At 68.1% G+C, this 109,807-nt stretch carries 109 protein-coding genes and 1 tRNA gene (1 of these 110 cut by a window edge); 54 read left to right on the forward strand and 56 right to left on the reverse strand.

Annotated features, from left to right (window positions below; genetic code table 11):
- Positions 1 to 210: 210 nt before the first annotated feature.
- Positions 211 to 1,122, forward strand: coding sequence for an NAD(P)/FAD-dependent oxidoreductase (locus FZ938_RS05940; protein WP_149197712.1), 912 nt, complete (start codon positions 211 to 213; stop codon positions 1,120 to 1,122).
- 41 nt (positions 1,123 to 1,163) lie between these two features.
- Here FZ938_RS05940 and FZ938_RS05945 read toward each other — a convergent pair whose 3' ends face one another.
- The gene (locus FZ938_RS05945; RefSeq protein WP_149197713.1) at positions 1,164 to 1,652 is read right to left on the reverse strand and encodes a hypothetical protein; all 489 of its coding nucleotides are present in this window, start codon (positions 1,650 to 1,652) and stop codon (positions 1,164 to 1,166) included.
- A gap of 286 nt (positions 1,653 to 1,938) precedes the next feature.
- Here FZ938_RS05945 and FZ938_RS05950 point away from each other — a divergent pair, with 286 nt between their 5' ends.
- From FZ938_RS05950 to prfA, 4 genes are all read left to right on the forward strand, one after another.
- A complete protein-coding gene (locus tag FZ938_RS05950; RefSeq protein WP_149197714.1) occupies positions 1,939 to 3,129 on the forward strand; it encodes a helix-turn-helix domain-containing protein in 1,191 nt (396 codons plus the stop codon).
- A gap of 222 nt (positions 3,130 to 3,351) precedes the next feature.
- Positions 3,352 to 4,521 (forward strand): flavodoxin-dependent (E)-4-hydroxy-3-methylbut-2-enyl-diphosphate synthase, encoded by a 1,170-nt coding sequence (gene ispG / locus FZ938_RS05955; RefSeq protein ID WP_149197715.1) that lies wholly within the window; start codon positions 3,352 to 3,354, stop codon positions 4,519 to 4,521.
- Between the two features lie 37 nt (positions 4,522 to 4,558).
- Positions 4,559 to 5,890: a glutamyl-tRNA reductase gene (gene hemA, locus FZ938_RS05960; RefSeq protein ID WP_149197716.1), complete on the forward strand. Its 1,332-nt coding sequence runs from the start codon at positions 4,559 to 4,561 to the stop codon at positions 5,888 to 5,890.
- Positions 5,865 to 6,950, forward strand: a complete 1,086-nt coding sequence (gene prfA / locus FZ938_RS05965) for a peptide chain release factor 1 (protein WP_149197717.1) — start codon at positions 5,865 to 5,867, stop codon at positions 6,948 to 6,950. The genes hemA and prfA overlap by 26 nt, the downstream gene beginning before the upstream one ends.
- 4 nt (positions 6,951 to 6,954) lie before the next feature.
- Here prfA and FZ938_RS05970 read toward each other — a convergent pair whose 3' ends face one another.
- A complete protein-coding gene (locus tag FZ938_RS05970) occupies positions 6,955 to 7,353 on the reverse strand; it encodes an endonuclease domain-containing protein (protein WP_149197718.1) in 399 nt (132 codons plus the stop codon).
- Between the two features lie 113 nt (positions 7,354 to 7,466).
- Between FZ938_RS05970 and prmC the strand changes: the two genes are divergently transcribed.
- Positions 7,467 to 8,315, forward strand: a complete 849-nt coding sequence (gene prmC / locus FZ938_RS05975) for a peptide chain release factor N(5)-glutamine methyltransferase (protein WP_149197719.1) — start codon at positions 7,467 to 7,469, stop codon at positions 8,313 to 8,315.
- Positions 8,316 to 8,598: 283 nt separating this feature from the next.
- Positions 8,599 to 9,036 (forward strand): DUF4167 domain-containing protein, encoded by a 438-nt coding sequence (locus tag FZ938_RS05980; protein WP_149197720.1) that lies wholly within the window; start codon positions 8,599 to 8,601, stop codon positions 9,034 to 9,036.
- A gap of 10 nt (positions 9,037 to 9,046) precedes the next feature.
- On the opposite strand, the gene FZ938_RS05985 is transcribed toward FZ938_RS05980, so the two are convergent.
- Both FZ938_RS05985 and FZ938_RS05990 read right to left on the reverse strand, forming a co-directional pair.
- Positions 9,047 to 9,811: an MOSC domain-containing protein gene (locus tag FZ938_RS05985; protein ID WP_149197721.1), complete on the reverse strand. Its 765-nt coding sequence runs from the start codon at positions 9,809 to 9,811 to the stop codon at positions 9,047 to 9,049.
- Positions 9,812 to 9,938: 127 nt separating this feature from the next.
- Positions 9,939 to 10,415 carry an NUDIX domain-containing protein gene (locus tag FZ938_RS05990; protein WP_246798997.1) on the reverse strand — a complete coding sequence of 159 codons (477 nt, stop codon included), beginning with the start codon at positions 10,413 to 10,415 and terminating at the stop codon, positions 9,939 to 9,941.
- Between FZ938_RS05990 and FZ938_RS31320 the strand changes: the two genes are divergently transcribed.
- From FZ938_RS31320 to FZ938_RS06000, 3 genes are all read left to right on the forward strand, one after another.
- On the forward strand, positions 10,414 to 10,536 hold the full coding sequence (locus FZ938_RS31320) for a hypothetical protein (RefSeq protein ID WP_281497141.1): 123 nt from the start codon (positions 10,414 to 10,416) through the stop codon (positions 10,534 to 10,536). The two genes, FZ938_RS05990 and FZ938_RS31320, sit on opposite strands and share 2 nt — an antisense overlap.
- A 272-nt stretch (positions 10,537 to 10,808) precedes the next feature.
- Positions 10,809 to 13,412 (forward strand): ATP-dependent chaperone ClpB, encoded by a 2,604-nt coding sequence (gene clpB / locus FZ938_RS05995; protein ID WP_149197723.1) that lies wholly within the window; start codon positions 10,809 to 10,811, stop codon positions 13,410 to 13,412.
- Positions 13,413 to 13,576: 164 nt separating this feature from the next.
- Complete coding sequence (locus FZ938_RS06000; RefSeq protein ID WP_149197724.1) at positions 13,577 to 14,959, forward strand: aspartate aminotransferase family protein; 1,383 nt, start codon at positions 13,577 to 13,579, stop codon at positions 14,957 to 14,959.
- Positions 14,960 to 15,002: 43 nt separating this feature from the next.
- Here the strand turns inward: FZ938_RS06000 and FZ938_RS06005 are convergent, their stop codons facing one another.
- The 3 genes from FZ938_RS06005 to FZ938_RS06015 all read right to left on the reverse strand — a co-directional run bounded on the left by FZ938_RS06005 (position 15,003) and on the right by FZ938_RS06015 (position 18,458).
- Positions 15,003 to 16,241, reverse strand: a complete 1,239-nt coding sequence (locus tag FZ938_RS06005) for a class I SAM-dependent methyltransferase (RefSeq protein ID WP_149197725.1) — start codon at positions 16,239 to 16,241, stop codon at positions 15,003 to 15,005.
- An 89-nt stretch (positions 16,242 to 16,330) separates the two neighbouring features.
- Positions 16,331 to 17,263, reverse strand: coding sequence for an AraC family transcriptional regulator (locus FZ938_RS06010; protein ID WP_149197726.1), 933 nt, complete (start codon positions 17,261 to 17,263; stop codon positions 16,331 to 16,333).
- 61 nt (positions 17,264 to 17,324) lie between these two features.
- On the reverse strand, positions 17,325 to 18,458 hold the full coding sequence (locus tag FZ938_RS06015) for an asparaginase (protein ID WP_149197727.1): 1,134 nt from the start codon (positions 18,456 to 18,458) through the stop codon (positions 17,325 to 17,327).
- Positions 18,459 to 18,537: 79 nt separating this feature from the next.
- On the opposite strand from FZ938_RS06015, the gene FZ938_RS06020 reads away from it, so the two are divergent.
- On the forward strand, positions 18,538 to 19,122 hold the full coding sequence (locus FZ938_RS06020; RefSeq protein ID WP_149197728.1) for an RNA methyltransferase: 585 nt from the start codon (positions 18,538 to 18,540) through the stop codon (positions 19,120 to 19,122).
- 23 nt (positions 19,123 to 19,145) lie between these two features.
- Here the strand turns inward: FZ938_RS06020 and FZ938_RS06025 are convergent, their stop codons facing one another.
- The gene (locus FZ938_RS06025) at positions 19,146 to 19,706 is read right to left on the reverse strand and encodes a class I SAM-dependent methyltransferase (RefSeq protein ID WP_149197729.1); all 561 of its coding nucleotides are present in this window, start codon (positions 19,704 to 19,706) and stop codon (positions 19,146 to 19,148) included.
- 201 nt (positions 19,707 to 19,907) lie between these two features.
- Between FZ938_RS06025 and FZ938_RS06030 the strand changes: the two genes are divergently transcribed.
- The 5 genes from FZ938_RS06030 (at position 19,908) to FZ938_RS06050 (ending at position 25,509) form a co-directional block, all read left to right on the forward strand.
- Positions 19,908 to 20,495 carry a DUF1178 family protein gene (locus FZ938_RS06030; protein WP_149197730.1) on the forward strand — a complete coding sequence of 196 codons (588 nt, stop codon included), beginning with the start codon at positions 19,908 to 19,910 and terminating at the stop codon, positions 20,493 to 20,495.
- A gap of 355 nt (positions 20,496 to 20,850) precedes the next feature.
- On the forward strand, positions 20,851 to 21,153 hold the full coding sequence (locus tag FZ938_RS06035) for a DUF485 domain-containing protein (RefSeq protein ID WP_149197731.1): 303 nt from the start codon (positions 20,851 to 20,853) through the stop codon (positions 21,151 to 21,153).
- The gene (locus FZ938_RS06040) at positions 21,153 to 22,868 is read left to right on the forward strand and encodes a cation acetate symporter (protein WP_149197732.1); all 1,716 of its coding nucleotides are present in this window, start codon (positions 21,153 to 21,155) and stop codon (positions 22,866 to 22,868) included. The genes FZ938_RS06035 and FZ938_RS06040 overlap by 1 nt, the downstream gene beginning before the upstream one ends.
- Positions 22,869 to 23,135: 267 nt before the next feature.
- A complete protein-coding gene (locus FZ938_RS06045; RefSeq protein WP_149197733.1) occupies positions 23,136 to 25,019 on the forward strand; it encodes a DUF294 nucleotidyltransferase-like domain-containing protein in 1,884 nt (627 codons plus the stop codon).
- Between the two features lie 10 nt (positions 25,020 to 25,029).
- Positions 25,030 to 25,509 carry a 3'-5' exonuclease family protein gene (locus FZ938_RS06050; protein WP_149197734.1) on the forward strand — a complete coding sequence of 160 codons (480 nt, stop codon included), beginning with the start codon at positions 25,030 to 25,032 and terminating at the stop codon, positions 25,507 to 25,509.
- A gap of 19 nt (positions 25,510 to 25,528) precedes the next feature.
- Here FZ938_RS06050 and FZ938_RS06055 read toward each other — a convergent pair whose 3' ends face one another.
- The 4 genes from FZ938_RS06055 to FZ938_RS06070 form a co-directional block, all read right to left on the reverse strand.
- The gene (locus tag FZ938_RS06055) at positions 25,529 to 26,377 is read right to left on the reverse strand and encodes a carbon-nitrogen hydrolase family protein (RefSeq protein WP_149197735.1); all 849 of its coding nucleotides are present in this window, start codon (positions 26,375 to 26,377) and stop codon (positions 25,529 to 25,531) included.
- Positions 26,374 to 26,637, reverse strand: coding sequence for a glutaredoxin 3 (gene grxC, locus FZ938_RS06060; RefSeq protein ID WP_149197736.1), 264 nt, complete (start codon positions 26,635 to 26,637; stop codon positions 26,374 to 26,376). The genes FZ938_RS06055 and grxC overlap by 4 nt, the downstream gene beginning before the upstream one ends.
- A gap of 117 nt (positions 26,638 to 26,754) precedes the next feature.
- A complete protein-coding gene (locus FZ938_RS06065; protein WP_149197737.1) occupies positions 26,755 to 27,510 on the reverse strand; it encodes a ComF family protein in 756 nt (251 codons plus the stop codon).
- 14 nt (positions 27,511 to 27,524) lie between these two features.
- Positions 27,525 to 27,791 carry a flagellar biosynthetic protein FliQ gene (locus FZ938_RS06070; protein WP_149197738.1) on the reverse strand — a complete coding sequence of 89 codons (267 nt, stop codon included), beginning with the start codon at positions 27,789 to 27,791 and terminating at the stop codon, positions 27,525 to 27,527.
- Between the two features lie 107 nt (positions 27,792 to 27,898).
- Between FZ938_RS06070 and FZ938_RS06075 the strand changes: the two genes are divergently transcribed.
- Complete coding sequence (locus FZ938_RS06075; protein ID WP_149197739.1) at positions 27,899 to 28,798, forward strand: methyltransferase domain-containing protein; 900 nt, start codon at positions 27,899 to 27,901, stop codon at positions 28,796 to 28,798.
- Between the two features lie 22 nt (positions 28,799 to 28,820).
- On the opposite strand, the gene FZ938_RS06080 is transcribed toward FZ938_RS06075, so the two are convergent.
- The 3 genes from FZ938_RS06080 to FZ938_RS06090 form a co-directional block, all read right to left on the reverse strand.
- Positions 28,821 to 29,591, reverse strand: a complete 771-nt coding sequence (locus tag FZ938_RS06080; protein ID WP_149197740.1) for a sulfite exporter TauE/SafE family protein — start codon at positions 29,589 to 29,591, stop codon at positions 28,821 to 28,823.
- Positions 29,592 to 29,757: 166 nt separating this feature from the next.
- Entirely contained in the window at positions 29,758 to 30,678 is a 921-nt protein-coding gene (locus FZ938_RS06085; protein ID WP_085090460.1) for a replication protein RepA, read from the reverse strand.
- 520 nt (positions 30,679 to 31,198) lie between these two features.
- Entirely contained in the window at positions 31,199 to 32,038 is an 840-nt protein-coding gene (locus FZ938_RS06090) for a universal stress protein (protein ID WP_149197741.1), read from the reverse strand.
- A 508-nt stretch (positions 32,039 to 32,546) separates the two neighbouring features.
- On the opposite strand from FZ938_RS06090, the gene FZ938_RS06095 reads away from it, so the two are divergent.
- Positions 32,547 to 34,292 (forward strand): putative bifunctional diguanylate cyclase/phosphodiesterase, encoded by a 1,746-nt coding sequence (locus tag FZ938_RS06095; protein ID WP_149197742.1) that lies wholly within the window; start codon positions 32,547 to 32,549, stop codon positions 34,290 to 34,292.
- Between the two features lie 32 nt (positions 34,293 to 34,324).
- Here the strand turns inward: FZ938_RS06095 and FZ938_RS06100 are convergent, their stop codons facing one another.
- From FZ938_RS06100 to FZ938_RS06115, 4 genes are all read right to left on the reverse strand, one after another.
- Positions 34,325 to 34,792, reverse strand: coding sequence for a protease complex subunit PrcB family protein (locus FZ938_RS06100; protein ID WP_149197743.1), 468 nt, complete (start codon positions 34,790 to 34,792; stop codon positions 34,325 to 34,327).
- 7 nt (positions 34,793 to 34,799) lie between these two features.
- Positions 34,800 to 35,981 carry a M20 aminoacylase family protein gene (locus tag FZ938_RS06105; RefSeq protein WP_149197744.1) on the reverse strand — a complete coding sequence of 394 codons (1,182 nt, stop codon included), beginning with the start codon at positions 35,979 to 35,981 and terminating at the stop codon, positions 34,800 to 34,802.
- 186 nt (positions 35,982 to 36,167) lie between these two features.
- Positions 36,168 to 36,464, reverse strand: a complete 297-nt coding sequence (locus FZ938_RS06110) for a DUF1272 domain-containing protein (RefSeq protein WP_149197745.1) — start codon at positions 36,462 to 36,464, stop codon at positions 36,168 to 36,170.
- A 139-nt stretch (positions 36,465 to 36,603) separates the two neighbouring features.
- Entirely contained in the window at positions 36,604 to 36,978 is a 375-nt protein-coding gene (locus FZ938_RS06115) for a response regulator (RefSeq protein ID WP_085090454.1), read from the reverse strand.
- 262 nt (positions 36,979 to 37,240) lie between these two features.
- On the opposite strand from FZ938_RS06115, the gene FZ938_RS06120 reads away from it, so the two are divergent.
- The 8 genes from FZ938_RS06120 to FZ938_RS06155 all read left to right on the forward strand — a co-directional run bounded on the left by FZ938_RS06120 (position 37,241) and on the right by FZ938_RS06155 (position 43,998).
- Positions 37,241 to 37,807: an invasion associated locus B family protein gene (locus FZ938_RS06120; RefSeq protein ID WP_149197746.1), complete on the forward strand. Its 567-nt coding sequence runs from the start codon at positions 37,241 to 37,243 to the stop codon at positions 37,805 to 37,807.
- Between the two features lie 78 nt (positions 37,808 to 37,885).
- Complete coding sequence (rlmN, locus tag FZ938_RS06125) at positions 37,886 to 39,055, forward strand: dual-specificity RNA methyltransferase RlmN (protein WP_149197747.1); 1,170 nt, start codon at positions 37,886 to 37,888, stop codon at positions 39,053 to 39,055.
- A 37-nt stretch (positions 39,056 to 39,092) separates the two neighbouring features.
- A complete protein-coding gene (locus tag FZ938_RS06130) occupies positions 39,093 to 39,980 on the forward strand; it encodes a methyltransferase domain-containing protein (RefSeq protein WP_246457846.1) in 888 nt (295 codons plus the stop codon).
- An 87-nt stretch (positions 39,981 to 40,067) separates the two neighbouring features.
- On the forward strand, positions 40,068 to 40,331 hold the full coding sequence (locus FZ938_RS06135; protein WP_014248979.1) for a hypothetical protein: 264 nt from the start codon (positions 40,068 to 40,070) through the stop codon (positions 40,329 to 40,331).
- A gap of 277 nt (positions 40,332 to 40,608) precedes the next feature.
- Positions 40,609 to 40,998: a succinate dehydrogenase, cytochrome b556 subunit gene (gene sdhC / locus FZ938_RS06140; RefSeq protein ID WP_098738833.1), complete on the forward strand. Its 390-nt coding sequence runs from the start codon at positions 40,609 to 40,611 to the stop codon at positions 40,996 to 40,998.
- Positions 40,999 to 41,009: 11 nt separating this feature from the next.
- Positions 41,010 to 41,405: a succinate dehydrogenase, hydrophobic membrane anchor protein gene (gene sdhD, locus FZ938_RS06145; protein WP_149197749.1), complete on the forward strand. Its 396-nt coding sequence runs from the start codon at positions 41,010 to 41,012 to the stop codon at positions 41,403 to 41,405.
- 5 nt (positions 41,406 to 41,410) lie between these two features.
- Entirely contained in the window at positions 41,411 to 43,195 is a 1,785-nt protein-coding gene (gene sdhA / locus FZ938_RS06150) for a succinate dehydrogenase flavoprotein subunit (RefSeq protein WP_149197750.1), read from the forward strand.
- A gap of 26 nt (positions 43,196 to 43,221) precedes the next feature.
- Positions 43,222 to 43,998, forward strand: coding sequence for a succinate dehydrogenase iron-sulfur subunit (locus tag FZ938_RS06155; protein ID WP_085090448.1), 777 nt, complete (start codon positions 43,222 to 43,224; stop codon positions 43,996 to 43,998).
- A gap of 94 nt (positions 43,999 to 44,092) precedes the next feature.
- On the opposite strand, the gene FZ938_RS06160 is transcribed toward FZ938_RS06155, so the two are convergent.
- Positions 44,093 to 44,290 (reverse strand): hypothetical protein, encoded by a 198-nt coding sequence (locus FZ938_RS06160; protein WP_149197751.1) that lies wholly within the window; start codon positions 44,288 to 44,290, stop codon positions 44,093 to 44,095.
- A gap of 231 nt (positions 44,291 to 44,521) precedes the next feature.
- Here FZ938_RS06160 and FZ938_RS06165 point away from each other — a divergent pair, with 231 nt between their 5' ends.
- Complete coding sequence (locus FZ938_RS06165) at positions 44,522 to 45,370, forward strand: branched-chain amino acid aminotransferase (RefSeq protein WP_149197752.1); 849 nt, start codon at positions 44,522 to 44,524, stop codon at positions 45,368 to 45,370.
- Here FZ938_RS06165 and FZ938_RS06170 read toward each other — a convergent pair.
- Positions 45,346 to 45,651 (reverse strand): hypothetical protein, encoded by a 306-nt coding sequence (locus FZ938_RS06170; protein WP_149197753.1) that lies wholly within the window; start codon positions 45,649 to 45,651, stop codon positions 45,346 to 45,348. The two genes, FZ938_RS06165 and FZ938_RS06170, sit on opposite strands and share 25 nt — an antisense overlap.
- Before the next feature lie 88 nt (positions 45,652 to 45,739).
- Positions 45,740 to 46,372, reverse strand: coding sequence for a S24 family peptidase (locus FZ938_RS06175; protein ID WP_042701266.1), 633 nt, complete (start codon positions 46,370 to 46,372; stop codon positions 45,740 to 45,742).
- A 161-nt stretch (positions 46,373 to 46,533) separates the two neighbouring features.
- Between FZ938_RS06175 and FZ938_RS06180 the strand changes: the two genes are divergently transcribed.
- The 6 genes from FZ938_RS06180 (at position 46,534) to FZ938_RS06205 (ending at position 52,647) form a co-directional block, all read left to right on the forward strand.
- Entirely contained in the window at positions 46,534 to 46,950 is a 417-nt protein-coding gene (locus FZ938_RS06180; protein ID WP_149197754.1) for a hypothetical protein, read from the forward strand.
- On the forward strand, positions 46,947 to 47,345 hold the full coding sequence (locus tag FZ938_RS06185; RefSeq protein WP_149197755.1) for a hypothetical protein: 399 nt from the start codon (positions 46,947 to 46,949) through the stop codon (positions 47,343 to 47,345). The genes FZ938_RS06180 and FZ938_RS06185 overlap by 4 nt, the downstream gene beginning before the upstream one ends.
- On the forward strand, positions 47,324 to 48,889 hold the full coding sequence (locus FZ938_RS06190) for a portal protein (RefSeq protein WP_246457632.1): 1,566 nt from the start codon (positions 47,324 to 47,326) through the stop codon (positions 48,887 to 48,889). The genes FZ938_RS06185 and FZ938_RS06190 overlap by 22 nt, the downstream gene beginning before the upstream one ends.
- Entirely contained in the window at positions 48,882 to 49,166 is a 285-nt protein-coding gene (locus FZ938_RS06195; RefSeq protein WP_246457633.1) for a Bbp19 family protein, read from the forward strand. Before FZ938_RS06190 ends, FZ938_RS06195 begins: the two co-directional genes overlap by 8 nt.
- A 48-nt stretch (positions 49,167 to 49,214) precedes the next feature.
- On the forward strand, positions 49,215 to 50,018 hold the full coding sequence (locus tag FZ938_RS06200) for a capsid assembly protein (RefSeq protein ID WP_149198581.1): 804 nt from the start codon (positions 49,215 to 49,217) through the stop codon (positions 50,016 to 50,018).
- A 232-nt stretch (positions 50,019 to 50,250) separates the two neighbouring features.
- The gene (locus FZ938_RS06205; protein WP_149197757.1) at positions 50,251 to 52,647 is read left to right on the forward strand and encodes a putative bifunctional diguanylate cyclase/phosphodiesterase; all 2,397 of its coding nucleotides are present in this window, start codon (positions 50,251 to 50,253) and stop codon (positions 52,645 to 52,647) included.
- Here the strand turns inward: FZ938_RS06205 and FZ938_RS06210 are convergent.
- Together FZ938_RS06210 and FZ938_RS06215 are read right to left on the reverse strand one after the other, a co-directional pair.
- Entirely contained in the window at positions 52,633 to 53,187 is a 555-nt protein-coding gene (locus tag FZ938_RS06210; protein ID WP_149197758.1) for a metallophosphoesterase family protein, read from the reverse strand. The genes FZ938_RS06205 and FZ938_RS06210 overlap by 15 nt on opposite strands.
- 76 nt (positions 53,188 to 53,263) lie before the next feature.
- Positions 53,264 to 53,500 (reverse strand): DUF4170 domain-containing protein, encoded by a 237-nt coding sequence (locus FZ938_RS06215; RefSeq protein WP_014248961.1) that lies wholly within the window; start codon positions 53,498 to 53,500, stop codon positions 53,264 to 53,266.
- A gap of 240 nt (positions 53,501 to 53,740) precedes the next feature.
- Between FZ938_RS06215 and FZ938_RS06220 the strand changes: the two genes are divergently transcribed.
- Positions 53,741 to 54,439, forward strand: coding sequence for a cytochrome b/b6 domain-containing protein (locus FZ938_RS06220; protein WP_149197759.1), 699 nt, complete (start codon positions 53,741 to 53,743; stop codon positions 54,437 to 54,439).
- A gap of 59 nt (positions 54,440 to 54,498) precedes the next feature.
- On the opposite strand, the gene FZ938_RS06225 is transcribed toward FZ938_RS06220, so the two are convergent.
- Positions 54,499 to 54,936, reverse strand: a complete 438-nt coding sequence (locus FZ938_RS06225) for a c-type cytochrome (RefSeq protein WP_149197760.1) — start codon at positions 54,934 to 54,936, stop codon at positions 54,499 to 54,501.
- Positions 54,937 to 55,319: 383 nt separating this feature from the next.
- On the opposite strand from FZ938_RS06225, the gene FZ938_RS06230 reads away from it, so the two are divergent.
- Positions 55,320 to 56,522: an aspartate transaminase gene (locus FZ938_RS06230; protein ID WP_109155111.1), complete on the forward strand. Its 1,203-nt coding sequence runs from the start codon at positions 55,320 to 55,322 to the stop codon at positions 56,520 to 56,522.
- A 71-nt stretch (positions 56,523 to 56,593) separates the two neighbouring features.
- On the opposite strand, the gene FZ938_RS06235 is transcribed toward FZ938_RS06230, so the two are convergent.
- Entirely contained in the window at positions 56,594 to 57,142 is a 549-nt protein-coding gene (locus FZ938_RS06235; protein WP_149197761.1) for an NADPH-dependent FMN reductase, read from the reverse strand.
- Between the two features lie 351 nt (positions 57,143 to 57,493).
- Here FZ938_RS06235 and FZ938_RS06240 point away from each other — a divergent pair, with 351 nt between their 5' ends.
- Positions 57,494 to 57,691 carry a hypothetical protein gene (locus tag FZ938_RS06240; RefSeq protein WP_149197762.1) on the forward strand — a complete coding sequence of 66 codons (198 nt, stop codon included), beginning with the start codon at positions 57,494 to 57,496 and terminating at the stop codon, positions 57,689 to 57,691.
- A gap of 53 nt (positions 57,692 to 57,744) precedes the next feature.
- On the opposite strand, the gene FZ938_RS06245 is transcribed toward FZ938_RS06240, so the two are convergent.
- The gene (locus FZ938_RS06245) at positions 57,745 to 58,506 is read right to left on the reverse strand and encodes an SDR family NAD(P)-dependent oxidoreductase (protein WP_149197763.1); all 762 of its coding nucleotides are present in this window, start codon (positions 58,504 to 58,506) and stop codon (positions 57,745 to 57,747) included.
- Between the two features lie 194 nt (positions 58,507 to 58,700).
- On the opposite strand from FZ938_RS06245, the gene FZ938_RS06250 reads away from it, so the two are divergent.
- Positions 58,701 to 59,129, forward strand: a complete 429-nt coding sequence (locus FZ938_RS06250; RefSeq protein ID WP_149197764.1) for a YkvA family protein — start codon at positions 58,701 to 58,703, stop codon at positions 59,127 to 59,129.
- Here FZ938_RS06250 and FZ938_RS06255 read toward each other — a convergent pair.
- The 6 genes from FZ938_RS06255 to FZ938_RS06280 form a co-directional block, all read right to left on the reverse strand.
- Positions 59,126 to 60,070 (reverse strand): DMT family transporter, encoded by a 945-nt coding sequence (locus FZ938_RS06255; protein WP_246457640.1) that lies wholly within the window; start codon positions 60,068 to 60,070, stop codon positions 59,126 to 59,128. The genes FZ938_RS06250 and FZ938_RS06255 overlap by 4 nt on opposite strands.
- A gap of 239 nt (positions 60,071 to 60,309) precedes the next feature.
- Positions 60,310 to 61,269: a bifunctional Delta(1)-pyrroline-2-carboxylate/Delta(1)-piperideine-2-carboxylate reductase gene (gene lhpI, locus FZ938_RS06260; protein WP_149197765.1), complete on the reverse strand. Its 960-nt coding sequence runs from the start codon at positions 61,267 to 61,269 to the stop codon at positions 60,310 to 60,312.
- Positions 61,270 to 61,351: 82 nt separating this feature from the next.
- A complete protein-coding gene (locus FZ938_RS06265; protein WP_149197766.1) occupies positions 61,352 to 61,753 on the reverse strand; it encodes a lipopolysaccharide assembly protein LapA domain-containing protein in 402 nt (133 codons plus the stop codon).
- 61 nt (positions 61,754 to 61,814) lie between these two features.
- A complete protein-coding gene (ihfB, locus tag FZ938_RS06270) occupies positions 61,815 to 62,096 on the reverse strand; it encodes an integration host factor subunit beta (RefSeq protein ID WP_085090428.1) in 282 nt (93 codons plus the stop codon).
- Between the two features lie 267 nt (positions 62,097 to 62,363).
- Positions 62,364 to 63,638 carry a pentapeptide repeat-containing protein gene (locus FZ938_RS31325; protein ID WP_149197767.1) on the reverse strand — a complete coding sequence of 425 codons (1,275 nt, stop codon included), beginning with the start codon at positions 63,636 to 63,638 and terminating at the stop codon, positions 62,364 to 62,366.
- A gap of 6 nt (positions 63,639 to 63,644) precedes the next feature.
- The gene (locus FZ938_RS06280) at positions 63,645 to 64,598 is read right to left on the reverse strand and encodes a hypothetical protein (RefSeq protein ID WP_149197768.1); all 954 of its coding nucleotides are present in this window, start codon (positions 64,596 to 64,598) and stop codon (positions 63,645 to 63,647) included.
- A gap of 244 nt (positions 64,599 to 64,842) precedes the next feature.
- Between FZ938_RS06280 and FZ938_RS06285 the strand changes: the two genes are divergently transcribed.
- Together FZ938_RS06285 and FZ938_RS06290 are read left to right on the forward strand one after the other, a co-directional pair.
- Positions 64,843 to 65,985, forward strand: a complete 1,143-nt coding sequence (locus FZ938_RS06285) for a Do family serine endopeptidase (protein WP_149197769.1) — start codon at positions 64,843 to 64,845, stop codon at positions 65,983 to 65,985.
- A 39-nt stretch (positions 65,986 to 66,024) separates the two neighbouring features.
- A complete protein-coding gene (locus tag FZ938_RS06290) occupies positions 66,025 to 66,795 on the forward strand; it encodes a hypothetical protein (protein ID WP_149197770.1) in 771 nt (256 codons plus the stop codon).
- A 57-nt stretch (positions 66,796 to 66,852) separates the two neighbouring features.
- Here the strand turns inward: FZ938_RS06290 and FZ938_RS06295 are convergent, their stop codons facing one another.
- Entirely contained in the window at positions 66,853 to 67,104 is a 252-nt protein-coding gene (locus tag FZ938_RS06295) for a hypothetical protein (protein ID WP_149197771.1), read from the reverse strand.
- Positions 67,105 to 67,571: 467 nt separating this feature from the next.
- Here FZ938_RS06295 and FZ938_RS06300 point away from each other — a divergent pair, with 467 nt between their 5' ends.
- From FZ938_RS06300 to FZ938_RS06310, 3 genes are all read left to right on the forward strand, one after another.
- Positions 67,572 to 67,835: a hypothetical protein gene (locus FZ938_RS06300; RefSeq protein WP_149197772.1), complete on the forward strand. Its 264-nt coding sequence runs from the start codon at positions 67,572 to 67,574 to the stop codon at positions 67,833 to 67,835.
- A gap of 137 nt (positions 67,836 to 67,972) precedes the next feature.
- Positions 67,973 to 68,191: a hypothetical protein gene (locus FZ938_RS06305; RefSeq protein WP_149197773.1), complete on the forward strand. Its 219-nt coding sequence runs from the start codon at positions 67,973 to 67,975 to the stop codon at positions 68,189 to 68,191.
- Between the two features lie 340 nt (positions 68,192 to 68,531).
- Positions 68,532 to 70,184, forward strand: a complete 1,653-nt coding sequence (locus FZ938_RS06310; RefSeq protein ID WP_246457643.1) for a sensor histidine kinase — start codon at positions 68,532 to 68,534, stop codon at positions 70,182 to 70,184.
- 111 nt (positions 70,185 to 70,295) lie between these two features.
- Here FZ938_RS06310 and FZ938_RS06315 read toward each other — a convergent pair whose 3' ends face one another.
- The 3 genes from FZ938_RS06315 to FZ938_RS06325 form a co-directional block, all read right to left on the reverse strand.
- The gene (locus FZ938_RS06315) at positions 70,296 to 70,763 is read right to left on the reverse strand and encodes a Dps family protein (protein ID WP_109074614.1); all 468 of its coding nucleotides are present in this window, start codon (positions 70,761 to 70,763) and stop codon (positions 70,296 to 70,298) included.
- 194 nt (positions 70,764 to 70,957) lie between these two features.
- A complete protein-coding gene (locus FZ938_RS06320) occupies positions 70,958 to 72,670 on the reverse strand; it encodes a methyl-accepting chemotaxis protein (protein ID WP_149198583.1) in 1,713 nt (570 codons plus the stop codon).
- A gap of 65 nt (positions 72,671 to 72,735) precedes the next feature.
- Positions 72,736 to 73,218, reverse strand: coding sequence for a cache domain-containing protein (locus tag FZ938_RS06325; protein ID WP_149197775.1), 483 nt, complete (start codon positions 73,216 to 73,218; stop codon positions 72,736 to 72,738).
- A 619-nt stretch (positions 73,219 to 73,837) separates the two neighbouring features.
- On the opposite strand from FZ938_RS06325, the gene FZ938_RS06330 reads away from it, so the two are divergent.
- On the forward strand, positions 73,838 to 75,877 hold the full coding sequence (locus tag FZ938_RS06330) for an elongation factor G (RefSeq protein ID WP_149197776.1): 2,040 nt from the start codon (positions 73,838 to 73,840) through the stop codon (positions 75,875 to 75,877).
- Between the two features lie 52 nt (positions 75,878 to 75,929).
- Here FZ938_RS06330 and FZ938_RS06335 read toward each other — a convergent pair whose 3' ends face one another.
- The 4 genes from FZ938_RS06335 to FZ938_RS06350 all read right to left on the reverse strand — a co-directional run bounded on the left by FZ938_RS06335 (position 75,930) and on the right by FZ938_RS06350 (position 80,504).
- Positions 75,930 to 77,165: an argininosuccinate synthase gene (locus FZ938_RS06335; RefSeq protein ID WP_136704665.1), complete on the reverse strand. Its 1,236-nt coding sequence runs from the start codon at positions 77,163 to 77,165 to the stop codon at positions 75,930 to 75,932.
- 61 nt (positions 77,166 to 77,226) lie between these two features.
- Positions 77,227 to 78,411, reverse strand: a complete 1,185-nt coding sequence (locus tag FZ938_RS06340; RefSeq protein ID WP_149197777.1) for an MFS transporter — start codon at positions 78,409 to 78,411, stop codon at positions 77,227 to 77,229.
- 35 nt (positions 78,412 to 78,446) lie between these two features.
- Positions 78,447 to 79,823, reverse strand: coding sequence for a protease (locus tag FZ938_RS06345; RefSeq protein ID WP_149197778.1), 1,377 nt, complete (start codon positions 79,821 to 79,823; stop codon positions 78,447 to 78,449).
- A gap of 135 nt (positions 79,824 to 79,958) precedes the next feature.
- Positions 79,959 to 80,504 carry an SH3 domain-containing protein gene (locus tag FZ938_RS06350; protein ID WP_174757202.1) on the reverse strand — a complete coding sequence of 182 codons (546 nt, stop codon included), beginning with the start codon at positions 80,502 to 80,504 and terminating at the stop codon, positions 79,959 to 79,961.
- A gap of 247 nt (positions 80,505 to 80,751) precedes the next feature.
- Between FZ938_RS06350 and FZ938_RS06355 the strand changes: the two genes are divergently transcribed.
- Positions 80,752 to 81,741: a 2-hydroxyacid dehydrogenase gene (locus FZ938_RS06355; RefSeq protein ID WP_149197779.1), complete on the forward strand. Its 990-nt coding sequence runs from the start codon at positions 80,752 to 80,754 to the stop codon at positions 81,739 to 81,741.
- Between the two features lie 51 nt (positions 81,742 to 81,792).
- On the opposite strand, the gene FZ938_RS06360 is transcribed toward FZ938_RS06355, so the two are convergent.
- The 4 genes from FZ938_RS06360 to FZ938_RS06375 form a co-directional block, all read right to left on the reverse strand.
- Complete coding sequence (locus tag FZ938_RS06360; protein WP_109075192.1) at positions 81,793 to 82,251, reverse strand: MarR family transcriptional regulator; 459 nt, start codon at positions 82,249 to 82,251, stop codon at positions 81,793 to 81,795.
- A gap of 142 nt (positions 82,252 to 82,393) precedes the next feature.
- Positions 82,394 to 83,869: a lysozyme inhibitor LprI family protein gene (locus FZ938_RS06365; protein WP_246457661.1), complete on the reverse strand. Its 1,476-nt coding sequence runs from the start codon at positions 83,867 to 83,869 to the stop codon at positions 82,394 to 82,396.
- A gap of 181 nt (positions 83,870 to 84,050) precedes the next feature.
- The gene (trhA, locus tag FZ938_RS06370; RefSeq protein ID WP_246457664.1) at positions 84,051 to 84,695 is read right to left on the reverse strand and encodes a PAQR family membrane homeostasis protein TrhA; all 645 of its coding nucleotides are present in this window, start codon (positions 84,693 to 84,695) and stop codon (positions 84,051 to 84,053) included.
- 175 nt (positions 84,696 to 84,870) lie between these two features.
- Positions 84,871 to 85,140 (reverse strand): ribbon-helix-helix domain-containing protein, encoded by a 270-nt coding sequence (locus FZ938_RS06375; protein ID WP_149197782.1) that lies wholly within the window; start codon positions 85,138 to 85,140, stop codon positions 84,871 to 84,873.
- 140 nt (positions 85,141 to 85,280) lie between these two features.
- On the opposite strand from FZ938_RS06375, the gene FZ938_RS06380 reads away from it, so the two are divergent.
- The 3 genes from FZ938_RS06380 to FZ938_RS06390 all read left to right on the forward strand — a co-directional run bounded on the left by FZ938_RS06380 (position 85,281) and on the right by FZ938_RS06390 (position 88,023).
- Entirely contained in the window at positions 85,281 to 85,478 is a 198-nt protein-coding gene (locus tag FZ938_RS06380; protein ID WP_149197783.1) for a hypothetical protein, read from the forward strand.
- Between the two features lie 136 nt (positions 85,479 to 85,614).
- Complete coding sequence (locus tag FZ938_RS06385; protein ID WP_149197784.1) at positions 85,615 to 86,226, forward strand: Hint domain-containing protein; 612 nt, start codon at positions 85,615 to 85,617, stop codon at positions 86,224 to 86,226.
- Positions 86,227 to 86,511: 285 nt separating this feature from the next.
- On the forward strand, positions 86,512 to 88,023 hold the full coding sequence (locus FZ938_RS06390) for a GT-D fold domain-containing protein (protein ID WP_149197785.1): 1,512 nt from the start codon (positions 86,512 to 86,514) through the stop codon (positions 88,021 to 88,023).
- Positions 88,024 to 88,033: 10 nt separating this feature from the next.
- On the opposite strand, the gene FZ938_RS30455 is transcribed toward FZ938_RS06390, so the two are convergent.
- Positions 88,034 to 90,085 carry a sulfotransferase family protein gene (locus FZ938_RS30455; RefSeq protein WP_174757205.1) on the reverse strand — a complete coding sequence of 684 codons (2,052 nt, stop codon included), beginning with the start codon at positions 90,083 to 90,085 and terminating at the stop codon, positions 88,034 to 88,036.
- Positions 90,082 to 91,971 (reverse strand): glycosyltransferase family protein, encoded by a 1,890-nt coding sequence (locus FZ938_RS30460; RefSeq protein ID WP_174757207.1) that lies wholly within the window; start codon positions 91,969 to 91,971, stop codon positions 90,082 to 90,084. Before FZ938_RS30460 ends, FZ938_RS30455 begins: the two co-directional genes overlap by 4 nt.
- A 533-nt stretch (positions 91,972 to 92,504) precedes the next feature.
- Here FZ938_RS30460 and FZ938_RS06405 point away from each other — a divergent pair.
- Together FZ938_RS06405 and FZ938_RS06410 are read left to right on the forward strand one after the other, a co-directional pair.
- Complete coding sequence (locus FZ938_RS06405) at positions 92,505 to 93,272, forward strand: sulfotransferase family protein (protein WP_149197786.1); 768 nt, start codon at positions 92,505 to 92,507, stop codon at positions 93,270 to 93,272.
- A gap of 319 nt (positions 93,273 to 93,591) precedes the next feature.
- Complete coding sequence (locus FZ938_RS06410) at positions 93,592 to 93,771, forward strand: hypothetical protein (protein WP_149197787.1); 180 nt, start codon at positions 93,592 to 93,594, stop codon at positions 93,769 to 93,771.
- Between the two features lie 131 nt (positions 93,772 to 93,902).
- On the opposite strand, the gene FZ938_RS06415 is transcribed toward FZ938_RS06410, so the two are convergent.
- The 4 genes from FZ938_RS06415 to FZ938_RS06430 form a co-directional block, all read right to left on the reverse strand.
- Positions 93,903 to 94,115, reverse strand: a complete 213-nt coding sequence (locus FZ938_RS06415; protein ID WP_149197788.1) for a hypothetical protein — start codon at positions 94,113 to 94,115, stop codon at positions 93,903 to 93,905.
- Positions 94,116 to 94,807: 692 nt separating this feature from the next.
- Entirely contained in the window at positions 94,808 to 95,698 is an 891-nt protein-coding gene (locus tag FZ938_RS06420; RefSeq protein WP_149198585.1) for a LysR family transcriptional regulator, read from the reverse strand.
- 256 nt (positions 95,699 to 95,954) lie between these two features.
- Positions 95,955 to 97,421 carry a DHA2 family efflux MFS transporter permease subunit gene (locus tag FZ938_RS06425; protein ID WP_149197789.1) on the reverse strand — a complete coding sequence of 489 codons (1,467 nt, stop codon included), beginning with the start codon at positions 97,419 to 97,421 and terminating at the stop codon, positions 95,955 to 95,957.
- 121 nt (positions 97,422 to 97,542) lie between these two features.
- Positions 97,543 to 98,334 (reverse strand): enoyl-CoA hydratase/isomerase family protein, encoded by a 792-nt coding sequence (locus FZ938_RS06430; protein ID WP_149197790.1) that lies wholly within the window; start codon positions 98,332 to 98,334, stop codon positions 97,543 to 97,545.
- A gap of 188 nt (positions 98,335 to 98,522) precedes the next feature.
- Here FZ938_RS06430 and FZ938_RS06435 point away from each other — a divergent pair.
- From FZ938_RS06435 to purH, 4 genes are all read left to right on the forward strand, one after another.
- Positions 98,523 to 98,597, forward strand: a tRNA-Gly gene (locus FZ938_RS06435).
- A gap of 150 nt (positions 98,598 to 98,747) precedes the next feature.
- A complete protein-coding gene (locus FZ938_RS06440; RefSeq protein WP_149197791.1) occupies positions 98,748 to 100,043 on the forward strand; it encodes an RsmB/NOP family class I SAM-dependent RNA methyltransferase in 1,296 nt (431 codons plus the stop codon).
- Positions 100,044 to 100,208: 165 nt separating this feature from the next.
- Positions 100,209 to 101,861: a heparinase II/III family protein gene (locus tag FZ938_RS06445; protein ID WP_149197792.1), complete on the forward strand. Its 1,653-nt coding sequence runs from the start codon at positions 100,209 to 100,211 to the stop codon at positions 101,859 to 101,861.
- Positions 101,862 to 102,138: 277 nt separating this feature from the next.
- Entirely contained in the window at positions 102,139 to 103,743 is a 1,605-nt protein-coding gene (purH, locus tag FZ938_RS06450) for a bifunctional phosphoribosylaminoimidazolecarboxamide formyltransferase/IMP cyclohydrolase (RefSeq protein ID WP_085090402.1), read from the forward strand.
- A 169-nt stretch (positions 103,744 to 103,912) separates the two neighbouring features.
- On the opposite strand, the gene FZ938_RS06455 is transcribed toward purH, so the two are convergent.
- The 5 genes from FZ938_RS06455 to FZ938_RS06475 all read right to left on the reverse strand — a co-directional run bounded on the left by FZ938_RS06455 (position 103,913) and on the right by FZ938_RS06475 (position 108,482).
- The gene (locus FZ938_RS06455; protein ID WP_109152257.1) at positions 103,913 to 104,809 is read right to left on the reverse strand and encodes an RNA polymerase factor sigma-32; all 897 of its coding nucleotides are present in this window, start codon (positions 104,807 to 104,809) and stop codon (positions 103,913 to 103,915) included.
- Between the two features lie 283 nt (positions 104,810 to 105,092).
- On the reverse strand, positions 105,093 to 106,076 hold the full coding sequence (locus FZ938_RS06460) for a hypothetical protein (RefSeq protein ID WP_149197793.1): 984 nt from the start codon (positions 106,074 to 106,076) through the stop codon (positions 105,093 to 105,095).
- Between the two features lie 189 nt (positions 106,077 to 106,265).
- Positions 106,266 to 106,766, reverse strand: a complete 501-nt coding sequence (locus tag FZ938_RS06465) for a CarD family transcriptional regulator (protein WP_014248912.1) — start codon at positions 106,764 to 106,766, stop codon at positions 106,266 to 106,268.
- A 352-nt stretch (positions 106,767 to 107,118) separates the two neighbouring features.
- Positions 107,119 to 107,451 (reverse strand): ferredoxin FdxA, encoded by a 333-nt coding sequence (gene fdxA, locus FZ938_RS06470; protein ID WP_085090756.1) that lies wholly within the window; start codon positions 107,449 to 107,451, stop codon positions 107,119 to 107,121.
- Between the two features lie 86 nt (positions 107,452 to 107,537).
- On the reverse strand, positions 107,538 to 108,482 hold the full coding sequence (locus FZ938_RS06475) for a LysR family transcriptional regulator (RefSeq protein WP_149197794.1): 945 nt from the start codon (positions 108,480 to 108,482) through the stop codon (positions 107,538 to 107,540).
- Positions 108,483 to 108,675: 193 nt separating this feature from the next.
- Here FZ938_RS06475 and FZ938_RS06480 point away from each other — a divergent pair, with 193 nt between their 5' ends.
- Positions 108,676 to 109,807, forward strand: partial view of a YbfB/YjiJ family MFS transporter gene (locus FZ938_RS06480; RefSeq protein WP_149197795.1) — the 5' portion only. It continues 92 nt past the right edge of the window; the window shows 1,132 of its 1,224 coding nt (coding positions 1–1,132); it begins with the start codon at positions 108,676 to 108,678; its stop codon lies beyond the right edge, outside the window.

The following is a 109,807-nucleotide window of genomic DNA, read 5'->3' on the forward strand; positions in this document are numbered from 1 at the left end:
GCAGCCCGGTAGCTCGTCAGGCTCATAACCTGAAGGCCGCAGGTTCAAATCCTGCCCCCGCAACCAAATCAGAAAAAAAGCCCGCCTCCATCCGGAGCGCGGGCTTTTTGCTGTCCGCATTTTTCTGGCCGGGGGGCGTGATGTCCGGCTGCTCCGCTTGTCTAGGAACACGGGTGCCACTTGCCGGCCCTGTCCAGGACAAGGACCGTGATGCCGTCGATGCTCGATTGCCTGATCGTCGGCGGTGGTCCCGCCGGGCTGACCGCCGCCATCTATCTCGCGCGCTATCGCCGAAACGCCCTGGTCGTGGACGAGGCGAAAAGTCGCTGCGCCTGGATTCCGAACTCTCACAATCTCGCCGGGTTCACCGGTGGCATCCGCGGCACCGACCTGTTGGCCCGCATCCGCGCCCAGGCCGAAAACTACGGTGCCTGCATCGAGGCGGGGTCGGTTGCGACGCTGAAGCGGCTACCGGGCGGTCGCGGCTTTCGTGCTGGCTTGGGCGATGGCCGGGAGATCGATGCCGCTTCCGTGCTGCTCGCCACCGGCGTGATCGATGGCCAGCCGCGGATGTCCTATCTCTATGAGGCGATGCAGCGCGGCCTGATCCGCGTCTGTCCGATCTGCGATGGGTATGAAGTGATCGACCGGCGCATCGCCGTTCTGGGGCACGGCGCTCAAGCGGTCGGCGAAGCCCGTTTCATCCGCACCTACAGCCCCTATGTCACCCTGCTGACGCTGGGCGAGCCGATGGTCCTGCCGATGGAGGAACGGGGCGAACTAGATGCCGCCGGCATCGCGGTGATCGAAGAGCCGGTCACCGCCGTCGCCGCCGGGGAGGACATGAGCACCCGCCTGACCCTGGAGAACGGCCACATCCTCGACTTCGACACGCTCTATTCCGCCCTCGGCATCACCGCGCGCTCGGGCTTGGCGGAGAGGCTCGGTGCCGCCATGAATGAGGACGGCCGCCTCGTCGTCGACCGGCACCAGTGCAGTTCCATTCCTGGCTTTTATGCCGCCGGCGATGTCGTTTCAACGCTGAACCAGATCGCCGTAGCGATGGGGGAGGCCGCCATGGCCGCCACCGCCATCCACAACGTTCTGCGGAATCGGGACTGAATGGCCGGCCGGGTCGGGCGGACGCCGACCTGACTCGGCGGTCAATGAACCTCCCGTTCGACGCGGGTCAGCAGGTCGGTGAAGAAGGTCAGCTCCTCCGGCGTCAGACCCAGCTTGGCATGGCGGGGAAGGAACTGGGCAACCGGCCGGCCGCTTTCCCGCCCTTGCAGCACGCCGTCGCGGACCACCAGCGACTCCCGGACCAGATCGGCCGCGGACTCGTGGCAGCGCCCGCACCGCTCCTGAAAGCGCGGTGCCGTGCTGGCTTGGGCGAGCAGCATCTCGTACATCGGCTGAACGAGGTTTTCCGGCAGATGGTGGTTGCGCAGGAAGACCAGCAGATCGTCCTTGTGATGGACGCCCTGGAGCTTTCCATCGGTCACGGTCAGCGACCGTCGGGCGAAGGGGCCGGCATGGCGGTGGCAGTCCCCGCAGGTCTGCTCCCAGAACCGGTGAAGATCGGTCGCGTTGCCAGACGATGCCGGCAAAAGACCTGCGAGCAGGAATGCCGCCGCGATTGCTCGTTTCATCTTGCGCCTCCCGGTGGAGTTGCAGGCTTGAAGGCAGCGACGTCCGGGCGGGCGCACCCGATCCATCGCCGACATCAGCCAAGGCTGACATCATTCCGGCCGGGTGGCGACCTGCGCCGATGGGACTGCGCCGTTTGTCACGACCCGCACCCCAGGCCCTGCGGTCATTGCGGTTGCGCCATGGGGGCGGCATGTCGTACCCATTTCGCCAGTTGCATCCACACGGATGCCCCCGCTTTGCATGCTTTTTGGGTGTGCGGGCAAGTTGCGAGCAGATGGCGAGCCCATGGCCAAGCGCAAGGTTTTCGACGATTTCGATCCGGCTCCGTCCGGTCCCTCCGTCTCCGAGACTCTGCGCGCGACGCGCATGGCGCACGGTTACGACCTGCGCGACGTCGCGACGATGCTGCGCATCCGCTATCCTTACCTGCTGGCGATTGAGGAAGGTCGGTACCAGGAACTGCCGGGCAGCACCTATGCCATCGGCTTCCTGCGCTCCTACGCCGAATGCCTGGGGCTGGACCCGGACATGGTCGTCACCCGCTACAAGGAGGAGGCGGCCGGCACCGTCCGCCGGCAGGAACTGTATCTGCCGACACCGGCGGCCGAAGGGCGCGCCTCCGGCGGAACTCTGCTGCTCGGCACGCTGGTGCTGGCCGGCATCGTCTATGGCGGCTGGTACTATCTGTCGGCCACCGACCGGTCGGTGGCCGATCTCGTGCCGGTCTTGCCGGACCGCTTGGTCTCGCTGCTGGACGGCGTGCCGGCCAAGCCGGCGGAGCAGGCCCCGGACCAGTCCGCCACCGCGCCGGGTCAGCCGGCAGCCGATCCCGCGGCGCCTACGCCGGTCATCGCATCCGCTCCGTCTTCGTCGACACCGGTCCCTCCCGCTGCGGTTCCGCCGTCCGCCGGCACCGCTCCGGTCGCGCCGTCCTCCACCGCTTCCCCAACCGCCGGCAATCCGCAGGTCGTCGCGTCGGCGCCGCCCGCGGCACTGCCGCCGGGGCAGCCTGCCGCGAAATCTCCGGCCGCGTCCGCGCCCGCTGCGGCAGCCGCGGGGCAGGGCATCGTCAATGTGCCGGCCCCGCCGGCGGAGGACGACGACGAGGCCTCGCCGCAGGACCCGACGCCGCTGAACGCCGCGACGGCGCCTCCGGCCGCGCCCGCCGCCCCGACGGCGACGGTGCCGGCCAACGGCAAGGTCTACGGCACGCTGAACACCAATGCGAAGCTGATCCTGAAGGCGACGCAGGAGAGCTGGCTGCAGGTGCGAGACGGCGGCGATATCGTCTTCACCCGCGTTCTGAAGCCGGGCGACACCTTCCGCGTTCCCGACAAGCCCAACGTGAAGATCCGCACCGGCAACGCCGGCGGGCTGGTGGTGATGGCCGACGGCGGCGAAAGCCCGCCGCTGGGGTCCGTCGGGCAGGTTCTGCGCGACGTCACCATCGACGCCCACGGGGTGGTGCGGCGCTGACGTACCATTCGGGGCGACGGTTTGGGGGCACCAGCCATGCATCGGTGGCGCCCCACCACCGTCCTCCCTTAAATCCGGGGCCTTAAATCCGGGGCCTTAAATCCGGGGCCTTGAAGCCCGGCCCTTGAATCCCGGGCGCCGGAGCGCACTTCTGGCCTGACGCCGGCTGCGCTAGGATGCGGCATCCGGTATTGCATTTCGCTGTCCAGAGGCTGACCTGAGATGACCGTGCGCGCCTACCGCCAGATCCTTCGCCGCAAATCGCGCCAGATTCGCGTCGGCAACGTGTTGGTCGGCGGCGACGCGCCGATCTCGGTCCAGACCATGACCAACACGCCGACCACCGACGTGAAGGCGACGGTGGAGCAGATCCAGGCGGCCGAGCGGGTGGGGGCGGACATCGTCCGCGTCTCCTGCCCCGACCGCGAGTCGGCGCTGGCCCTGAAGGACATCGTGCGGCAGGTGAAGGTGCCGATCGTCGCCGACATCCATTTCCACTACAAGCGCGCCATCGAGGCGGCGGAGAGCGGCGCCGCCTGCCTGCGCATCAACCCCGGCAACATCGGCTCGGCCGAGCGGGTGCGCGAGGTGGTGAAGGCGGCCAAGGATCATGGCTGTTCGATGCGCATCGGGGTCAATGCCGGATCGCTGGAGCAGGACCTGCTGGAGAAATACGGCGAGCCCTGCCCGGAAGCGATGGTCGAGAGCGCGCTGAACCACGCGAAGATCCTGGAAGACAACGATTTCCGCGAGTTCAAGATCTCGGTGAAGGCGTCGGACGCCTTCCTCGCCGTCGCCGCCTATCAGGGGCTGGCGGATGCCTGCGACTACCCGCTGCACATCGGCATCACCGAGGCGGGCGGCCTGCGCGCCGGGACGGTGAAGTCGTCCATCGGGCTGGGCATGCTGCTGTGGTCGGGCATCGGCGATACGCTGCGCGTCTCGCTGTCGGCCGATCCGGCGGAAGAGGTTCTGGTCGGTTACGACATCCTCAAGTCGCTGGGCCTGCGCCGCCGCGGCGTCACCGTGATCTCCTGCCCCAGCTGCGCCCGGCAGAACTTCAACGTCATCAAGACGGTGGAGTTGCTGGAGCAGAAGCTGGCCCACATCACCACGCCGCTGACCCTGTCGGTAATCGGCTGCGTCGTGAACGGCCCGGGCGAGGCACGGGAGACCGACATCGGCCTGACCGGCGGCGGCAACAACACCCATCAGGTCTATCTGTCCGGCGTCACCGACCACCGGCTGAAGGATCAGGACATCGTCCAGCATCTGGTCGGGCTGGTCGAGAAGAAGGCGGCGGAGATCGAGGCGGCGAAGGCCGCGGCGGAAGCCGCCGAAGCCGAAACCGCCCGAGAAACCAAGCGAGACGTGGCCCCCGCCGCGGAGTAAGCTGCCCGGAATTCGGGCAGGGACAGCGACCCTAGGCGTGACCACCACCTCCTACCTCGTCATCGGCGCCAGCCACCGGACCTGTTCCGGCGTCGTCCGCGACCGCCTGTCCACCGACGAGGCGGAAGTGGCGGGCATGCTGGATCGGCTGCGCGCCGCGGGGGTGGGACAGGCGGTGTGGCTCAGCACCTGCGACCGGGTGGAGGTGCAGGCGGTCCACGAGCGCCCGAACGAGGCGGCGCTGGCGATTGCCGAGGCGATGGCCGACCGTGCCGGGCTGCCCACCGCCGACCTGGCGCCGCAGCTCTACACCCGCACCGGCATCGACGCGGTGCGCCACCTGTTCGCGGTGGCCTGCTCGCTCGACAGCCAGATCGTCGGAGAGCCGCATATCCTGGGCCAGTTGAAGGCCGCCCACCGCAGCGCCGCCGGCGCCGGCATGACCGGGCCGGAGTTGGAGGCGGTGCTGCAGGCCGCCTATGCCGCCGCCAAACGGGTGCGCAGCGAGACGCCGATCGCGGAGGGGGCCACCTCGCTGGCCGCCGCCGCCATCCAGGTGGCGCGCGACCTGCACGGCGACATCAGGCGTTGCGGTGCCCTGCTGGTCGGCTTGGGCGACATGGGCGCCCTGGTGTTGGAGGGGCTGCGCGAGGCCGGGATGCCGCGGCTGACCGTCGCAGCGCCGGTGGACCGGCGGGCGGAAGCGGCGGCGCGGCGGCTCGACGGGCACTTCGCCCCCTGGGCCGATCTGGAGGCGGCGATGACCGGCGCCGATATCCTGGTGACCGCGGCCGGTCTTGGGCGCTATATCCTGACCGCCCCGATGATGGAGGCGGTGTTGAAGCGCCGCCGCCGCCGGCCGGTCTTCGTGGTCGATGCCGCCATTCCGGCCGACGTCGATCCGGCTGTGGCGGGTATGGACGGCGCCTTCGTCTATGATCTGGCCGATCTGGAGCGGGTGGCGCTGCAGGGCCGGGTCGGGCGCGAGGCGGCGACCCAGGCGGCCTGGATGATCGTGGACGAGGCGGTGGCCGCTTTCGCCCGCGACCGTGCGGAACGTGCCGCGGTGCCTGCCGTGGCAGCGCTCCGCACGCATTTCGAGGCGGAGCGGCGGCGCCTGCTGGCCGGGCATGCCGATCTGGACGCGGCGTCGGCGACGCGGCTGCTGGTCAACCGGCTGCTGCACGCCCCGTCGGAGGCGCTGCGGGCTCTGGCCGCCGACGGCAGCGGCGAGGGGCTGGCCGAACGGGCCGCGGCCGAGCGGCTGATGTTCCGCCTGTTTGGGCTGGACAGGCTGACCGGGGCGGCACTGGAAGAGACTGAACGGGATAAGGACGAGCGACGTGAGCCTGGACGAGAAGTTCGATAAGGTGATGGCCCGGTACGACGAGCTGCGCGACACGCTTGCGGCCGGCCTGACCGAGTCCGGCGACTTCGCCCGGCTGTCCAAGGAATACGCCGACCTCACCCCGATCGCCGAGGCCATCGCGGAGCTGAAGAAGGGCCGTGCCGAGGCCGCCGATCTGGCGGAGATGATATCGGCGATGATGGGAGATGCCTCCGCGGACCCCGAGATGAAGGCGATGGCGGAGGAGGAATTCCACGTCCTGACCAAGCGCATCCCGGAACTGGAGCGCAAGGTGCAGATCTCGCTTCTGCCGAAGGACGAGGCGGACGAGAAGAACGCCATCCTGGAGGTGCGCGCCGGCACCGGCGGCGACGAGGCCGCCCTGTTCGCCGCCGAGCTGTTCGAGATGTACCGCCGCTATGCCGGCCTGCGTGGCTGGCGCTTCGAGGCGATGGACGTCAGCGAGACCGGCATCGGCGGCTACAAGGAGGCCACCGCCAACATCACCGGCCGCGGCGTGTTCGCCCGGTTGAAGTTCGAGTCCGGCGTCCACCGCGTCCAGCGCGTGCCGGCGACCGAGGCGCAGGGCCGCATCCACACCTCCGCCGCCACCGTCGCCGTGCTTCCCGAGGCGGAGGAGGTCGACATCCACATCGACGAGAAGGATCTGCGGATCGACGTCTTCCGCTCCTCCGGTCCCGGCGGCCAGTCGGTCAACACCACCGACAGCGCCGTGCGCATCACCCACCTGCCGACCGGGCTGGTGGTGAGCCAGCAGGACGAGAAGTCGCAGCACAAGAACAAGGCCAAGGCGCTGAAGGTGCTGCGCTCCCGGCTGTACGACATGGAACGCGCCGCCAAGGACGCCGTCCGCGCCGCCGACCGCAAGAACCAGGTCGGCAGCGGCGACCGCTCGGAACGCATCCGCACCTACAATTTCCCGCAAGGCCGGGTGACCGACCATCGCATCAACCTGACGCTCTACAAGATCGACAAGGTGATGGCCGGCGAAGCGCTGGACGAACTGGTCGACGCGCTGATCGCCGAGGACGAGGCGGCACGTCTGGCGGAGTTGGGGTGAGCCTTCACACGCCGACGCCCCAATCTCCCTCTCCCGCCGAAGGCGGGGGAGGGTCGGGGAGGGGGCCGAGCACCTCCCAGATCATGCGCGCCACTCCCTCGGGATTGCTGAGCACATCGGTGTTCCAGAAGCGCATCACCCGCCAGCCAGCATTCTTCATTCGCCGGTCGCGCGCGGCATCGTAGGACGACCCGTTATGCTGTCCGCCATCGACTTCGACCACGAGCTTCGCTTCAATGCAGGCGAAGTCGGCGATATAGGGCGGGATCGGGTGTTGGCGTCGGAAGTACCATCCGCGGATTTGGCGGCGGCGCAGCAGACTCCAAAGCTTGCGCTCGGCGTCGGTGGGAATGCGGCGCATGCCGCGTGCCTGGGTGAGCGCGGATTTCTTGGCGCGTGGCATGTGGTGTCGGCGTATGCCCCCTCCCTAACCCTCCCCCGCTTCGCGGGAGAGGAAACTTGGGGCGAGTTTGAGTACGTATGTGTGGTTGAGGAAGGTGTAGAAAGGTCGCATCCATGAACCTCAGCACCCTGCGCGCCCAGGCCGAGGCGCGGCTGCGCGAGGCCGGCGTCGATACGCCGGACCTCGACGCCCGCTACCTGCTCGAACATGCGCTGACGCTTATCCGCACCGACTTCGTTACGAAGGCGGAACAGACGATCCCCGACGCCGATGCCGCCCGCGCCCTGGCGCTGGTCGAGCGCCGCGCCGCGCGGGAGCCGGTGGGGCGCATCCTGGGGCACCGGGAGTTCTGGACCATTGACCTCGCCCTCAACCCCGACACGCTGGAACCCAGGCCGGACACCGAGACCGTGGTGGAGGCGGTGCTCGCCGCCATCCCCGACCGAAGGGCCAATCTAAAGCTCATCGATTTCGGAACCGGAACGGGTTGCATCCTGCTGGCGCTGCTGTCGGAACTGCCGAACGCCACCGGCCTCGGCGTCGATCTCAGCCCGCTGGCGGTGGAGGCGGCGGCCGGGAACGCCGAGCGCAACGGGCTGGCGGCGCGCGCCCGGTTCCAGACCGGCGATTGGGCCAAGGGGATCGAGGATCGTTTCGACATCGTGGTGTCCAACCCGCCCTACATCCCCAGCGCCGATATCGCCACGCTGGAGCCGGAGGTGCGGGAACACGATCCGCTCCGTGCGCTGGACGGCGGCCCAGACGGGTTGGAGCCCTACCGCATCCTCGCCGCCGAACTGCCGCGCCTGCTGGTGCCGGGAGGGCTGGCCGCCTTCGAGGTCGGGCAGGGCCAGGCGGAGGACGTGGCGGCGCTGGTCGAGGCGCAGGGGCTCGGGGAGACCGCGATCCTGTGTGACCTTGGTGGGGTAAAGCGTTGCGTCAGGGCACGAAAGGGGCCGTGAGTCGGCCGCTTATCCAAAAAAACGGTTGGATCGGCAGGCTTTGGCGGGTAGTGTGCGGTACACGACCGCGAACCTACGGCCTGCGGAGCAAGAATCTCGGATGGTTTTCTGCCGAGCGCTGACCGCCATGGCCTGCCGCACGCGATGCGGACGCGTCGTTTGAACCCCGTGAGCGACCCATGGAAATCGTCCATGGCGGGCTCGGTGGCCGGGCCGGAAGGCCGGATGGCCGCCGGAGCGTTCCGGGGACTGCACTTCTCTTGCATGGGGCCTTAAGAGCCGAATGAGACAGGGACCGAACTCCAGGCGTTCGCGTGGTCGTGGCAACAGCGGCGGCGGGGGCAGCGGCGGCGGTGGTGGCGGGGGCGGCGGTGCCGGCCGGCGCCAGAACGTTCCGCTGCGTCATCAGACCTTCGACAGCAACGGCCCCGACGTCCGCATCCGCGGCAATGCGTGGCAGGTGCAGGAAAAATATCAGGCGCTGGCCCGCGACGCGATGTCGTCCGGCGACCGCGTGCAGGCGGAAAACTACCTGCAGCATGCGGAGCACTATCTCCGCATCATCAATCAGATCCAGGAATCGGAAAACCGCCAGCGCGGCGGCCAGCCCGGCAACGGGCATGGTCATCAGTCGCAGAGCGCCTCGCATGCCGGCGATGACGACGACCAGGGCGGCGAGGACGAGACCGACGGCGAGGAACGGGCGGCCGTCAACGCCTGAGGCCTGTGGTTTATTCGAGCGGAGTGACCGGATCGCCCAGCGCGATCCGGCCGCCGCCGATCACCCGGGTGCGCAGCAGGATCTGGCTGTGGCCATAGCCGCGTTCCAGGATGTTCGGCAGGCTGAGGTCGGCGATGCCGCTGTCCGGGTTCACGTCGTTGCCGGGCGTGCAGTCCAGCGCCTCCACCACCTCCAGCGTCGCGGCACCCACGGTCAGAGTCCGGCCGATCCAGCCGCGTTCCGCCCAGGGATCGATGCCGTCCACCAGCAGGTTGGCCCGCATGCGCCGGGGATCGACCGGCTGCTTGGCGATCCGCTCTTCCAGATCGCGCAGGCTGGCGAGGTTCAGCAGCGTGACAGACGGTTCCTCGCTGTTGCCGAAGGCGCCGTGCTGCGCCTCGATCAGACGGGGCATGCCGGGGACGATGCCGGCCAGATAGGCGGCGAAGAACTGTTCCAGCAGCGTGCGGCCCATCGGCTGGTCCAGCCGGCCGCGCGAAACCTGCCGTCCGCCGCGGCGGATGATCAGCGCCCGCGTCGCCTCGTCGAACTCGGTCTGCAGCGCCGCCAGCTTTTCGGTGCGGTCCAGCGTGAAGAAGTCCGACGGCAGGCGCCAGCCCTCGGTCTCGGTATCCAGCGCCGCCGGGCCGTGCAGCAGGCCGTAACGGCGGTCGAGCGGGATCGCCTGGCCGGCGGTCAGGTCGGTGGCGGGAAGGTCCTGGCCGCTCATGCCCTTGACGGGATAGCGGCGGATGGCGGTCAGTGTGGCGTCCATTGCACTGCACAATGAAAGGGCTGGAGCGTCCCTGTCAACCGATGCGGTGCCTGTTTCTCACGCTGCGGCTGGGGTATGGCAGGCCGGATCGCCCAAACTGCCCGCTCCACCCCCTAATCTGGTGCCTTTACCAGCGTTCGGCGACCGGGCGACGCCCGAGAAATTCCTCCAGCCGCCGGCCGGTGGCCGGCGACAACCCAGCCGGCAGCCGGTCGAGCGGGAAGAACCGGGTCTCGACGATCTCGACCCCGTCCGCCTTGGGGCTGCCGCTCCAGCCGTGCACGACATAGACCGCCACATGGTCGCTCGCGCCGTTGCGGAAGCGGGCGTAGATTCCGAAAGGCTGAGCGGGGCGGTCGGCGATCAACCCGACCTCTTCCCGCACCTCGCGCCGCATGGCGTCGACCAGCGTCTCCCCGCGGCCGACGCCGCCGCCCGGCAGGTGCCAGCCATCGACGTAGCTGTGGCGGATCAGCAGAACACAGGGTGCGGCCGGGTCCGAGTCGTCGATGATGATCGCCCGCACCCCCATGGTCAGCGGCCGGGCGATCCGGTGCCAGACCCCGCGCAGCGTCCAGGCGAGGCGGAGCAGGCGGGCCGTCATGGTCCGTGGCATGGCGTGGTGGGCGGGAACCGGCGACGGTTTCGTGGTGGGGGCGGCGGTGCGCGTGCTGGTGCTGGAGGCGGCCAAGTCGGTCATGATGGAAATCCGGAAGGACCCGTGAACGGCGGGCGGGCGGAAGTCTAGCCGGGCCGGGCGCGTGCCGTGTAGGGGGGCAATCGGCGGGGCGGGAGCTACCCCTTTTCCCCGGTCCTAGGCGGTCCGGCGGAGAGGGCCGTGGCAGCGTTTCTCCAGCGATAACCTTTCTGTGCCGATGGTCTTGCATGGCCCTTTGCCCTGCCTACATCTTCGGCAGCATCCTTGCGGATCGCACAGTTGCGTGGATCGAGTCGACCGGGCTGCCTCGCGGACGGTCGACAGGAGAAGGGGATCATCATGGATTTCGAGCAATACACCGAGCGCAGCCGCGGGTTCATTCAGGCTGCGCAGACCCTGGCCGTGCGCCGCGGGCATCAGCGCCTGACCCCGGAACATCTGCTGAAGACCCTGCTGGACGACAAGGAAGGCCTTGCCGCCAACCTGATCCGTGCGGCGGGCGGCGACCCCAAGGCGGCCCTGTCGGCGGTCGACGCCGAACTGGACAAGCTGCCGAAGGTGGAGGGCAGCGGCGCCGGTCAGCTATATCTGACGCCCGAACTCTCCCGCGTCTTCGAACAGGCGGAGAAGGTCGCCGAGAAGGCCGGCGACAGCTTCGTCACCGCCGAACGCATCCTGCTGGCGCTGGCCATGGCCGACGGCACCCCGTCCGGCAAGGCGTTGAAGTCCGCCGGCGTGACGCCGCAGGCGCTGAACACCGCCATCAACGACATCCGCAAGGGCCGCACCGCCGACAGCGCCAGCGCCGAGCAGGGCTATGACGCGCTGAAGAAGTACGCCCGCGACCTGACCGCCGCGGCGCGCGACGGCAAGCTCGACCCCGTGATCGGCCGCGACGAGGAAATCCGCCGCACCATCCAGGTCCTGGCGCGCCGCACCAAGAACAACCCCGTGCTGATCGGCGAGCCCGGCGTCGGCAAGACCGCCATCGTCGAGGGGCTGGCCCAGCGCATCGTCAAGGGCGACGTGCCGGAAGGCCTGAAGAACAAGCAGCTGCTGTCGCTCGACCTCGGCGCTCTGGTGGCCGGCGCCAAGTACCGCGGCGAGTTCGAGGAGCGGCTGAAGGCCGTGCTGTCGGAAATCCAGGCGGCGGCCGGCGAGATCGTCGTCTTCATCGACGAACTGCACACGCTGGTCGGCGCCGGCAAGTCCGATGGCGCGATGGACGCCTCCAACATGCTGAAGCCGGCGCTGGCTAGAGGCGAGCTGCACTGCGTCGGCGCCACCACGCTGGACGAGTTCCGCAAATACATCGAGAAGGACGCGGCGCTGGCCCGGCGCTTCCAGCCGGTCTTCGTGTCGGAGCCGACGGTGGAGGACACCATCTCCATCCTGCGCGGCCTGAAGGAGCGCTATGAGGTCCACCATGGCGTGCGCATCACCGACAGCGCCATCGTCTCGGCGGCGACCCTGTCCAACCGATACATCACCGACCGCTTCCTGCCCGACAAGGCGATCGACCTGATCGACGAGGCGGCGAGCCGCCTGCGCATGGCGGTGGACAGCAAGCCTGAGGCCATCGACGAGCTGGACCGCCGCATCATCCAGCTGAAGATCGAGCGCGAAGCGCTGAAGCGCGAGCAGGATGCCGCGTCGCGCGACCGGCTGACCAACCTGGAGCGCGAGCTGTCCGACCTGGAGCAGGAATCGGCCGAGCTGACCGCCAAGTGGCAGGCCGAGAAGGACCAGCTCCAGGGCGCGCAGAAGATCAAGGAGGATCTGGAGAAGGCCCGCACCGAACTGGAGACTTCGCAGCGTGACGGCAACTGGGGCCGTGCGGGCGAACTGGCCTATGGCGTCATTCCGGGCCTGGAGAAGGCCTTGAAGGATGCCGAGGAGCATGCCAGCAGCCGCATGCTGAACGAGGAGGTCCGCGACAGCGACATCGCCGCGGTGGTCAGCCGCTGGACCGGCGTGCCGGTCGACAAGATGCTGGCCGGCGAGCGCGAGAAGCTGCTGGCGATGGAAGAGAAGCTGCGCGGCCGGGTCATCGGCCAGGACGAGGCCATCGTCGCCGTGTCCAACGCCGTGCGCCGGGCACGGGCCGGGTTGCAGGACCCGAACCGTCCGATCGGCTCCTTCCTGTTCCTCGGTCCGACCGGCGTCGGCAAGACCGAGCTGACCAAGGCGCTGGCCGAGTTCCTGTTCGACGACGAGACGGCGATGGTCCGGCTCGACATGTCGGAATACATGGAAAAGCACTCCGTCGCCCGCATGATCGGCGCGCCTCCGGGCTATGTCGGCTATGAGGAAGGAGGGGCGCTGACCGAGGCGGTGCGCCGCCGGCCCTATCAGGTCGTGCTGTTCGACGAGGTGGAGAAGGCCCACCCCGACGTCTTCAACGTGCTGCTGCAGGTGCTGGACGATGGCAGGCTGACCGACGGGCAGGGCCGCACGGTCGATTTCCGCAACGTCGTCATCATCATGACCTCCAACCTCGGCTCGCAGGCGCTGGCCGAGCAGCCGGAGGGCGAGGACAGCAGCGCGGTCCGTGATGAGGTGATGGAAGCCGTCCGCGCCCATTTCCGGCCGGAGTTCCTGAACCGCCTGGACGAGATCCTGCTGTTCCACCGGCTCGACCGCCGGCATATGGGCGGCATCGTCAAAATCCAGCTCGGCCGCCTGACCAAGATGCTCGCCGACCGCGAGATCACGCTGACGGTGGACGAGGCCGCGACCGAATGGCTGGCCGAGGCCGGCTACGATCCGGTGTACGGCGCCCGTCCGCTGAAGCGGGTCATCCAGCGCGAACTGCAGAACCCGATGGCGACCCTGATCCTGGAAGGCCGCATCAAGGACGGCCAGACGGTGGCGGTCGGGGCGGAAGGCGGCTCCCTGACCATCGACGGCCAGCCGGTGAGCGGGCTGGTCCGCAAGGGCTGACGTCTGTGCCGGCCGCATTGCACCGATGACTGCGATGCGGCTTTGTCGGGTGGCTGAACTGTGCGTATGATCGGCGGAACTGTTTAACATATCGAACAGTTTCCGCCGATCCTTCGCGGACGGCGGGCAGTGCCCCCGAACGCCCGAACAGGAAGCCCAGTTCCATGACCGCTCCCGTCAGCACCGCCGGCAATTCCGCCGCCAGCCGCGACAAGGCCTTCGTCCTCCATCCCTACACCAACCTGGATGTCCACGAGACGCAGGGGCCGATGATCATCGAGCGCGGCGAAGGCATCCGCGTCTTCGACGACGGCGGCCGGGATTACATCGAGGGAATGGCCAGCCTGTGGTGCGTCTCGCTCGGCTGGGGGGAGGAGCGGCTGGTCCAGGCGGCGACCAAGCAGATGCGGCAGCTGTCGACCTATCACATCTTCGGCCACAAGTCGCACGAACCGGGCATCGATCTGGCGGAAAAGCTGATCGGGCTGGCGCCGGTGCCGATGTCCAAGGTCTTCTTCGCCAATTCAGGCTCGGAAGCCAACGACACCGCGATCAAGCTGATCTGGTACTACAACAACGCGCTCGGCCGGCCGGAGAAGAAGAAGATCCTCTCGCGCCAGCGCGCCTATCACGGCGTGACGGTGGCGACCGCCAGCCTGACCGGGCTGCCCAACAACCACCGCGACTTCGACCTGCCGATCGCCCGCATCATCCATGGCGATTGCCCGCACCATTACCGCAACGCGCTTGAGGGCGAGAGCGAGGAGGCCTTCGCCACCCGCCTCGCCGAACAGCTGGAGGCGCTGATCCTGGCCGAGGGGCCGGACACCATCGCCGCCATGTTCGCCGAGCCGGTGATGGGCGCCGGCGGTGTCGTGGTGCCGCCCGCGACCTATTTCGCCAAGATCCAGCCGGTGTTGAAGAAATACGACATCCTGCTGGTCGCCGACGAGGTGATCTGCGGCTTCGGCCGCACCGGCAATTTCTGGGGCAGCCAGACCATGGGCATGCAGCCGGACATCCTGACCTGCGCCAAGCAGCTGTCGTCCGGCTATCTGCCGATCTCCGCCGTCATGGTCACGGACGCGATCTATCGCGCCTGCGTCGAGGAGAGCCGGAAGATCGGCACCTTCGGCCACGGCTACACCTACTCCGCCCATCCGGTGGCGGCGGCGGTGGCGCTGGAGACGCTGAACATCTACGAGGAACGCGACATCGTCGGCCATGTCCGCTCGGTCGCCCCGGCCTTCCAGTCGCGGCTGAAGGCGCTGGCCGGGCATCCGCTGGTCGGCGAGGCCCGCGGCATCGGCCTGATCGGCGCGCTGGAACTGGTGGCCGACAAGGCGACCAAGGCCCCGTTCGACCCGCCCGGCCGCGCCGGCGCGCTGGTCAATGGTCTGGCCCAGGACAACGGTCTGATCGTCCGCGCCATGGGCGATTCCATCGCGCTCTGCCCGCCGCTGGTGATCTCCGAGGCGGAGATCCACGAGACCTTCGACCGCCTGACCAAGGCGCTCGACGGCGCGGTGCCGGTTCTGCGGGGGTAAGGGCGGGGGTAAGCATCTGCGGAGGGGGTTGGGACGTCGCGCCCTATCCCCGCCGCAGATGCATCTTGCCCAGGCCGCCCAGCGCGTCGAACAGCTGGCGGAACTGGACCAGGAACTGGTCCCAGGTGACCTTCGTGGTCGGTTCGATGGCGGCGTGCAGGGCGCCCAGGCTGGTCTTGCCGTCGATCCGCGACAGGATCGGGCCGGCCAGCCGGGGCAGGGGCAGCGCCACCACGCTGCCCATCAGGTCGAACTCCAGGCTGCCGCCCGGCGGCACCGCCTTCGCAACGGTCTTGCCGTCGATGTCGCGCAGGACCGGCACCACGTCGGGCTCGTTCGGCTGGATGCGGGCGCCGTCGAGATCGGCGGGGCGCAGCAGATAGGCGATGTGCTTGGTGAAGGCGCCGGTGATGCGCTCGGTCCAGGCGGCGCGCTCCAGCATGTTCAACCCCGCCAGCCGCTTCAGGATGCGGGCGTCCTTGACCCACAGCGACGGCTCGTAGCGCAGCGGGTCGATCAGCGTCGCGATGGCGAGGCCGGCGCTGTCGGCCAGTTCCGCCAACTGCGGCACGCTGTAGGGGCGGTCGCAGCTGTGCAGCAGCAGGTCGTAGAGGTTGGCGTCGGCCAGCCGGTGGTCGCTGATGTGCGGATTGTTCAACAGCCAGTTGGTCGGCGGCAGCGCCTGGATCAGCCGGCGGGCCAGCGCCACTTTCTCGGCCGGCGGCAACCCGTCGGTCATGCCGCGCAGCGCCTCCTGCATCGGATAGACGCCGGTGCGGCCATAGGGGGCGTAGACCATGACGCCGATGCCGCCGCCGGGTGCCAGCGCGCCGGCCAGCGAGCGCAGGCCGGCCGACGGGTCGTCCAGATGGTGCAGCACGCCGCAGCAGTCGATGTAGTCGAATGGTCCGGCGTCCGACACGATCCCGTCGAGTTCAAGCAGGGAGCCACGGCGGAAGTCGATGTTGGTCAGGCCGCGCGCCTTGGCCCGCGCCTCGGCGACGGCGCGGCTGGCGTCGGACAGGTCGATGTAGGTGATACGGCCGGGATTGCCGGCGTCGGCCATCTGCTGCGCCAGCATGACGGTGCCGTCCCCCGTGCCGCCGCCGGCCACCAGCACGCGCAGCGGCTTGCCATGGTCGATCCGGCCGCCGAAGACATGCTGGACCAGTTCGTCCAGATGGCTGGGCGAGCCGGTGACCAGCCGTTCGGCCTCGTCGGCCGGGTTGCGCGCCGGGTAGGGGTAGGCTTCGTACTGGGCGCGCAGGTCGTCGATGCTCATGGGGGACTGCTCATAAGGGACGGGCGCGGCGACCATAGCACCGTGCCTGCCCAATCGCAGCCGTTCGGTGGCGGAGGACTCGGCCGATCTCAGTCCGCCAGCGGAACGCAGATCTCGGTCAGCCACTCGGCCGGCGGCAAGGCGCGGGGGTTGTTGAGATATTCCTCGTAGCAGGGGGTGTTGCCGGGTGTATGGCCGCTGTTGGGCAGCCACTCGCCGTAGAGCCAGCGATAGACCGCGCCCAGTTCGGCATAGGGGCCCCGATGCCGCACCACCGCATGACGCCCGCCGGGGATGTCCACCACGCGGATCGCCCCGTCCTCCACGACACCCAGGTTCAGCATCAGCCCGGCGAAGGAGCGCAGTTCCTCCGGCTTCACCGATTCGGGGTCGTCGTAATAGATGGCGAAGCTGCGGGTGCCCGGACCGGCCAGCCCCTGCTTGGATGCCCAGGCAAAGAGCCGGTCGAAGCTGACGCCTATGGTCATGTAGGGGCCGGTGTGCGGCAGCCCGACGATGCGATAGGCGGGAAGATCGCGGATTTCGACCTCGTGCATGCTGTCCTCCATTCGATGGGTGGCCAATCGATGGCCGGCTGGGACTGGAGGATTGATCCGACCGCGCTTGCGGTAGGCGGCCGGCGTCACGCCATAGCTTTGCCCGAAGGCGCGGGTGAAGGCCTCGACGCTGCCATAACCCGCCCGCCGGGCGATGGTCGGCATGGCGATGCTGTCGCGCACCAGATCTCCCGCCGCCCGGTGCAGGCGCAGCCGGCGCAGGGTTTCCGCCGCCGTCTCGCCGGTGATCGCCCGGTAGACGCGGTGGAAGTGATAGGGCGAGAAGCAGGCGACCTCCGCCAGCCGGTCGAGGTCGAGCGGTTCGTCCAGATGGATGGCGATAAAGGCCACCACCCGTTCGATCCGGTCGCCGTAATCGAGCCGCGTACCGGGCTTTGCCGCAACCGCGGAACACGGCACGGGCCAAGCTGCCATTGCGTCGGCGGAGATGCTGTCGTTGGTCATGGCGTGACGTCCTCCAGTCCCGCCGATGCTAGCCGGCAACCGCTTGATCGCGCTTGCGGAGTTAAGCCGCCGGCCAGCCCGTCGCCGCGCGCACTTCGCCCACCCGCGCGCCGGCGCGGTTCAGCAGCGGCGCGGTCAGCAGGTCCGGCACGCGCGCCCATTGGGCGTCGGTCAGCGCCCGGGTCGAGCGGACCAGGGCCGCCAGCGCCACCTCGCGGGCGCGGGCGGCGCCGTCCTCGATCTTCAGCGCGATGCCGATGCCTTGCTCCGGGATCACGGCACAGCCAACCCCCTCGGCCCCGCCCTTGATCAGAACGGCGCCGCCGGCCGCCTCCATCAGTGCGGTGTCGAAGCTGCCGGTACCGCCGATCAGGAAGGGGTGCTTGCCCCAGGCGGCGGCGATGCGGGTGACCGCCTCGGCCCGCGCGTCCGGCAGGTCGACCGGGTCCGCGATGCGGGCCATGGCATAGGCGATGGCGCCCAGCGGCATGCCGATGGTGGGGATGGAACAGCCATCGACGCCCCAGGGCGCGCCGAACAGGTCCTGGCCGGTCATCTGCTCCATCACGCCAAGGATGCGCTGCTGTACCGGGTGTTCATAGCGGACGTAGCCCTTCAGCCGCTCGCCCTTGTGCTTGGCGGTGGTCAGGAAACCGCTGTGCTTGCCGGAGCAGTTGTTGTGGAAGGCGGTCGGCGCCTCGCCGCGGCGGACCAGATCCTCGGCGGTGGCGGGATCGTAGGGGATCTGCGCGCCGCATTCGTAATCGTCCAGCGTCAGCCCGACCCGTTCGGCCCAGGAGCGCGCCAGTTCGGTATGCCGGGCCTCGCCATTGTGGGAGGAGCAGGCGAGCGCCAGTTCCTCGTCCCCCAGTCCGAAGGCGTCGAGCGCGCCGCTTTCCACCAGCGGGATCGCCTGAAGCGACTTGATGGCGGAGCGCGGGTAGACGGGGGCGTCGATGTCGCCCCAGCGCGCCAGCACATGGCCGCCGGCATCGACGATGCAGGCGCGGGCGCGGTGGACCGACTCCACCAGGCTGCCGCGCGTCACCTCGACGACGATCGGGCTTTCCGCCGGGCCGGAGAGGTCGGCGCGGCCTTCCGACGGCTGATGATGCGCATGGCCGTGGTTGTGATCGCCGCCGCAGCAGGAGGAGGAATGGCCGTGGGGGTGTTTGGGGGTATGGTCTTGGCTCATGCCGGCAAGCTTGCCTCGGGCGGGCAGCGGCGGCAAGCTCCCGCCCGGTCATATCCTTACCTGGAGCAGCGGGTTCTTCATGCGTGGCTATTTCGGAATTGGGGTGGAGCGGATCAGCAAGCCGGGCAATGTCGGCAACCTGATGCGCACCGCCCATGCCTTCGGCGCCTCCTTCTTCTTCGCCATCGATCCGGAACCGGATCTGCGGGAAACGAAGCTGGTCGACACCTCGGGCGCCACGCTGCACCTGCCGCTCTATATCCACGAGCGGGTCGCCGACTTCACCCTGCCCAGGGACTGCATGCTGGTCGGGGTGGAACTGACCGACGACGCGGTGGAACTGCCGAGCTTCCGCCACCCGTCGCGCGCCGCCTATGTGCTGGGGCCGGAGCGCGACAGCCTGTCTCCCGCCCTGCTGGCGCGCTGCGACCATGTGGTGAAGATCCCGATGTCCTTCTGCATCAATGTCGGCGTTGCCGGGGCGCTGGTGATGTATGACCGCATGATCTCGCTCGGCCGCTTCGCCGAGCGCCCGGTCCGCCCCGGTGGCCCGCTGGAGGCGCCGGCCCAGCACCGGCACGGCCGCCAGATCATGCGCAACGCCGACCGCCGCCGCCGCATCCGTGGAGAGCAAAAGCCGGTTGCGGACGACAGCGACGAGTAAGGGCGGCGACGAGTGAAGACGGCTCAGAGCGGCAGCGGATCGTCCCCGGCGACGGCGCAGATCCGCTGCACCACCGCGGGCTTGGGTGCCGACACCTCGCCCTGTTCGAAGGCCACCACCTGAAGCCTGCCGCGCACGGCCTCCAGCAACTCGCCCCGGCGCAGCAGGAAGTCTGGGGAGGAGGGGCGGCCGAAGCGGGCGTTTCCGTCGGCGAAGGTCTCGTAGATCAGAACGCCGCCCGGCTCCAGCGCCGCCAGTAGGGCGGGGAGGAGCGGGCGGTGCAGGTAGTTGGTGACGACGATCCCGGCGAAGCGGGCGTCGGCGGGCAGGGGGCCGATGCGGCCTGCCGGATCGCCGGTTTCCAAATCGGCCTGGATCAGGGTGACGCCGGCGGTGCCCTCCAGGTCGGCGACGCCGCCGAGGTCGCGGTCCAGCCCGACCACCGGATGGCCGTGCCGGTGGAACAGCCGCAGATGCCGCCCGCCGCCGCAGGCGAGGTCGAGCACCGGGCCGTCCGCGCGCACCAGCGGAGCGAATCGCTCCACCCAGGCGGAGGGCGGCGACTGCGGATGCGGTGTCGGCATGGAGGATTTTCCTTTTCCAGACTTCTTTTCGACGGCCGCGGGAACGATATCACAGGAGGTACGCGCGACCGGCCCGTCCGATGTTTGACGGCGCGGCCCGGCCGTGCTGAATTAGGGCGCTTCCCGAGTCGCGCCGCAACCCGGATCGGCGTGCCCGGGCCTGATTTTCCTGCTGCGGGTTAGTTTGGGGCTTGTGGGGATATGATCCTCTTCGCGTTGAGATGCTCGGCAGACCACCAGTTCGAGGCGTGGTTCCGCAACGGTGCCGCCTATGACGAACAGGCGGCGGCGCACCAGATCGCCTGCCCGATCTGCGGCGACACCGTCGTCGGCAAGGCGCCGATGGCTCCGCGCATCGCCAAGGGCGTCGCCAGGGCCGCCGACCGCGCCCGCGAACAGGCCGAAGCGGTGGCGGCGAATGCCCCGCCGTCCGCTGTCCCGGCTGCCCCGTCCAATGCCGCGCCCGCGGCCCTTCCCGCGCCGATCCCCGCACCCGTCCCTCTGCCGAACGCCGCCGACGTCGTCGCCGCCCTGCCGCCCAGCCTGAACGATGCCCAGCGCGAGGCGGTGGCGGAGGTGATGAGGCAGCTGACCGAGGTGCGGCGCAGCGTGGAAAAGAACTGCGACTATGTCGGCGACCGCTTCGCCGAGGAGGCGCGGCGCATCCATTACGGCGAGACCGACCCCCGCGGCATCTATGGCGAGGCGTCGGACGACGAGGTCGCCGAACTGCACGAGGAGGGTGTGACATTTCACCGCATTCCGTGGATCCCACGGAGCGACTCCTGAGGAGTCCGGGGCCGTGCAGGATGCGGCGACGCCACTGATTCCGAACGAAACCATTTGAAAAACTGACTGTTTGAAAGGCGCGCCCGGTAACGGGGGCGCCTTTCTCGTATGCAGCCGCTGCGCTGCCGGGGCCTGTGTTTCCCGGCGATCGTCCCTGACCGGCGCGCCGCCCCATCGACCAAGGTAGGGGGTGCGCCAAACAATGATCTGTATCAAACAATTGGGCAGGTCAAGGGCGTACGAATTACGGGAAGAAACCCGGACGCGACCGCCCGGACGGCAAATGCCGGAATGTTCCGCAGACGGTGTCTGAAGGACAGCCGGGCAATCGCCGGCACTCGATGAGGGGACGCACATGAATCAAAACGCACAACGGATTGTGAACAATCCGAAGTTCCAGGAGCTGGTGGCGAAACGGTCCGCCTTCGCCTGGACTTTGTCGATTGCCATGCTGGTCATTTATTTCGGTTTCATCCTGCTGGTGGCGTTCGGGAAGTCGTTCCTGGGCACGCCGATCGGCTCCGGCGTCACGACCTGGGGCATTCCCGTCGGTGTCTTCACCATCGTGTCCGCCTTCATCCTGACCGGCATCTACGTCTACCGGGCGAACGGCGAATTCGACGAGCTGAACCGCCAGATCCTGGAGGAATCGAAGTGATGCGCGCCGCCACCACCCGTCTTACCGCTGCCGCCGCCGCTGCGGCTGGTGTGCTGGTTCCCGCCTACGGCTATGCCGACGCCATCGGCGGCGCCGTGCAGAAGCAGGCGACGAACTGGTCCGCCATCGTCATGTTCCTGATTTTCGTGCTGCTCACGCTGGGCATCACCTTCTGGGCCGCCCGCCGTACCAAGTCGGCCAAGGACTTCTACGCCGCCGGCGGCGGCATCACCGGCTTCCAGAACGGCCTCGCCATCGCCGGCGACTACATGTCGGCCGCGTCCTTCCTCGGCATTGCCGGTCTGGTCTACGCGTCGGGCTTCGACGGGCTGATCTATTCGGTGGGTTGGCTGGTCGGCTGGCCGATCGTACTGTTCCTGATCGCTGAACGGCTGCGCAACCTCGGCAAATACACCTTCGCCGACGTCGCCTCCTACCGCTTCCAGCAGACGCCGATCCGCACCCTGTCGGCCTGCGGCTCGCTGGCGACCGTCACCTTCTACCTGATTGCCCAGATGGTGGGCGCCGGCAAGCTGATCCAGCTGCTGTTCGGCCTCGACTATCTGGTCGCCGTCATCATCGTCGGCGTGCTGATGATCGGCTACGTCACCTTCGGCGGCATGCTGGCGACCACCTGGGTGCAGATCATCAAGGCGGTGATGCTGCTGTCCGGCGCCTCCTTCATGGCCTTCATGATCCTGGCCAAGTTCGGCTTCAGCCCCGAGGCGATGTTCAAGGCCGCCGTCGAACTCCACCCGAAGGGTCTGGCGATCATGTCGCCGGGCGCGCTCGTCACCGATCCGGTCTCGGCGATCTCGCTGGGCATGGCGTTGATGTTCGGCACCGCCGGCCTGCCGCACATCCTGATGCGCTTCTTCACCGTCGCCGACGCCAAGGAAGCCCGCAAGTCGGTCTTCTACGCCACCGGCTTCATCGGCTACTTCTACATCCTGACCTTCATCATCGGCTTCGGCGCCATCCTGATGATCCTGGCCCCCGACGCCACCGGCGCCTATCCCTTCCTGACGGCGGCCCCGGCGGCCGGCGCCAAGGCGGTGATCGCCAACGTCATCGGCGGCACCAACATGGCGGCCATCCACACCGCCCATGCGGTCGGCGGCGACCTGTTCTACGGCTTCATCTCGGCGGTCGCCTTCGCCACCATCCTGGCGGTGGTCGCCGGTCTGACGCTGGCCGGCGCCTCGGCGGTCTCCCATGACCTCTACGCCTCGGTCTTCGCCAAGGGCCGCGCCAACGAGGCCGACGAAATCCGCGTGTCGAAGATCACCACCGTCGCCATCGGCATCCTGTCGATCGTGCTGGGCATCGCCTTCGAAAACCAGAACGTCGCCTTCATGGTCGGTCTGGCCTTCGTCATCGCCGCCTCGGCCAACTTCCCGATCCTGCTGATGTCGATGTTCTGGGGCAAGATGACCACCCGCGGTGCGGTTCTGGGCGGTGGCCTGGGCCTGATCTCGGCGATCGTCCTGCTGGTGCTGGGCCCGACCGTGTGGAAGGCCGTGCTGGGCAACCCGGCCGCCATCTTCCCGTACGACAACCCTGGCCTCTTCTCCATCACGCTGTCCTTCGTCGGTATCTGGTTCTTCTCGATCACCGACAACAGCGCGCAGGCCCAGAAGGAGCGCAAGGACTTCGAAGCCCAGTACATCCGGTCGCAGACCGGCCTGGGTGCCGAGGGTGCCTCCGCCCACTAACAAGACGGCCCACCAACAAGACCGCTCATCAAACAAGAGCGAAGGAAGGGATCGCGTCTCGCACCGCATCCCTTCCCCCCTCGGGCAAGCCTGAACCCGGGGGACCAAGACCGGGCGGTGACCGAACCACGCCGCCAAATGTCGCACCCGCTTCCGGCCTCGTGCCCGGCGGGTGTATCCTGAAAAGCGCCTCCGGACCCGATCCGGGGGCGCTTTTTTCATGATCAGCCATCTCCCGACCCTGCCATCTCCCGACGGAGTCCGCCCGTGCAGCATGCGATGCCGACCGCTTCTCCGGACTTCGATTTCGGGCGTCCGCCCTTCGACCTGCTGACGGAGGGGCAGCGCGCGGCGCTGGCCGGCGCGCTCGACATCGCGCTCTATCCGCGCGACACCGTCATTCTCAGCCGGGAGGAGCCGGCCGACGCGCTGTATGTCGTGTTGCGCGGCACCGTGCAGGAACGCCGCGGCGGCGAGGTGGCGGCGGTCCATGGTCCGGGCGACCGGTTCGGCCTGCAGGCGCTGTATGCCACCGCGGGCGGCGGAGCCGGCATCACCGGCGCCCGCCGCTTCGTCGCGGCGGAGGAGTGTGCCTGCCACCTGATCCCGCGCGCGGCGCTGGAGGCGCTGGCCGCCGAGAACCCGGCGTTCGGCGCCGCCATTCTCGGCGATTTCGCGCAGCGCATGCGCGATCTGGCCGCCTTGCGCTCCAACCGCGAGATGGCGGCGCTGACCATGGCGCGCATCCGGCAGGCCTATCTTCACCCGCCGCTGTTCGTCGACGCCGCCGCCAGCCTGCGCGACGCGGCCGAGGCGATGAGGCAGAACCGCGCCAGCAGCGTCCTGGTGCGCGGCGCGGATGGGGCCATGGGCGGCACCACCGGCATCCTGACCGGCACCGACCTGCGCGATCTGGTGGTGCTGGACGGCCGGCCGGTGACCGACCCGGTCGGGCCGCTCGCCCGCTACGGTCTGCTGACGCTGGACCGCGACGATCTGCTGTTCAACGCGCTGGTGCTGATGACCAAGCATGCGGTGCGCCGCATCGTGGTGACGGAGAATGGCGCCATCGTCGGGCTGTTGGGGCAAAGCGACCTGCTGGCGGTGCTGTCCAACCATTCCCAGGTCATCGGCTTGCAGGTGGAGCATGCCACCGATCCCGCCGACCTGCGCCGGGCCAGCCGCTCCATCGTCGAGCTGATCCGCACCCTGCACGCCACCGGCGTGAAGGTCGCCTTCATCGCCGATCTGGTGACCGAACTGAACCGCCGCATCTTCCGCAAGCTGTTCGAACTGCTGGCCCCGCCGGAGCTTCTGGCCAACAGCTGCCTGATCGTGATGGGCAGCGAGGGGCGCGGCGAACAGCTGCTGAAGACCGACCAGGACAACGGCCTGATCCTGCGCGACGGCTTCGACTGCCCCGATCTGCCGCGGATCGCCGCCGACTTCACCCGCCATCTGGTCGAGTTCGGCTATCCGCCCTGTCCCGGCAACATCATGGTCTCCAACCCGGAGTGGACCCGGCCGCTCGCCGGCTACAAGGACGCGCTGTTCAACTGGGTCCACCGCCCTGACGAGGCGGCGCAGATGAACCTCGCCATCTTCTACGACGCCGCTCCGGTGGCCGGCGACGCCACCCTGCTGGCCGAGGCGAAGGACTATCTGCTGAGCCGCCTGCAGGACAACCAGATGTTCTTCACCCAATTCGCCCGGCCGACCCTGTCCTTCGACACGCCGAGCGGCCTGTTCGCATCCTTGTTCGAACGGCGCCGGGCGGAGCCGGTCGACATCAAGAAGGCCGGCATCTTCCCCATCGTCCATGGCGTGCGCGCGCTGGCGCTGGAAAAGCACCGGGCGGAGACCAACACGGTGGAGCGCATCCAGGTGCTGGCCGAACTGGGGGCGCTGGACCGCAAGATGGCCGCCGATCTGGTGGAGGCCTTCACAATCCTGTCGACCATCCGCCTGAAGGCGCGCGTCGATCTGCCGGAAGAAAATGAAGGAGGGGAGGAGGGGGCGGAACTGGCGATCGACAACCTCGTCCACCCCGACCGGCTGGGCAAGTTGGACCGCGACCAGTTCAAGGACTGCCTGGCGCTGGTGAAAAGCTTCAAGGAGCTGATCGCCCACCATTTCCGCCTGAATCATTGAGGCGGCGACGATGGGATATCCCGATCACGGCGACACCGACCGCAGGGAACGCGTGGCGATCCATTGCGAGGCGACCAGCTTCGATCCGGAGGCCGCAACGCCTCTGGCCTTCGCCGCCATCCGCATCCGCGGCCCCCGCATCCTGACCGGAAGCGCGCTGCTGCTCCATCCCGGCAGCGACACCGGCCTTGCGGAGGCCGGCGACCTGCTGCACGCCTTCATCGGCGACCGTCCGCTGGTGGGTTATTATCTCGACTTCTCCGTCGCCATGGCGGAGCGCCTGACCGGGCGGCCGCTGTCGGACGAGCGGACGGAGGTGTCCAGCCTTTATTACGCCCGAAAGATCCGCAGCATGTCCAAACAGGCGGTCGATCTGCGGCTGGACAGCATGATCCGCGACCTCGACCTGCCGGTCCGGCCCGACGACGCCTTCGGCATCGCGCTGACCGCCGCCATGGCGTGGCTTCGGCTGACGCAGGACGGGCGCTGAGGGGCCGGAGACTGGGAAATCAGTACCCGATGCGCTCCACCGCAACGTCGCGATCGTGGGTCAGCGACGGGACCATGCCACGGGCCTCCGCCACGCGGTCGAGGTCGAGGTCGGCGGTGATGAAGCCGACATCGGTGCCGGCGTCGGCCAGCACCTCGCCCCAGGGGGCGATCAGCAGGGAATGGCCGTAGGTCTGGCGGCCCTGGTCGTGGCTGCCGGTCTGGGCCGGGGCGACGACGAAGCAGCCGGTCTCGATGGCGCGGGCGCGCAGCAGCGTGTGCCAGTGGGCGCGGCCGGTCGGCACGGTGAAGGCGGCCGGCACCGTCAGGATCGACGCCCCCGCCTGGGCCAGCGCCCGGTACAGATAGGCGAAGCGCACGTCGTAGCAGACGGTCATGCCGATGCCGCCCCACGGGCTGGCCGCCACCACCGCCCGCCCGCCCGGCTGGAAGGTGGCCGACTCGCGGTAGGATTCGCCGTCCTTCAGCGTGACGTCGAACATGTGGATCTTGTCGTAGGAGGCGACGACCCCGCCATTCGCGTCGAACAGATAGCTGCGGTTGGCGGCGCGCCCGTCGTCGAGCAGGACATGCAGGGTGCCGCCGAGAATCCAGGCTCCGGTCTCCCGCGCCAGATCGGCGAAGAAGGGGATGCCGGGATGCTCCGACTCGGTGCGGACGCGCTCCATGGTCTTGGCGCGGCCCTGGACGATCCAGCCGACATTCTCCGGCAGGGCGATGAAATCCGCCCCGGCGTCGCGAGCGCGGCGGACGAGGTCGCCCGCCGCCCGCAGGTTCGGCTCAAGCTCCGTGCCCGCATTCACCTGGACGCAGGCAGCCTTGAGAATGCCAGTCGCGCCGCCGCTCATGCGGCGATGCCGAGCAGGGGGTCGAGCTTGCCGGCGCGGTCCAGCGCGTGGATATCGTCGCTGCCGCCATACGGCTTCCCGTCGATGAAGATCTGCGGGACGGTGGTCCGGCCCTCCGACCGCTCGATCATCTCGCTGCGGCGGCCCGGATGGGCGTAGAGGTCGATTTCCTCGTATTTCACGCCCTTGCCGTCGAGCAGGCTCTTGGCCCGCATGCAGTAGGGACAGAAGGGCGTGGTGTAGATGACGACGTCGGCCATGCCACTGGGCTCCTGTTGCAGGTGTAGAAATTATAGGATCAACCTGCGGGAGGCGCCAGACGTTGCAACCCGCGCCGAACGCCGGTCAGCGTCGCCGGGCATGCCCCTTTTCAAGCGTCAGCGATGCACCACGCGCGCCAGCGTCAGCACGTCGACCCGGGCCGCCCCGGCGCGCAGCAGGACCCGCGCGCATTCCGCCAGCGTCGCCCCGGTGGTCATCACGTCGTCGACGATCACCAGCCGCTGACCAGTCACCGACTGTCCCGGCCGCAGGCGGAAGGCGCCCTTGACGTTGCGATGGCGCCCCTGGCGGTCCAGCCCGCCCTGGGTCGGAGTGGATCGGCGGCGTTGCAGCAGGTCGGGAGTGGCGGGAACGCCGCAGTGGCGCGACAGCGCCTGCGCCAGCAGCGCCGCCTGGTTGTAGCGGCGATGGAACAGGCGGGCGCGGTGCAGCGGCACCGGCAGCAGCCGGTCGGCATCCTCCAGCAACTCCCGACCGGCGCGGGCAAGCCAGACGCCGTAGGCCTTGGCGGCATGGATGCGGTCGCCATGCTTGAAGCCCAGCACCAGCGGGCGGCTGCCGTCGTCATAGGCCAGGACCGCTCGGGCGCGGGCGAAGGGGGGCGGGGAGGCCATGCAGGCGCCGCACAGCGTGCCCTCCTGCGCCTCGTATTCGAAGGGGAGTCCGCAGCAGGCGCACAGCGGCGGGGCGATGAAGCTCAGCTTGACCCAGCAGGCGGCGCACAGGCCGCCCTGACGGTCCACCGCCTCGCCGCAGCTGAGGCAGCGCGGCGGCAGCAGGGCGTCGAGCAGCAGGGTCGCCGCGCCGGCCGCTGTGCGGCCCAGTCCGGACAGGATCGCGGATGGCTGCATCGCTGTCGCCCCGGTCACTGCAGCATGGCGATGCGTTCGAATATCACGCCGGTGTAGTCGCGCAGCGCCAGATAGATCGCCGGGCCGGTGACGAACAGGATCACCAGCGTCGCGAAGAATTTCACATCCTGCTGCAGCGACGACTCGTTGATGTTGGTGGCACTCTGGAACAGCATCAGCCCGGCCGACAGCAGGGCGGTGATGCCCAGCGGCGGCAGCGAAATCTTCAGGATGACCATCAGCGCTTCGTGGCTGACGGCGATTGCTTCGTCGATGCCCATTCCAATGCCTGTGCGTGGGGTGGCGTGGCGAAGGTGAATTGAAGAAGGTATCTGGGCTGCGAGTGTAGCACGGTTGTCGTGCCGGCGGGCTGGGGTATAGTGCGGCCATGACAAGCCCCGACAGCATGACCGTCTTCGACCGCGCGCTGGTCCGCCGCCGCCGCGACCGCGCCGTCGCCGAATTCACCGATCACGCCTTCCTGTTCGAGGAGATCGCCGACCGCCTGGCCGACCGGCTGGAGGACGTGATCCGTCCCTTCCCGCTGGCGCTCGACGTCGGCTGCCACGACGGGGCGATGGGGCGCATCCTGAAAGGCCGCAAGGGGATCGAACGGCTGGTCGCCTGCGACCTGTCGCCGGACTTCGCGCGCGCCGCCGGCGGTCCGGGCAACCCCACCGTCGCGGCTGACGAGGAGTTCCTGCCCTTCGCCCCCGGCAGTTTCGATCTGGTGGTCAGCAATCTCAGCCTGCACTGGGTCAACGACCTGCCGGGTGCCCTGGTGCAGATCCGGCAGGCGCTGAAGCCGGATGGGTTCTTCTGCGCGTCGATGCTCGGCGGCCAGACGCTGGCCGAACTGCGCCGCTGCCTCTTCGAGGCGGAGATGGAGGTGTCGGGCGGCGTCTCCCCCCGCGTGTCGCCCTTCGCCGAGATCAAGGATGCCGGCGGGTTGCTGCAACGCGCCGGTTTCGCCCTGCCGGTGGTCGACAGCGACGTCATCACCGTCACCTATTCCGACGCCTTTGCCCTGATGCGCGAGCTGCGCGGCATGGGCGAGACCAACGCCGTGCTGGCGCGTCGCAAGGTTCCGGCAACCCGGTCCATGCTGTTCGACGCGGCCCAGCGCTATGCCCGGCTTTACGCCGAGCCGGACGGGCGGATTCCAGTGACCTTCGAGGTGCTCTATCTCGCCGGCTGGTCGCCGCATGAAAGCCAGCAGCAGCCGCTGAAGCCCGGCAGCGGACAGATCCCGCTGGGCGACGCGCTGAAGGGCAAGGGCCTGCATTGAGCCAGGAGGCTGGGGCCGGGGCTTACGCAACCAGCTTCCACGCCATCCAACCTAGAACCCCGGCGTTCACCAGCATGATCGCCGGGGCGACGCGGGCGACGGCGGTCCGCCAAGTGCGGCCGGCGATGTGGCCGGCCAGACCGACCGCCAGCAGGCTCGGCACCGTGCCGAGTGCGAAGGCGGCCATGCCGAGCGCGCCGGTCAGCGCGCTGCCGCTCGCCGCCGCCACCGCGATGGCGCCATAGAGCATCCCGCAGGGAATGAAGCCCAGCGCCACCCCCAGCCCATAGCCGCGCCAGCCGGTCGGGTTGCCGAACAGCGGCCGGGCAAGCCGGGACACCCGGTCGCCCCACCAGCGCTGCAGCCCGTTGCCGCCCAAGGACGGCATTCTGGGCAGCCAGGACAGGACGTTGCGCACGGCATAGCCGAGGAAGAACAGCGCCGCCAGCGCCAGCAGCGCCACCGACAGCCAGCGCAGGCCGGGCAGCGCCCCGACATGGCCGGCGACCGAGGCCGACAGCGCGCCGATCAGCGCATAGGTCGTCGCCCGGCCGGCATGGTAGGGCAGCACCGCCGCTCCGGTCAGGCGCCGGAACTCCGACATCGCCGACAGCGGCACCCGCTCCAGCCGGGCCGAGACCTGGGCCAGCACGAAGGGACCGCACATGCCGGTGCAATGGGTGGTGCCGCCGACCAGCCCGGCGGTCAGCAGGGCAAGCAACAGCCCGCCGTCGCGGTCGATGACCACGGCGCACTGGTTCAGTCCGGCGTCCAGCAGCGACAGCGCGTCCAAGGCAAGGCCTCTCCGGTTCGGGAACTTGGCGGCGATCATAGGGGGAGGGGGAGGGCGGCCCAATGACGTGCGTCAATGGTGGAGGCGCGCTTTCGGGGGTGTGGGGGAAAGCGACCGGGGATGGCTCCACCCCATTTTCCGTGTCGGTCGCTTAACCCCACACCCCTCACGCCAGCAGGCGGGCGATGGGCGGGCGGCTGGGGTGGAGGACGACGCCGTCGTCGGCCGGTTCGACCTTCGCATCCGGATAGGCGGCCAGCGCATATTGCAGGGCCTGGACGAAGCGCGGCTTGAAATGCTTCATCTGGTCGTAGCCGGCGCCGAACTGGGCATAGAGCGACGGCCAGGAGATCGGTTGCGGCCGGCTCAGCGAATGCAGACGGTAGGCCAGCCAGACATAGAGATCGAGGCTGAGCGAACGGTCCTTCAACTGCCGCACCGCCTCCTCCAGCAACGGCACCGGGTGGTCGCGCAGGGCCTGGAAGAAGGTCTCGTCCAACTGCACCACGTCGTTCCACAACGTGCCCTGGCGGTCGTCGCCGAGATCGTCGTGGAAGATCAGGCCGCGCTTGACGATGCCGCCCTTCTCGAACACGTCGGCGTCCTCGCCGTCCCAGAAGAACTTCAAGGTGCAGGCGGAAATGCGCAGCGACTGCTCGCGGAAGCCGCGGAAGGTCTCGCCGCCGACGCTGATCCCCATCCGGGTCAGCCAGTCGCGCATGGAGCGGCCCAGTTCAACCTCGCGGCGGCCGGTGCGCACCGCCTGGGTCTGCAGATAGATCAGGATCATGCGCGCCCGCGCGCCATAGGGCACGCCGAACAGCTTCATCTTGCCGTTCACCTTCAACCGGCCCGGTTCGACCAGCAGCGTCACCTGATGGCCGCGCTTTTCCCAGGGCACGTCGTCGGCCAGCTTCTTGTGCGGCAGGCTGGTCAGGCAGAAGCCGCTGTAGGTGATGCCGAGATGCTGGTTCTCGTCCGCCAGGATGTCGGCGGCGATGTCCACCAGCGTCCGCTCCTCCGGCCGGACCAGGGCGCGCGCCTTGTCCCGGCCATGTTCGATCACCAGCCTGTGTATGTCGCCCATGGCAGCCTCACCCGGATGTTGTGGCATCCTGGTGAGCGGCGGGCGGTGGAGTCAACGTGGGGTTAGGCGACCGTGCTAGTTGACGGTTAGTTGTTAGACTTATTAGTTGAGTCGCCGCTTATCCCCATGGGGAAAGCCCGAGTCGCGCCGCTTTTCCCCACTATTCCGACGCTTTTCCCCACGGGGGACGGGGTGGAAAAAGGGTGCCGGTCGCTTTTCCCCACGGCCCGCAAGCGGCGACTCGCGGTGGTTGCGGAGGGACTCGGGGGCAGCGGGGCGGTCGCTTAACCCCACGGGTGGGCGAATGGTTGGAGTGTTGGCTTCGAATGCCCCCACCCCAACCCTCCCCCGCTGGGCGGGGGAGGGGGACTGGAGCTTTGTTGACGTTCGGCGGCAGTCCCTCCCCCGCCCAGCTCTCGCACAAAGCTTTGCTTTGTGCTGACGCGGCAGGCGGACCGTAGGTCCGCTGAGAGCGGGGGAGGTTAGGTGGGGGCATCGAAGCTGACACTCCACCACCCGCTCAATGGCTCATCAGCACCGGAACGGTCATGTGCCGCAGCATGAAGCGGGTCATGCCGCCCAGCACCAGTTCACGGAAGCGGGAGCGGCCATAGGCGCCCATCACCAGCAGGTCGCAGCTTTCGTCGGCGGCCATGTTCAGCAGGGTGTCGCCGGGCTCCACCACGTCGGTGGCGACATGGGTGGCTTCCACGCGGCAGCCGTGGCGGGACAGGTGGCGGGCGATGTCGGCGCAAGGCTCGTCGCCCAGACCGTCCAGGCCGGGCTTCGGATTGGCGGCCATCACCACCACGCGCTTGGCGGTGGTCAGCAGGGGCAGGGCGTCGCCGACGGCGCGCGCCGCCTCGCGGCTGCCGTTCCAGCCGACCAGAACCCGCTCGCCGATGGTGGCGAAGCGGCCGGCATAGGGGACGACCAGAAGCGGCCGGCCGCATTCGAACAGAAGGTCGGCCGGCTGGGCGACGGGCTGGTCGCGGTCGCGCTCCGGATCGGGCTGGCCCACCACGATCAGGTCGGCATAACGGCCGCGCACCGCGGCGGTGATGGTCGGATCGCCTTCCTGCGCCAGCCATTCGGAGCGGTCGGTCAGGCCATGGAGGCGCATGGCGTCGTCGAAGACCGCCGCCATACGGTCCGTCTGGTCCTTGAGGCTCTGCCGGCGGCTTTCGCGCAGCTCCTGCGGGATTTCGGCTTCGATATAGCCGGGGAACACCATGTCGGTGAAGGCATAGAGCGCGGTCAGATGCGCATCGCACCGGGTCGCAAGCCGCGCCGCAAGGTCGAGACGTGCCGCGGACGCGGGCGTATCATCGACGACGACCAGGAAGTCCTTGAGAGCCATGGCGTAATTCCTGCCCAAATTGTGATCGTTGCCGTTATCGTCGGGGGGTGTACGACCATGCGGTGCCGATCGGGGCGACATCCCCAGCCGCGTTGGCCCCACTTGTATTGGCAGTATAAATCCGACCGGCCCAGCCGCCGCCTTTCCTTTCCAGGGCACAGCCATGTTCTCGCCGCGTTCCTGCACCGCACAAAAACGACCAGCGGTCGGACTTCCGGTCAAGGATGCAATCTCAGGCCGCAAGAGGTGTGACAAAGAACGGAGATAATTTCATCGTTCTTTCTCCACGGAACAGAAAACCCGGATTGTGTGCTGTGTTTCGCTGCAACCTCGGCTTGAATGAATACTATGATATGCCCATGATCATGCCCATGTGTCTCCGTTGCATCGCCTGTAGAAATGTCCAAGCTCTGTTGCACTATGGCAGCTTTGGTTTTGACGCGTGGGTGATACTTCGCGTAAGTGTTGGGTATCGATTTCCTGATGAGTACCCCGCTCTATCCTCGCCATGAGTCCAGATCCCCGAATCTCCGCGCTGGCCGACGCTTTATCGGGTGCCGCTTCCGGTGCGCCGGGGCTTGACGCCCTGCGTCAGATTCTCGACGCCATGACGGTGAAGGTCGCGTTGATGGACCCGCGGCGGCGGCACATCTACGCCAACCGCGCCTATCTGGAGATGATGGGGACGACGCTGGACAAGGCGGTCGGCGGCACCATCGGCGAACTTCTGGGGCAGGATCTCCTGCGCAACACGCAGGGTGCCGCCGAACGTGCGCTGGCGGGCGAGACGGTGCAGACCGAAGGCTGGATCACCCAGGCGGACGGCCAGCAGCGCTACGTGATGCGGCTGCACGCGCCGCACCGGGCCGAAGACGGCACCATCACCGGCTATTTCGTGATCCTGCAGGACATGACCGAGCGCCGGCAGGTGCAGGACGACCTGTTCCGCCTCGCCTACTACGACCCTGTGACCGGGCTCGCCAACCGCCTGATGCTGCTGAAGCACATGGCGGACTATCGCAATATGGGCGAGCCCTTCACGCTCGTCATCCTGGACATCGACCGCTTCGCCGAAATCCGCAGCAGCATGGGGCAGGGCTTCGCCAACGAGCTGCTGGACGGTCTGGCGCAGCGGATGGCGGCGCAGGCCGCCGCCTTCGACCTGATCGCGCGCGTCAGCGACCATGCCTTCGCCATGCTGGCGGGCGGCGTCTGCGACCGGCCGGCGCTGGAAAGCGCCGTCGAGGATCTGGCGGCGGTGGTGCGCTCCGCCCGCTCCAGCTCCGGCGGCACCGTGTTCCTGTCCGCCAGTATCGGCGTCGCCGTCTCGATGCCGACGCACGAGCGCCCCGACGACGTGCTGCGCGATGCCGAGATCGCCACCGCCCGCGCGCGCGAACAGGGTGGCGGCCGGCAGGCCTGGTTCGATCCGGCGATGCATTCCCATGTGGTCGAGCAGGTGCGCCTGGAACACGATCTGCGCGGTGCGCTGGACAGCGGCAGCGACCTGTGGGTCGCCTACCAGCCGATCGTGGAGATGGTGACCGGCGGTCTTGCGGGGTTCGAGGCGCTGATGCGCTGGACCCATCCCGAACGCGGCAACATTCCCCCCGGCATCTTCATCCCGATCGCCGAGAGCACCGGTCTGGTTGTATCGCTCGGCACCTGGGTCCTGCGGCAGGCCTGCCAGCAGATCGCGGACTGGCAGGACCGCCGCGAACCCGGTTCCGCCCCGCTGTTCATGAGCGTCAACCTGTCCAGCCACCAGCTGTCCGACCCCAACTTCGTCCAGGTCGTGCGCGAGGTTCTGCGCGAAACCGGGGTGGAGCCGTCCTGGATCAAGCTGGAGCTGACGGAAAGCGCCGTGATGGACAAGGCGGAACAGTCGATCCGCCTGCTGCGCGACCTGCGGGCGCTGGGCATCAAGCTGTCGATCGACGATTTCGGCACCGGCTATTCGTCGCTGTCCTACCTGCACAAGCTGCCGATCGACAGCCTGAAGGTCGACCGTTCCTTTGTCTCGGCCATGCACCAGTCGGAGGAAAACCGCGCCATCGTCCGCATCATCATGGACCTGGCGCGCCTGCTGGGGTTCGACGTGATCGCCGAGGGCATCGAGACCAGCGCCGACGCCAACCTGCTGCGCGCACTGGCCTGCGACTACGGCCAGGGCTACCACTTCGCCCGCCCGCTGCCGCCGGAAGAGGCGGGGAAGCTGGTCGGCGGGGAATTGCCGTGGCAGATGCCGCGGTGAAGGCGGCGGCCTGACGCCGCCGCCCCTCGGGCTCACTTCCCCCGGACGAACTTCGGCGTACCCGCCGCGCTGGGCAGCAGGCGGATGGCGTAGGGGCTGGTGCGCATCTGCGCCACCGCCTGGGCCGGGCCCGGCACGCTCTCGTGATAGCCGACGATCAGGTCGGCGCCCTTCTGCTGCACGCTGTCGATGGCGACGCCATAGCCGGCCGTATCGCGCGGCCCCAGGAAGACCGCCACCGCCATCCGGCCGCCGGGCAGAGAGGACGGGGCCGGCTCGCCGACCCGCGCCCACAGAGCCGACCATTCGCCGGCCTCGCGGGCGACGACATAGGCGCGTTCGGCGGCGCTGCTGTGGTCGCCTTGCCACCCTGTCCCGGCCTCCGCCTGGGTCGGCAGCAGATTGCCGTCGGCACGGTCGTTGCCGCCCTGGCAGGCAGCCAGAAGCAGCGCGGGCGTGAACAGCAGCGGGATCAGGCGGAGACGGAACGGCATCTTCATGGGACGGTCAGGCGCTCCGCGGCAGGATCGTCTCGACCAGCGACGCCCAATAGCTGGCGCCGGTGGTCAGGATCGCGTCGTTGAAGTCGTAATGCGGGTTGTGCAGGCGGCAGGACGGCCCGCGATGGCCGCCGTGGCCGAGCCAGATGTAGGCGCCCGGCCGCTCCTTCAGCATATAGCCGAAATCCTCCGCCGCCATGGTCGGGTCGGGGGCCCAGACCACATTCTCCTCGCCCACCACCTTGGCTGCTGCTGCGGCGGCGATGCGCGCCTCCGGCTCGCTGTTCACCGTGGCGGGATAGCCGGGACGGAAACGCAGTTCGGCCTTGGCGCCAAGCCCCTCGGCGATGCTGGAGACAAGACGGGCGAACTGCTCCTGGATGCGGCGGTGGTTCTCTTCCGTGAAGGTGCGCATGGTGCCGAGCATCCGCGCGCTGTCGGGGATGACGTTGGCCGCGGTCCCGGCCTCCACCACCGTGATCGACACCACGGCACTGTCGGCCGGGTTGGTGCCGCGGCTGACCAGGCTCTGCGCCGCGGTGATGATGTGCGCCGACACCAGCACCGGGTCGATGCCGCGGTGGGGCATGGCGGCATGGGCGCCATGGCCGGTCACATGGATTTCGAACTGGTTGGCAGCCGCCATCACCGGGCCGGGATGAACGGCGATCTGGCCGGCCGGCAGTTCCGGCCAATTGTGCAGGCCATAGACCTGCTCGCAGTCGAACTGCCGGAAAAGCCCGTCGTCGATCATCCGCTTCGCACCGCCCAGCCCTTCCTCGGCCGGCTGGAAGATGAAGTGGACGGTGCCGTCGAAGTTGCGCGTCTCCGCCAGATAACGGGCGGCGCCAAGCAGCATCGTCGTGTGGCCGTCATGGCCGCAGGCGTGCATCTTGCCGGCATGGCGCGAGGCATGGTCGAATTCGTTGGCTTCCGGCATCGGCAGCGCGTCCATGTCGGCGCGCAGGCCGATCGTCCGGCCGCTGCCGGTGCCGAGTCCCTCCAGGGTGCCGACCACCCCGGTCCCGCCCAGGCCGCGATGCACCGTGATGCCGAATTCCGCCAGCTTCGCGGCGACGATGTCGGAGGTGCGTTCCTCCTCGAACCCCAGTTCCGGGTGGGCATGGATATCGCGCCGCCACGCGGTCATGTCGTCCTGGAAGGCGGCGATGCGGTTGTTGATCGGCATGTCTCTAACGTCTGGTTGGAATGGCTGGATGGCGTTCGGGGGAACCGGCGGGAGAAGGTGGGCAGGCAAGGAAGATGGGCGTTCGGCCGGAACCGGCCAGATCGGCGCGGGTTCCCGGATCTGGCGGCGCCAGTCTGGCCGATTTGTGTGGCGAACGCCAGCGACAGCAAAGAGCAATTCCGGGACTTAAAATGGTGCGGCGCCGCCGTCGGGGAACGTCGTGGCTCCGCCGTCGCGGAACAGCCCGGCGCAGCCGTCGGGCTTTACGATCCGGATGGTCGACGGCGGGTTGGCCGCCAGCTTCGACGCCGGGCGGATCGGCCGCCGCACCAGCTCGCCCCCGCAGTTCGGGCAGCGTTCCCCCGGCAGCCGGGCGCGGCAGTCGGCGCAGAAGGTACATTCGAAGGAGCAGATATAGGCGTCCGGCGCCTCGGGCGGCAGGTCGCGGTCGCAGCATTCGCAGTTGGGGCGCAGGTCGAGCATGGCGTCGTCTCCGGTTCAGGGATGCGCCATGGAGGATAGCGGGACTTTCGGCGGCCGGTGAGTGGCGTGAATGCCGACAGGCGTGAAGATCTTGCCAAAGCGGTGCGCTCTCGTCGGCAGAGGCCGCCGCTACGGTGGTTCAGCCCGCGACGAGCGCCGCCAGGACTTCGGACGCCAGCAGGCTGGGGTTGACCGGCTTGGCGATGACGCGGGTCACGCCCAGCTTGGCGAAGGCGGCTGAGGTCAGCTGGGACGGCACCTTGTCGTCGATGGCCGACAGGATGACCACCGGCATCTCCGGACGCAGCGAGCGGGCGGCCTTGATCACCTCGAATCCATCATGATCCGGCATGATGATGTCGGTCAGGACAAGGTCGAATTTCTGAACATACAGGATGCCGATGGCCTCCGTGGCGCCGGCGCACAGGGTCAGCTCATGCCCTTCGCGCGTCAGGATCGCACGGATCAGGTTGCGCGTGACCGGATCGTCGTCAACCACAAGCAGCTTGGCCATACCAGTTCCCGTCGCCCAGTTCCAGTCATTTGGATGCCGCGCGCAGATATAGCCTGAACTTCGGCATAAGCCAGAGGTCCTAGTCAATAGTACGGGAGCCATTCCGCGTGTCAAAATGTCACGTGGCGCCCAGTTCCCGTCATCTGGATGCCGCGCTGTGAGAAACAGGCCGGTTCCGGTCCGCCGGCCTTGGAATGGGTTGTCCGTTTGGGGTAGTGTCCGCCCGCACCCCACGGACCAACAACGAGCAGACGCAAGACCGATGTTGCTTCCCAACGCCGTCCGCCGAATTGCCGGGGCCGCCTTTGCCGGTTCTGTCCTGTCCACCGTTTTCGCCGCCGGGCTTCTCTCGGCCGGCTTGACCGCCGCGCCGGCCGCCGCGGCCGACCCGCGCCATCTCGGCACCTTCAAGGACTGGAACGCTTTCGTGTTCGAGGAGAAGGGGCAGAAGGTCTGCTACATCTCCAGCCAGCCCAAGAAGACGGAACCGAAGGCGAAGCGCGGCGACATCTATACGCTGGTCACCCACCGCCCGGCTGAAAAGGCCCTGGACGTCGTCAGCGTCATCGTCGGCTATCCGTTCAAGAAGGGCAGCGAGGCCGAGGTCATCATCGACGGCAAGGACTTCAAGCTCTTCACCGACGGCGAAACCGGCTGGGCCCGCGATGCCGACGGCGACCGCGCCGTGACCACGGCGTTGCGCAACGGCAAGCAGATGGTGGTGAAGGGCGTGTCCGGCCGTGGCACCAAGACGACCGACACCTACAGCCTGGCCGGCGTCGGGCAGGCCTATGACGCCATCAACGAGGCCTGCGGCGTGAAGCGCTGATCGCCGCAGCGATCTACTCGGTCTTTTTCCCCTCGAGTCTTTTGACTCCGCGCGCTCATGGCCCTATGTAGTGGGGCCATGAGCGCCTCCAATCATGCCTCCGCCTTCGTTCCGCCGGCGACCGATGCCGACGGACGCAAGAACCTTGTCGGCCTGTCCCGCGAAGAGCTGGAAGCCGAGATGCTGGCCGTCGGCCTGGAAAAGTTCCGGGCGCGCCAGCTCTGGCACTGGATCTACCACCGCGGCTCCACCGATTTCGCCGAGATGACCACGCTGGCCAAGCCGGTGCGGGAAAAGCTGGCCGACCTCTACATCGTGGCGCGGCCGACGGTGGTGAAGGATCTGAAGTCGGCGGACGGCACCCGCAAGTGGCTGTTGCGCATGCCCGACGGGCAGGAGGTGGAGAGCGTCCACATCCCCGAGGAGGACCGCGGCACGCTCTGCGTCTCCTCGCAGGTTGGCTGCACGCTGACCTGCCGCTTCTGCCACACCGGCACCCAGCGTCTGGTGCGCAACCTGGATTCGGCGGAAATCGTGGCGCAGGTCATGCTGGCGCGCGACATGCTGGGCGAATGGCCGGCGCCGCCCGACGGGCGCATGCTGTCGAACATCGTCATGATGGGCATGGGCGAACCGCTGTTCAATTACGACAACGTCGCCAAGGCGCTGAAGATCGTGATGGACGGCGACGGCATCTCGATCTCCAAGCGGCGCATCACCCTGTCGACCTCCGGCGTCGTGCCGATGATGGAGCGCTGCGGCGAGGAGTTGAACGTCAACCTCGCGGTCAGCCTGCACGCGGTGACCGACGAGCTGCGCGACATCATCATGCCCATCAACCGCAAATATCCTCTGCGGGATCTGATGGAGGCCTGCCGCAATTACCCCGGCCTGTCCAACGCCCGGCGCATCACCTTCGAATATGTGATGCTGAAGGGGATCAACGACACGCCGGCCGATGCGCGGGCGCTGGTGAAGCTGCTGGAAGGCATCCCGGCCAAGATCAACCTGATCCCCTTCAACGAATGGCCGGGCGCTCCCTACGAGCGGTCGACCGCGCGGGCGATCCAGGTCTTCGGCGACATCGTCAACAACGCCGGCTACGCCAGCCCCGTCCGCACCCCGCGCGGCGAGGACATCATGGCCGCCTGCGGCCAGTTGAAGAGCGCCAGCCTGCGCCTGACCGCCGCCGAACGCGCCGCCATCGCCAACGTCATCGCGGAGAAGGACGCGGCGCTGGCGTCGTGAGGGCGGCTTGCGGGACGCCGGGAAAGGGCGCTTGACCATGGTCACGGACGGCGACGCAGGGGGGATCGGACAAGGCATCCGGGCACCGGTGCCTTGCCGGCTGTGCGGGGCCGACAGCACGCCGATGTTCGAATTGCGTCTGATGGGGCGTCATCAGGCCGGTTTCTTCCAATGCACCGGCTGCGGATCGATGCAGACGGAACAGCCCTATTGGCTGGCCGAGGCCTATGCCGACCCCCGTCCGCTGACCGATGTCGGCATCGTCGCCCGCAACATGGATCTGTCGATGCGGGTGGACCTGATCCTGTCGATGCTCGGTGTCGGCGCTGACGCCCTCTGCCTCGACTGGGCCGGCGGCAACGGGCTGTTCGCCAGGATGATGCGGGACCGCGGCTGGAACGTCTTCCTGCACGAGCCCTACACGCCCAATTTCTACGTACCGTTCCATTCCGCCGAATTGGCCGGGCTGGAGCGGGCGGACGTCGTCACCGCCTTCGAGGTGCTGGAGCATCTTCCCGAACCGGCGCGCGATACCGAGGCGTTGTTCGCCTTCGATCCGGACATCCTGATCGTGACGACCGAACTCTACGCCGGGCAGGACCGAAGCTGGTATTATTTCGGCGAGGACAACGGCCAGCACGTGTTCTTCTACACCCGCAAGGCGCTGGAACTGATCGCCCGCCGTCATGGACGCGGCCTGATAACCGCCGGATCGATGCATTTCCTGCTGCGCGCCAGGCCGCTGCGCTGTGCCTATGGCATGGCCGAGATCCGCGCGCTGGCCGACCTGCTCGGGGATCCGGATCGCTTTCATGCCAGAGCGATGGAGCGGATGTCGGACCATATGCGCCATCCCTTCCGCCACGCCCTGCACGATCATCAGGAGATCCTCGGCAGGCTTCAGGCGGGAGAGAAACCGGCCTGACCGGCGCCACGACCGGATTGCACCATGCCCGCCGCCTATGACAGGGTGTCGGCACTTTCGCCAAACAGACCCGGTTCCAGCATCGGCATGCCCGCCCCCATCGAGGACATCATCGCCAAGGCGATCAAGGACGCCGACAAGTCCTTCTTCAACGAGGATTACGCCAAGCAGGCGAAGGCCGTGACCGCCGCGCTGAAGAAGGCGGGGTACGAGGTGGCGCCGGTGAAGCCGCCGCCCGGTCTGGTCGAATGGGCCAAGGACAACATTCCGTTCGGCCGTCTTAGGCCCGCGGAACTGATTACGCAGATGTACTCGATGATGGTCGAGAACGTGCGCCGCTTCGACAAGTAGCGGGGAGCCAGGCGCGGCGGTCCCGGACTGGCCTCTTTCGCTGGTAATACCACGGAACCCGAAGGCCGTTTCTTTTCAGCCACTTCCCGCGCTGCGCCAAAATCGTCACACCAGCACTTTCGGCCACCCCCCGCCGTTGACTCGGCTGCTGCGGGAGCGTAATTCATTGCGCCAACCAATAGGACGGGACAGCCGTCTTAAAAAGGGCACGCACCACCCAGCCGCCGCGGCAATCGTCATGTTGCGCCGCGTCCGGCCGCGAACAGAGGACGACGCAATGGCAAACGGCAGCGGTCGGCCGCTCTCCCCGCACCTTCAAGTCTACAAACTCCCGTTGACCGCAGTCATGTCCATCACGCACCGCATCACGGGCGTCGGGCTGGCTGTCGGCACGCTCCTGCTGGTCTGGTGGCTGGTCGCCGCCGCCGCCGGTCCGGAGGCGTTCGCACGCGCGCAGGGCTTCATCGGGTCGTTCTTCGGCCTGCTGCTGATGTTCGGCTGGTCGGCGGCGCTGTACTACCACCTGTGCAACGGCATCCGCCATCTGGTCTGGGACGCCGGCAAGTCGTTCGAGCTGACCGATGCCGACCGCAACAACAAGGTGGTCCTCGGCGCGACGGCGGTGCTGACCGTGCTGACCTGGATCGTCGGCTTGGCCGTGTGGTGAGGAGATAAGACATGGCGTCCAATAGCAAGACCCTCCGTTCGCCGCTTCAGGTCGCGCGCGGTCTGGGTTCCGCCAAGCATGGCACCGAACATTGGTGGTCGCAGCGTCTGACCGCGATCGCCCTGGTCCCGCTGACCGTCTGGTTCGTCTTCGGCGTCATCGGACATCTCGGTGCCGATCACGCCGGGTTCATCGCCTGGATGAAGTCGCCCTTCTCGGCCGTCATGATGGTCCTCACCGCCGTGGTCGTCTTCCACCACGCCCAGTCCGGGCTGCAGGTGGTCATCGAGGACTACGTGCATGTGGAATGGCAGAAGATGGCGCTGATCATCGGCGTCAAGTTCCTGTCCTTCGCCCTGGCGGCGGCCTGCGTGCTGGCCGTCGTGAAGATCTTCATCGGAGCCTGACGACCATGGCGACCGCCTACAACATCATCGACCACAACTATGACGTCGTCGTCGTCGGCGCCGGCGGCGCCGGTCTGCGCGCCACCTTCGGCATGGCCGAAAAGGGCCTGAAGACCGCCTGCATCACCAAGGTGTTCCCGACCCGCTCCCACACCGTGGCGGCGCAGGGCGGCATCTCGGCCGCGCTCGGCAACATGGGCGAGGACGACTGGCGCTACCACATGTACGACACCGTCAAGGGGTCGGACTGGCTGGGCGACCAGGACGCCATCGAGTACATGTGCCGCGAGGCCATCCCGGCGATCATCGAGCTGGAGCACTACGGCGTGCCCTTCTCGCGCACGCCGGAAGGCAAGATCTACCAGCGCGCCTTCGGCGGCATGACCGCGCAGTACGGCAAGACCCAGGCCTACCGGACCTGCGCCGCCGCCGACCGCACCGGCCACGCCATCCTGCACACCCTCTACCAACAGTCGCTGAAGCATGAGGCGGAGTTCTTCGTCGAATACTTCGCGCTCGACCTCATCATGGAGGACGGCGTCTGCAAGGGCGTGCTGGCCTGGAACCTGGACGACGGCACGCTGCACCGCTTCCGCGGCCAGATGGTCGTACTGGCGACCGGCGGCTACGGCCGCGCCTACTTCTCGGCGACTTCGGCCCACACCTGCACCGGCGACGGTGGTGGCATGATCCTGCGCGCCGGCCTGCCCCTGCAGGACATGGAGTTCGTGCAGTTCCACCCGACCGGCATCTACGGCTCCGGCTGCCTCATCACCGAGGGCGTGCGCGGCGAGGGCGGATACCTGACCAACTCCAACGGCGAGCGCTTCATGGAGCGCTATGCCCCGTCGGCCAAGGATCTGGCGTCGCGCGACGTCGTGTCCCGTTCGATGACCATCGAGATCCGCGAAGGCCGCGGCGTGGGCGAGCACAAGGACCACATCCATCTGCACCTTGAGCACCTGCCGCCGGAGATCATCCACCAGCGCCTGCCCGGCATCGCCGAGACGGCCAAGATCTTCGCCGGCGTGGACGTGACCAAGGAGCCGATCCCGGTTCTGCCGACCGTCCACTACAACATGGGCGGCATCCCGACCAACGTTCACTGCGAGGTTCTGTCGCCGACGGCTTCGAACCCCGATCAGGTGGTGCCGGGCCTGATGGCGATCGGCGAGGCGGCCTGCGTGTCGGTCCACGGCGCCAACCGCCTGGGCTCCAACTCGCTGCTCGATCTGGTGGTGTTCGGCCGCGCGGCCGCCATCCGCGCCGCCGAGGTCGTCAAGCCGGGCAAGGCCACCTCGGTCAAGGCCGACAGCTGCGACAAGGCGCTGGAGCGGTTCGACCGCATCCGCAACGCCAAGGGCACGATCAAGTCGGCCGACCTGCGGCTGGAAATGCAGCGGACGATGCAGAACAACTGCGCCGTCTTCCGCACCGGCGAGGTCCTGGACGAGGGCGTGAAGAAGATCGACGCCGTCTATGCCAAGAAGGGCGAGATGGCGATCTCCGACCGTACGCTGGTCTGGAACTCCGATCTGGTCGAGGCGCTGGAACTGGACAATCTGCTGGGCCAGGCGGTCGCCACCCTGCATTCCGCCCAGAACCGTCCGGAAAGCCGCGGCGCGCATGCCCGCGAGGACTATCCGAACCGCGACGACGAAGGCTGGATGAAGCACACCGTCATCTGGGTCGCGGACAACGGCGAGACGAAGATCGATTACCGCCCGGTCCACATGTACACCCTGACCGACGAGGTCGAGGTCTTCCCGCCCAAGGCCCGCGTGTACTAAGGCCCGCCGGATAAAGGAAATCAGCCATGGTTGAATTCAACCTGCCAGCCAACTCCAAGGTCGGCGTCGGCAAGACCGTCAACGTCGCGAACGGCGCCAAGCGGGCCAAGACCTTCAAGATCTACCGCTGGAACCCGGAGGACGGCCAGAACCCGCGCGTCGACTCTTATGTGGTCGACCTCGACAAGTTCGGGCCGATGATCCTCGACGCGATCATCTACATCAAGAACCAGGTCGACAGCACCCTGACCTTCCGCCGGTCCTGCCGCGAGGGCATCTGCGGGTCGTGCGCGATGAACATCGACGGCACGAACACGCTGGCCTGCCTGAAGGCGATCGACGAGGTTCCGGGCGACGTCAAGATCTACCCGCTGCCGCACATGCCGGTGGTGAAGGATCTGGTCCCCGACCTGAAGCACATCTATGCCCAGCTCGCCTCGATCAAGCCGTGGCTGCAGACCCAGTCGCCGGCCCCGAGCCGCGAGCGCCTGCAGTCGCCGGAGGATCGCGCCAAGCTGGACGGCCTCTACGAGTGCATCCTGTGCTTCTGCTGCTCGACCTCCTGCCCCAGCTACTGGTGGAACGGCGACCGCTATCTCGGCCCGTCGATCCTGCTCCAGGCCTATCGCTGGATCGCCGACAGCCGCGACGAAATGACGGGCGAGCGCCTCGACAACCTCGAGGACCCGTTCCGTCTTTATCGCTGCCACACCATCATGAACTGCACCAAGGCGTGCCCGAAGGGTCTGAACCCCGCCAAGGCCATCGCCGAGATCAAGAAGCTGATGGTCGTGCGCCGCTGACCGCGAAGAGCGGTCGTATTCCGCTGACCGCGGAGAGCGTTTGCGACAAGGAAAAAGGCGCCCCTCCGGGGGCGCCTTTTTCGTTTGTGCGGGGTCAGACGAAGTCCGGGTCGGTGGGCCGCGACGGGGGCAGGTCATTGCCGGGTGCCGGGGCGTCGGTGGTGCCGGGGCCGCCGGGATCGGGCAGGTCGGGATTGTCGGTGCTCGGCAGGTCGACGATCGGGACATCCTCGTGCGGGCCGGGGAAAGGGTTGGGTGGGGCGGCGCTGAGGCCGGGGGCGGTGGTCGGCATGGAGTGCTTCCCCTCTGTTGATCGTTTGCGCTCGTGCGCTCCTCTGTATCAACGGCCGAGTCCGCAATCCGCTCCATCGCACGGGACGATTGCATGCGGACCGGTTGACCGGCGGCGGCGAGGGGGTATGCTCTTCGGGAGATCACCAACGACGACGAACCACGAATGGGCGATGCCGGCCGGCGGCGCCCAGCGAATGGACACATTTTCTTTTCTAGGGAAGGACCAATCATGGGCGGCATGGCAGGCCAGGCGTGGAGCTGGATCCAGGGCGAGTGGATGGAGGGCAATCCGCCCATCGTCGGACCGCTGTCCCACACGCTGTGGCTCTCTTCGACGGTCTTCGACGGCGCACGCGCCTTCCAGGGCGTGGCCCCCGACCTCGACCTGCATTGCGCCCGCGCCGTCCGCTCCGCCCAGGTGATGGGGCTAGAGCCGATGGTCACCGCCGGCGAGATCGAGGAGCTGTGCTGGGACGGCATCCGCCGCTTCCCGAAGGAGGCGGAACTGTACATCCGCCCGATGTTCTACGCCGATGACGGTTTCGTCGCCCCGGCGCCGGAGAGCACGCGCTTCGTCCTGTCGATCTACGAAGACCCGCTGCCGCAGCCGACGGGCTTCGCCGCCTGCATCTCCACCCGCCGCCGCCCGATCCCGACCATGGCCCCGACCGAGGCCAAGGCCGCCTGCCTCTATCCCAACGCCGGCATGGCGCTGACGGAGGCGCGCAAGCGCGGCTTTCAGAACGCCATCATGCTGGACGTCATCGGCAATGTGGCGGAGTTCGCCACCTCCAACATCTTCATCGCCAAGGACGGCGTGGTGCGCACCCCGGTGCCGAACGGCTGCTTTCTGAACGGCATCACCCGTCAGCGCGTCATCGCCCTGCTGCGCAACGACGGCGTGACGGTGGAGGAATGCACCCTGACCCCTCGGGATGTGCTGGAGGCCGACGAGGTCTTCTCGACCGGCAACCACGCCAAATGCGTGCCGGTAACCAGGGTGGAGGACCGCAGCTTCGCGGCCGGTCCGATCTTCCAGCGGGCGCGGGCGCTTTATTGGGAATACGCGTTCCGCTGATCGAGCAGCGCCACCGCCGCCCGGCGGTGATGGGCCAGCGTGGCGGTCAAGCGGACCAGCCACGCATCGGTCCGGCAGGCGGTCGCGGTCAGTGTGCCGCGACGCCGGGCGGCGGCAAGGCGCGCTTCAGCCGCGAGCGCGCTGTGCAGGCGGAGCGTTGCGGCGCGTTTGACGGCGTTGGCGCGGGCCGCGCCGCCGAGCAGGGCGGTGCGAAGCTCGGGCTTCGGTGTCGGGCCGTCATGGGTGCGGTGAAGGCTGTCCAGGCGGGTGGCTCGGTCCATGGAATGGACGGTAGCGCCTGCCTGGATGGCGGTAAAGGTAAATTTTCCTAGGATCGTGCGCCGGGCCGGAAGGTGTTTTCCCTCACCCTCACTGGCTCGCCCAGATGATCCGCGCCATCCAGGCGACGTCCGACAGTGGGATGCTGCGGTCGGGGTGGGCGCGGTTGATCGACAGCAGTTCTATCTTGGTCGCCGTCTCGCGGATCAGCTGCTTGGCCATGACCTCGCCGCCCTTGGTGCGGACGACGACGCGGTCGTTGCGGCGGATCTGCGCGGCGGGCGAGACGATGATGGTGTCGCCGTCGCGATAGACCGGCTCCATGCTGTCGCCGGAAATCTCCAGCGCGTAGGCGTGAGGGTCGCCCAGGCTGGGGAACAGCAGCTCGTCCCAGCCGCTGCCGGCAGGGAAGCCGGCGTCGTCGAAATAGCCGGCCGAGCCGGCTTGGGCATAGCCGATCACCGGAACCCGCTGCAGCGGGGTGGTGCCGGCGCCGTCACCGACCAGCGACACGAATTCCGACAGCGAGGCGCCGGTGGCGTCCAGCACCTTGGAGATGCTTTCCGTCGAGGGCCAGCGCAGCTTGCCGTCGTTGGTCGTGCGCTTGCTCTTGTTGAAGGTGGTCGGGTCCAGTCCGGCGCGCCGTGCCAGCCCGGAGGCGGAGAGCCCGTGCTGCGCCGCAAGACGGTCGATGGCCCGCCAGATGTCCGTGTGTTTCAGCATGGGACGATAATCTCATAAAGCCGCGACAGCGTCCCTAGGAACTTTTTCATAAACCTGTTGACCGCACGCGCTGGGCGGAACATAACGCAAACGGACGGCGCGGCCACAACCCAGGCCCGGCGCCCGCTCTTTCAAAAATCCGAAGCCGCAAGGAGACCAGCATGCTGAGTCCGGCCGCCCCCGCTTTGTCCGCCGCCCGCCTGTCCCAGGTCGTGCCCTTGAAGGCGGAGCCCTACAGTGTCGACGGCGAACCCTTTGCCGGCGCGGAAGAGGCGTGGTTCTGGGCGGTGCAGGCGCATGACGCCAAGGCGGCCGGGGCGCGGGTCGTCGCCGGCTGCGGGCAGGTGGCGCGGCCCTGCGAACCGCAGGACGTGCTGCGGGTGGTCGACCGGCTGTTCCGGATGCGCAAGCTGATGCGCGACCATCTGCATGTGCTGGTCCATTACGGCCGCCGCCAGAGCGCGCCGGAGCCGGAGCGCTTCCGTGAACAGCGCGCCCATTCCCTTTGGACCGAGGCCTTCGCCGCCATCGCCCCCGCCCTGCGCGACAAGGGCATCGTCCGGGGCATCGCCCGATGACCGCCACCCCCTGGACGGCGGCCTGGGTGGTCTATCGCGGGGAGGCGCCGCTGTGGTGGCTGCGCCTGCTGAAGCCGGGCTTCCGCCACTGTCTGGCGTTGTTGACCGACGGGCGGCGCTGGGTGGCGGTCGATCCGCTGGCCGGCTTCACCGACGTGGCCGTTCTGGAACTGCCGGCCGAGTTCGACCTGCCGGGCTGGTACCGCGCCCAGGGGCTGACGGTGGACGCCGCTCCGCTGCGCCGCCCGGCCGGCCCCGCCCCCTGGGGGCCCTTCACCTGCGTCGAGGCGGTCAAGCGCCTGATCGGCCTGCGCGACCGCCGGGTGCTGACCCCCTGGCAACTGCACCGCCACCTGACCGGAGGAAACCGCGAATGCCCGCATCCGCAGCCGTGAAGCCGCCCGCCCGCCGGAAGGGCGACCTATCGGAACCAGAAGCTCTGCTGGAGCGCTACCGTGCCGCCCGCGAACGGCGCAGCGTGTGGGAAAGCCACTGGCAGGACTGCTACGACCATGCGCTTCCCAACGGCCGGCCCTTCCGCGGCGGCGGCACGCCGGGCGAACGCCGGGTCGACCGGCTGTTCGACGGCACCGCGCCCGATGCGGTGGAGCAACTGGCGGCCAGCCTGCTGTCGGAACTGACGCCGCCCTGGTCGCGCTGGTTCGGTTTCCAGCCCGGCCCCACCCTGACCGGGGCGGAACGCGACCGTGTCGCCCCGCTGCTCGACCGCGCCGCCGGCATCGTCCAGGCCCATTTCGACCGCTCCAACTTCGCGGTGGAGATCCACCAGACCTTCCTCGACCTCGTCACCGTCGGCACCGCCAGCCTGCTGATGGAGGAGGCCGCCCCCGGCGCGCCGTCGAGCCTGCGCTTCACCGCCGTGCCGCTGGCCGAGGCCGTGCTGGAGGAGGGGCCGGACGGCCGGCTCGACGCCACCTTCCGCCGCAGCGAGGCGACGCTGGCGCAGATCCTCCAGCGCTTTCCCGGAGGCGACCTGCCCGACGAACTGCGCGGCCGAGCCGCCGAGGATCCCGACAGCCGCTTTCCCCTGGTCGAGGCGGTGCTGCCCGACGGTGCGGCCTATCGCTGGGGCGTGGTGCTGGACAGCGGGCTGGCCGAACCGTCCTGGCTGGCGCAGGGGCGCTTCGCCCAGTCTCCGTTCGTCAATTTCCGCTGGCTGAAGGCGCCGGGCGAGACCTATGGCCGCTCGCCGGTGATGAAGGCGCTGCCCGACATCAAGACCGCCAACAAGGTGGTGGAACTGGTGCTGAAGAACGCCTCCATCGCCGTCACCGGCATCTGGCAGGCGGACGATGACGGAGTGCTGAACCCCACCACCATCCGGCTGGTGCCCGGAACCATCATCCCCAAGGCGGTGGGATCGGCCGGGCTGACGCCGCTGGCCAACCCCGGCCGGTTCGACGTGTCGCAACTGGTTCTGGACGATCTGCGCGGGCGCATCCGCCACGCGTTGCTGGTCGACCGTCTGGGGCCGGTGGAGTCGGCGCGGATGACCGCGACCGAGGTGCTGGAGCGTTCGGTCGAGATGGCCCGGCTGCTGGGCGCCACCTATGGCCGTCTCCAGGCGGAGCTGATGACGCCGCTGGTGCTGCGGGCGGTATCGATCCTGCGCCGGCGCGGCGAGATCCCGGACATCACCGTGGACGGCCGGCTGGTGGAATTGCAGCACCGCTCCCCGCTCGCCCAGGCGCAGGCCCAGCGCGACGTGCAGGCGGCGCTGCGCTGGCTGGACAGCGTCAAGGCGCTGGGGCCGGAGGCGGAAGCGACGGTGGACGCGGCGGCGACCGCCCATTGGCTTGGCGAGGCCTTCGGCGTGCCGGCCAAGCTGATGCGGGCGGAGGTCGCCGCGCCTGCGGCCACGCCGCCTTCGCCGGAATTACCCGTGGCGACGGCCGATGTCGGAGTCTCCAATGGCTGAGCGAGCCACCGGCGAACAGGCCGGCTGGGACTGGCTGGAGGCGCCGGCCTCCGCCGGTCCGGACCCTGCCGTGGCATCCGAGGCCGATCCAGCGCCCAGCTTCGCCCGCTGCTTCGCCGGGGGTGACGGCCTGCGGGTTCTGGCGGTGCTGCGGGCGATGACGCTCGACCGCGCGCTTGGTCCCGACGCGCCGGAAACGGCGCTGCGCCACCTCGAAGGACAGCGCCAGCTGGTCGCCACCATCCTCGCGCTGGTCGCGCGTGGGCGGGCGGGCTGACCGGCGGGGCTGCCGCTCTCCTCTTTCCCTTCCCTGCAGGAGCTGATGATGGCCGACACTCTGCTGACCGAATCCGCAGCCGCAATCGATGGCGCTCCGCCGCTGCCGATTCCGGAGAAGTTCCGCGATCCCAAGACCGGCGCCTTGCGCGTCGAGGCTCTGCTGAAATCCTATCTGGAGCTGGAACGCCGCCTGTCGTCGCAGGGGCGGTCCGGACAGGCGCCGCCGGACGGCGCAACCGGGTCGGCTTCCGAAGCCGCTCCCACTCCCGTCGATCCGGCCCCCTTCGATCCGGCCAGCCTCGACCCGGCGCAGCTTCGCCGGCTGCTGGGTGCGCCGGAGACGCCGGACGGCTACAGCATCGCCTGCGACCATGGCCTGTTCCAGCCTGATCCGGACATCAACGGCCGCCTGCATGAGGCCGGCTATACCCCGAACCAGGCGCAGCTTCTCTACGATCTCGCCGCCGAGCGGATGATCCCGCTGATCCAGACCATGGCCGCCGAGTTCCAGGCCGAACGCGAGGTCGAGCGGCTGGTCGCCCGGTTCGGCGGAGAGGAGCGCTGGCGCGAGGTGTCGCGGCAACTGCTGGCCTGGGCCGGAAAGACCCTGCCGCCGGCCGCGGTGGAGGGGTTGGCGACCACCTACGAAGGTGTCATGGCGCTCTATGCGATGATGACCGGAAGCGAGCCCGCCGCCCTGTCGATGGCGGGCAACCGCCCGGCCGGCGACGAGGGCGAGGCCGAACTGCGAACCCTGATGCGCGACCCGCGCTATTGGCGGGACCGCGATCCGGCGGTGATCGCCCGCGTCACCGAAGGGTTCCAGCGCCTCTATCCCGGCCAGCGCTGAGTTGAACCGTCGTCGGCCGCCATCCCCGCCGACGCAAGGCGAGTGGCGGCCGACCCGAAGGACGGTGCAGGGACAAAGCGCCGCAGCATGCAACCTTCGTATGGGTTGGACAGGCATCTGTTGCGCGTGCGAAGAAAAATTGCATTGCACGGCTGAAACGAAGCCGTCACTTTTCCCTCTGCATGACCAACCGTCCGTTTACCGAACGGACAAGAGAGCGACGCCGGGCCCGATGACGCTGCGCCGCAAGATTCGTTGGCTGACCTGGATCGGCCTGATCGGCTGCCTGATGGCGGCGATTCCCGCGCTCTACCTGCTGCGGCAGGGCATGATCGCCGAGCGGGGGCAGGTCGCTGCCGCCCTGGTGGAATCGGCCGGCCTGCTGCTGCGCGATCTGGAACGGTCGGCGTCCTCCGGCGCGATCTCCGGCGACGAGGCGCGCGACCGCGCGAGGACGGCCTTGCAGGCGCTGTCCGCCAAGCCCTTTCATGTCAGGATTTTCACGGACGGCATCGTTCCGCCGGGCTGGCCGGCCATCGACCGCGCGGTGACGGCGCAGGGATGGTTCGAGCCCTGGGGCTGGGCCATCGCCACCGCCGGCGACATCGGCGACCTCGACCGCGATTTCCTTATCGAGGCGTCGGGATTCCTGCTGTTCCTTGCGGCCTTGCTGGTGCTGAGCTGGCCGGGGTCGCGCTTCCTGTCGCAGCATGTCGTCGGGCCGTTGGAAGCGCTGTCCGACCGCATGCGCCTGCTGACGGAAGGGCGGACCGACGTCGACATTCCCGGTTGCGACCGCCGCGACGAATTCGGCGCGATGGCCCGCGCCATGGAGTTCTTCCGCCGCGCCGCCATCGCCCTGATCGAACGGGACGAGCGGCTGGCCGGCATCATGAACAATGTCGGGGAGGCGATCCTGCTGGTCGACGACCGCGGCCGGATCGAGGAGTACAACCCCGCCGCGGTGGCGCTGTTCGGCGCGCCTGCCGGGGATCCTGCCGGGGGGGATCTGCGCGGCCGGCCGCTGTCCGCGCTGTTCGCCGCCGCCGACCGCGCGCGGATCGATGCGCTGCTGGCCGGCATGGCGGCGGAGGCGGATGTTCAGGGGCCGGTGCGGGAGGAGGCGCTGGGGATCGAACGCGCGGGAAGCGGTGAACTGATCGACGCCTCGCTCAGCGTGTCGCCGCTGGTGGTGCGGGGACGGCGCGGATTCGTCTGCGCGCTGGCCGATGTGACGGACCGGCTGCGCCATGAACGCGAGCTGATGCGTCTGGCCACCCGCGACCGGCTGACCGGCCTGCCCAACCGCGCGATGATCGAATCGCTGCTGGAGGCGGCGGTGGAGCGCAGCCGCCGTTACCGGCGCCCCTTCGCCGTGCTGTGCCTCGACCTGTCGCGCTTCAAGCTGATCACCGACACGCTGGGCCATCAGGCCGGCGACGCGCTGCTGCAGGAGGTGGCGCGGCGGATCGTAGCCTCGGTGCGCGCCGCCGATCTGGTCGGCCGCATCGGCACCGACGACTTCGCCGTCGTGCTGGAGGAGATCCGCGATGCCGACGAGGCGGCGGCGATCGCCGGTCGCATCCTGGATGCCTTCGACGCGCCGGTCACCCTGCCGGGCTGCGAGCATTACGTCCGTCCGGCGGTCGGCATCGCCGTCTATCCGACCGATCTCGCCGGGGAAGGGGCCGCCGAGGGACGTTGGGATGGCGGCGACCCGCAGGCGCTCCTGCGCTCGGCCGAGACGGCGCTCTATGCCGCCAAGCGGATGGGTGGGCGCCGCCACGCCTTCTTCCGCCCCGAACTGGCCGAACAGGCGCGGCGCCAGCTGGCGCTGGATGGCGATCTGCGGGCGGCGCTGGCGCTGAAGCAGTTCCGCCTGCATTACCAGCCCAAGGTATCGCTGATCGACTACTCGCTGGAAGGCTTCGAGGCTCTGCTGCGCTGGGAGAAGCCGGGGGAGGGGACGGAGCGGGGAACCATGATCCCGCCCGGCGAGTTCATCCCGGTGGCGGAGGAGACCGGCTTCATCGTGCCGCTGGGCGACTGGGTGCTGGACGAGGCCTGCCGCCAGATGCGCGAATGGCTGGATGCGGGAATGGAGCCGGTGCCGGTCGCCGTCAACATCTCGCCCAAGCATCTGCGCAACCGCAGCGCCGGGGATTTTCAGCGCATCATCGACCGCCACGGCCTGCCGCCCGGCCTGATCGAGCTGGAGATCACCGAGGGCGCGGTGATGCAGGACATCGACCATGCGCTGGGCGTTCTTGCGTCGCTGAAGGCGATGGGCATCCGGGTGGCGGTGGACGATTTCGGCACCGGGCATTCGTCCTTGAGCTATCTGAAGCGGCTGCCGATCACCACGCTGAAGATCGACCGCTCCTTCATCAACGGCGTGCCGAACGAGCGCGAGGACGCCGGCATCGTTTCCACCATCATCGCCATGGCCGACATGCTGGGCCTGCATGTGGTCGCCGAGGGGGTGGAGAAGACGGAGCAGGCCAATTTCCTGCGCCACCACAACTGCACCCAGGTCCAGGGCTGGCTGACCGGCCGACCGGTGCCGGCAGAGGCCGCCTGCCGCCTGTTGATGGAGCGGCTGCGGCAGGCGGCGTTAGGGGCTGCCTGACGCGCCGCCTGAAGCCGGGCCCGAAGCCGGGATCGTCTTCCGCCGTGGGCGTGGGACCGTCAGTTCGGCCAGCGTGACCGGGCGGAAATTCCAGACATCGACGCCGACGTCGATCTGCCGGGGCTGCGGCTTCAACTGGCCGTGGCTGTGGCCGTGCAGGTTCAGCGCCCGGCGGTGCATGCCGTTCCAGGTGCGGAAGGCGTAATGGCACATCACCAGATCGGTGCCGTCCAGCGTCAGTTCGGCGTAATGCCCGACGCTGGCCCAGCCGGACAGCGCCAGCGTCGCCGGGCCGTCGTTGTTGCCGGCGATCAGGTGCTTGGTGCCGTTCAGCCGGCCGAGCAGCGCGGCCATGGCGTCGGGCTTCATATGCAGGGCGAAGTCGCCGAGGTGCCAGACCTCGTCGCCGGGGCCGACGGTGGCGTTCCAGTTCGCCTCCATCGCCGCGTCCATCTCCGCGGTGGACTCGAAGGGGCGGCGGAAACGGCCGCGGGCGCCGCCATGGCCGAAATGGGTGTCGGAGGTGAAGTATACGGTCATCGACCGGTCAACGCCGGCGCGCCGTGGGCTGTTCCCTTACCGGGATCCCGCTTTGGGCGCGCCGGCCGCCCCATGCTCAGTGCTTGTGGTCGTCCGCCGCCGGGTCGAGGAAGCGGTGCAGATGGACGATGTAATAGCGGGTGTGGGCGTCGTCGATGGTCTGGCCGGTGGCGCCGCGCCATGCCTTGTAGGCGTCCTCATAGCTCGGGAAGATGCCGACGATGTGCAGCTTCGACGGATCGACGAACTGGTCCGAATCCGGACGCACGAGTTCGCCGCCGAACACGAGATGGAGGAGCTGTTTGTCGGGCATGACCTTTGTCCTTGTAGCCGGGAGTGATTGGGGAGTTATGGCTGTCTTTGCGCCGGCAGGCCGGCTGATGCGTCGCATTCTCATATCCGCCGTCCGGGCGGCGCTTCAAGCCTGTTGACAGGTTCACCGGCCTTTGCCACCACGGAACCGCGGCGTTTTCAGGATCAGCACAAAGAATCCGTCCATTTGCCGCAGATGACGGACGCCGAAGACACTGCCGAACACTGCGAGGATCGAGCGATGCCAAGTGGTCATACCGCGACTCGGGAGAAACATGGGCGCGAGCTGCGGGTCTGGGACCTGCCGACCCGCCTGTTTCATTGGGCGCTGGTCGCCACGGTGGCGGTCGCGATTCTGTCGGCTGAGCTTGGTGTGCTTGATGTTCATATGTTGGCGGGTGAAACAGTTCTGATTCTCGTGCTGTTCCGGCTGGTCTGGGGCGTGGTCGGCAGCCAGACCGCGCGCTTCGCCGATTTCGTGAAGGGACCGGGCGCCATCCGCGACTATCTGAGGCGGTCGCGGACGGGCGGGGAGGCTGCCCTTACCCTGGGCCACAACCCGCTGGGCGCGCTGATGGTGGTGGCTCTGCTGCTGGTCCTGCTGGTCCAGGCCGGCAGCGGGCTGTTCACCAGCGACGATATCCTGGTCGACGGGCCGCTGGTGCCGCTGGTCTCCGGCGCCACCGTGGCGCTGCTGAGTTCGCTGCACCGGCTGCTCGCCAACGGCATCTTCGTGCTGGTCGGACTGCATGTGGTCGCGGTGTTCTTCTATCTGCTGGTCAAGCGGGACAATCTGATCCGCCCGATGGTCACCGGCCGCAAGATCCTGCCGGCGCGATTGGCGGCGACGGAGCCGCGGCGCGCCCCGGCGGCGCTGGCCCTGGCGATTCTGGCTGCCACCGCCGGGCTGGTCTTCCTGGTGCTGCGCGCCGCCGGCTGAACAAGAAAAAGCCCTTCCCCACGCCGGTGGGGAAGGGCTTCCTTCGTCAGGCCAACCGCTTATTCGGAGCGGTAGCGCTGGTGGCAGGCCTTGCAGCTGTCGGCCATGGCGCCGAACGCCTTGCCCGTCGCGGCCTTGTCGCCGGAAGCGGCGGCGACCTTCAGCGCGTTGGCGGATGCCTGCAGGTCATGCGCCTTGGCGGTGAAATCCGGGAAGTTGGCCCAGATCACTTCCTTGGCCGCCGTCTTGCCCTTGTCGGAACCCGGCGGGAACAGGGTGGGGATCTTGGCGGCGAAGGCGTCGATGCGGTCGGTGACCGGGCCGATGGCGGCGAGGTCGCCCTTGCCCACCGCGTCCTTGATCTCGCCCATCGCCTTCTTATAGTCCTCGAACCCGGCCTTGCGGGTCTGGATCACGTCCTGGGCCAGAGCAGCGCCGCCGGTCAGCATCAGCGCGGCCGACGCCGCAAGCACGATACGGGAAAACACGGTTCTCATCCCTTCTTTGAATTTTATCCCCCACGCCAGACGTTACACACCGCCATGCTGAAGCTGTCAAGTGAAGTGGGGGTGACGATGCCGCACCGTCATGGCGTTCATTTGTGTTGTAAGAAATAATGCTGCGATGGGCTGGATTCGGGATTTGCCGGGGGCGACATCTCGACCCTCGAATGGTTGGGAACGCCGAAGACTGCGGCCCGGTACGGCGCCGCCACAGGGCGGAAAAACCGCCGATCCCCGCGGTTTTCACCGGCCGAGCGGCCTTGCAACCGGGGTGGAGCGGAAGTAAGGTCCCGCCTCGCGCCTTCCACCCGGAGGGGCAGGCGTCTCAACGACGTCTCCGCCACACCGTCTCCATAGCCCTGAGGGGGCCCATCGCCATGTCGATCATCGCGTCCCGCCTGTCCCGCATCAAGCCGTCGCCGACCATCGCCGTGACCAACAAAGCCCGCGAGCTGAAAGCGGCCGGTCGCGACGTCATCGGCCTGGGTGCCGGCGAGCCGGATTTCGATACCCCCGACAACATCAAGGCCGCCGCCATCAAGGCGATCGAGGCCGGTGACACCAAGTACACCGCGGTGGACGGCACCCCCGCCCTGAAGAAGGCGATCTGCGCCAAGTTCGAGCGCGAGAACGGCCTGAAGTACACGCCGGAGCAGATCACCGTCGGCGTCGGCGGCAAGCAGGTGCTGTACAACGCCCTGATGGCGACGCTGAACCAGGGCGACGAGGTCATCATCCCGGCCCCCTACTGGGTCAGCTATCCGGACATGGTGGAACTGGCGGAAGGCACGCCGGTCTTCGTCTCCTGCCCGGCCGAGCAGGGCTTCAAGCTGCAGCCCGCCGATCTGGAGAAGGCGATCACGCCGAAGACCAAGTGGCTGATCCTGAATTCGCCGTCGAACCCGTCGGGCGCCGCCTATACCCGCGCCGAGATGAAGGCGCTGACGGACGTGCTGGTCAAGCATCCGCATGTCTGGGTGATGACCGACGACATGTACGAACACCTGCTGTATGACGGCCTGGAGTTCGTCACCCCGGCCCAGGTCGAGCCGTCGCTGTACGACCGCACCCTGACCGTCAACGGCGTGTCGAAGTCCTATGCGATGACCGGCTGGCGCATCGGCTATGCCGGCGGCCCGAAGGAGTTGATCAAGGCCATCGGCGTCATCCAGAGTCAGTCGACCTCCAACCCGACCTCCATCGCCCAGGCCGCCGCCGTCGAGGCGCTGAACGGCCCGCAGGACTTCATCAAGGAGCGTGGCGAGGCCTTCCGCCAGCGCCGCGACCTGGTGGTGTCGATGCTGAACCAGGCCAACGGCATCAGCTGCCCGAAGCCGGAAGGCGCCTTCTACGTCTATCCGTCCTGCGCCGGCACCATCGGCAAGACCACCCCGGACGGCAAGGTGATCGAGACCGACGAGGATTTCGTCACCTACCTGCTGGAGTCGGAGGGCGTCGCCGTCGTCCAGGGTTCGGCCTTCGGCCTCGCCCCGCACTTCCGCATCTCCTACGCGACCTCGACGGAAGCGCTGGAAGAGGCGTGCAAGCGCATCCAGCGCGCCTGCGGCAACCTGCGCTGATCGCCGCGGCTACCGAGTAAGGAAAAGGGCCGGCATCCCATGGGGTGCCGGCCCTTTTCCTTTGTCGTGCGTTACTTCGTGGCGAGCATCCGGTCGATGGCGCCCAGCGAGAATTTCAGAACCGCTTCGTCGGCCAGCTTGCCGTCCTTGATCTTGTCGGCGACACCGCCGATGACGACCTGCGGGCCGGCCGTCAGCCTGGCGGGAAGCGCCAGCAGCGTGTCGTTCACCTGCTGATGCGCCCGCACGCCGCCGGTGAAGGCGGGGGAACTGGAAATGACCAGCACCGGCTTGCCGATCAGCGCCGACTTGCCATAGGGGCGCGAGGCCCAGTCGAGCGCGTTCTTCAGCACGCCCGGCATGCCGTAATTGTACTCCGGCGTTACAATGACGACGCCGTCGGCCTCCGCGATGGCCTGGCGCAGGGCATGGACCTCCGCCGGGGCGTCGGGATTGTCGATGTCCTGGTCGTAGAGCGGCAGGCGCAGGTCGCGGATGTCCATGCTGACACCGGCCGGCAGAGCATCCTGCAAGCCGCGCAGCACGGCCAGCGAGTTGGAGTTGCTGCGCAGGCTGCCGGGCAGGCCCAGCAGTTTGGCACGCACCGTTGCGTCGGTCATGAAGCGGTTGCCTTTCTTCCGTTTTCGCGGGGGGGGGGGGCGCGGGGGGCTTTCGACGGGTTTTTCCGCCGGTTATTCCTGCGGGGCCGCCGCCCACCCTTGTCCCGGCACTGGATCCGATGGTGCTGACATGGTCGGTCCAGGCCCGGCTTTCCAACCGGTCATGGCCGTATTGTCGATACGGCAGGCCCGACGTGAGCGTCCGGTCCGGCTGTGACCATCTTGGGATCCGACTGTTGACGGAGGGGACGGCTACCTAATTAGAGGGTACACAAAGGATGGTGCGCGCAACCGGGCATGTCCAACGATTTTGGCCTTATATGTGGGTGGATCGGAGATAGGGGAGGCAACATGGCGACGCGGCGACTGGACCGGGAAGACCACGTCCGTAAACATCTGGCGCTGATGCTGCAGGAATGGCAGGAGCAGACCGGCCGCGACATGGCGACGGCCACCGCGGACCAGCGGCTTCAGCACTGCACCACTCTGCTGATCGACCTGCTGGGCGAGGCGGAGCGGGCGGACGAAGCGGCCATGGCCGAAGCCTGAAAGCTGCGGGAGCGGCCCCGGCATTGGAGCCGCCCCTGGCAGAAATGACGTCCTTACTGCGGCGCCATACGGATGGCGCCGTCCAGGCGGATGACGTCGCCGTTCAGCATCTCGTTCTCCAGGATGTGCTGGACGAGGCGGGCGTATTCCTCCGGCTTGCCGAAACGCTTGGGGAAGGGAACCGTCGCGGCGAGGCTGTCCTGCACCTCCTGCGGCATGTTCAGAAGCATCGGCGTGCCGATCAGGCCGGGGGCCACCGTCATCACGCGGATGCCGTGGCGGGCGAGGTCGCGGGCGGCGCAGATGGTCAGGGCGACGATGCCGCCCTTCGATGCGGCATAGGCGGCCTGCCCGATCTGCCCCTCATAGGCGGCGACGGAGGCGGTGTTGACGATCACGCCGCGCTCGCCGCTGTCCAGCGGGTCCAGCTTCGCCATGTCGGCCGCGGCCAGCCGCAGGATGTTGAAGCTGCCGATCAGGTTGACCTCGATCACCGAGCGGAAATTCTCCAACGGCATCGGGCCGTCGCGGCCGACGATGCGCTGGGCCGGGGCGATGCCGGCGCAGTTGACCGCGATGCGGGCCGGGCCGTGGGCGGAACGCGCCTGATCGAGCGCCCGCTCGGCGGAGGCGCCGTCGGTGACGTCGCAGACCAGACCCAGCCCGCCGATCTCGTGCGCGGTCTTCAGAACCGCGTCCTCGTTGACGTCGAGCACGGTCACCTTGGCGCCGAGACCGGCCAAATGGCGCGCCGTCGCCGCCCCCATGCCCGAGGCGCCGCCGGTGACGATGGCGGACAGACCCTGGATGTTCATGGCATCTCCTCCTTAATTGCGACCGGTCCGCGCATGGCGCCGGCCTTGTGTCCAACAGGATGCGATCGCACTTGTTGTTTACCAGATGGCCGGCGCACCATACCACACCGTATGGTGGGGGCCATCATGCCGACGAAGATGCCGCCGGCCGATTTTTCCGAATGGGACCGTCTTCCGAAAGGGTTTCAGCGTCCATGACAGCACCGTCCGCCGTCTCCTCCCCCGGCCCCTCCCTCGGCACCGGCACCGCACTGGCGGTTCCCGATCCCGACCGGGTCGAGCGTGACGAACGGCTGGTCCGCCGCCGTTTCTGGCAGAAGCTGCGCGCCAACCTGCACCGCATTCCTTTCCTGGAAGACCTGCTGGCCGCCTATTTCTGTGCGACCGATCCGGCAACTCCCTACCGGGCGAAAGCGATCCTGTTGGGGGCGCTGGCCTATTTCGTGCTGCCTATGGATGCGGTGCCCGACTGGCTGCTGATTGCCGGCTTCACCGATGACGCCGCGGTGCTCGCCGCCGCCGTGCAGACGGTGCGCGCCAATCTGACCCCGGCCCATTGGGGGCGGGCGAAGGAGGTTCTGCGCGCCGAAACCGGTGCCGGCGACGCAGGCACGACGGGCTAGGCGCGCCGCGCCTGCTCCAGCGCTGTCTTGCGTCCGTCGGCCGCGTCGCGGTGCATGGTGTAGAGGGCGGAGCCGGCGATCACCAGGGCGCCAACCCATCCCCATGGATCCATCGTCTGGCCGAAGGCGATCCAGGCGACGACGGCGGTGAAGGGCAGCCGGGCATAATCATAGGGCATCATCGCCGAGGATTCGGCCAGCGACAGCGACTTCGTCATTGCCAACTGGCCCAGCGTCAGCAGGCCGCCGAGCAGCGCCAGCCCGCCCAGAACGCTCCAACTCGGCCAAGTCCAGACGAACAGCGCCGGCACCAGCGCCATCGGGGTGACCAGCAGCCCCAGGAAGGTGACGATCACCATCGCATTATCCCGCCGGCTGAGCAGCCGCATCTGCAGGATGGTGCCGGCGGCGGCGACGCAATGGACGAACAGCGCCAGAAAGGCCAGATCGATGGGCGCCGCGCCCGGCCTCAGCACGATGGTCACCCCGGCAAGACCGACGAAGATCGCGGCCCAGCGCCGTGGCCGCACCCGCTCCCGCAGGATCAGCGCCGCCCCAGCCGCGACGAACAGCGGGATGGCGAAGCTGACCGCCGTCGCGGTCGGCAGCGGAATCCGGGAGATCGCGTAGAACCATGCGCTCATGGCGCAGAGCGTGGTCAGCGCCCGCGTCACATAGGGCCCGAGCCGCCGTTCCGCCAGCACCGCCCGGCAGGCCGGCGCCCCGGCCGTCAGTGCCCAGGGCAGCATCCACATCAGGCTGAACAGGTTGCGGAAGAACACGACCTCCAGCGGATCCATCACCGTCGCGGCCCAATGCACGGCAGTGTTGCCGATCCCGAACAGCAGCGCCGACAGCAGCATGTATCCGGCACCGGCCAGAAGCTGGTTGGTCGGTGCACGCAGACGCGGGCCGGCGTCCATGGGGGAGGTGACGGTCACGATCAATCGTCCCTGACAAGCCGTTGGCGGATGATCCGGTCCAGCGCGTTGCCTGTGGCGTTAGCGCAAACATCAAGCCGTTCGGAACACCGGCGGCCGGTGCGGAGGCCGCGATGATCCTCTGGAGAAAATCACAAGGACGCAAGTAAAATATCGGGAAGAAACGCGGCATACTCCCTTATGGCGCGTGTGGGCTCGACCGATATGAAACCGTTTGGGGCGGGCTTGATCGGGCCGACTCAGCGGATCGAGTCGTTGTGCAGCACCATCTCGGTCGCCAGACGGGCGGCGCACAGGTCGGCCAGGGAGGTGCCGACCGCCTTGAACAGGGTGATCTGGTCGTAGAAGCGCCGGCCCGCCCGCTCACCACGGCCCAATTCGAACAGGTCGCCGGCGATGTCGTCGGGGTTCAGCACGCCGGAAGACACCGGCTGGGCGATGTCCCCGGCCTCGGCCGGCGTGCGGTCGCGGCTGTCGACGAAGACGCGGGCGCGGCGGATGCAGTCGTCGTCGGCCTCGCGCATGTCCGGCGTCACGCCGCCCAGCAGGTCCAGATGCTGGCCGGGCTGCAGCCAGTCGCCGCGGATCAGCGGCTCGCGCGCCGTGGTGGCGCAGGCGACGATGTCGGCGCCGCGCACGGCCCCTTCCAGGTCGGCGGTCGCCTCGATGCGGAATTTCGGCCGGTGGAAACGGGCGGCGAGCTTGCGCGCCTTCTGCGGATCCCGTCCCCAGACCAGCACATGGCGGATCGGCCGCACCGCGGTGTAGGCCTCCACCAGTTCCAGGGCGAGCGGGCCGGTGCCGACCACCAGCATCCGTTCGGCATCCGGCCTTGCCAGATAGGAGGCGGCGAGCGCTGAGGATGCCGCGCCGCTGCGCCGGCCCAGCGCGGCGGAGGAGTCCATCAGCACCTGCGGCACGCCGGTCTTGCCGTCGACCAGCAGATAGACGCCCTGGGTCTGCGGCAGGTCGCTGCCGGCATTGTCGGGAAAGACGCTGTCGATCCGCACCCCGATCGCCTGATTCACCTCCCAGGCGGGGGCGATCAGCAGTGCGGCGTCACCGGTGCCGTAGGTCTCGACGCGGTGCCGATGGGCCGGCGGGGATTCCACGCCGGCGCGGAAGGTCTGCCGCAGGCGCTCGATCAGCATGCGGTGGTGCAGAACGGATCGAAGCTCGGCGCCGCTGACGGTGCGCATGGAACCCCCTTCCGCCGACCGGCATCCTGCCCTGCCCCGGACTGTAGAAGGACGGGGAGGGGAGCCCTGCGACTGGCGACGCTCAGTGGACGGTCGGCGCGTTGTTCTCGGCGGCCGGGACCGGCAGGGTGGAGCCGGGCAGCGTGCCGGAGACCGGGCCGGAAACCGGGCGGGTGCTCTCGGCCAGACGCTTTTCGGCGGCGGCGGCGCGGGCCTGCGCCTCCTTCAGTTCACGCTCCAGATATAGGACGCGGTTGCCCTCGCGGCGGGCGCGGCGGCGATGGCGGCGCTGGCTGTTCCAGACGACGAAACCGCCGGCCAGGAAGCCCACCACCAGCGCCACCAGCGTGGCCAGATAGACCGGCGTGGCGAGCGTGAAGGGCAGCGGCCACAGCGACAGCGTCACGATCCCGCGGTTGGAGATCGCGAACAGGATCGCGACGAGGGCCACGGGAATGGTGACGATCCAGGAAATATGGCGCAAGGCGAAGGTTCCTTGAGAGATACGGCGAGAGATACGGCAGGGAGAATGGCCGGGCCGGCGCTCACTCCGTGTTCAGGCGCTCGCGAAGCTGCTTGCCGGTCTTGAAGAAAGGAATGCATTTCTCGCCGACGTCAACCGATTCTCCGGTCCGGGGGTTGCGACCCGTGCGCGCGTCCCGCTTCTTGATGGAGAAGGCGCCGAAGCCGCGCAGTTCCACCCGGTCGCCGCGCGCCAGCGCTTCGGTGATCTCGTCGAAGATGGTGCCGACGATCTTCTCGATGTCGCGCTGGTACAGGTGCGGGTTCCGCTCCGCCAGCCGTTGGATCAGTTCCGACTTGGTCATGATCGTTGACGTTCCCCCATTCGATGCGGGCGCTTATGGTCGGGCCGCGCCTCGCTTGGACAGCAGCGTGCCACCGGCCGCATGAGGCGTCAAGCCCCACCCGCCGTGCTAAGCCGTTACGACACAATCGTTTTTCCGGACGGTGGAAGTGGATTGCCGCCTGATTTCCGCAAACCGGCCGAAGGGGGTCGCGGCAATCTCCGGCATGGATCGTGACGGAAATTTGAAAGCAATCAACGGCTTCGCGAAAGAAAACCCGATGCGGGCTCAGGCGCCTCCCAGCCGCGTCCCCTCCAGGATCGCGCCCTCCAGCACCGCCGAAGAGCGGTCGCAGCCGGTCAGGTCGGCGAGGGTCAGGTCGCTGCCCTTCAGGTTGGTCTCAGTCAGCGAGGCGCCGGCAAGCCGCGCCCGCACCAGCGACGCGCGCATCACCTTGGCCCCGGCGCTGACCAGCAGCATGCCGAGATTGGCGCCGTCCAGCCGGCTGTCGATCAGGATGGCGCGATCCAGCTTCACCCCGCGCAGGTCGGCGCGGCTGAGATCGGCGGAGCGCAGGTCGGCGCCGTCGAACTGGGCGGCCTGCAATTGGGCGCCGTTCAGCCGGGCATGGCGCAGCCGGGCGCCGCTGCCCTTGGCCAACGTCAGGATCTTGCCCGTCAGGTCGGCCCCCTCCAGGTTCAGCCCGGTCAGGTCGAGCTGGCAGCCCTGCTTGCCGCTGGTGCCCAGCCAGATCATGTGCTGGCGCAGCATGCTGTCCAGCTGGTCGACCGGCAGGGCCGGCAACTCGATGGCCGTCGTCTCCTCGGGTTCGGGCTCGGGCGCCGGAGCCTGGGGCGGTGCCTGCCGGGCGGCAGCGGCCTGTTCGTCGGTGCGGATCGCCTGTTCCAGCCCGTCCTGATCCAGGCTGGCTCCGTCGAGGATGGCGCCGCGCAGGTCGGAACCGTTGAGGTCGGCACCGCGCAGGTCGGCGCCGGAGAAATTGGCGTCGCGCAGGTCGGTGCGGTCCAGCCGGGCGCCGGCCAGCCGGGTGTTGGTGAAATCGGCCGCCCGCGCGAAGCTGCCCGACAGCTTGGCCCGCGCCATGTCGGCGTTGGTCAGTTTCGCTGACGCCATGTCGGCCGGGCCGGGGTCGAAGCCCACCACCTTCAGCTCGCCCGCGCTGTTGCGGTTGACCATGCTGCCGTCGCGCAGGTCGACCTCCACCATGGTGGCGCCGTCCAGCCGGGCGCCGCGGACGTTGGCGCCGCGCATGTCGGTGCGGAACAGCCGCGCCTCCGACAGGTCCGCCCCGCGCAGGTCGGCGCCATAGAGGTCTGCATGGTCCAGCACCGCGCCGCGCAGGTCGGCGTCACGCAGGATGGCGCCGGCCAGATGGGCGCCGGTCAGGTTGCGGCCGGCCAGCGACAGGCCGGACAGGTCGAAGAAGGGCAGGTTGGCGCGGGCGCCGTTCGGGCGTCCTTCGGCGAAACGGACATGGCGCTCGCACACGCGGTCGAGCTGGTCCTGGGTCAGGCGGATGCGGGATTTGCCGTCTTGCGCCATGGCCGGTCACGCGAACAGGGCGTCGATGTCGGCCTGGGAGATCCCGACGCCACCGTCGCCGCCGGCCGGGGCGGCGGGCGGCGGCGGGGCCGGCTTCGCGACGGGGGGAGGCGGAGGGGGAGGCGGCGGAGGAGGCGGGGAGGGCGCCACGTCGGCCGGCAGCGGTTCCGCCCGTTCCGCCACCTCCGGCACGCTGTCGAACAGCGCGTCGATGGCGTCCTGGCTGACCTCCGGCCCGCCCAGCTGCGGTCCGTTCAGCAGATGGGCGTCGGGGCGGGTGTCGCCCAGCTTGCGGTGCGAGGCGACCTCGCCCGGCGCGTGATGCTGCGGGTCGGCGGCCGTCAGCCGCTCGACGCCCCAGATCTCGATCATCGTGTTCACGCGCTCTTCGATGTAGCGCAGCGTGTTGACGACCTTGGTGGTGCGCTGGCCGGTGATGTCCTGGAAGGAGCAGGCGGTCATGATCTCGATGCACCACGCCTCGATCGCGTCGATCCGCTCGGCCAGATCGTCGTCGTCGCGCGGGATCGACATGGTGATTTCCTGAATCTTCTCCGTCGCGTTCAGGATGTCGGTGGTGGCGCGTTCGGTGGCGGCGACGATCTCGTCCAACTCGCCGGTCGCCGCCTCGATGCGGTTGGACCCGGTGTCGGTCGCCTTCAGCGCGGCGATGTCGCTGCGCGCCTCGCGCACCACCTGGGTGATGGCGGTCAGCTCCTGCTGGATGCGCGGGTCCTCGCCGGGGACGAAGGAGGTGAAGGCGCTGGACGAGGTGCCGCTCAGCCGGTCGACCTGACCTTCCAGCCTGTCGACCAGCCGGTGGAACTCGTCGGAGGCGACGACGCGGCTGCGCCGGTCGCGCATGCGCAGAAAGGCCCGCCCCCGCGCCGTCTGCGACAGGGCCTCCTCCATCTGCAGATACTCTTGCTCGGTCAGTTCGAGCAGTGACCCGCCGCTCATAGCGCTCAACCCGTTTTCGACAGCCGCGCCGCCCCGGCATGTCCGGGGCTGCGCCGACCCTGTCCTATACCACCCAATTTCTTTACCGGGAGTTTCCGCCGCCGCCGCGCTATCATCGCCGCAATGGAGTGGCCGGAGGGCGGCCAGAGGGTGGACAACCTTGAACCGACTTCTTTTTTGTCCCAAATCAGCCCGATCTGGCGACGATCGCGACAAGAAATTCCCAGCAAGAAAGGAAATGACCATGAAGAGGGCGGTGCGTCCGGTGGTGTTTGCTGTGGCGGTCGGACTGGCGGCGCTGACCGGCGGCGCGCTGGTCGCGCCGGCCGACTCGGCGCTGGGCCGCTTGGGTTCCGCCATCGGCCTCGGCGCTTCGCCCGCGGCGGCGGCACTTCCTCTGGGCGCGGTCGGCGGCGGCACCATCGCCCCGATGCTGGAGCAGGTGACGCCGGCCGTCGTGAACATCTCGGTGCTGAGCCAGGCGCCCCAGGCGGAAAACCCGCTGCTGCGCGACCCCTTCTTCCGCCGCTTCTTCAACCTGCCGGACCAAATGCCGCAGTCCCGTCCGCAGGTCAGCGCCGGGTCGGGCGTGATCGTCGACGCCCGCAACGGCTATGTCGTCACCAACAACCATGTGGTGGAGAACGCGCAGGAGATCGCCGTCACCCTGAAGGACCGCCGCCGCCTGCGCGCCAAGCTGATCGGCCGTGACGCCGCCACCGACATCGCCCTGCTGCAGATCAAGGCGGAGGGGCTGACCGCGCTGCCGCTCGGCGACTCGGACCGCTCACAGGTCGGCGACTTCGTCGTCGCCATCGGCAACCCGTTCGGGCTGGGGCAGACGGTGACCTCGGGCATCGTCTCGGCGCTGGGCCGCAGCGGGCTGAAGATCGAGGGGTATGAAGATTTCATCCAGACCGACGCCTCGATCAATCCCGGCAACTCCGGCGGCGCGCTGGTCAATTTCCAGGGCGAGCTGATCGGCATCAACACCGCCATCATCGGCCCCGCCGGCGGGTCTGTCGGCATCGGCTTCGCCGTGCCGGTCAGCATCGTCCGTTCGGTGATGGAACAACTGCGCGAATATGGCGAGGTGCGGCGCGGCCGGCTGGGCGTGGCCATCCAGGACCTGACGCCCGACCTTGCGGAAAGCATGAGCCTGAAAGGCGACGAGGGCGCGCTGATCGCCAAGATCGAGCGCGGCTCGCCGGCCGACAGCGGCGGCTTGCGCAGCGGCGACGTGGTGATCGCGGTCGATGGACGTCCCATCCGCAGCGCCACCGATTTCCGCAACCGCATCGGCCTTCTGCGCGTCGGCACGCCGGTGCAGTTGACGGTGATGCGCGAGGGCGGGCAAAAGTCCGTCACCGTCCGTACCGCCCGCTGACCGAACCCGCCGACCATCGAGGAGCCACCCCGTACCGGCATGATGCGTTCCAACCCACCCCGCCGCCCGGCCGCCCCGCCGGCGCCCAACCCCGGCCGCAGCGCGGCCCAGCGGCAGCGCGAGATCGCGACGCTGCTGATGCGGCTCGACGCCATGCTCAAGCAGTCGGCGGAGCTGGCGCAGACGGCGCGCGAGCGGGTGTCGGTCGGCGGGCTGGCCCGCTACCGCCGCTTCAGCCGGCGGGTTCGCGACTTCTTCGCGCTGGCCGCACTGACGCAGGAGCGGCTGGATGCGGCGCCGGAGGAGATGGAGGATCTGATCGATCCCATGACCACCGCGCTGGAGCGTCTGCACGCCCGCATGGTGGTCCAGTTCGTGGAGGGCAGCGCCGGCTTTTTCGCCAGCTTCGCGCGGGTGAAGGCGCTGCCCATCGGCACCCACGAGATGTGCGGGGTGGAACTGCGCGGTGTGCTGGAGATCCGCAAGTTCCTCGACGACCCGCTCTATGAGGGGGAGCGGGGAAAGGCCCTGCGCGCCGAGGCCGACCGCATCGCCGCGCTGATCCGCCGGGTGATGGATCGCATTCCGCCGCTGCCCGATTTCGGCGACGAACCCAGCATCGGCCCGCGCGGCACGCTGAACAGTCCGCTGAAGGGGCCCAACGCCCATATGCCGCCCGGCCGCGCCGCCGCCCGACCGGCTGCGGCTCGGCCGGCCAACATGCCGCCGCCCGCTCCACCGGCGCCGAACCCCAGCACCGAAGTCCGTTCGCTGAGCCTCGACCAGTTCGAGGACGACGAGGAGGAATAGGAAAGGGAGGGGGCCGGATCGACTGACCTGCCCCCATTTCCTCCCACCGGCCGCTTTTTACCGGCGGTGCTTGCCCTCGTCCGCCGTCAATGCGCCGACCGCGGCGCCGGCGGCACCGCCCAACAGGCCGCCGTAGATCGCGCTGCCGCCGGTCACGGCGCCGATGGCGGCACCGCCGGCCGCACCGATGGCGCCGCCGGTCAGCGCGCGGTTCTCGCGATGATTCAGGTTCGAACAGCCGCCGAGCAGCGTCGCGCCGATCAGCAGCGCCGTCGCCCCGGTGGTGAATGTCCGCATGGTGGTCTTCATCGGTCTCTTCCTTCAAGCATAGGCACGGCAACATGAGGGACCGCCGCCGATGCCGCGTCGTCGGGCAAGGCTGGGCGGTCAAGCTTATGTTTGGTGAGTGCCGCCGTCCGGTGCTGTGACCATTTCGGGGTATCCGCCCTAGCCGGCCGGGGCATTACACCCCATTCGGTATTTCAAGATCGCGGAAGATGGCGGCGAAGGTCGGGGGACCGGCGGCCGGGACGACCAATGTCGGCGGGCTCAAATTTCCTTCATTCCAATATGGTTACCGAATTGTGTGGTAAGACCACGTCGATTGTGTACGAGCGATTACAAAGAGTCGCAAGATTCCCGATGAAAAATCCTTGTGGCTTGTCTAGGACATCCTTTCGGTCCCGAAGCTTCATGCTTCCGGGAAACAGAGATCGGCCGTTGCCGCGGGTGCATGGATTCTCCGCGGCGAAAGGCCGGCACAGGGAAGACCAGAGATGACGATCAAAGACAGGGATTTGGACAGGGACGGACCAACTCGCCTGCCATCCGCGCCGCCGCCCGATGCGCAATTGGGACGGATCATCGAAATGGCGTTCACTGGCTTGTGGGTGATCCGGCGCCAGGGGGCATTGACGGAGGTCGGCGGGCGGCTCTATTGGCCCGACCGCGCTTCGTTGGAACGCGCGGCGGCACAGGCCGGCGTGCAACTGTCCGACATCATCATCCACACCGGCCGACTCGGTTCCGACCGGCGATAGGCGGACGGCCATTCTCCTTCCGGGGGATGGGAACGCGACGAACGGACAGTTGCGCGGGTGACAGGCTTCTTCCAATATCCGATGGATCGGCGACCGCCAGGACTGGGCGTTCTGCAATCTCCGTTTCATTGGGGCCTATGGAAGACATCGACCGCCAAAGAACGCTTGCCTATTTCGAAAGGCTGGGAAAAGAGCGGGTTCGACTCTATACCGCCATCGACTGCGACCGTTTTCTCGGTGACTGGCAGGTCCGTGAATTGGCCGACCAGTGGCTTGACGCCAAGAATGCGGAAGACAGGCCACGCTTGCTGGGCCGGCCGTTGTGGCGGCGGCTGTTGTCCGACCGTCGCCCCTGACCGTTCTCCCCCCTCGGCCCCGCTTCGGAAACAGCACCGGCCATCCGGTCACCCGTCGGGCCGGCGTGATGTCTAAGGCGTGGTTGGCGGCGATGCCCCCGTTCGGCCTGATGGTGAGAGAGGCCATGCCGTCGATCCGCATAAAACCTACCCCTCCTTGCCGTTCCAAGCGTCGCCCTATCCCTACCAACGCGGGATGACTTTGTCGGCACCCCACAATAGGTGGTGGCCGCTGCCGCTTGAACACGGGTAGCGTTCGGCGGAACCGTCACCCGCCGGGCGGTGTTACCGTTTCCGGCTAAGCAAGAAGTGGCCGTATCCCCACATGGTTTCCGAAACGATGCCGTTGCGCGCGCTGCGTTCCCATCCCTCCCCGCTCTACCGGTTGCCCGGTTCGGCGCTGGTCCTGATTGCCTGCACCGCCGCGGTTCTGCTGACCATCGGGCTGTCGGCGGTCTTCGCTTGGCGTGACCGCGACGAGGCGGTCCGGCAGGCGACCGGCGTCGCCGGCAACATCGGACTGCTGGCGGCGGAGCATGCAGCCCGGCTGATCGAGTCGGGCGACCTGCTGCTGACCCAGACGGCGACACTGGCCGGTCCGGCCGGGACGCCGCTGCCCGACGATGCGGCGACGCGCGACCGCATGGCCCTGCTGGCGGCCAGCGCCCCCCATGTGGTCGGGCTGGAGATCCGCGACCCGTCGGGAGCGCTGCTGCTGTCGAGCCTGCCCGAGGCGGCACCGGGCGGCGCCCGGCCGGCACTGAAGCCGGACGGCATGGCCATCGGCATCGGGCGGATGGAGGGCAAACCAGGGGGGCGTTCGGTCATCACCCTGGCGCAACCCCTGCCGGGTGCGGCAGGCGGCGCGCCACGTGGCTGGGCGGTGGCCGGACTGGACGCGCGGGCCTTCCGCGACGTCTACCGCTCGCTCGACGTCGGCTACGGCCACAGCATCGCCATCCTGCAGCCGGACGGCACCCCGCTGCTGCGCGAACCGGAGGACGGCGGCATCATGGGCGGCAATGCCGGCGATGACACCGCCAGTCATGCCGACGACATCGTCGTCACCCGCCCGGTGGGCGACACCGGCCTGTCGGCCATGGTGACCATCGCCACCGGCAGCGTTCTGCACCGCTGGAGCGAGCGGCTGTGGATCTACGCCGCCTTCGCCGCCGCGGCCTGCGCCACGGTCGCGGTGATCGGCGCCCTCGCCATCCAGCGCGCCCGGCGCGAGCGCGAGGCGGAGGACGCCCTGCAGCACGCCTATGACACGCTGGAGGAGCATGTCCACCAGCGCACCGCCCAGTTGGAGCGCGCCAATGCCCAACTGGAGGCGGCGGTGACCGACAAGGAGGTCCTGCTGAAGGAGGTGCAGCACCGGGTGAAGAACAATCTGCAGGTCATCTGCAGCCTGCTGCGTCTGCAGGCGGCCAGGATCGACGAGCAGGCCCGCCGCGGCTTCGACGAGAGCCTGCGCCGCATCCAGACCATGAGCCTGCTGCACGAACTGCTCCACCGCTCCGACGAGCCGGCGCACATCAACTTCGCCGACGCGCTGCGCCAGATGTGCGACGGGCTGGTCCGCTCCGACAATCCGACCGCCGCCCGGCTGGAACTGGAGGCGCAGGACTGGATCGTCGACGCCGACCGCGCCACGCCGCTCGCCATCGCCACCAGCGAACTGGTGTCGAATGCTCTGCTGCATGCTTTCCCGCACGGGCATCCCGGCACCGTGCGCGTGATGCTGGAGCGCGACGGGGCCGGCATGCGGCTGATCGTGCGCGACGATGGCGTCGGACTGCCCGCTGGCATGCCGAGCCAGCACAAGCGCCCAGGTCGTGGCGGTTCCAGCAGCGGGCTCGGCCTGAACCTGGTGCAGGCGCTGTCCCATCAGGCCGGCGCCACGCTGAAGATCGAGCGCGACGGCGGCACCATCTTCACCCTGACCATTCCCGAACAGCCGGCCCGCCAGCGCGCCAAGACGGCGGCCTAGGGAAGCATCCGCCTGAAGTGTCCGCCTGAAACGGAAAGGGCCTCCCCGTCCTGCCGGACGGGGAGGCCCTGACCCTGCGTCGCAAACCGCGCCTTGCGGCCGGTTCCGCGACTATTCCAGCATGCTGCGCAGCATCCAGGCGGTCTTGTCGTGGATCTGCAGGCGCTGGGTCAGCAGGTCGGCGGTCGGCTCGTCGCTGCCCTGTTCGGCCAGCGGGAAGACGCTGCGGATGGTGCGGGCGGCGGCCTCGTGGCCTTCGACCAGCTGGCGGATCATGTCGTTCGCCTTGGGAACGCCCGCCTCTTCCTTGATCGAGGCCAGCTGCGCGAACTGCGAGAAGCTGCCCGGCGCCGGATAACCCAGCGCGCGGATGCGCTCCGCGATCTCGTCGAGCGCGGTCCACAGCTCCGTGTACTGGGTCATGAACATGGTATGGAGCGTGTTGAACATCGGCCCGGTGACGTTCCAGTGGAACGAATGGGTCTTGATGTAGAGCGCGAAGGTGTCGGCCAGAACCTTGTTCAGCCCTTCGGCAATGGATTTGCGGTCTGCGTCCGAGATCCCGATGTCGATCTTCATTCTTCGATCCTTTTTGTTGGGTCCTGCATTATGCCCCGGCATTGGCGCAGCCGTCAGCGGCCGCCGCCCCGCGGTCCCGGGACAACAGCTTGGGCGCAGGCGGATCGTTTCAAGTCTGATGCGACTAAACTTCGCGCCCAAGCCTCGCGAATGGGTGATGAGGCGCCAGCGTATCTGCCGCCCAACTCGCCCCCTCAGCCCGCCCGCAGCCGGCCGATGAAGTGGGTCACCTCGCGGTTCAGCGTCGATGCCTGACCGTCCAGCAGTTCCGCGGCGCGCAGGACCTCGCCCGCCGCGGTGCCGGTCTCCCCGGCGCTGGTCGACACCGTCGCGATGGTCTGCGAGACCTCGGCGGTGCCGGCGGCGGCCTCCTGCACGTTGCGGGTGATCTCCTCCGTCGCGGCGGCCTGCTGTTCCATGGCGCCGGCGATGGAGCCGACGATCTCGTCGATGCCGACCACCGTCTCGCCCACCCCCTTGATGGCTGCGACGGCGGCCCCGGTCACCTGCTGCATCGAGGTGATCTGGGTCCCGATCTCCTCGGTCGCCTTGGCGGTCTGGGTGGCGAGGCTCTTCACCTCGCTCGCCACCACGGCGAAGCCCTTGCCGGCCTCGCCCGCCCGCGCCGCCTCGATGGTCGCGTTCAGCGCCAGGAGATTGGTCTGGGCGGCGATGGAGTTGATGAGGCCGACGATCTCGCCGATGCGGTTGGCGGCGTCGGACAGGCCGACGACATGGGCGTTGGTCTCCTCCACCGCCCGCACGGCACCGCGCACCATGTCGAAGGAGCGGCGGACCTGACCGCCGATCTCGGCGATGGAGGCCGACATCTCCTCCGTCGCGGCGGCGGCGGTCTGCACGCTGGCGCCGGCCTGGGCGCTGGCGGCGGCGACGGTGGCGGCCTGCCGGTTGGCGCTGTTGGCGCGTTCCAGCATGCCGGCGGCGTTGCTGCGCACCTGATGGGCGCCGGCCCCAACCTGCTGCACCACCTCGGCCACGCGGGCCTCGAACAGGTCGGCCAGCTCCCGGATGGCGCGGTGCTTCTCCGCTTCGGCCTCCGCCTTCTGGCGCTGCTGGTCGGCGGTCAGCCGCTCCACCTCGCGGGCGTTGGTCTGGAAAACCTCCAGCGCGCGGGCCATGGCGCCGATCTCGTTGCGCATCCAGCCGCCCTCGACCGCGGTGTCGAGCTTTCCGGCGGCCAGATCGGCCGTGTTGCTGGACAGTCGCTGCAGCGGCCGGGTGATCGACCGCGCCAGCAGCAGACCGGCCGCCATCATCGCCGCCAGCAGGCCGGCCATCACCAGCGCGAAGTCGCGGCGGGCGGTGGCCGCGGCATCGCGGGTGGCCTGGGTGGCGGCGGCGGTGGAGCGGCCGATGGCCTCCTGCGTCTCCATCACCTTGGCGGTCAGGGCGGCGAACTGGTCGTCGGTGTGGGCCATCATCGGGATGCCGATCAGGCGGTCGATGGCCGCCATCTGGTTCATCTCGTCCACCGCCTTGGCATAGGCGCCGATCCGCACCGACACCTCGTCCAGCATCGCCCGCTCCGACTCGGCCAGCGGCATGGCGCGCAGTTCCGCGATGGCGGTGCGCGCCTTGCCCAAATTGGCGGCGATGGCGTCGCGCATGGCCTGCAGCTTCGCCTCCTCGATGCCGGAGCCGGACAAGGCCAGGTGCCGCGACACGTCGCTGTGGATGACATAGGCGATGGCGACCAGCCGGTCGATCCGGCCCAGCCGCTCCGCCGCCTCGCGGTGGATGCCGTCCACGGCACCCAGCGCCTGCTCCGACTGGCGGTCGGCCAGCGCCAGCGCCGCCACCGTCAGGACGATCCCCATCAGGGGAGCCGCGAAGACCCGGCCCGCCACCGACAGGCCCGACAGACGCGCAAAGACACCGCCGTTCATGCTCACCCCCAACAGTTCCACCCCCAACGGCTCCACCTGCCGATCACCGCCTCACGCGGCAGCGGTCACTTGTAGATGCCGACATAGGCGACCAGGTCCTGGCCGGGCACGCGCTTCACGTAGGTGACCTTCGGTTCGATCTTGTTGCTGGCGGGGTTCAGCCAGCGATACTCGACCCAGCCCTCGTCCTTCTCCTTGGCGACGGCCAGCACGTCCTGGACGATGAAGCGGCCATCCGGATCCTTGACGTTGATGACGCTCTGGCCGACGCCGGCCGGGCGCGGCGGATAGACCTTCCAGACGCCGGCGAAGTCGATGACGTTGACGTAGATCTCGCCGTGCTTGAACGGGCCTTCGGCGTTGAAGGCCTTGGCGGCCTCGTCCAGGCCCTGGGCGGCGATCAGGTCGGCGGCCTTCAGGGTGATCGACTTGGCGTCCTCCTGCGTCGGCTTGGCCTCCTGGGCGACGGCGGGGGTGGGCAGAGGGACGGAAACGGCAGTCCCGACGGCAATCAGGGCGACCGCCAGCAAACGAAACCACAAGCGCATGTGCTCTTTCCCCAAGCAGTGGGGGCGGTCGGCGGACGCCGGGCGCCCCATCGATTGTTATCCGGCCGTTATCGCCTTGATCGCGCGGCCATTATCACCGGAGGCTACTAGCAGAAGGTTTCATGCGTTTGTCCGCCACATTTCGGCGCGCTCATATTGCGTTGCAACATAGCAATATCACGAACGATTTGTCGCATGCCGCAGCTGCAGGAGGTATTCCGTTCAGTTTGAAAGCCTTAGACGGTTGGTTCGCGCTGTCGGAGGCGGGCGAATGGGCCGGGCGCCGTCCGATGCGGCCAATCGACGCATTGGCCGCACGACCGCTTCGCGCGTGACGGTTTGCCGCCCCTTTTTTCCATCGACAGCCGCGCCGTTCGGGAGGAGCATCGGAGGTCCGATGCGGGCGCTCCGCCGGCCCCGGATTCGATGCGCGTTTCCGCCACGTGTCCGCCGCCCCCCGATCCGGACGTGCCCGTTTTCCGGAAGTGCCATTTTCAAACGGACTTGTCTGAAGAGCCACACGCGAACGGGCCGCCCCGGCGGCCGGCGCCGGCGGCCCATCTCCGGCCCAGGCCCCGTCCCCGGTCACGACAGCCCGAAGCTTCGACGGGAGGTGTGAATGCCGCATACGCAAATCCGGACGGCGCGCTGCGCGGCGCTGGTCGGCCCCTATCTCGCCGGCAAGACGACGCTGCTGGAAAGCCTGCTGTTCGCCGCCGGGGCCGTCACCCGCAAGGGCAGCGTGCGCGACGGCAATGCCGTGGGCGACAACTCGCCGGAGGCGAAGGCCCGGTCGATGAGCACCGAGCTGAACGTCGCCTCCTTCGATTACCTGGGGGAACGCTGGTCGATCCTGGACTGCCCCGGCTCGGTGGAGTTGACGGGGGAGGCGCAGGCGGCCCTGATGGCCGCCGACATCGCCGTCGTGGTGGCGGAGGCTGCGCCGGAGAAGGCGGTGCTGCTGGCCCCGCTGTTCAAGATGCTGGACGACCACCGCATCCCGCATCTGCTGTTCATCAACAAGATCGACTCGCTGGGCGACCTGCGCGTGCGGGACGTCGTCGCCGCCTATCAGGAGGTCTCGACCCGCAAGCTGGTGCTGCGCGAAGTGCCGCTGCGCGAGAACGGCCAGATCACCGGGCTGGTCGATCTGGTCAGCGAACGCGCCTGGCGCTTCAACCCGCACAAGCCGTCCGATCTGGTGGCCCTGCCGGACGGCGCCCGCGACTGGGAGGCGGAGGCGCGGCAGGCGATGCTGGAATCGGCTGCCGATTTCGACGACGGCCTGCTGGAAAAGCTGCTGGAGGACATGGCCCCCGACAGCGCCGAGCTGTACGAGACGCTGGCGCACGAGCTGGCCGACGATTTGATCGTGCCGGTCTTCTTCGGATCCGCGGAGAACGACAACGGCATCCGCCGCCTGCTGAAGGCCCTGCGGCACGAGGGGCCGGAGGTTTCAACCACGGCCGCCCGCATCGACATCCCGGCCGATACGGCGGTGGCGGCGCAGGTGGTGAAGACGATGATGGGCTCCCATGCCGGGAAGCTCAGCCTCGCCCGCGTCTGGCGCGGCACCGTCACCGACGGCATGACCCTGGGCGGCGAACGGGTGTCCGGAATCTTCCAGCTGTTCGGCCGCGACCAGACCAAGGTGCCGCAGGCCGCCGCCGGCGATCTGGTGGCGCTCGGCCGGCTGGAGAAGGCGGCGACCGGCGACCGGCTGACCGAGAAGGCCAATCTCGGCCCGCCGGACGACTGGCCGGCCGCCGCCCCGCCGGTGCATGGGCTGGCGCTCCGCGCCGAGAACCGCAACGACGAGGTCAAGCTGTCCGCCGCTTTGCAGAAACTGCGGGAGGAGGACCCCTCCCTGATGCTCGACCAGTCGGCGGAGACCGGCGAACTGGTGCTGTGGGGCCAGGGCGACGTGCATCTGAAGCTGGCGATGGACCGGCTGCGCAGCCGCTTCAACGTCGCGGTGAAGGGCCAGCCGCCGCAGGTCCCCTACAAGGAAACGATCCGCAAGGGCACCAGCCACCACGCCCGCTTCAAGCGCCAGACCGGCGGCCACGGCCAGTTCGCCGACATCCATGTCGAGGTCCGGCCGCTGCCGCGCGGATCAGGCATCCAGTTCGAGGATGCGGTGGTCGGCGGCGCGGTGCCGCGCCAGTATATCCCGGCGGTGGAGGCCGGCGTGCGCGAGGCGGCGGTGCGCGGGCCGCTGGGCTTTCCGGTGGTGGATTTCGCGGTGACGCTGACCGGCGGCCAGTTCCACGCCGTCGACAGTTCCGACATGGCGTTCAAGACGGTGGCGCGGCAGGCGATGGCCGACTCGCTGCCGACCTGCGAGCCGGTGCTGCTGGAACCGATCCTGACCGTCACCATCGCGGTGCCCAGCACCTTCACGCCGAAGGTGCAGCGTCTGGTCAGCGGCCGGCGCGGCCAGCTTCTGGGCTTCGATGCGCGGCCGGGCTGGCCCGGCTGGGACGAGGTGAAGGCGTGCATGCCGCAGGCCGACATGCAGGATCTGATCGTGGAGCTGCGCTCGCTGACCTTCGGCGTCGGCAGCTACAGCGCCGAGTTCGAACGGCTCCAGGAGGTGGTCGGCAAGGCGGCCGACCGGGCCGTGGAGATCCGCCGCGACATGCTGGCGGCACAGTAGACGGAGGAACGCTCCACCGCCCGACCGGCGGGCGGTGGAGCCGGTCCCCGGATCAGCCGATCTTCTGCTTGGCCATGGCGCCCAGACGCAGGCGGAGCGCGTTCAGCTTGATGAAGCCTTCCGCGTCCTTCTGGTTGTAGACGCTGTCCTGCTCGAAGGTCACATAGTCCATGCGGTACAGCGAGTTCGGCGACTTGCGGCCGACGACCGTGACGTTGCCCTTGAACAGCTTCAGACGGACGGTGCCGTTGACCAGCGACTGGGTCTGGTCGATCAGCGCCTGGATGGCCAGACGCTCCGGGCTCCACCAATAGCCGCAATAGATCAGCTCGGCGTAGCGCGGCATCAGCTCGTCCTTCAGGTGCCCGGCACCGCGGTCGAGGGTGATGCTCTCCATCGCGCGATGCGCCACCAGCAGGATGCTGCCGCCCGGGGTCTCGTAGACGCCGCGCGACTTCATGCCGACATAGCGGTTCTCGACCAGATCGAGGCGGCCGATGCCGTTCTCGCCGCCCAGGCGGTTCAGCTCGGTCAGCAATGCTGCCGGCGACAGCGCCTTGCCGTCGATGGCGACCGCGTCACCGTTCTTGAACTCCACCTCGATGTAGGTCGGGGTGTCCGGCGCCTTCTCCGGGGCGACGGAGCGGGTGAACATGTCCTCGTCCGGCTCGACCCACGGGTCCTCCAGCGCCTTGCCCTCGTAGGAGATGTGCAGGAGGTTGGCGTCGGTGGAGTAGGGGGCCTCGCCGCGCTTGTCCTTCGCGATCGGAATCTGGTTCTTCTCGGCGTAGTCCAGCAGGGTGGTGCGGCTGTTCAGGGTCCATTCGCGCCACGGCGCGATGACCGTGATGTCCGGGCGCAGGGCGTAATAGCCCAGCTCGAAACGGACCTGATCGTTGCCCTTGCCGGTGGCGCCATGGGCGACGGCGTCGGCGCCGACCATGTTGGCGATCTCGATCTGGCGCTTGGCGATCAGCGGCCGGGCGATCGAGGTGCCGAGCAGGTAGGTGCCCTCGTAGAGCGTGTTGGCGCGGAACATCGGGAAGACGAAGTCCCGCACGAATTCCTCGCGCAGATCGTCGATGAAGATGTTTTCCGGCTTGATGCCCAGAAGCTCGGCCTTCTTGCGGGCGGGCTCCAACTCCTCGCCCTGGCCGAGGTCGGCGGTGAAGGTCACCACCTCGCAGGAATAGGTTTCCTGCAGCCACTTCAGGATGACCGAGGTGTCGAGGCCGCCCGAATAGGCGAGCACCACTTTCTTGATCTGTTTGCCGGACGCGCCGCTCATTGGACTGCTCTTGCAGTAGAGAAAGGTAAGGTGGCGACCGTACGGCCTTTCCCGCCCGCCTTCAAGCCCCCGTGCCCGGTTGGGTGCCATCCGGGCGGTCTTCCGCCGTCCTATGGCGCAGCGCCGACGCGGCGAAGGCCAGGCAGGCGCCAGCGGCGAAGAAGGCCAGCCCATGCCGGGTCAGCTCCATCGCCGCACCGGCCAGCACCGGCCCGGCCAGCGCGCCGACGCCCCACATCAGCCCCATGGCGGCATAGATCCCCACCAGTTCCGATCCCTGGAACCGGCTGCCGACGATGGCCAGCATGATGGTGTAGACGCCGACGAAGGCGCCGCCCCAGACGAACAGCAGCGCGTAGGTCGCGACCTCGCTCATCAGCGCGACCGGCCAGACCAGCGCCCCCAGCGCGGCGCAGACCGCCAGCCCGATCACCAGCGTCAGCCGGTCCATCTTGTCGCCCAGCCAGCCGATGGGAAGCTGCAGCAGGATGGCGCCGATCATCATGCAGGACATCAGGCTGGTCGCTCCGGTCTCCGACCAGCCGAGCTTGGTGGCGTAGATCGCCAGGAAGGACAGGCCGGCGGTCTCGATGGCGGCGTTCAGCACGATGGCGCCGATGGCGACCGGAGCCAGCCGGATGAAATGCAGCGGCCCTTCGCGCGACGGCCGCTCGAACTCCGGCGCGCGGATGCGGGGGGAGGCGACCAGCAGAGCGGCGGCGGCGGCGACACCGGCGCCGGCCAGATAGGGCAGCGCCCCGCCGGAGCCCAGCAGCGACAGCATCAGCGGTCCCAGCGCGAAGCCGGACGACAGCGCCGCGGTGTAGACCGCCATGGCGCGGGCGCGGGTGGCCTCGCTGCTCAGGCTGTTGGTCCAGGTCTCCGACAGGACGAACAGGGTTTCCGACGCGGCCCCCAGCAGGATGCGCAGGGGAAACCAGATCCAGATCGGGGTGGCGGGGAACAGGGCCAGCAGAACCGCCGCCCCCGCCAGCGCCACGATCACCAGCCGGCGGATGCCCAGCCGCGCCACGATCCGCGGCAGCAGCACGGCCATCGCCAGCACGCCCAGCGCATGCATCGCCGCGTTGGCGCCGATGGTCAGGTCGCTCAGATTCTGCCGCGACAGGTCCAGCGCGATCAGGGCGGCGCTCAGGCTGTAGGTCAGCCCGAACATCATCGCCGTGGCGATCACCGCGGCGCGCGACAGCAGGCCGCCGTCATCCGCTGTCGGCTCCGATGTCATGCCTGCTCCTGTTCCATAAGGTGATTGGGTATCGGTCATGACGGCTGCGTATCCGGCCGGCCATCCATACCGCCGTCCAAGCCGCCTTCCGGCGGACGGGCGGTGCTGCGCAGTTGGCCGAGAAAGTCGCCGAGGCCGTGGCGCCAGGACCGGTCGGGGCGGTCGACGACGCGGGCCAGCGCCGCCGCGTAATCCAGCACGAAACCCGGCGTCCAACTCATCGCATCGGCACGGCTGCGGATCAGGGAGGCGACCCAGATATCGGGATCCATCAGCAGGCGCAGCAGACGCACCCAGGGGAAGCGGCTGGCCAAGGCGCCTTCCAGCGTCGCGTCCAATGCGGCGGCGACGACGACCGAACAGTTCCGGTTGGAGAGGTTGTAGGTGCTGTCCTGCCGGTATCCGGCCCAGAAGGCCCGCAGACGCCAGCGATCGTAGGTCCACAGCTCCACGGTCGAATCGGCGGGGCACCAGTCGGCGATCTCTTCCTCGTAGGACGGCAGGAAGCGGCCAGGCACGTCGTTCTCGGCTCCGCTGCGCAGCGCGGTCACGAAGCTGACGCCGGACTGGTCGATCTCGTTGGCCGGATAGTGGCTGATATACAGATCGGGCGCCAATTCCAACGCGGAGTGGCCGGTGGACACCACGCCGTTGCGGTCGATGGCGGCGATGTAGCGGTCGATCACCAGCCGCCTGTCCAACGGCGCAGTGGCGGAGGCGACCGGGGTCCACACCCGCACCACGAGCGGCCGATCGTGACGACCGGCCGGCTCTGGGCTGTCGCCCACCAGAACGGGGGCGTTGTCGTACCAGCCGCGGCCGGAAAAGATCGGCAGGTTGAGGATTGCCGCCTCGTCCTCCAGGTTGCGCAGCAATACCCCCAGCCGCAGCAGAAGCCAGCCCGACAGGCCGATGAACAGTCCGATGCACAGAGGCGTGTTGCGGTCGGAGGGCAGCGGCCATTCCGTCATCATCATCGCCGCCAGCGCCAGTTCCGCCAGCCCGCAGAGGATCAGGAGCCGCCAGTTCCGCACGCGGAACACCGCTGCGGCAGCCGCCCGGTTCGCCCCGTCGAGCGCCAGGACGATGGCGAGAGGCAACGCCAGCGCCCAGCCGTTCAACAGCGGCGAGGCCAGCAGCAATCCGCCGGCAAGGATCGCCAGCACCGACCGTGCCAGGGCGAAGCGCCGGTTGGCCCCCAAGGAGGCGGAGAGGGCCATCAGCAGGCTTACGGCGCCGGCCGCCGTGAAGACCAGTCCCAGGAAGCTGTAGATGACCTGGGTCAGTCCGACGGACGCATTCAGTGCCAGCGCCAGCCCCAACCCCATCGACAGCAGGCCGAGCAGGGCGATCACGTACCAGTGGGACCGGAAGGCCCGAGGGCCGATCAGCAGAAACGCAAGCTTCAGCATCGCATCGCCGGAATCGGGAGAAGCACGGAACTGTGCATCTCCCGACTGGTGATCCTGCAACCGGTTGCTGTCAACGCTGGTATCGGTGCCGGATGCCGGACCGCCGACGCGATGATTACCGAACGATGCGGTCCGCTATTCGATCTTCTCGCTGGGATAGGTGCCCCAGAAATCGGTGCGCTTCATCCAGCCGCGATAACCCTTCACATCGACCTCGCACCACTCGTCGCGGCACTTCTTCAGCGACCCGACGACGCCGGGCTCCGCCCGCGCCACCACCGCGCTGTCGCCGCGCGGCGACTCAAAGATCGCGCGGGTCTGGCCGACGATCAGGATGCCGCGGCGGCCGGACAGTGCGCTCTGGTGAACCCAGCCTTCCGCCCCCTCCCAGTCGCGGATGCGGCGCCAGGTGTCGAATTCCTGGATGATCTCCACCGGCATGTCCTTGCGCTTGAAGACCCATTCGATGGGATAGCTGCCGTTGGGGCCGGAGCGCAGGTTCACCTCGCCGACGCGCACGGTGACGAAACGGGGGATCGGCAGGCCCGACGCATGGGTCGGATCCTTGCTCTCCGCGGCGAACGCCGCGCCCGTGCCCGGAATTGCGCCGCCCGCGACAAGCCCCATGCCCAACCCCAGGATCAGGGCCAGGGAGGGGAGGACGGAGCGGCGGACAGGCATGGCGGCACCGGAGCTGACGAGGGGGAAAAACCGGGCCGCACTATAGAGACCACCCGTTCGATAGGGCAAGCGCCGCCACCCCGGTCCGCCACCCCGGTCCAAGGCTGCAATCTCCCCGCCGCAGGTCGGGCTTTCGCGACGGACTTCTGGACAGTCCCACGACCGCTTGGTATGGCAACCATGGACCGGAGCAGCCCGTGCCGGGACCTCGATGCGGGCGGGCCGGGGCAAGGGAGGACCAGCACCGATGACCGACAAGAAGAAGCCGCTCGTTGTCGTCACCCGCAAGCTGCCGGACGTCATCGAGACGCGGATGATGGAGCTGTTCGACACCCGGCTCAATCCGGACGACGTGCCGCTCACCCCGGCACAGATGCAGGATGCGATGAACGTCGCCGAGGTGCTGGTGCCCACCGTCACCGACCGCATCGACCGCGCGCTGATCGAAGCCGCCGGACCGCAGCTGCGGCTGATCGCCTCCTTCGGCACCGGCGTCGACCACATCGACCTCAAGGCGGCGCGCGAGCGCGGCATCGTCGTCACCAACACCCCCGGCGTCCTGACCGAGGATACCGCGGACATGACCATGGCGCTGCTGCTCGCCACCGCGCGCCGCGTGGCGGAGGGCGAGCGGCTGGTCCGCTCCGGCCAATGGACCGGCTGGGGGCCGACCACCATGCTGGGCCACCGCATCAGCGGCAAGCGACTGGGCATCTTGGGCATGGGCCGCATCGGTTCGGCGCTGGCCAAGCGGGCGCGCGCCTTCGGCATGTCGATCCACTACCACAACCGCCGCCGCGTCCATCCGGAACTGGAGCAGGAGCTGGAGGCGACCTACTGGTCCAGCCTGGACCAGATGCTGGCGCGGATGGACATCGTATCGATCAACTGCCCGCACACGCCGGCCACCTATCACCTGCTGTCGGAACGCCGGCTGAAGCTGCTGCGCCCGCACTGCTACATCGTCAACACCTCGCGCGGGGAGGTGATCGACGAGGTGGCGCTGACCCGCATGCTGTCGAAGGGCGAGATCGCCGGTGCCGGGCTGGATGTGTTCGAGCATGAGCCGGCGGTCAACCCGAAGCTCCTGCGGCTGGACAATGTCGTCCTGCTGCCGCACATGGGCTCTGCCACCATCGAGGGCCGCATCGACATGGGCGAGAAGGTGGTGATCAACATCAAGACCTTCACCGACGGCCACGCCCCGCCCGACCGCGTGCTGGAAGCGCTGCTGTAAGGGAGGGATTCCTTCCCCCTCGGACGGTGTCCGGAGTGGGGAAAGGACCGCTCAGGATGCGGAGGCTTCCAGTGCGGCGGCCTCCCGCGTCGGCACGTCCTGCAACGCCGCCTCCAGCCTTGCCTTGGCGGCGGCGGCCAGTTCCTCGTCGGCCTGGATGCGGGCCATGTCCTCCGGCGCGACGGCGCCGGCGGCGATCACCAGCTCGGCGAAATCGGACAGATAGACGCTGCCCTTCACGGTGCGCTGGACCAGCACGTTGCGCTTGTCCTCCGCATCGCGCTTGCGCTTGACGAAGCCCAGAACCGACAGGCGGTCGAGCGCGCGGGTCACCGCCGGCTTCGAAATGTTCAGCAGGGATGCCAGACCGCGCACCGTGTGCGGCGGATCGGTCAGATAGACCTGGAGAAGGATCGCCAGCTGCCGCGCCGACAGGTCCGGCGCGTCCTTGCGGACGCTGGCGACCAGCGCGGTGCGCCACAACCCGAGCGCCTTGAGGTTCCGTGCCATGCCTCCCCCCGGAAAGCCGCGCCCGGTTCCGCAACCGCAGCACGCGCCGCGAAGTGTCGCCTACCCGAACGATGCAGGCAAGACTTTCGCGTTCGAGACTTTCGCGTTCCCCGGGGGGAGAAGGGCCGGCGCCGGAGCCGGTCTATTTCCCCTCGCGCTTCAGAACCACCGGCTTGGCCGTACCGGTGACCAGCAGATTGCCGCCGGCGAGCGGGACGATGGTCAGGCTGGAGCCGGCCGACACCGGGGCAAGGCTGACCGCTTGGCGGGCGGCATTCGGGGCGGGCTTGACGTCCTTCGGCACCTCCTTGGGATCGAAGGGGGCGTCCTCTCCCTGGCCGGCGACGTCATAGCCGCCGCACTCGCTGCCGACGCAGATGGAGGTCTCGTCGATGCGCGCCTTTCCGGCGGGACCGGTGAAGGGCGTGTCCTCGGACCCGCCGCCGTTCCAGCTCCAGCTGCCGCGCAGCCAGTCGGGGAGGCGGGTGTCCTTCTGGAGTTCCAGATTGTCGGTGATCAGGCCGACGCTGCCGCTCAGCCCCTGCGCGGCCACCGCCTCCGCCACCCGGCGGGCCTCCGGCTTGGCCATGCCGTAGCGGTCGGCGATCTGCGGCGTCCAGGCCACCACCGCCGCGTCCACCGCCTTGCGCAGGCGGTCGCCCCAGCCGGGCGCGACCCAGCGCGGGTTGGACCAGCCGGCGGCATCCTTGAGCAGTGCGGCCAGTTGCGGCGCGTCGGCGACGAACAGGCGCGGATCGACCGCCGACTTCAAGCGGTCGACGCCCATCTGGCGGTAGGTCGCGAAGCGGATGGTGCCGGTGCGGTTGGAGGCCGCCTCCAGCATCGGCGCGAACAGGTCGTCCACCTCCTTCCACTCCGGGGAGGCGAGCAGGGCGTTGCCGTCGGGGCAGGCGGGATAGGCGCCGAAATTGTCGCGATTGCTGCCGTACAGCGGCTCCATCGCCTTCCAGGCCGCCGCCCCCCGCTTTTCCATCACCGAACAGGGCCAGGCCATCTCCACATCGTCGCTGACGACGCGGAGCGCGGTGAGGAAGCCTTCGTCGGTGGCGAGGTCGACACCCGACGCGGTTTCACGAGCATAGGAATCGTCGATGCCCGCGATGGCCTCGCGCAGCAGCGCCTCGGCCCTGGCGCGGTCGGGGGAGGGGCCGAAGCGCAGCAGATAGGCGCTCCATCCCTTGCCCGGCCCGCCGCGGATCTCGGCAAGCCGCTTGGCGGCGCCGGCCGGGTCGGTGGCGATGCCGTCGACGATGGCGGTCAGCGCGGCGACCGCCTTGGGCGCCGACTCGGACAGGGCCGTCCGCCGGGCGTCCAGCACCGGACCAAGGCAGGCGACGGGGGAGGGGGCCGCCGCACACTGGTTGCGCTGGGCCAGCCATGCCCGCTGCTCCGTGCGCAGCCGCTCGCGGTCGGCGGTGCCCGACAGATCCTGCAGGGTTTTGTAGGCGTCGGCGATCTCGCGGTCGGCATCGGCCAATTTGGGATCGGCGCAGATCGCCTTTTCAACCGGCGTGGCGGCCGCCTTGCAATCGAAGGACGGCTCGGCCCGCGCGGTGCCGACTGCAACCGTGACCGAGAGTGCCAGCGCGGCTCCCACGAACGTCGCACGGCCGATCGATCGGCTTCCGTTGTCTCTCTGGCCCATCACTGCCCGGCCCATCATGTCTCCCTTGGATGGTGATCCGCGGAAGATACGGAATCGGCAGCCGCTTGTCCCGTGTGGCCCCGGCATTTCAGAGACACGCCAGTCAGAGAAACGCCATTCAGAGAAACGCCATTCAGAGAAACGCCATCGTGATCGCGGCGAAGTGGCAACTGGCGGCGACCAGCACCATCAGGTGCCAGACCGCGTTGTTGTAGGGCATCCGCTCCATCAGGTGGAAGACGACGCCGATGGTGTAGACCAGCCCGCCCGCAATCAGCAGCCACAGGGCGGGGGCCGACAATGCCGTCCCCAACGGTTCCAGCGCGGTGACGACCGCCCAGCCGAGCCCGAGATAGAGTGCCAGCCCCAGCCGGTTGAAGCGCCCCGGAAAGCGCAGCTTCAGCGCCGCGCCGAAGGCGGCCCCGCCCCACACGGCGCCGCCCAGCCCTATCCCCTGGCCCAGCCCCAGCGTGAAGGGCGTGTAGGTGCCGGCGATCATCACGAAGATCATGGCATGGTCGATCCGCCGCAGCAGCGCCTTGCCCAGGCCGGGTGGGGCGAGGTTGTAGGCGGCCGACGCCGTCAGCATTCCCACCAGCCCCAAACCGTAGACGACCAGCGCCAGCGCCGTACGGACCGGAACCGCGCCGGAGAACACGCCCGCATTCAGCAGCCAGACGAATCCGGCGACGCCCGCCGTCACCCCGATTGCGTGGACGGCCGCATCCGCCCGCCGCTCGGCGGCGCTGTAGACGGGAAACTGGTCGACATCCGGCATCGGCACACCATCTTGGTCGACGCAAGGTGGGCGGCCGCCGGAACGGCGCCTGCGTCGAACATGGTGTGCCGGCAGCGGCGGCGCCACGGGTCCTGTCCGATGGTCGGACCCCGGCGGCCGGTGCTTCGGCGAACCGCTTATGCGGGATAGACTTTATGCGGGATGGGCCGGCTGGTTATTCCGCCGCGAAGGCAACGGCCGTCGGCGCGCGGTGGCGGGGCATCGGCTCCGACAGGCTGGCGGCCTTGCGGAAATAGCACAGCGCATAGACGCGGACGCAGCCGGTGAGATTGTCGCAGTCCTGACGTTCGGCATCGATCTTCGACACCAGTTCGCTCATCGTCATGTTCTCGCGGGCGCAGATTTCCTCGAGCGACTCCCACTCCACCGGCATCAGCTTCATGCTGGTCCGCTTGCCGTTCACCCTGATGTTGCGCATGTGCATGGGAGAGCCCTCCGTTGCTGATGCATAAATGGGTATGCGAAACGGCGGGATGCGTGCTGTGAAGTTTTTCACAGGGAATGGGGCTGCCGGGTGGAGTTCTGTCGAAGGGACAGGCGGGCACCACGAGATCGGAGGTCGACATGACACAAAGCGACGCCTTGCGGGCGATCATAAACGAAGCCGCATCAGCACGTTCAGCCCTGTGCGAGAATGAACTGGTGATCCGGCTGGACAATATCCTCGCCCTTGCGCGGGCGGCGCTGGAGGAGCAGGAACCGGACGAAATGCCGCAGTCGTCCACCGGCGCATCTGAGACAATTGGTCACCGGCAGTCGTAAATCTGCACAACTTCGCCGCCCCGCGGATTGCTTAAAGGAGTAACCTTTTCGGAGTGCGCCATCGCCGTGCCGGACATCGGAAACCTCCGCACGGCCGGTGGAGAACTCCTCAAAACGACATTGGGCATCTCCTAAAATGACCCTTCCTGCTCCGACCTGCATCCTTCGCGGCACCTATGTCCGCTCCATGTCCGGCGACGTGCCTGTCGAAAGCCTGAAGATCGGCGATCTGATCCAGTCGTCGATGACCGGCGAATTCCGTTCGATCCGCTGGATCGGCCGGCGCTTGCTGATGGGGTCGTCCTTCGACACCGAGCATCTGCGCAAGATTCACCTGCCGGTCAGGATCGCCCGCGGCGCCATCGCCCAAGGATTGCCCGCCCGCGACCTCTACATCTCCCCCGGTCATGCCCTGCTGATCGGCCAGTATGGTGTCTCGGCCCGCCTGCTGATCAACGGTTCGTCGGTTCGGCAAGTCGATGCGATGGAGGAGATCGAATATTTCCACATCGAACTCGACAGCCATGACGGCATGTATGCCGAGGGGCTGCCGGTCGAGACCTATCTCGAAGCGGACAACCGCCAGGCCTACGACAATGCCGCCGAATATGAGGCGCTGTATCCGGGAGACGATCCGCGCGTTCAGGAGCCCTGCGTGAAGATCGACATCCCCGTGGATGCGCTGGAGCGGATCCGCACCAAGTTGAATGAGCGCGCCGGGCAGATCGAAGTGGCCGAAGTGGCTTGAGGCCAACCCACGCTCGCTTGTGTGGCGGGCTGTCGGGCATGAACAGGGGGCCGTCCCATGGGCGGCCCTTTGTGCATCGGCGCCTTGGCCGTGATGTGTTCGTCTCCGCAGGTGATCGGCAATGCGGCCCGACCGTTGGGTGAGCTTGGAATCAGGCCCCGCCCCATGGCCCGAGCGGGATCGGCTTGGTCCGTTGGGCCGGGTCCGTCGGGCCGGTCGCTTGCGACGCCCCGGCCGCTCTGCTACAACGCGCCACTTCCGGACAAGCCCCGCAGGGTGGGCGGCATGCAGCGCTACCTGAAATATCCCGACGTCGCCGACGCTTTGCATTCGGCGATCTCGGAAAAGCGCCCCTTCTCCCTGATCCGGCTCGGTGACGGTGAAGCCCGGATCATGGGGTATCCGGTCCACACCAACTGGCTGTCCGTTTCCGAGATGATGAAGGTGTGGTTCGGTCATCCATTCTTTCCGGATGCCGCCGTCCAGCAAATCCAGGCCGATCTCAGGATGGCTTGCCTCACCGCCGATATCCTGGGGCTTCCCAACCCGGACACCGTGACGGATGCCGACCGGACCGATCCGTTCAAGGCCGCCGCGCTCTATGTGCGGGAATTCGGATATCTTGCCGATGGCACGGCGCTCACCTCTCCCGGCATCCACACCAACCTGGAGCGGGAAGGCCTCTACGACAGGCTGCTCGGTGGATTGGACGAGGTGGTATTGATCACCTCGCGCGATGTCGCCGGCATCGTCGCCGACCGCTTCGGCATCGCAAAGGTCACTCCCTTCCTGATACCGCCGGAGATGCATTACTCCGACCTTCCCCAGGCGGAAAAGCTGGAACAGTGTCTGCTCAACCCGCATTTCCCCACCCGCTATCTGGAGGTCGGCGCCTTCATCAGCGACCATGTCCGGCGTCGGCCGGGCGTGCCCGTCCTGGTCGGCGCGGGAATTCTCGGCAAGGTTTACTGCTGCTGGGCCAAATCCGTCGGCGCGGTCGCGATCGATATCGGGTCGGTGTTCGATCTCTGGGCCGGCTTGCGGACGCGGGCCAACCCGCTTTTCCGCTCCGGAAGGTTGGTGCAGGACGCCACCGGCCGCCCGCCCTGGCTGGTCGATACGGAAAGCGACGGCAGTTCGAGCCCGCCGCCGGACGGGCCGATGCGGGAGGTCTGCGGGACCATCGACAAGGGACGCTCCGTCCTGGTCTTCGACGGCGTCGTCGATCTGTCCCGCATCGCCAAGCCCCTGCAACTGCGGTGCAGCGTCGGTGGCGTCCTGATCGGTGCCCATCTGACCGGTGATCCCATCGAGGTCGCCCGTGTTGACCCTCCCGACGCCGGGGCTGCCATGCCCGCGCAGTGCCGCTTTCGCGCGGCTTTTGCGATCGACGACGGAGCGATGGACGGTCATGGCGTGATGCTGGAGGCGCTGGATCGGGAAGGCGGTTGGATGACGGTGGACGTTGTCGGACCGAACCCGGTCTTCTCTTCCCTCATCTGCGTCCGCCACCGGCTGGTGCGCTTTACCGTTCCATCGGACAGCATGACGGGGCAAGGTCCATTGCACGTCGTGCTCCGCCTGCCCACCCGCATCCCGGCCGGCTATCGCGATGATGAAGCCCTGAGTCCGCTGCCGCTGGAGGATGCCAATTCCTCAGCCGACGGCGCGATGCGGATCCGTCTCTGCATCGATCGATCCCTCATCCGCGACGGACGGGCCGGGCTGCTGCTGCCCGCATCCTCCGCGGAAGGCGCGCTGCTGGAATTCCAGGTCACCACGCCGGCTGACCGGTAATCGCCTCGCCTCAACGCGAGCGGCCGAAGGGATTGGGCGCGCGCTCCTGCAGCAGGCGCAGAACCCGGTCGCGCTGCTCGGTCATCGCCCGCAGTTGCTCGTCGGTCTGTCGCCACATGTCCAGCCGCTCCTGCGATTTGACGGCCAGCGTTTCCGCCCTTGCCCGCAACGCCTCGCGCTCCTGATCGAGCAGCAGCGTACGATATGTGCGGATTTGGTGGAAGAGACGCTCACGGCATCCATCGATCTCCGCCATGAGGGACATTCGGCCATCGTCCTCGCGCAGAGCTGTCAAGAGACCATGCAGGCGCCCGACGTCGAACAGACCGTCGTCGCCGACTCCGCTACGCGAACCGGCCGAGCGAACCCGGTCGGCATGAATGGCGTCGTGCTCCAGATCGACCGTGAGGTCATCCAACGCGCCGTCCGGCAGTTGGGCCTGGATGGCGGCGAGCACGGCCTCGTCGCCGCTGGCGACCATGGTGTCGAACTCCAGCCACACGCGCGGACGCCCGCGTGTCTGCCGCTCCGCCTCCAGGTTGTGCAGTGCCCAGAGCAGATGGCTGTGCTCGGCGGAGAGCCCGTCGCGTCGCGCCAGCGATCGCGCCACCGACCAGGGATCGCGGACGACGTGCAGGTATTTGATGCGCGCAGGCAGGGCTTCCAGACGCGGAATCCAGAAGGACAGCGTTCGGCAAAGGCGGGGATCCTTCAGGAACCAGAGGCGCCGGTCGCGGCCGAGATCCGAAAGGAAGGCCTGCGCCCGCTTCGACAGCGCTCCGTCGGCAGCCTGACTGTTTTCGGGCACGGCCATGTCGACCGTGTCCCAGCCGCCGCCGGCCGCGGCGAGCAGCCGCTCGTTGATGGTGACGAGTTCCTCATGCTCCCAGTAGCCGTCGGGATTGCCATCGTCGGCGCCGATGAAGCGGTCGCCGCGGCAGACCCCGCGCTTGGCGAACCAGCCGGCCAGCGCCGAGGTGCCGCTGCGGTGCATGCCCAGGACCACGAAGCCGACGGCGCCGCTCTTCAGGATTTCCGGCCGCTCCCGGCCCAGCCAGTCGAAGAAGCAGCTTCCGATTGTGCGCAAGGGCGTCGGGAACGCCGTCGCCAGCAACGGGTTCTCGCGGAAGAGGAGACGCATCTCCCGCGAGACCGGCACGCCGTTGTCGAAGCGGCCATAGGCCCACCAGTCGCGCGGGATGTTGGGGCCAGCGGGAGCGGCGATGGCCCGCTTGTACCAGTGCCAGAGTTCGTGGACGTGAATGTTGCCGTCCGCATAGCGTTCGGTCATCACGTCGCCGACGGAATTGATCTTGGTGAAGTGATAGAACTTCAGCGGGCTGCCGTTGACGAGAATGCCGCCGTCATGCCCGATCTCGACCTGCCGCCGGCTGAGATTCCAACTGGCGACGTTGCATCCCGGGTCACGCAGGATGCGCACGCCATCGAAAAAGGCCGGCACCAGGTCGCACCATTTCTGGTCCGTGAAAATCCCGTTGTCCGGATCGTCGTAGCAGGCGATGTGCAGCATATCCGCCCACCAGTCGGCGAACCGGCGCCCCTCCGCCACGTTGCGTACCGCGATGAAACCAAGATTGTAGGTCCCGTATTTCAGCGATCCCAGTTCGTTGTCGGCGATGACGGGCAGCGTGTCGTTCGGGTCGATCTGGTGCGGCGTCAGCAGGATCGCCCCGTCGTCGTGCCGGCCGAGCGTCTCATCGAGCGACGAGAACACCGCGATGTCGGGATCGAGATAGACCACCGTCTCGCAGCCGAGCCGGAGCATCTCCGCCAGCATGCGCCCCTTCACCGCGGTGCAGGCTTCCACGATGTCGTGGCCGAAGATCCAGCTGTCGAAGTGCGGGATTCCGAGATCGCGCGCGAAGACCACCTTGTCGAAGCCGGCATGCGCCTCCGCCGCCGACACGCCGTCCGGCAACTCATCGACGATCAGCGCCCACATGGTCCAATCGGGATGCACGCGGCGCAGCGTCTGCGCCAGCACGCGCGCCCGCGACAGGTAGCTGTAGGTGAAGCTGGTGAAACAGTGCACGCCGCTCAAGTCCTGGCCTCCGTCCGTTCGACGAGCGCAGCCGTCGTTCCGCAATGGTCGAGCGTGCCGGCCGGGATCCCCTTCCGCAGGCGGTCGCGCACATGCTCCACCGCTGCGAAGCTGGTGAAGAATTCCAGAAGGTCGCTTTCGCTGCGGAAAACATGGCCGCGCCCCAGCCGGGACACCGTCGCGGCAACGTTGCCGCTGGCTTCCAGCGCCACCACGTCGGCTCCCGCAGCCAACGCCTCGTGGGTGACGAAGGAAAAGGTTTCCGGCCAGACGGACGGGACCAGGACCAGATCGATGGCATGGGCCGCCAGCGACTCCGCCATGCCGTGGCGGTCGGTGGCGGTGACGGTTACCGCGACCTCCGCCACGCCCGGCAGACCGCGGTGTAGTCCGGGTGCGGCGAAATGGTGGAACCGGTAGCTGAAGCTGCCCCGCAATGCGTCGACCAGATCCTCGAACAGGCCCCAGCCCTTGTGGAAGGTCGGGCTTCCGACGAAGGCAATCCGCACCGGTTTTCCGGGCGTCCCCAGGCCGGAGCCATCGCCGGCCGACAGCCGCAAGCCGCTCTCGACGAACCGGCAATGCTCCAGCACGTCGGTCGACAGAGCCGGCAGCCACGACCCATGGCGCCACAGGCCCAGAGCGCTGGTCGACGGCGCCAGCACATGGAAGCGGATTTCGGTGAACAGCCGCTCCATGCTGCGGAGATGGCGGCTCCGCTCCCCGCCGTGGATGCAGATGGCGCAGGCGGTGCTGTCGGGCGGCGGCGCCCCGCAGAAGGAGACATCGTTCCGCAGCAGGGTGTGATTGGCGCAGAGGGAGGAAAAATCATGCACCCAGAACCAGTTGCGGGACGATTTCACCGCGCGCTGCAGCGCGACCAGCCCGTCCACCCGGTGGCCCAGCGCGCAGTGGACCGTGAACAGGCGGTCGAGAGCGCGGCCATCGAAGCACTTTGCGAGAGCCCAGGCGAGGTCGTCATGGTTCGATGTCCCGACATGGACGCCGTCGACCACCACCTCCAAAAGATCCGCGCCCGGACCCTCCGGGTCGATCGACAGCACCGGAAGGCTGGGGGAAATGTGGATGTAGATGTAATCCTGTGCGTTGAAGCGCTCCTGCTCGTCCGAGATCACGATCTGCGTGCCGCCGAAGGAGCGGATGTAGCAGTCGTGGCTGACGGAGAGGACGACACCCCGGCGTCCGTGCCGCTGAGCGCCGGGGCGGATGCACGATCGCGCGGCCAGCGCTTCGGCGAGGCGCTCGCGGTGCAGGCGGGTCACGGCGTTCGGAACGGCGGCTTCGCGCCGTGTCGGCACCAGCGGAAGGCTCCGCAGGATGGCGCGCCGGCGCCCGTCATGCGGCCGGGCGCGCCGGCCCTCGGCCATGCCGGCGACGACGTAGTGCCAGAAGGGATTGATCCCGGCTCCCGTCACATCCGGGTTCGCCGCCGCGTAATAGAGGGTGTCGAAAGCCGGGCTTGGATTCCGTCCCTCGCGCCACCCGATCTGGCAGAAATGGTGCAACAGAGCGGAATCCGATGTCCCGGTGCCGATCGCAGCAAGATCGGGATAGGTGGCCCGGTAGTAGGTGGGGTCGAAATACGGAGCGACCACCGCGGCGATTTCTTCGGCCGTCACCTCGCCCCGGGCGTCATCCCGGTTGTCCGGCCGCGCCACCTGCACCATCTGACCGGCCGAGGGATCAGCCATCGCCATGGCGTGCCCGAAAGCGAGCGCGCGAGCGAACGGCAGTCCCATCCCACGGAAATGCTCGATGCTCTGCCGCAGCGCTTCCTCCGAAAAGGCGGTGGGCGACCGCGCCGCAGTCGGGGATCCGTCGATTCGAATCTCGACCTTTTCGGTCCAGCCATCGCCGTGCAGCACCTGAAACTCCGCCCATCCTGCGTCGATCTCCTCCCGCAAAAGTGGCAGGATCGTACATACGAAGGGCGCGAACGGGTGATTCTTGATCGAGAGAGACGCTGCATGTATGTGGTTGAACTGTCTCCGGCTCGTTTTCAGGGACAGATCTTCCAAGAAAAGTGCACCTGCGCCGTTAGAGACAAAAACTATGACCAGCCAGCCGGCGTCATCGGTAAAGCACGCCGTAACAATTGATTTTTTGTCTCTGTTTCTCGGCATTTAGAGGCAAGATTCGTACGAAGGATTTTGACGCTGACCGTCTACACCGGTTAGTAACTGCATTATCACGCGTTCAAACAACACGGCAAGCGTTCTCTCCGCATTGAGCGCACCCGGGGAATGCCAGTGATGATCCGGCGCAACTGCGGGCCCGCTATTTGCGGTCAGCGGCACCCACTGCCGCAGGAAATCCGGGGCCGCCACCATATTTGACAGGACAGACGCCCTTTCTATACCGTTGGCCGAATGGCGGAACATGAGCGGGATTGCGGAGAATGCGACCGGATTTCATCGGAATTGGGGCGCAGAAATCCGGGACGACCTGGATTTACGAAACTTTGTCTTCTCATCCCGACATCCGTTTCCCTGCTGGAAAGGAAATTCACTTTTGGGACGCCCGGCGGGACATGGGTGTCAGCTGGTGGTTGAGCCAATTCGGCGCCGCCCCCGACGACACCGCCGATGTACATGCGCCCAGCATCCGCACCGGCGAGATAACGCCCGCATACGCGATCATTTCCGCCGATGCGATCCGTGAGCTTTACAGCCTGTGTCCGGACCTTCGTCTGTTCTATGTGCTGCGCAACCCCATCGAGCGGGCTTGGTCCGCCGCCCGCATGGCCGTGCTTCGCGCGGAAATGACGGTGGAGGAAGCCTCTGAACAATGGTTCCTCGATCATTTCCGCTCAGCCGGCTCGAGGCGCCGTGGGGCTTATGCGGAGGCGATCCTGCGTTGGCAGTCCATATTCCCGGCAGAGCAGCTGATGATCGGACTGTTCGAAGAAATGCTGGCAGAACCAAGAGCGTTCCTATCGAAACTGTGCAAACATATCGGCGTCGACGGTCGCTTCTACGACACGATACCGGATGAAGTGTTGCGCCGACCTGTGTTTCAGGGGCCTTCTGCTTCCCTGCCTCCCCGGCTTCGCCACGCTCTTATACACCAGTACAGTGATTCGGTGGTGGCGTTGGGCCGGCTGCTGGAAACCGACTTATCGCACTGGCTGTCAGAATCGCCGTCTGATGAACCAAACCTGGGATAGGTCACCGTCGCCATCACCGAACCGCCAGCGGAGACTGCAGCAATGCCGGCTTGACGACGACCGTCAGGTCCGTTGCATTCCTTCGTGTTGAAGTTCCAGCGTCCCGATTTGGACCGTACTGGCGGTCGCCTTGAAGTCGCCCGCAGCAGGCGACGTCGACGAGCCGTCGGTAGCCGTGGTTACGGCGGGCGACGCCGCCACCACGCGGCCATGGGTGCCTCCGGTTCGGGCATGAAAAAGCCCGCAGCCGGGATGGCGCGGGCGGAGATGAATTCGGATAGCGGCTGTTGGAGTCCGGCAACCGACATCGGAGAGCGTTATGAGTGACAAGCCAGCCGAAGACCAGCCTGTGCAGGGTGAGGTCAACAAGCAGGCACCAGACGTGCCGTCGATCCGCTCGGAGAAGGAGCCGAATGGGAACGGCGTAAGGCGGCCCGCCTCGGAGAAGGCCAACGACCGCGAAGGGCAGACGCGAGAGCAGGGGTACGACGAGGCGTGAAGGTCAAGATGGGGTGTGTCGGAGTTCCATGAACTCTGCCAACCGGTTGAGCCAGCCGGCGGCATTCAGCGTGTCGCCCTCGGTCCGAACGCGCTTCCTGGCGCGACCGGTGATGATCTGTCCGTAGAACCTCAATGGTTAAAGAACCAAAGAAGGAAACGCAGTCCAAACACGAGGATGCCGCTGACGACGATCCCCATCAGGGCATCCGCAGCATCCATATCGGAGCCGGACCAGATCATGTAGCCGATCAGGACCAATCCAATCAGAAGGCCGATGAAGAACCACCGGAGAAGGCGGTTCTCGAGCAGGATGTCCCAGAGGGCTTCCATCAAGTCGGCCACGGAATTTGTCCCCGCCAATGATCGACGGAGCGTAGCTGACGGTGCAGGAGCGGTCAAACCCGCCTCACACCTCCATAAACTCGGCCAGCCGATTGAAACAGCCGGCGTCGCCGCGGTGATTTTGCGGTGGGGGCGCGCTGTGGTTCTGCCGCTGCCGGCTGCTGGGGGGCGAGCCTCCTGGCACCGCGGAATGTTCGACGCCGCCGGCAAGGGGCCGGTCCATTGGCAAGTGGTGTCATGATCTGCAGGTGGATGAGCGCCCGCTCGTGCCGGGTCTGCCGATCACGCCGAGGAGAGCCAGTTCACCAAGCCAAGCAATCCTGAGACCCCGGTGAGGCCCCAGCCCCTGCCCACATAAAAAAACCGCCGCTAACCCATTGGATTAGCGGCGAGTTGAACAGGGAGGCTTCACGTCTGGGAGACGCTGGGTCCGAGGACCCAACCCCGGAGGGGAGACCTCCGGGACGAAACATCGGATGCTGCGTCGCAACATCCAACGGTCAAAATTTGACCATTCTGCTGCCAACTTTCCAGGCACAAATGTATAAATCTACCATGCAAGACGCGCATGGCTTCAAAATATCCTTAGAAGGCTAATAAAAATGCCGAAATCGACGGTGCCGCTCCGGAAAGTCGGAAGGACATCGTCGATTTCGGCAATTCTCTTACGCGATCACTGAAAATGTTTGGGGTCAGAACGGAGTTTCTGCCACTTTTTTAACCAGGAAGTCGCGGAAGACCGCGATGCGCTTGGAATGGCGCAATTCTTCGGCATAGACGAAATAGGCGTCGACCTTCGGCCCGTCGACGTCCGGCAGGATCCGGGTCACATCCTTGGAGAAGCTGTCGACCAGGAAGTCGGGCAGCGCGCCGATGCCAAGCCCGCTCTCCACCGCGCGATAGATGGCGTAGACGCTATTGACCTGCAGGATCGGCTTCCGGTTGGGCGAGGGGTCGCCCACCTCCATGATCCAGTTGACGTTCGGAATCGGCGCCCGCACGTCGGGCGGATAGGTGATCAGGTCGTGATTGTCCAGCTCGGCCGCCGTCTTGGGCGTGCCCCTTTTCTTCAGGTAGCTCTGGCTGGCATAGAGGTGGAAGCGGATCGACATCAGGTGCCGCTGGATCAGGTCCGGCTGGCGCGGCGTGTTCATGCGGATGGCGATGTCAGCCTCGCGCATCGCCAGGTCCAGCTCGTCGTCGTCGATCAGCAGCGTCAGCTGGATGTCGGGGTAGATCGACATGAATTCGTTGATGCGCGGCGTCAGCCAGGTCGATCCGAAGGCGACGGTCGTCGTCACCCGCAGCGGTCCCTTGGGATGCTCCCGGCTTTCGGTCAGCATCGCCTCGGTCATCGACAGCTTGGCGAACACGTCGCGGGCGGTGCGGTGAAGCAGCTCGCCCTGTTCGGTCAGGATCAGCCCGCGGGCGTGGCGGTGAAACAGCGGAACGCCCAGGCTTTCCTCGAGCGCGCTGATCTGGCGGCTGACCGCCGACTGGCTGAGGTTCAACGTCTCGCCGGCATGCGTGAAGCTGCCGGCTTCGGCAACCGCGTGGAATACCCGCAGCTTGTCCCAATCCATCATGCTGTCCCGCCCCGATGCGCAGCCGCCCGGAGCCTCCCGTTTATCTTGAGGACGGCGCATGGCCGCCATGCATGTTTATAGCGGGAACGCGCCCGGAACGCACGCGCTAGTAAAAGCGACTCGCACGAAAATTAATCATGATCGCCGGAATTATTCTCATCCGAAGTCACAGCGATCCGGGCATATCCGTATAATGGATAGGGGTGTTTCCGATGCTCGGAAACGGGAGGGCGGCACTTCGCCCCCGTCTTTGCTAATCCGCAGCGTCGGTCAGGGCAGCGGCCTTGACCGTCGCGCTGCGGGCGGCGTCATGCTGCGTTTCTGGGTTTGTTTCCGGGCGAGGGCTGCCGATATGCCCGCTGATCTCGTCACCGGCATCGGCGGCCAAGCGCCAGAAGGGCAGGCTGGAGGCGCAGGCCATCAGCCCCACCGTCAGGAAGGCGGGAACGAAGGTGGCGGGGGTCAGGACGCCGCCGCTCCACTGGGTGGTCAGGTGCAGCGCGGTGGCGCCGACGGCGACGCCCAGGCTCAGCGACAGCTGCTGCATCACGCTGGCCAGCGTGTTGGCGCGGCTGGTCATCGGCTGCGGCACCTCGGCATAGCTCAGCGTGTTCATGCCGGTGAACTGCAGCGACCGGAAGAAGCCGCCCAGCAGCAGCGCGCCCAGGATCACCAGATGCGGCGTGTCGGGGCGGAAGGCGCCGTAGCTGGCCAGGATCGCGCCGCTGACCAGCGAATTGAGGGTCAGCACCAGACGGAAGCCGAAGCGCCGCAGGATCGGGCCGGCCAGCGCCTTCATGGTCAGCGCTCCCGCCGCTCCGGCGAAGGTCAGGGCGCCCGACTCGAAGGCGGTCAGGCCGAAGCCGATCTGCAGCATCACCGGCATCAGGAAGGGCACCGCGCCGTTGCCGATGCGGAACAGCGTGCCGCCCAGCACCGAGGCGCGGTAGGTCGGCAGCCGGAACAGCGACGGATCCAGCACCGGCCGCAGCACCCGGCGGGCGTGGCGCAGATAGGCCAGCGTCGCCAGCAGCGCCACCGCCAGCAGGATGGCCACCGCGGTGGCCGGCAGCAGGTCGCGCCCGACATTCTCGAAGCCGAACATGAAGGCGGCCAGCGCGATGGCGCTCCACAGGAAACCGCGGGAGTCGAAGGGGTCGCGCTGCTCCTCCTTCAGGTTGGGGATCAGCGCCAGCACCAGCGCGATTCCGACCAGCCCGATCGGCACGTTGATGAAGAAGATCCAGCGCCAGGAGGCATAGGTGGTGATCGCGCCGCCCACCAACGGCCCCAGCGCCGGCCCGATCAGGGCCGGCAGGGTCATCCGCGCCATCGCCGTCACCAACTGGTCCTTGGGCACGGTGCGCAGCAGGATCAGCCGGCCGACCGGGACCATCATCGCGCCGCCGATGCCCTGGAGGATGCGGGCGGCCACCAGCTCCGCCAGCCCGTTCGACAGGCCGCAGGCGATGGACCCCGCCATGAAGACGGCAATGGCGCTGGCGAAGACGGTGCGCGCGCCATAGCGGTCGGCCGCCCAGCCGCTGACCGGCAGGAACACCGCCAGCGCCAGCATGTAGGAGGTCATCGCCAGACTGAGCCGCAGCGGATCCTCGCCCATCGACTGCGCGATTCCCGGCAGCGCGGTGGCGATCACCGTCGAGTCGAGATTCTCCATGAACAGGGCGCAGGCGATGATCAGCGGGGTGACGCGCGACATGACGGACCGTCAGGCAGGGAGCGGAACCCTACGAATGTGAGACGTTCCGCCGCATTGACCATCGCACATGCGAAAGCCCTGCCATGCGTAAGCGCGCTCTGCCCTACGGATCAACGAGGGATCAGTGCCCGGTGAACACCGGCTTCCGCTTCTCCAGGAAGGCGCGGTAACCCTCGCGGAAATCCTCGGTGCCGAAGCAGCGGTAGCATTCCGCGATCTCGGCCTCGGTCAGCGGCGCCGGGTCGGACAGGCGGCGGACATAGCGCTTGTGCAGGGTGGCGGCCAGCGGCGCGCCGGCGGCGATGCGCTGGACGGTGGCGGCGATCTCCGCCTCGAAGCCTTCGTCCGCGACGACGCGGTGGACGAGATTCTTGTCCTTGGCCTCCGCCGCACCGAAGACGCGGCCTTCCAGCAGGATCTCCAGCGCCGCCGGGCCGCCGGCGACGTCGGCGACCAGCTTGAGTTCCGTCGGTCCCATCGAGATGCCGAGCCGGCTGACCGGCACGCCGAAACGGCTGCTCTCCGAACAGACCCTGAGGTCGCAGGCCAGCGCCACCGCCAGCCCGATGCCGCAGCAGGGACCGTCGATGGCGGCCAGAACCGGGTGGCGCAAGGCGCGCAGGCCGTCCAGCCCCTCGTCCATCAGGTCGCCGTAGCTGGCGCCCTGTTCGGGGCTGTTGCGCTCGCTCTCGAACTCCGAGATGTCGGCGCCGGGGGAGAAGGTGCGGGAGCCGTTGGCGCCGGGGCCGCCGCGCATCACCACGACGCGGGTTCCCTCTTCGGCTTCAAGCGCGGTCAGGTGGCCGATCAGGGCGTGCCACATCGGCTTGTCGAAGGCGTTCAGCTTGTCCGGGTTGGACAGGGTCAGGGTCGCGACCGCTCCATCGCGGGTCAGAGTGATGGTGCCGGCCATGCCGCACTCTCCATCCGTTGCCGTATGGTTGCGTACCATAGCGCGCCCCCGCCGGGACGCAAGCTGCCCGGTGCCGCAGCGCAGCAGGGGTGTGGAAGGCTGTCGCGAAAAAAGTGAGGAGAGGGTGAATTTTCCTCTTGCGGCGGAGGCCGCGTTTCCGTAGAAAGCGGCTCCCGGACGACGGGAGCGCGGGCGTAGCTCAGGGGTAGAGCACAACCTTGCCAAGGTTGGGGTCGAGGGTTCGAATCCCTTCGCCCGCTCCAGTTCTCCGGTAGAGAAGCGAAGACCTAAGGGCCGGGCGGCAACGCACCGGCCCTTCGCTTTTTCCGGCCCTGCGTTTTCGCGCTCCATAGCTTGGAAACACCGGGCATCCCTTATCGACACTGGCCGTCCGGCGCGCTAGATCCATAGTCATGACCGACACTTCCCTCGCCGCCCGCGGCGTTGCGCTCGACTTGCTGCGCGACGTGCTGCGCAAGTCCGTTCCCTTCGACGACGCGTTCGACGCGCATCCCGAACTGGCGGCGTTGCAGCCGCGCGACCGCGGCTTCGTCCGCCTGCTGGTCGCCACCGTCCTGCGCCGGCTGGGCCAGATCGACGAGATGATCCAGGCCAGCCTCGCCAAGCCGGGGCTACCCAAGGCGGCCATCCACGACATGCTGCGGCTGGGCACGGCGCAGCTGGTGTTCCTGAACACCCCCGCCCATGCCGCGGTCGATACCGCGGTGGAGCTGGCCGCCGCGCGCAACGCGGCTCCCTACAAGGGGCTGATCAACGCCGTGCTGCGCCGGATCGGGCGCGAGGGGGCGGAGATGGCGGCGCGGCAGGATGCCGGGCGGCTGAACACGCCGGACTGGCTGTGGCTATCCTGGCGGTCCGCCTATGGCACCGCCCGCACCCGCGGCATCGTCGAGGCGCACCTGCACGAGGCGCCGCTGGACATCACGGTGAAGTCCGACCCGGAGGGCTGGGCGGAGCGGTTGGGCGCCACCCTGCTGCCGACCGGCTCGCTGCGCCGCCCGCCCGGCGGATCGGTGATCGAGCTTCCCGGCTTCGACGAGGGCGAATGGTGGATCCAGGACCTCGCCGCCTCGCTGCCGGCCAAGCTGTTCGGCGATCTTCGGGCCAAGCGGGTGTTCGACCTGTGTGCCGCCCCCGGCGGCAAGACGGCGCAGCTGGTGGTGCAGGGCGCGCAGGTCACCGCCATCGACCGCTCGGCCCGCCGGCTGGAGCGGGTGACCGAGAACCTGAAGCGCCTGCGGCTGGAGGCCGAGGTGCTGGCCGCCGACGCCGCCACCTGGGAGCCGGAGGAGCCGGCCGATGCCGTGCTGCTCGACGCACCCTGTTCGGCGACTGGTGCGATCCGGCGCCATCCCGACATCCTGCGGGTCAAGACGCCGGACGACATCGCCAAGCTGGCCCGCGCCCAGTCGCGGCTGCTCGCCCGCTCGGTCGAGCTGGTCAAGCCCGGCGGCACGCTGATCTACTGCACCTGCTCGATCCAGCCGGAGGAGGGGGAGGCGCAGGTCGCCCGCCTGTTGGAACAGGACAGGCGGGTGGAGCGTTGGCCTGTGACCGCCGACGAACTCGGCGGCCTGTCCGAGCCGATCAACGAGGTGGGGGAGGTCCGCAGCCTTCCGGGCATGCTGGCCGATCTCGGCGGGATCGACGGCTTCTTCGTGGCGCGGCTGCGCCGTCGTTTGGACTGAAGCTTTATGCGGTCCGCACCGCGGGATAAATCCCAGGCCCGTCTTGCGGTGCGGGCGGCGAATTGATACGACACGACCCATGCTTCCGTCCGCGTTCTCCCGCACCGCATCATCACCCTCCGCCGGCCGCCGACGCCGCTCGCGGTCCTGAAGGAGTCGGCGCAGATGGGCGACGGGAACGGACGGTTTCGCAGCGGCATGGCACGCCTTGCCTATGGGAATCCACTCTACGCCCTGATGCTGGGCGGCAAGGCGCCGGGGGCGCTGGCGGTGATCCCGCCCGATCCCTGGCCGGGCGACACCGACAACGGCAACGCCATGCTGGCCGGGCGGATGAACTTCGCCGGGCAGCCGATCATGGTCGATCCCAACGGGGCTCCCAACTGGCGGCCCCAGGGCGCCAGCGTCGGCTGGCTGCGCGCCGCCCATGGATTCGAGTGGCTGCGCGACCTGCGGGCGGTCGGCGGCGACACCGCGCGGCGCCGGGCGCGGGTGCTGGTGTGGTCGTGGCTGGACCAGAATGGCAGCTGGCACGCGCAGAGCTGGGCGCCCGACGTGCTGGGCGTGCGGCTGGCCAGTTGGATCGGTCTGCACGACTTCTATTGCGCGTCCGCCGATGACGAGTTCCGCGCGCGGGTTTTCGAGAGCATGGCCCGCCAGCTTCGCCATCTTCTGCGGGTGGCGCCGGCAAAGCTGGACGGCGAACGGCTGATCGGCGCGATCAAGGGTCTGCTCTATGGCGGCTATTGCCTGCCCGACCAGGACAAGGCGGCGCGGGAGGCATTGCGCCTGCTCGACAAGGAGTTGCCGCGCCAGATCCTGCCCGACGGCGGCCATGTGGAGCGCAACCCTTCGATCCAGATGCGGGTTCTGCGCGACCTGATCGACATGCGCGCCGTGCTGCGCGTGGCGAAGGAGGAGGTGCCGGAAACCCTCCAGCACGCCATCGACCGCATGACCCCGGCCCTGCGCTTCTTCCGCCATGTCGACGGCGGGCTCGCCCTGTTCAACGGCGGGCGGGAGGAGGAGCCGGCGCTGATCGACACGGTGCTGGCCCAGGCCGACGCTCGCGGCCGTCCGCTGAAAAGCGCGCCGCACACCGGCTTCGAGCGGCTGCTCGCCGGGCGCACGCTGGTGCTGCTCGACACCGGTGCGCCGCCGCCGGCCGGACTGGACCGCACCGCCCATGCCGGCACCCTGTCGATGGAGGTCTCCGTCAACAAGGAGCGGCTGATCGTCAATTGCGGCAGCCATCCGTCCCATCGCGGTCCCTGGCGCGCGGCGCTGGCCGGGACGTCCGCCCATTCGACCATGGTGGTGGCCGACACCAACTCCTCGGAAGTGCTGGAGAAGGGCGGGCTGGGCCGCCGGCCGACGAATGTCAGCTGCGAGCGGCAGGAATCCGACGGCGCCATGCTGGTGGTCGCCAGCCACAACGGCTACAGCAAGGGCTTCGGCCTTCTGCACCGCCGCCGCGTCTATCTGGCCGACAATGGCGAGGACCTGCGCGGCGAGGACACGCTGGAGCCGGTGATCGGCGCCACGCCGCAGCCGCAGCCCTACGCCATCCGATTCCACCTGCATCCCAACGTCCAGGTGGTTCCCGTGCAGGGCAACGATCAGGTGCTTCTGCGCCTGCCGAGCGGCAATGCCTGGCGCATGCGGGTGACCGGCGCCGTGCTGGAGGTGGCGGAGAGCGTCTATCTCGGCAGCGGGGACGAGCCGCGCCGCAGCCGGCAGATCATGATGCAGGGACAATGCGGCCCCGAAGGGCTGACGGTGAAATGGGCCTTGCGCCGCGAGCGCAAGGCGGCGTAAATCGCGCCCATCCGCGGTGGCCGGGCCTATTCCTTTCGGAATGGGCGTGGAAACACGGATGAACACGGGATTTGGGGCACGGACGACCACGGGACTCGTCTCGCCGTGCTTATCCATGTCCGTCCGGACCGGTAATGTGCGGGTGGGCGGACGCGGATAAGCACAGCCGAGCGGAATTTCCGTGGCCGTCCGTGCTTTTCTTCTTCTTCCGTGCTTGTCCGGGTCTCCCCGGTTGCCTGCGGCCAAACGCACCACCCGCAGCGATCAGGATGACGCCATGAGCCCGCCCAAAGCCAACCACGCCCCCGCCCCCGACAAGGTCCGCATCACCCGCGCCCTGATCTCCGTGTCCGACAAGGCCGGCCTAGTGGAACTGGGCAAGGCGCTCGCCGCCCGTGGCGTCGAGATCCTGTCGACCGGCGGCTCGGCCCAGCGACTGGCCGAGGCCGGCGTCCCGGTGAAGGAGGTCTCCGACCACACCGGCTTCCCGGAGATCATGGACGGCCGCGTCAAGACGCTTCATCCGCGCGTCCATGGCGGCATCCTAGCCCGCCGCGACATCCATGCCGACGCGATGGCCCAGCACGACATCCCCGGCATCGACCTGGTGGTCGTCAACCTCTATCCGTTCGAGGCGACGGTCGCCAAGGGCGCGGCCTATGACGACTGCGTCGAGAACATCGACATCGGCGGGCCGGCGATGATCCGCGCCGCCGCCAAGAACCACGATTTCGTCGCCATCGTCACCGAACCGTCCGATTACGAGGCGGTGATGGACGAGCTGGCGACCCATGACGGCTGCGTCACGCTGGCCCTGCGCCGCAAGCTGGCGCAGCGCGCCTATGCCCGCACCGCCGCCTACGACGCCGCCATCTCCACCTGGCTGGCCGGCCAGCTGGGCGAGACCTTCCCGCCGCGCACCACCCTGTCGGGATCGCTGGCCCAGACCCTGCGCTATGGCGAGAACCCGCACCAGCAGGCGGCCTTCTACGTCACCGGCGAAAAGCGTCCGGGCGTCGCCACCGCCGTGCAGCTGCAGGGCAAGGAGCTGTCCTACAACAACCTGAACGACACCGACGCCGCCTTCGAGCTGGTGGCGGAGTTCGAGCAGCCGGCCGTCGCCATCATCAAGCACGCCAACCCCTGCGGCGTGGCCCAGGGTGCGAACCTGCTGGAGGCCTACAAGTCGGCCCTGCTGTGCGACCCGGTCAGCGCCTTCGGCGGCATCATCGCCGTCAACCGCAGCCTGGACGCCGAGACGGCCGAGGAGATCTCCAAGCTGTTCGCCGAGGTGGTGATTGCCCCCGACGCCGACGAGGCCGCCCGCGCGCTGCTGGCGACCAAGAAGAACCTGCGCGTGCTGCTGACCAAGGACGTGCCGAACCCGGCCGAGCCCGGCATGATGATCAAGCAGCTGTCGGGCGGCTTCCTGCTGCAGAACCGCGACAGCGGCCGCGTCAACCCGGCCGAGCTGAAGGTCGTCACCAAGCGCGCGCCGACCGAACAGGAACTGGCCGACCTGCTGTTCGCCTTCCGCGTCGCCAAGCACGTCAAGTCGAACGCCATCGTCTACGCCAAGAACGGCGCCACGGTGGGTGTCGGCGCCGGCCAGATGAGCCGCGTCGACTCGGCCCGCATCGCCGCCATCAAGTCGGCCGAAGCCGCCAAGGCCGCCGGCCTGTCGGAGCCGCTGACCAAGGGGTCGGTGGTTGCGTCGGATGCCTTCTTCCCGTTTGCCGACGGCCTGCTGGCCGCCGCGGAAGCGGGCGTGACGGCGGTGATCCAGCCCGGCGGTTCGATCCGCGACGCCGACGTCATCGCCGCCGCGGACGAGAAGGGTCTGGCGATGGTGCTGACCGGAATGCGGCACTTCCGGCATTGAAGTGGTGAAGGGGTGGGGGCACTTGGTTTTGCCCCCTCCCTAACCCTCCCCCGCTTCGCAGGAGAGGGGACTGCCGCAGCTTCGACACTTATGTCACGCCGCCAAGAATCCTGCCCCCTCTCCCGCGAAGCGGGGGAGGGATGGGGAGGGGGCGAGCGACGCTTGGACTTCACGCCTCCGCCAGCAGGTCGTCGGAATCCTCGACCCGCTTCAGCATCGACTGCCGCAGTTTCAGCAGCGCCCGATGTTCCAGCTGGCGCACGCGCTCCTTGCTGACGCCCAGTTCGCGACCGAGTTCCTCCAGCGTGGCGCCTTCCTCGCGCAGGCGGCGTTCGCGGATGATGGTGCGTTCGCGCGGGCTCAGTTCGCCCAGCGCTTCCGCCAGCCATTGCGAGCGGGTGTTGGCGTCGCGCATGCCGATCACCACGTCCTCCGGCGAGGGGCGCTGGTCGGCCAGGAAATCCTGCCAGTCGTCGTCGGAGCCGTCGGCCACCGGCGTGTTCAGCGACTGGTCGGAGCCGGACAGGCGCATCTCCATCGCCTCGACCTCCGACACCTCGACCTGCAGTTCGCCGGCGATCCACTCGCGGCCTTCCTTGGTCAGGCGCGCGCCGCTGCCGTTCTGGGTGGCGCTGTCGATCTTGGCGCGCAGGCGGCGCAGGTTGAAGAACAGGGATTTCTGCGCGGCGGTGGTGCCGGTCCGCACGATCGACCAGTTGCGCAGGATGTAGTCCTGCATGGCCGAGCGGATCCACCAAGCCGCGTAGGTGGAGAAACGTACCTCGCGGTCGGGCTCGAAGCGGCTGGCCGCCTGCATCAGCCCGACATTGCCTTCCTGGACGAGATCGCCCATCGGCAGGCCGTAATTGCGGAAGCGCGACGCGGTGGCCACCACCAGACGGGTATAGGCCCGGACCAGCTGATGCAGAGCCCGTTCGTCATGGCCCTCACGCCATTTTCGGGCGAGGTCGAATTCATGGTCGCGCGACAGCAACGGTTCGCGCATGGATGCCTTGATGAAGCTCAGATTAGCACGCTGAGTCTCCGGATCGTCGATGTATGCCATCCGTCCCTTCCTTCCCGTCTGGGCGGCATCGTGTTCCTTCGCATATCCCCGTACTATCGGGTCTTCGCCGCTTTGCCGCCTGCCCCCGGCCGATGCCGTCGGGTTAGACAACAAGCATGAGCGCGCCCTGTTGCGGAATCATACGCAGGTGTAGGGGGAGCGGATCACAAGGGACGGAGGATTTTTGCCGGCGGCCCATGGGATGGCTGCCGGAAGGATTGCCGGACCTGTACCAAGGAAGGGGGCGGACGGGCTGAAAGGTCAGGCTGGACCTAAGGTTGGGTCACGCTTGGAAAAGGTCCAGCATTTCGCCGAAAGAATCGAAACAGGCGCAAACGAGGTGGCCGCCGCGGCCGCAGCCGCCGTCCAGCGTCACCGTCACCGGTCCGACATCCACGCCGGGGCTTTCCGGCGTCCAGCCGGGATCATAGCCGCGCACCAGACGATTGAAGCCGCCATAGGGCTGCTCCAGCCGGCCGAAGCCGGCGCTGCCCCACCAGAAGGCGTCGCCCTGGCCGGTCAGCGGGCGCCGGGGATCGATGCCGGAACTGACCAGCAGCAGGCTTCCGCCGCCCCGGCTGTTGCCGGTCCAGCCATCGCCGTCGGAAGCCCCATCGGGTGCCCCGCCATTTGCGGCCCCGCCATTTGCGGCAGTGTCATTCGCAGGCCCGCCGGTGTAGGCGGCGCGGCGCAGGGCATTGAACAGCTGTTCATGCCCCGGCCTCGCGGCCACCGCCTGCCGCAACTCGCGCGTCCAGCGGCCCAGCATCACCGCACCGCCGCGCGCCCCCGCCATCCCGGCATCCAGGTTGCCGCCATAGGCGGCCAGCGTCGGCGCCACGCCCTGGCGCAGCATCCAGTCCAGCACGGTGCGGGGATCGGGAGCGAAATGGAGTTGCAGCAACTTCTGCCACATCTCTTCCTGCTGGCCGCGCAGATAGACGATGTCCGACGCGATCATGCCGGGCATCGCCAGCAGGGCGATGCGAAAGGCCAGAAGCCGGTCGACGGTCTCCACCACGCGGTCGCCGAAGCCGATCATGTTGCCGAGATAGACCAGCCGGTCGCCGGGGCGGAATCGCTGGCCGATGGCGTGATGGATCAAATCCAGCCGGTCGGGTTGCGCATGGATGGCGCCGATGGCCCAGACGCGGCGCGGCCGGCCGAGCGAGGCGAAACGACTGCCGTCTTCGACGGCGCCGACGATGCTCGCGGCATGTCGGCTGGCCTGATGGTTGGGAAGGGCAAGGCGCGGCGGCAGACCCAAACTGGATTCCCTTCGACGTCGGTCGCGAAGTCGTTCCGGCGGCGTCTGCCGGAAGGCGGCGGGAGTTTAGGCGTGTCATGCCACGGAAACAAAGGCGAAAAACGAGACGGGCGCGCGGCGTGACGTAGCAGCCGCGCGCCCGTTCGTGTCACGGACGTATAGGAGGAGCCCGGAACCCAGGCCCTGGACTCAGGCGGCCTTGGACAGCACCGATTCCAGACGCTCCGTCGCCTTGGTCTCGTCGATCTTCTCGACGGCGGCCAGTTCGCGGGCCAGACGCTCCAGGGCGGCCTGATAGATCTGGCGCTCGCTGTAGGACTGGTCGGACTGGTCGGCGCCGCGGTACAGGTCGCGCACCACCTCGGCGATCGACACCGGATCGCCGGAGTTGATCTTGGCCTCATATTCCTGGGCGCGGCGGCTCCACATGGTGCGGCGGACGCGCGACCGGCCCTGCAGCGTCTCCAGTGCGACCTTGATGCGGTCCTTGGAGGACAGGCGGCGCAGGCCGGCGTTGCGGGCCTTGGTGACCGGAACCTTGAGCGTCATGCGCTCTTTCTCGAACGTGATCGCGTAGAGTTGAACCTCGAGTCCGGCGATGCTGTGGGTCTCGATCCCTTCGACCCGACCGACGCCATGAGCCGGATAAACGACGAAGTCACCGGCTTCGAAGTCAAGCTTGTTCGACATTTGGATTGGCTCTCACTTCTCGCGATCACGCCATTTTGCCGCCCCGGTGGAAGGGACGAAAAAGGACCCCGGACAGTTATGGCGCCGTGGGGATGGGACCCATCCACGACGATCACAAAAGCCACAGGTCCTGGAACATAGGGAAAACCGGCAATGGCGCGGAGGCCGGCTCCGGTCGCGCATTATAGCGATGTTACGCCCGAGTTACAAAGGGAACGCGCAATCTACCGGGCGGAAATCGTCCATCGCCCGGCCATGGCCGCCCCGTCGATTTTGCATAGCAACATCGGCGGGCTCAATCGGTTGATGCAGCCCGACTCGGAATAGCCGGGCCGCATCCGCTGGTCCGGCCTCAGCCGCCCGCCTTCGGGGAGAAGTACTTCTCGAACTTGCCGTCGACGCCCTTGAACTCGTCGGCGTCGGGCGGCGCGTCCTTCTTGCGGGTGATGTTCGGCCACTGTCCGGAATAGTCGCGGTTCATCTCCAGCCATTTGGTCGCGCGGTCGTCGGTATCGGGGACGATCGCTTCTGCCGGGCATTCCGGCTCGCACACGCCGCAGTCGATGCACTCGTCAGGGTGGATGACCAGCATGTTCTCACCCTCGTAGAAGCAATCCACGGGGCAGACTTCGACGCAGTCGGTGTACTTGCACTTGATGCAGCCGTCGGTGACGACGTAGGGCATGATCTCTTCTCCGCTGTTCCGGCCGGCGGTGCCGGCGGGACTGGGCACGCGCATGGCACCGGGCCGGATGGCCAACCCGCGCCTGCCTAGCATGCCGCAGACGAGCCGTTCAACCCTGCGCGTGATGTGGGCGACCCTGTCGCACCCGTGGCGACCTCTTTCGAATGGGCAACGGAAGCGGTGTCCCCTGAGAAGGCCTCGAGAAAGGCACGCAGGCTGGCGGTCTCGATGGCGTCGGTGCGGCGCACGAACTGCGTCGGCATGCGGCCCAGCGCTTGCGGCAGCGGCCGGGCGACCAGCAGCTCGCGCCAGGGATCGCGCTCCACGACCGAGCGTGGGATGACCGTCACCCCCATGCCGGCGCCGACGCAGCCCAGGATGGCGTCCAGCGCCCCGAACTCCATGACGCGGAAGGGCACGCGCCCGGCCTCGCGCATCGCCATCTCCGCCCGGCCGCGATAGGCGCAGGCCCGGCCGAAGGCGATCAGGGTGCGGCGCGCGCTGTCGGTGGTCAGCCCGGCGGCCGGTTCGGCCAGCACCAGCTCCTCGTCGAAGATGCGCCGGGCGGTCAGGTCGGGATGCGCCACCTCGCCGCCGACGAAGGCGCCGTCGAGCCGTCCGGCCAGCACGTCGCCGAGCAGGGTCTCGGTCGGGCCGGGGGTGATGGTCAGCTCCACGTCGGGATGGTCGCGGTGGAAACGGGCCAGGATCGGCGGCAACCGCACCGCGGCGGTCGATTCCATGCTGCCCACCGCCAGCCGTCCGCCGCGCCCGGCCGCCTCCGCCACCGCGTCGCGGGCCTGGGCGACCAGCCGCAGCACCCGGTCGGCATAGCCGCTGAGCACCCGGCCGGCCGGCGTCGGCTCCATCCCGCGGCTGAGGCGCAGGAACAGGTCGACGCCCAAATCCTCCTCCAGCCGCTTGATCCGCGCGGTGACGTTGGACTGCACACAGTTCAGCGCCTCCGCCGCCCGGCTGACGCTGCCGGTGTCGGCCACCGCCTTCACCACCCGCAAACCGGCCAGATCCATGGCAACATCTCCCCAACCGCCAATGCATGGCACCCATCACTGAAAGTGGAGCTTATCATCAGAACAATTCATTGGAAATGAGGGCAGTGCCGCAGCCATGATGACCCACAAATCAATCGGCCGGCCGAACGGTTCGCTTTTCCGAACGGTTCCTGTTTCAACGAGCCGGCCGAACACCGAGAGGGCGTGGATCATGGTTCGGGTGTTGGTTGGCGGCCTGATCGGGCTCGCCATCGCAATGGGTGTCGCGCGCTTCGCCTTCACCCCGATCCTGCCGGCGATGCAGGAGGCCACCGGGCTGAGGGCCGACGGGGCGGGTCTGCTCGCCTCGCTGAATTATCTGGGCTATTTCGTCGGGGCGCTGGGTGCCGGTCTGGTGCCGCACGGCGCCACGCGGACCGCCGTGTTCCGGCTGTCGCTGCTGGTCAGCGTCGCCACAACCGCGGCGATGGGGCTCGATCTGGGGGATGCCGGGCAGGCGATGCCGGTCTGGCTGGTCCTGCGCTTCCTGTCGGGGGTGTCGAGCGCCGGCATCTTCATCCTGGGCATCGCCATGGTGCTGGACACGCTGACCCGCGGCGGCGGGGAGCGGCTGGCCGGCTGGCTCTACACCGGGATCGGGGTGGGCATCGCCGCGTCCGGGCTGTTCGTCGCGCTGTTCGGCGGGCGGCTGGGCTGGTCCGGCGACTGGCTGGCGTTGGGGGCGATCTGCGCCGTGCTGGGGCTGATGCCCGGCCTTTGGGTGCGCGATCCGGCGCCGCAAAGCCACGCGGCGGCCGTCAAGGCGGAGGGAGCCGCCCGGGCACGGGCGGGCGGGCTGTCGGCGCCGCTGCTGCTGACGCTCGCCTATTTCCTGGAGGGCGGCGGGTACATCGTGTCGGCCACCTTCCTGGTGTCGATCCTGAAGACCGATCCCGGCACCGCCGCGGTGGGCGAGGCCGCCTGGATGGTCGTCGGCATCGGGGCGATGGGCGCCGGGGTGTTCTGGGCGGCGGTCGCCCGGCGCACCAACAGCTGGTGGTCGCTGATCCTGGCGCATCTGACGCAGACGGTGGCCATCCTGCTGCCGATGACCGGATCGCCCACCGCGTCGGTGGTCTCGGCCCTGCTGTTCGGCGGCACCTTCGTCGGGATCGTGTCGCAGGCCTTCGCGCTGGGGCGCCAACTGTCGGCCGGGGCGTCGGCGCGGGTGGTCGGGGCGCTGACCGCCGCCTATGGGCTGGGGCAGATCATCGGGCCGCTGCCGGCCGGGCTGGTGGTGACGCGCACCGGCAGCTTCAACGCCGCGCTGCTGGGCGCCGCCGCCGCGGTGGTGCTGGGCACGC

It is taken from the genome of Azospirillum oryzae (assembly GCF_008364795.1).
Lineage (GTDB): Bacteria > Pseudomonadota > Alphaproteobacteria > Azospirillales > Azospirillaceae > Azospirillum > Azospirillum oryzae.

What these genes read in the sequence shown, in the direction of transcription:
- FZ938_RS05940 (WP_149197712.1), top strand. Translation starts at nt 211, where the DNA reads ATGCCGTCGATGCTCGATTGCCTGATCGTCGGCGGTGGTCCCGCCGGG.
- FZ938_RS05945 (WP_149197713.1), bottom strand. Translation starts at nt 1,652, where the DNA reads ATGAAACGAGCAATCGCGGCGGCATTCCTGCTCGCAGGTCTTTTGCCG.
- FZ938_RS05950 (WP_149197714.1), top strand. Translation starts at nt 1,939, where the DNA reads ATGGCCAAGCGCAAGGTTTTCGACGATTTCGATCCGGCTCCGTCCGGT.
- ispG (WP_149197715.1), top strand. Translation starts at nt 3,352, where the DNA reads ATGACCGTGCGCGCCTACCGCCAGATCCTTCGCCGCAAATCGCGCCAG.
- FZ938_RS05970 (WP_149197718.1), bottom strand. Translation starts at nt 7,353, where the DNA reads ATGCCACGCGCCAAGAAATCCGCGCTCACCCAGGCACGCGGCATGCGC.
- prmC (WP_149197719.1), top strand. Translation starts at nt 7,467, where the DNA reads ATGAACCTCAGCACCCTGCGCGCCCAGGCCGAGGCGCGGCTGCGCGAG.
- FZ938_RS05980 (WP_149197720.1), top strand. Translation starts at nt 8,599, where the DNA reads ATGAGACAGGGACCGAACTCCAGGCGTTCGCGTGGTCGTGGCAACAGC.
- FZ938_RS05985 (WP_149197721.1), bottom strand. Translation starts at nt 9,811, where the DNA reads ATGGACGCCACACTGACCGCCATCCGCCGCTATCCCGTCAAGGGCATG.
- FZ938_RS31320 (WP_281497141.1), top strand. Translation starts at nt 10,414, where the DNA reads ATGGTCCGTGGCATGGCGTGGTGGGCGGGAACCGGCGACGGTTTCGTG.
- FZ938_RS05990 (WP_246798997.1), bottom strand. Translation starts at nt 10,415, where the DNA reads ATGACGGCCCGCCTGCTCCGCCTCGCCTGGACGCTGCGCGGGGTCTGG.
- clpB (WP_149197723.1), top strand. Translation starts at nt 10,809, where the DNA reads ATGGATTTCGAGCAATACACCGAGCGCAGCCGCGGGTTCATTCAGGCT.
- FZ938_RS06000 (WP_149197724.1), top strand. Translation starts at nt 13,577, where the DNA reads ATGACCGCTCCCGTCAGCACCGCCGGCAATTCCGCCGCCAGCCGCGAC.
- FZ938_RS06005 (WP_149197725.1), bottom strand. Translation starts at nt 16,241, where the DNA reads ATGAGCATCGACGACCTGCGCGCCCAGTACGAAGCCTACCCCTACCCG.
- FZ938_RS06010 (WP_149197726.1), bottom strand. Translation starts at nt 17,263, where the DNA reads ATGACCAACGACAGCATCTCCGCCGACGCAATGGCAGCTTGGCCCGTG.
- FZ938_RS06015 (WP_149197727.1), bottom strand. Translation starts at nt 18,458, where the DNA reads ATGAGCCAAGACCATACCCCCAAACACCCCCACGGCCATTCCTCCTCC.
- FZ938_RS06020 (WP_149197728.1), top strand. Translation starts at nt 18,538, where the DNA reads ATGCGTGGCTATTTCGGAATTGGGGTGGAGCGGATCAGCAAGCCGGGC.
- FZ938_RS06025 (WP_149197729.1), bottom strand. Translation starts at nt 19,706, where the DNA reads ATGCCGACACCGCATCCGCAGTCGCCGCCCTCCGCCTGGGTGGAGCGA.
- FZ938_RS06030 (WP_149197730.1), top strand. Translation starts at nt 19,908, where the DNA reads ATGATCCTCTTCGCGTTGAGATGCTCGGCAGACCACCAGTTCGAGGCG.
- FZ938_RS06035 (WP_149197731.1), top strand. Translation starts at nt 20,851, where the DNA reads ATGAATCAAAACGCACAACGGATTGTGAACAATCCGAAGTTCCAGGAG.
- FZ938_RS06040 (WP_149197732.1), top strand. Translation starts at nt 21,153, where the DNA reads ATGCGCGCCGCCACCACCCGTCTTACCGCTGCCGCCGCCGCTGCGGCT.
- FZ938_RS06050 (WP_149197734.1), top strand. Translation starts at nt 25,030, where the DNA reads ATGGGATATCCCGATCACGGCGACACCGACCGCAGGGAACGCGTGGCG.
- FZ938_RS06055 (WP_149197735.1), bottom strand. Translation starts at nt 26,377, where the DNA reads ATGAGCGGCGGCGCGACTGGCATTCTCAAGGCTGCCTGCGTCCAGGTG.
- grxC (WP_149197736.1), bottom strand. Translation starts at nt 26,637, where the DNA reads ATGGCCGACGTCGTCATCTACACCACGCCCTTCTGTCCCTACTGCATG.
- FZ938_RS06065 (WP_149197737.1), bottom strand. Translation starts at nt 27,510, where the DNA reads ATGCAGCCATCCGCGATCCTGTCCGGACTGGGCCGCACAGCGGCCGGC.
- FZ938_RS06070 (WP_149197738.1), bottom strand. Translation starts at nt 27,791, where the DNA reads ATGGGCATCGACGAAGCAATCGCCGTCAGCCACGAAGCGCTGATGGTC.
- FZ938_RS06075 (WP_149197739.1), top strand. Translation starts at nt 27,899, where the DNA reads ATGACAAGCCCCGACAGCATGACCGTCTTCGACCGCGCGCTGGTCCGC.
- FZ938_RS06085 (WP_085090460.1), bottom strand. Translation starts at nt 30,678, where the DNA reads ATGGGCGACATACACAGGCTGGTGATCGAACATGGCCGGGACAAGGCG.
- FZ938_RS06090 (WP_149197741.1), bottom strand. Translation starts at nt 32,038, where the DNA reads ATGGCTCTCAAGGACTTCCTGGTCGTCGTCGATGATACGCCCGCGTCC.
- FZ938_RS06095 (WP_149197742.1), top strand. Translation starts at nt 32,547, where the DNA reads ATGAGTCCAGATCCCCGAATCTCCGCGCTGGCCGACGCTTTATCGGGT.
- FZ938_RS06100 (WP_149197743.1), bottom strand. Translation starts at nt 34,792, where the DNA reads ATGAAGATGCCGTTCCGTCTCCGCCTGATCCCGCTGCTGTTCACGCCC.
- FZ938_RS06105 (WP_149197744.1), bottom strand. Translation starts at nt 35,981, where the DNA reads ATGCCGATCAACAACCGCATCGCCGCCTTCCAGGACGACATGACCGCG.
- FZ938_RS06110 (WP_149197745.1), bottom strand. Translation starts at nt 36,464, where the DNA reads ATGCTCGACCTGCGCCCCAACTGCGAATGCTGCGACCGCGACCTGCCG.
- FZ938_RS06115 (WP_085090454.1), bottom strand. Translation starts at nt 36,978, where the DNA reads ATGGCCAAGCTGCTTGTGGTTGACGACGATCCGGTCACGCGCAACCTG.
- FZ938_RS06120 (WP_149197746.1), top strand. Translation starts at nt 37,241, where the DNA reads ATGTTGCTTCCCAACGCCGTCCGCCGAATTGCCGGGGCCGCCTTTGCC.
- rlmN (WP_149197747.1), top strand. Translation starts at nt 37,886, where the DNA reads ATGAGCGCCTCCAATCATGCCTCCGCCTTCGTTCCGCCGGCGACCGAT.
- FZ938_RS06130 (WP_246457846.1), top strand. Translation starts at nt 39,093, where the DNA reads ATGGTCACGGACGGCGACGCAGGGGGGATCGGACAAGGCATCCGGGCA.
- FZ938_RS06135 (WP_014248979.1), top strand. Translation starts at nt 40,068, where the DNA reads ATGCCCGCCCCCATCGAGGACATCATCGCCAAGGCGATCAAGGACGCC.
- sdhC (WP_098738833.1), top strand. Translation starts at nt 40,609, where the DNA reads ATGGCAAACGGCAGCGGTCGGCCGCTCTCCCCGCACCTTCAAGTCTAC.
- sdhD (WP_149197749.1), top strand. Translation starts at nt 41,010, where the DNA reads ATGGCGTCCAATAGCAAGACCCTCCGTTCGCCGCTTCAGGTCGCGCGC.
- sdhA (WP_149197750.1), top strand. Translation starts at nt 41,411, where the DNA reads ATGGCGACCGCCTACAACATCATCGACCACAACTATGACGTCGTCGTC.
- FZ938_RS06155 (WP_085090448.1), top strand. Translation starts at nt 43,222, where the DNA reads ATGGTTGAATTCAACCTGCCAGCCAACTCCAAGGTCGGCGTCGGCAAG.
- FZ938_RS06160 (WP_149197751.1), bottom strand. Translation starts at nt 44,290, where the DNA reads ATGCCGACCACCGCCCCCGGCCTCAGCGCCGCCCCACCCAACCCTTTC.
- FZ938_RS06165 (WP_149197752.1), top strand. Translation starts at nt 44,522, where the DNA reads ATGGGCGGCATGGCAGGCCAGGCGTGGAGCTGGATCCAGGGCGAGTGG.
- FZ938_RS06170 (WP_149197753.1), bottom strand. Translation starts at nt 45,651, where the DNA reads ATGGACCGAGCCACCCGCCTGGACAGCCTTCACCGCACCCATGACGGC.
- FZ938_RS06175 (WP_042701266.1), bottom strand. Translation starts at nt 46,372, where the DNA reads ATGCTGAAACACACGGACATCTGGCGGGCCATCGACCGTCTTGCGGCG.
- FZ938_RS06180 (WP_149197754.1), top strand. Translation starts at nt 46,534, where the DNA reads ATGCTGAGTCCGGCCGCCCCCGCTTTGTCCGCCGCCCGCCTGTCCCAG.
- FZ938_RS06185 (WP_149197755.1), top strand. Translation starts at nt 46,947, where the DNA reads ATGACCGCCACCCCCTGGACGGCGGCCTGGGTGGTCTATCGCGGGGAG.
- FZ938_RS06190 (WP_246457632.1), top strand. Translation starts at nt 47,324, where the DNA reads ATGCCCGCATCCGCAGCCGTGAAGCCGCCCGCCCGCCGGAAGGGCGAC.
- FZ938_RS06195 (WP_246457633.1), top strand. Translation starts at nt 48,882, where the DNA reads ATGGCTGAGCGAGCCACCGGCGAACAGGCCGGCTGGGACTGGCTGGAG.
- FZ938_RS06200 (WP_149198581.1), top strand. Translation starts at nt 49,215, where the DNA reads ATGGCCGACACTCTGCTGACCGAATCCGCAGCCGCAATCGATGGCGCT.
- FZ938_RS06205 (WP_149197757.1), top strand. Translation starts at nt 50,251, where the DNA reads ATGACGCTGCGCCGCAAGATTCGTTGGCTGACCTGGATCGGCCTGATC.
- FZ938_RS06210 (WP_149197758.1), bottom strand. Translation starts at nt 53,187, where the DNA reads ATGACCGTATACTTCACCTCCGACACCCATTTCGGCCATGGCGGCGCC.
- FZ938_RS06215 (WP_014248961.1), bottom strand. Translation starts at nt 53,500, where the DNA reads ATGCCCGACAAACAGCTCCTCCATCTCGTGTTCGGCGGCGAACTCGTG.
- FZ938_RS06220 (WP_149197759.1), top strand. Translation starts at nt 53,741, where the DNA reads ATGCCAAGTGGTCATACCGCGACTCGGGAGAAACATGGGCGCGAGCTG.
- FZ938_RS06225 (WP_149197760.1), bottom strand. Translation starts at nt 54,936, where the DNA reads ATGAGAACCGTGTTTTCCCGTATCGTGCTTGCGGCGTCGGCCGCGCTG.
- FZ938_RS06230 (WP_109155111.1), top strand. Translation starts at nt 55,320, where the DNA reads ATGTCGATCATCGCGTCCCGCCTGTCCCGCATCAAGCCGTCGCCGACC.
- FZ938_RS06235 (WP_149197761.1), bottom strand. Translation starts at nt 57,142, where the DNA reads ATGACCGACGCAACGGTGCGTGCCAAACTGCTGGGCCTGCCCGGCAGC.
- FZ938_RS06240 (WP_149197762.1), top strand. Translation starts at nt 57,494, where the DNA reads ATGGCGACGCGGCGACTGGACCGGGAAGACCACGTCCGTAAACATCTG.
- FZ938_RS06245 (WP_149197763.1), bottom strand. Translation starts at nt 58,506, where the DNA reads ATGAACATCCAGGGTCTGTCCGCCATCGTCACCGGCGGCGCCTCGGGC.
- FZ938_RS06250 (WP_149197764.1), top strand. Translation starts at nt 58,701, where the DNA reads ATGACAGCACCGTCCGCCGTCTCCTCCCCCGGCCCCTCCCTCGGCACC.
- lhpI (WP_149197765.1), bottom strand. Translation starts at nt 61,269, where the DNA reads ATGCGCACCGTCAGCGGCGCCGAGCTTCGATCCGTTCTGCACCACCGC.
- ihfB (WP_085090428.1), bottom strand. Translation starts at nt 62,096, where the DNA reads ATGACCAAGTCGGAACTGATCCAACGGCTGGCGGAGCGGAACCCGCAC.
- FZ938_RS31325 (WP_149197767.1), bottom strand. Translation starts at nt 63,638, where the DNA reads ATGGCGCAAGACGGCAAATCCCGCATCCGCCTGACCCAGGACCAGCTC.
- FZ938_RS06280 (WP_149197768.1), bottom strand. Translation starts at nt 64,598, where the DNA reads ATGAGCGGCGGGTCACTGCTCGAACTGACCGAGCAAGAGTATCTGCAG.
- FZ938_RS06285 (WP_149197769.1), top strand. Translation starts at nt 64,843, where the DNA reads ATGAAGAGGGCGGTGCGTCCGGTGGTGTTTGCTGTGGCGGTCGGACTG.
- FZ938_RS06290 (WP_149197770.1), top strand. Translation starts at nt 66,025, where the DNA reads ATGATGCGTTCCAACCCACCCCGCCGCCCGGCCGCCCCGCCGGCGCCC.
- FZ938_RS06295 (WP_149197771.1), bottom strand. Translation starts at nt 67,104, where the DNA reads ATGAAGACCACCATGCGGACATTCACCACCGGGGCGACGGCGCTGCTG.
- FZ938_RS06300 (WP_149197772.1), top strand. Translation starts at nt 67,572, where the DNA reads ATGACGATCAAAGACAGGGATTTGGACAGGGACGGACCAACTCGCCTG.
- FZ938_RS06305 (WP_149197773.1), top strand. Translation starts at nt 67,973, where the DNA reads ATGGAAGACATCGACCGCCAAAGAACGCTTGCCTATTTCGAAAGGCTG.
- FZ938_RS06310 (WP_246457643.1), top strand. Translation starts at nt 68,532, where the DNA reads ATGCCGTTGCGCGCGCTGCGTTCCCATCCCTCCCCGCTCTACCGGTTG.
- FZ938_RS06315 (WP_109074614.1), bottom strand. Translation starts at nt 70,763, where the DNA reads ATGAAGATCGACATCGGGATCTCGGACGCAGACCGCAAATCCATTGCC.
- FZ938_RS06320 (WP_149198583.1), bottom strand. Translation starts at nt 72,670, where the DNA reads ATGAACGGCGGTGTCTTTGCGCGTCTGTCGGGCCTGTCGGTGGCGGGC.
- FZ938_RS06325 (WP_149197775.1), bottom strand. Translation starts at nt 73,218, where the DNA reads ATGCGCTTGTGGTTTCGTTTGCTGGCGGTCGCCCTGATTGCCGTCGGG.
- FZ938_RS06330 (WP_149197776.1), top strand. Translation starts at nt 73,838, where the DNA reads ATGCCGCATACGCAAATCCGGACGGCGCGCTGCGCGGCGCTGGTCGGC.
- FZ938_RS06335 (WP_136704665.1), bottom strand. Translation starts at nt 77,165, where the DNA reads ATGAGCGGCGCGTCCGGCAAACAGATCAAGAAAGTGGTGCTCGCCTAT.
- FZ938_RS06340 (WP_149197777.1), bottom strand. Translation starts at nt 78,411, where the DNA reads ATGACATCGGAGCCGACAGCGGATGACGGCGGCCTGCTGTCGCGCGCC.
- FZ938_RS06345 (WP_149197778.1), bottom strand. Translation starts at nt 79,823, where the DNA reads ATGCTGAAGCTTGCGTTTCTGCTGATCGGCCCTCGGGCCTTCCGGTCC.
- FZ938_RS06350 (WP_174757202.1), bottom strand. Translation starts at nt 80,504, where the DNA reads ATGCCTGTCCGCCGCTCCGTCCTCCCCTCCCTGGCCCTGATCCTGGGG.
- FZ938_RS06355 (WP_149197779.1), top strand. Translation starts at nt 80,752, where the DNA reads ATGACCGACAAGAAGAAGCCGCTCGTTGTCGTCACCCGCAAGCTGCCG.
- FZ938_RS06360 (WP_109075192.1), bottom strand. Translation starts at nt 82,251, where the DNA reads ATGGCACGGAACCTCAAGGCGCTCGGGTTGTGGCGCACCGCGCTGGTC.
- trhA (WP_246457664.1), bottom strand. Translation starts at nt 84,695, where the DNA reads ATGCCGGATGTCGACCAGTTTCCCGTCTACAGCGCCGCCGAGCGGCGG.
- FZ938_RS06375 (WP_149197782.1), bottom strand. Translation starts at nt 85,140, where the DNA reads ATGCACATGCGCAACATCAGGGTGAACGGCAAGCGGACCAGCATGAAG.
- FZ938_RS06380 (WP_149197783.1), top strand. Translation starts at nt 85,281, where the DNA reads ATGACACAAAGCGACGCCTTGCGGGCGATCATAAACGAAGCCGCATCA.
- FZ938_RS06385 (WP_149197784.1), top strand. Translation starts at nt 85,615, where the DNA reads ATGACCCTTCCTGCTCCGACCTGCATCCTTCGCGGCACCTATGTCCGC.
- FZ938_RS06390 (WP_149197785.1), top strand. Translation starts at nt 86,512, where the DNA reads ATGCAGCGCTACCTGAAATATCCCGACGTCGCCGACGCTTTGCATTCG.
- FZ938_RS06405 (WP_149197786.1), top strand. Translation starts at nt 92,505, where the DNA reads ATGCGACCGGATTTCATCGGAATTGGGGCGCAGAAATCCGGGACGACC.
- FZ938_RS06410 (WP_149197787.1), top strand. Translation starts at nt 93,592, where the DNA reads ATGAGTGACAAGCCAGCCGAAGACCAGCCTGTGCAGGGTGAGGTCAAC.
- FZ938_RS06420 (WP_149198585.1), bottom strand. Translation starts at nt 95,698, where the DNA reads ATGGATTGGGACAAGCTGCGGGTATTCCACGCGGTTGCCGAAGCCGGC.
- FZ938_RS06425 (WP_149197789.1), bottom strand. Translation starts at nt 97,421, where the DNA reads ATGTCGCGCGTCACCCCGCTGATCATCGCCTGCGCCCTGTTCATGGAG.
- FZ938_RS06430 (WP_149197790.1), bottom strand. Translation starts at nt 98,334, where the DNA reads ATGGCCGGCACCATCACTCTGACCCGCGATGGAGCGGTCGCGACCCTG.
- FZ938_RS06440 (WP_149197791.1), top strand. Translation starts at nt 98,748, where the DNA reads ATGACCGACACTTCCCTCGCCGCCCGCGGCGTTGCGCTCGACTTGCTG.
- FZ938_RS06445 (WP_149197792.1), top strand. Translation starts at nt 100,209, where the DNA reads ATGGGCGACGGGAACGGACGGTTTCGCAGCGGCATGGCACGCCTTGCC.
- purH (WP_085090402.1), top strand. Translation starts at nt 102,139, where the DNA reads ATGAGCCCGCCCAAAGCCAACCACGCCCCCGCCCCCGACAAGGTCCGC.
- FZ938_RS06455 (WP_109152257.1), bottom strand. Translation starts at nt 104,809, where the DNA reads ATGGCATACATCGACGATCCGGAGACTCAGCGTGCTAATCTGAGCTTC.
- FZ938_RS06465 (WP_014248912.1), bottom strand. Translation starts at nt 106,766, where the DNA reads ATGTCGAACAAGCTTGACTTCGAAGCCGGTGACTTCGTCGTTTATCCG.
- fdxA (WP_085090756.1), bottom strand. Translation starts at nt 107,451, where the DNA reads ATGCCCTACGTCGTCACCGACGGCTGCATCAAGTGCAAGTACACCGAC.
- FZ938_RS06475 (WP_149197794.1), bottom strand. Translation starts at nt 108,482, where the DNA reads ATGGATCTGGCCGGTTTGCGGGTGGTGAAGGCGGTGGCCGACACCGGC.